The organism is Corallococcus sp. M7 (genome assembly GCF_054512695.1).
On the sequence record NZ_CM137252.1, the window covers coordinates 8,795,498 to 8,910,840 of the forward strand.

The following is a 115,343-nucleotide window of genomic DNA, read 5'->3' on the forward strand; positions in this document are numbered from 1 at the left end:
ACCGGTCCCGCGAGGGGCGCCGTGGGCACGGTGGTGGGCAAGCACGGCGGCATCAACCACGTCATCGTGGACTTCCCGCCCGCGGTGAAGCGCCGGTTGTGCATCGGGGACCGCGTGCAGTTGGACGCGTACGGCCAGGGGCTGGAGCTGCCGGACTTCCCCCAGGTGCGGGCGCTGAACCTGTCGCCCCGGCTGCTGCGGCGCTGGGGCATCCGGACGGAAGCGGGGCGGCTGGTGGTCCCCGTGACGCACACGGTGCCCGCGGAGCTGATGGGTTCGGGGTTCGGGCGTTCCGAGGGCGTGCTGGGGGACCTGGACATCCAGCTGTCGGATGCGCGGCTGGTGCGCAGGCACCGGCTGGACGCGCTCCGGCTGGGGGACCTGGTGGCGGTGTGTCCGTTGGACTACCGCTTCGGGCCCTCGCGGCGGGCGGGGGCCATCACGGTGGGGGTGGTGGTGCATTCGGACAGCAAGGTGGCGGGGCACGGGCCCGGGGTGACGCCGCTGCTCATCTGTCCGGCGGAGTGCGTGCGGCTGGTGCGCCGGCCCCAGGCCAACGTGGCGCTCGTGCTGGGGCTGCGGCGGAGCGTGGCGCCGCCGGCGCGCGGGCCCTCACGGGGTCGGTGGTAGGGACACCGCGCCCAGGCAGCGCGACACCATGGCCGCGCGGGTGTCCACGCCCAGCTTGACGAAGATGCGGCGCAGGTGGGCCGCCACGGTCCACGTGCTGATGTGGAGCTTCGTGGCGATCTGCTTGTTGCCCCAGCCGGCGCAGACGCACGAGACGACCTGCAGCTCGCGCGAGGTGAGCAGCCGCACGTCGGACGCGGGCCTCGTCGCCGGAGGGCTCGCGGAGTCCTCCGCGGGCACCAGGTGGTAGCGCTGACCGTTGAGGATGAGCTCGCCGGCCAGGGCGCGGTTCCGCGCCTGGGGCTCGGCCGGGGCGTTGGGGTCGGGGACCACGAGCAGCACATGGCTGCCGGGTGGAAGAGGCGTCCGCATGGCGTGGGCTAGGCGGGGTCCGCCAGCTCGGGAGACGTGAGGATGCGCCAGACCTCGGAGGCCTCGCGCGAGCGGCCGGAGGCGCGAAGGTCCTCCGCGAGGTGTTCTCCCGCGGCGGGTGGCTGCGGCCGTTCGCGAGCAAGCGTCACGAGCCGCGTGACGCCGCTCCGGCCGAAGCGAAGCTCGGAGTGGAAGAGCAGCGCCAGCGCACGGGCCGAGGCGAAGAGGCCACCGGGCGCGTCCACGGCGGTCTCCGCCTGCGAGCAGGAGTCGAGCATGGGGCGGAGCACGTGCGTGACGAGCGTCTCGAGCTGCGCCCGTTGAGCGCCGCGCTCCCGGCCGGCCCGGGCGAGCGCCGCGACCAGCCGTGGGTCTTCAGCGAACGGGGCCGTGGAGTCGAATCCCAGCCGTCCCAGGCGCGCGTCGAACGCCTCGGGGTCCTGCTGCTTCCAGTGGGCGAGCGCGGCGATGAGCGCGGGTCCTGACAGGGGCCAGGCGCCCCATCGGGGTTCTCCGCCGGACTGGGGCTCGGAGGTGACGGAGTCGAACGGATGTCCGAACCAGGCGAGGACGAACTCCAGGGCGCGGGCCCGGGGTTCCGTGAGGCCCAGCTCCCGGAGTTCCTCACGCGAAGGCGCGCAAGGGCCACGCACCGCGACGGTGCCGCGATGGATGGGTCGGCCGCCCTCGCTGCCCAGGACGATTCGCACGCCATCCGGGAAGGTGACCACGGGCCCCTGGAGCTGGAGTTCCTCACGGGCCGCGCGGAAGGGAGAGTCCTGCACCTCCGCGGCGCGGAACTGGGACTCGGTGAAGAAGTAGGTACCGGCTCGGAGGTGGACGTCCTCCATTAGGGACGCGCGACCCGGTGCCGGCACGGGCGCCCTGAAGGGGTCCGCACCAGAGCGCGAGTGAGGGTTTGCCTCACGGGCCGAACGAGCAGCAGCCGCCTCTGGCGCGAACGGGGCCACAGCATTGTTCGAATGGCGTCTCGCCTCACGATGCGAATGAGCAGCATCTGCCCCTGATGTGAGCAGATCCTCTGCAGCGCCCGAATTGCGTCTCGCCTCACGCCCTGAGCGGGCATCTGCCGCCCCTGGCGCGAACGGGTCCGCATCAGCGCTCGAGTGGCGCCTCACCTCACGCTCCGAGCGAGCAGCAGCCGCCCCTGGCGCGAACGGGTCCGCATCAGAGCTCGAATGGCGCCTCACCTCACGCTCCGAATGAACACCCGCAGCCTTTGACGCGAACGATTCCGCCTCAGCGTTCGAATGGCGCCTCGCCTCACGATGCGAACGAGCACCCACAGCCTTTGACGCGAACGATTCCGCATCAGCACTCGAATGGCGCCGCACCTCACGCTCCGAGCGAGCAGAAGCCGCATCTGGCGGCGCGAACGGATCCGCGTCGGCGCTCAAGTGGCGATTTGCATCCTGGGCCGAGCGTCTCGATGCCATCGACATGCGGGGCGCCCGTTCGCTGAACGGCTCCGACTCAAGGCGAAGCGCCTCGCGAACGGAATCGACGCGGGGCTGCTGCTCGCCGAATGGAGTTGCTTCACGCCGACGCTCCTCACGGGCTGCACGGGGAGAAGCCGTGGGACCGTCTTGCGTCATCCGGGGTCGGGGCGCGGACTCCGCGAGCGAGCCGTGGTTGGGACGCGGAGGACGCATGCCATCACGAGCCCGACGGGAGGAGTCGGTAGGGCCGTCCTGCATCCCCCGGGAGCGGGACGAGGGCTCGTCGAGCGAACCGCGGCCGGAACGGAGAGGCTGCATGCCCTCACCGGAGTGACGAGAGGAAGCAGAGGTTCCCCCCTGTGGCATCCGGGTCCGGGGCGCGGATTCAGCGAGTGAGCTGGAACCAGCTCGTGGAGGACGCATGCCGTCACGTGCGGCGCCAGGGGCGTCCGAGGCAGACGCAGCACGGGACCTCGACTCCGAGAACGGCGCACTGTCAGGACGCACAGGGCGTCTCTCTCCCCTGGCCGCTAACGGGTCGGAGTTCGGACGAGGAGGACGCAGCGGCGAATCCGCTGTCTCCGATGATTCGCCTTCCCGCGTATAGACAGGAGGCCTGGAACCGCGACGCGAAGGACGCATCTCCTCCCGGGCCGCGCGGGAGGAGGCAGAGGGCTCACCCTGCGTCATCCGGCCGCCTGTGCCGGAGTCATCGAGCGGATCATCACCCGAGCGAGCAGCGGCTCCGGCAGTGCGCTGCCGTGATTCCGGCGGGCCCTCCCGCGAGAAGGGAGCATCCCGTTCGAGGTCGGAAACCCAGCGGTCCAGGAGCGACATCACGCCCTGGGAGGCAACGGGCGCACGGTTCCGCTTCCGCCCCGATTCATCACCAGCCACGGCAACCTCCCCTGCGAACCATCCTGCCCACGCACAGTAGGAATCACCCTCGCGCAGGGAAGTTCGACCCGGAGCCGGGCTCCACGGTTGAGTTCAGGATGGAGGGGCCTCGGCGAACCGCCAGGACGACAGTGCCGTCATCCCGGAAGGCTGTCCTCACGCCAGCTCGCCTGCTCTCGACGTGCGCTCAGAACAGGCGCGAGTACGTGGACGGAGCCCCAGGCCGTGGCGTCCAGCGCTTCGCATCGCGGGGCAGCCACAGGAGCTGGAAGGCCTCGGCGCGCCCTTCATAGCGAAGGGTGTGCTCGCCCCGGGACAACGTGAACTCAGGAGTGGTGATGCGCTCGCCATCAATGAACAGCGCGCCGGCATCGAGCGTGCTCGCGGGCTGGACGAAGTACCGGTCGGCGCGAACCGCGAGGAAGTGATCCTCCAGAGCGCCGGAGTCCGAGGGCACACGGTAGCGCTGTCCCCACAGGAACAAATCACCGTCGTAGGGCTGGTAGTGCGCATCAAGGAAGCGGCGCAGCGCAGGAGGAAGACCGGAGGTGCGCAGGTCATCCACCCGCAGCACACAGCCCTGCTCCACCAGCGCACGGGGCATCTCGTTGGACAGCAGGTCCACGAGTGAGCCGCGCAGATACGCGTCCGTGTAGAAGTAGAAGTGAGCGTGAGGCCGGCTCACGTAGCCCCCCGAGTTGTCGTAGACGACATCCTCCGGTCCCGTGAGCGCCGCGATGCGAGCAAGCACCTCGCGCTGCCGAGCATTGCCGCCGCCGTCCAGCAAGGCCTCCACCCGCGCGGCCTGGACAACGAACAGGCCGCCCAGCCCAGCAAGTCCCAAGGTCCGCACAGCCGGGGTGCGCAATCCAGAAACCACGATGAGGGTGCCGCGAGCGGCGAGGGGCGCAAGCACGCCCAGAAAGGGCAACAGGCTGTACGGGAACGGCGCGCGCTGGAGCGCATAGGCGCCGAAGGTCGCGGGCACGGCCACGAGCAGGAGCAGGTCGGGGGTGCGCGGGTGCTTCCGCAAGCGAAGGAACGTGGCCACGAACCCGACGGCAGAGAGGAGAAAGAACGCGGGTTGTGCCCCCAGCGCCGGCACCAGGTATTCGCGCCAGGAGAAGCCCGGGTAGTGCCGCTGGTGTTCGGAAGCCCAGACGAAGCACCACCGCCACCATGCGCCCCACGAGTTCGTCACCGTGAGGTAGGCGGACACCGAGCCCGCCGCAACGACGATGCCCGCGAAGAAGGCGCGAGGCGCGGCGATGAGCGCGGGCGAAGCGTTCCTGCGCGGCAAGAAGTCCACCAGGAGCACCGCGGCCACGAGCCCGCCGAAGAAGAGCGCTTTCTGGGAGCCCCACGCGGAGGCAACGAGCAAAGCACCCGCGAGGAACGACGAACGGACGGAGCCGGGCTGCACGGACAGCGCGGCGAGTGCGCCCAGGAAGAGCGCGGCGGTGAGTGCATCCGGACGCACCTCGGAGGCGAAGTGCAGGAAGCCAGGGGTGCAGAGCAGCAGCACCGGCGCCAGAAGCGCGGCGATGCGTCCTTCGCGCCGGTTGAGGAAGAACACGGAGGCACAAGCCCCCGCGAGCGGCACGAGCATCGCGGCCCGAAGCGCGAGCACGTTGCGCGGATCATCTCCCAGCAGCCGGAACAGAGGCGCCAGCAGTTGGTACACGAGAGGGAAGTGGACCTCGAAGAAGTCACGGTAAGGCACCTGCCCGTGGGCCATGAGCCACGCGGCATGGGCGTACTGGAATTCGTCGATGCTGAATGCCTTGTGCAGTGCGAGGCGCGACGCCTGGAGCGCGAGCACGCCCAGGACGACACCCAGCCCCCACCGCAAGGCCCGGGGCTCCGTCATCGACGCCGTCATACCGCGAAAGCAAGCCCAGCATCAGAAGCAGGAAGGGACACGGCCCGCCCCGAGTGATCCCCAACCTGTCCAACAGTCCGACGGGTTCCAGCAGCCCAGATGAACCAGCAGCCGACCGGAGCCGGAGCCTCCAAACCTGTCCGACTGTCGGACAGGTTTTCCACCTGCGCAGGTGGACTGGGAGTTCCCAGGCCGAGGTCCTCAAACCGATCCGACTGTCGAACACGTTCCGGCTACCAGGTGAATCCAAAGCCCCGAGCCGAAGTCCTTCAAACCTGCATGACTGGTCGGACAGGACTCCCTGTCCAAATGGACCGGAAGCCGCTGAGCCGAGGTCCTCCAAACCTGTCCGACTGTCAGACAGGTTTCCACGGCCCAGGCGAACCGAGGGTTTCCGGGACGAGATCCTCCAACCCAGTCCGATTGTCGGACAAGCTTCCTCTACCCAGGTGGACCGGCAGCCTCCGAGCCGAGGTCCTCCAACTGTTCTGACAGTCGGACAGCCGACTCCGGCCGCCCAGATGAACCAGCAGCTTCCAACCCGAGGTCCTCCAATTGATCCGACTGTCGGGCAGGTTTCCGCTGGGCCCAGATGAACCGGCAGCCCTCAAGCCAAGGACCTCTAAACCGGTCCAACTGTCGGACAGGTTTTCGCGGCCCAGGTAGACCAGCGCCCTCCGAACCGAGGTCCTCCAAACCTGTCTGATTGTCGGACAGGTTTCCGCCGCCCAGGAGGACCGAGGGTCCCTAGCCAAGGTCCTCCAAACCGGTTCGACTGTCGGACAGGTTCTCCACTGCCCAGGTACCTGGAGGCTTCCCAGCTGAGGTCTTCCAATCCGGTCCAACTGTCGGACTGGTTTCCGCGGTCCAGGTAGCCCGGAGCCCCATGGAGCCGAGGTCCTTCAAGCCGGTTCGACTGTCGGACTGATTTCCGCGGCCCAGGTCTCTGGAGGATCCCCAGCGGAGGGCCTTCAAACCGGTCCAACTGTCGGACAGGTTTCTGCGGCCCAGGTGTCTGGAGGATCCCTAGCGGAGGGCCCTCCAACCAGTTCGACTGTCGGACAGGTTTTCCGCTGCCCCAGTGGACAAGCAGGCCTTGAGATGAGGTCCTTCAAACCTGTCCGACTGTCGGACAGGTTCGTGGGGCGCGCCGGCTGCCGGGCAGCCCCAAAGGGGTTCTCCCTTGTGGGCAACGTGGCCCTCAGTGGACCTGGCGCCGTGCGCGTGCTCGCGCGCCCGCGCACGTCGACTCAGCGCCCTGTGCGACGCCGTGCCCTTGCCCGCGCGGCCTCCAGTGCGGAGTCCACACCCGCGGGCTTCGGAGGCTCTGGCTTCTGCTCAGCGGGTTCCTCCTGGACAGGCCTGGGCGGCGTCGCGGAGGGCTTCACGTCGTTGCGCGGTGCTGCCGTGGGCTCACGTGCGCTGGCTTCCTTCACGGGCTTTTCCCGCACCGCCCGCACCCTCGGCGCGGAGAGGAACCTGCGCACCGCGACCTCCGCCAACATCGCCGCCAGCGCGAACGCGACCAGCCAGGGCGCCAACGCCACACGGCCCTCCGACTCCGGCGCCTCCGCGAACAGGCCCGTCATCGACAGCCGCTCCTGCCCTCCGCCCACCGCCGCCAGCGCTCGCAGGGTCTTGAGCCCCTCCTTCGCACTGCCCGGCTCGAACTCCGGCGCGTATGGCAGCGCCACCGGTGGCGCCCTCAACACGCGCCCGCCCCACTTCACCACCGGATGCCAGGTGCCGCTGCCCGTCAGCGGGTACTCGACCACCAGCCGGTCCTCGTCCTCCCAGTGCAGCGGCTTCTCCACTCCCGAGCGCCCGTCGCCCGCCAACAACACCGCCGTGGGCAGCGCGCCCGGCATCGGCTCTCCCGGCGGCAGGTCCAACGTCACGCGCAGCAGGTTGCCCTGGCGCTCCGAGCGCACCACCGCCTCCTCCTTCGGCGTCGGCCTCCCCATCGACCAGCGGACCACCGCCTCCAGCGTCGCCCTCAGCGCGCCCCATTCGCGCAGCTCACCCGTGTACCTGCCGTCCACCTCCGCCGTGAACGCCACCGTGCGCCCCGCGCCATGCGGCCACAGCGCCAGCACCGGCGCGGCGTTCGTGTCCAACGTGCGCAGCGCCACGTTCGCCCTGGGCTTCAGGTAGGTGAGGTTGTAGCCGCCCACCTGCGGCAGGCCCGTCGTCGGCAGCGGCCCCAGCAGCGGCAGGTCCGGCGCGGCCTCCAGCGACGCGGGCTCGTCCACGAACGTGGCCCTCGCCACCGCGAGCGTCTCCTGGCTGAAGATGCGCGGCAGGCTCATGGCGTCCTCCGCGAAGTAGATGCGTCCGGCACCGCGCCGGGCCACCTCGCGCAGCAGGTCCGCGTCCGGATCCGTGGGCTTGCCCAGGCCGATGACCGACACCGTCACGTTGGCCGCTCGCAGCGCCGCCAGCGTCTCCTGGTAGTCGCCCGGCTCCTCGGAGTCCGCCGCGTCGGAGAACAACACCACGTGCCGCGTGGGCTTTTCGCTGCGGAGGATCTCCTTGCTGCCCGCGCGCAGGGCCGTACCTACGTAGATGCCTCCGCCTCCGCTGAAGCCTCGCGCCACCTGGTCGAACGGCAAGCCCTTGCTCACCGGACTCAAGGGGAAGATTTCATGCGGCTCCGTGTCCACCATGTGCACGGAGGCTTCGTCGTTCGCGTTGAGCAACGTGAGCGCCGCCGTGACGCCCTCCGCCGCCAGCTCCATCTTCGTGCGCCCGTCCGGCACCTGCATGCCCATGGAGCAGCTCGAGTCCATGAGCACGCTCATCGCCACCGACGCGCGCCGCTGCTCCTCGCGCATCTCCAGCGACACGGGCAAGAGCGGCTCCAGGGGCGAGCGCCGGTAGCCGCCCTCGCCGAAGCTCGACCGCCCTCCCGTCATCACCAGCCCGCCGCCCGCCTGGTCCACGTAGTCCGCCAGCGCGTTCAACCCCGTCTCGCCCAGCGCGTTGGCGTCCACGTTCTCCAGCACCACCACGCCCACCCCGTCGAGCGCCTCCAGCGACAGGTGGAACGGCGCCTTCACCTCCAGCGCCATCCCCGTCGCCGCCAGCGCCTTCGCCAGCGTGCCCGACGGCTGCGCGGTGAGCAGCAACACGCGCGGCGGCCCCTCCACGCGCAGCACGCCCACCCCCACGTCGTTCTCCGGGACGCCGTCTCCGGGCACCTCCACCGTGAGCCGGTAGTGCACGAGCCCGGGCTCCTCCAGCAGGTCGCGCAGGGGCAGCAGGTTGGGCCCGGGCTTGAAGTCGTACGGCCCCTTCACCAGCACCTTCCCGTCGCGCTCCAGGCGCACGGTGCCGGTGACAGCCGAGGTCGCCTGCACCACGGCGGAGAACTGGAAGGGCTCGCGCACGGAGACCGTGGCGGGTACGTCCAGCGACACCACGGCCACGTCCAGCGCGGGCTCCGGCCGGGACACCTGCCGGTAGTCCACCGCGATGCCCCGCGCCGCCAGCCGCCGTGTCGCGCCCCTTGCATCCGCTCCCGTGGCCCGGCCGTCGGAGACCACCAGCACCCGGCCCGTGCGCTCGGGGGGAATGAGCGCGCCCGCCGCGTCCAGCGCGGCCGACAGGTCCGATGCCTCCGCGTCCACCGGCCGCGTGAAGCCGCCGAACCGCCCGGACTCCGACAGCGGAGACTCCACCCGGGCCTCACGGCCGAAGGTGATGACGCCCACGCGGTCGCCCGGCCGGCGCTGGGACTCCACCAGCGAGATGAGCTCCTGCGCCACGCGGTCCACGTCCAACGGCATGGAGCGTGAGCGGTCCACCACCACGGCCACGTCGCTGCCCGCGTTCGCCAGCCGCAGCTCCGGCCCGGACAGCGCGCCCACGCCGAGCACCAGCAGCGCCCACCGCAGCACCATGGGCGGGCCGGGCCTCCGGCCGTAGCGCCACAGGAAGAGGCCCAGCGGCAACAGCAGCAGCCACGCCTGGGGAAGGGTGAAGGTCATGCCTTCCTCGTGACGTAGAAGTCCGCCAGCAGCGCGGCCAGCAGCACCAGCAGGAGCCAGCGGGCGCGCTCAGGGCCGCTGTTCCCATCCGAGTCCTCGCCCACGTCCTTCGCGGCCAAGTCCACGCTGCCCCGGCCACGCAGGTCCGACTCCCGAGCGTCCAGCGCCAGCACCTCCAGCGAGTCCACTTCACGGCCCTCGCGCTCCAGCACGTAGCGGCCGGGGCGGGTGGGCGCGGGCAGGCTCAGCGCGCCCGCGCCGAACACGGGCTTGCGGCCCGAAGGCCCCTTCAGCGCGTAGCGTGCACCGGCCTCCGTCACCACGGAGAGCGCTTCGCCCAGGTTGAGCTGACGCCGGGGGAAGCCCTCGCGAAGCCGCCGTGCTTCGCGCACCACGTTGCCCAGCAGCACGGGCCAGGCCGGGGTCCGCTGGAGGTTGGAGCGCGCCAGGTCCACGTTGAGGTGCAGCCGTCCGCCCTCCTCTTCCGACACGAGCACGGCTTCGCCCGCGGTCATCAACGGGCGGCCTGGAGGGTTCGCACCCGCCGTCCACCGCACGCCCGCGAGCTGCACGTCATCCATCAGCGTGCTGCCCTTCTCCGTGAAGAACGGTCCCACGAAGGTGCGCAGCGGTCCTTCCGCGCCCAGCGTCACGCGGGCCTCCGCGCGCGCGGGGCCGACGGACAGCACCGGCGCGCCGGGAACAGGAGTGCCGTGCGCCACATCGGGAGACACCGCCAGGAAGCGCTCCAGCGCCTGCTTCGATGCGGGCGACAGGCCCTCCGTCAGCCCCACGGCCACCGGCATCACGGGGGACGGAGGCAGGCGCACGTGTCCGTCCTCGGGCAGCGCGTCGTCCGGCAGGGACACCTCCACGTCGCCGGCCTCGCGGAACGTGAGGCGCACGGTCGCGGCGCCCTCTTCCGGCAACGCGATGCGCTCCGTGCGTTCAGTGCCTTCACGCGCGCCGGGTCCAGGAGCCGCGCGCACGCGTGCTTCAATCTCCGAAGGCCCCGCCCCGAAGCGAGCGACCCGCAGCGTCACCGTGGCCCGGCCACCTTCGTCACGCCGCTGCGCGGAGACCAGCGCCACATTGCCCTGGGAACGGCCCAGCGCCGTCCAGCGCACGGAGGGCGGCACGGTCGTGTCCTCGGAGGGCGGAGCGTCGGTGAAGAAGTGCACGTGCTTGCCCGGGCCCGCCAGTTCCTGTGCCCACAGGAGCGACGCCATGACGTCATGGTCCGGACCGCGCGCCTCGAAGGACTCCAGCGCGCCCAGGGCACGCGACGCATCGGCCTCCGGTCCGGCAAGGACCAGGGGCGCCACGCCACTCGCGAGCACCGTGACGTGCGTCGCGCGTTCCGACTCCACCCGCTTCGCGGCTTCCGTGCGCACGTGCTCCAGCACCGTCTTGCCATCCGGAGTCCGCGCGGACATGGACAGGCTGCCATCCACGACGAGCACCAGGTGACGGCGCCGGGCGTTCTCCCCCAGCCGCACGTCCGCCAGGTACAGCGCGGCGGCCAGCACGGCGAGCGCCTCCAGCAGCAGTGAAGCCTCACGCGTGAAGCGCTCCCACCGGGGACCGCCCTCGGCGCGAGGACGCGGCGTGCGCCACAGGAACAGCGCGCTCACCACGACCGGCTTCTGCCGGCGGCGCAGGAAGTACGCCGCGACCAGCGGCACCAGCGCGCCCAACGCCAGCAGTCCCCAGGGAAGCCCGAAGCTCACGCCCCGCCTCCCGCGATGAACAACGCGCGCAGGGGCCCTGCCACCTGCGCCCGTAGTCCTTCCGCCGCGTTCACGGTGAGCAGCGTTCCCCTCGCCCGCACCGCCGCGCTTCGCAGCGCACGCTGATGCTCAGCGAAGCGGCGGGCGTAGGCGGCCAGCACTCCGTCCGTCAGCAACTCCTCCAGCGCCACGCCACTCTCCGCGTCCACCAGCCGCGCGCCCTCACCGCCCGTAGGCTCCAGGTCCTCCGCGTCCAGCACCTGCACCAGGAACAGCGCCGACGCTCCTCGCGACAGCCGGGCGCACAGCGCCTCCAGGTCCGTCTCGAAGAGGAAGTCGCTCACCACCACCCGCAGGCCACACGGCCGCAACGGCGGCAGCCGCCCCAGCGCCGACGCCAGGTCATCCCGTGCCTCGAACTCCGCCCCTCGCAGCGCCGCGCGGCACGCCGGCCCCTGCACCCGCTCCGACCGCGCTCCTCCCCACAGCAGCGTCGGCGTCAGCCCCTGCCGCCCGCCCACCTCCACCGTCAGCAGCGCCACCTCGCGCGCCCCCGCTGCCTTGCGCGGCGACAGCCCCATGCTGCGCGAACCATCCAGCAGCACCTCCACGCGCGGCGACACCTCGTCCTGCCGCACGCGCAGCACCAGCTCTCCCGTGCGCGCCACCGCGTTCCAGTCCAACTGCCGCAGGTCATCCCCCGGCTGGTACGCGCGGAAGTCGTGCAACTCCATCGCGCTGCCCGCGGACGTGGCGCGCACCTCGCCCACCCGTCCCCGCTGCGGCAGTCGTGGCAGCGCCAGGCTCAGCCCCGGCGTCAGGCGCGCCACCTCCGCCTCATCCAACATCGCGCTCACTGCTGGTGGACCCGCCGCTCGCGTTCAGCGAGCACCCGGTCCGCGGCGAACGCCGCCAGGAACGCCACCAGCCCCACGCACAGGAGCAATTCCGGCGGCAGCTTGAGACCGCTCGGGTCGCTGTAGTCGTACTTGCCGAAGTTCAGCGTCCCCAGCACCGGGTTGAGCAGGTTGAGCAACTCATCGCGCCCCTCCAGGTTCAGGAACACCGCCAGCAACGGCGGCACACCGGCCCCCAGGATTCCCACCAGCACGTAGATCAACCGCACAGACACCGGCGATTCGAAGCGCCCCGAGCGCGGCATCCGCCCCAGCAGCAGCGCCAGCGACAGGTACAGCACCCCATAGAGCGCCAGCACCGCCTGCGACATCCCCATCCGCAGGCTGCTCGTCGCCCCATCCGACAACCACAGCAACACTCCGCACCCCACCGCCCACCCCACGAGCAGCAACACCGACAGCCGGAAGCCGCGCAGCGCCCCGGGCCGGAACAGCGTCCACGTCCGGGTGCCCGCGCGCAGCGGCCGCGACTGCCCGTCCACGTCCGTCGCGATGAAGAGGGTCGCGAAGATGAGGTGCAGCCCTCCGAGGATGCCCATCACCCCGGGAATGTCGTCATCCCGGTCCCTGAGCCACCACACCGCCGTCATCCCCACGAACGACAGCACCACCTGCACCACCAGCGCCCGCCGGGGATGGCGCGTGTAGTCCTCCGTCACGAGCGACAGCCGCGACACCGCCGTCTCGAACATCAGCCATCCGTCCGACACCAGCAGCCAGAGCACCGCGCCCAGCCCCAGGAAGAAGTTCCGGTCGAACGAGAACCCGCTGCTCCGCTCGTTCGTCACCACGAAGGTGAACGTCAGCGCCTGGAAGAACGTCACCACCAGCACGCCCACCAGCGCGAGCCGCACCGCGGCCCGTCCCATCCGGCTGTCCGCCAGCGTCGCCGCGCACACCGACACGAGCGTGAGGAACACCAGCCACATCCCGCCCAGCATCAGCACCGTCAGGATGGTGGGCAGGTCGATGCCGTTGAGGAAGTAGCTGAACAGCAGGAACGGCCCCACCGCCGACGCGTACAGCACCGCCTGCACCAGGAAGGACGCCACCTTGCCGCGCAGGATGCGCCGGGGCCCCAGCCCCGTGAGCAGGAGCAGCGACCACGTCTCGTCCTCGCGCTCGCGCGCCAGGGACCGGTACGCGTTGAAGGGGATGAGGCCGAAGTGCACCAGCGCCAGGCACACGAAGAAGGAGAAGAAGTACGACCGCCCCTCGCGCGTGTACGTGCTGTCGTGCGTGTTCGCGAACGCGATGAGCGACAGCACCAGGCACGCCGCGAGCAGCAACCCGAAGCTCACCCAGAAGACGCGCGTGCGCAGCCCCTGCCGCACCTCCTTCACCACCAGCGGGTTGAGCCGGTCGCCCCACTTCTCCCACCGGTCGGACACCGCGGCCGGGACACCCGGCGAGGGGGCGGACTCGGCCGCGCCCGACGCGGGACTCGCTTGCGTGCTCACGCCACCCTCCCCTTCGTCACCGTCATGAACGCGTCCTCCAGGTTGCGCTCGCGCGGGCTGAACGCGCACACCGGCAGCCCCTGCGACACCAGCGCCGCGAGCAGCGCCGCCGCGGCTGCTTCCGCCTGCGCCGGCCCCGCGTCCGCCTCCAGCTCCAGCCGCACGCGCAGCGCGCTGGCCTCGCGCGCCACGTCCTTCACGCGCGGCTGCTCCAGCAGCGTGCGCTCCGTGCGCGACCAGAGCGCCTCGGCCTCGTCGCCCTGCGCCGCCAGCCGCACCGTCAGCTCCATCACGCGCGACGGGCCCGCGCTCTGGCGCAGCAGGTCCTCCACCTTGCCCTGGGCCAGCAGGCGCCCCTGCTCGATGATGACGCAGCTGTCGCAGATCTCCGCCAGCTCCGTGAGGATGTGGCTGGAGATGATGACCGCCTTGCCCTGATCCGCCAGCGCGCGCAGCAGCTCCCGCAGCTCGATGCGCGCTCGCGGATCCAACCCGTCCGCCGGCTCGTCCAGCAGCAGCAGCCGAGGGTCATGGAGCAGCGTGCGCCCCAGGGCCACGCGCTGACGCATGCCCTTGGACAGCTCCGTGGTGAGCTTGTTCGCCAGCGGGCCCAGCCCCGTGAACTCCATCACCGAGTCCACCCGCTGCTTGCGCTGCGCGCCCCGCAGTCCGTACGCGCGCGCGAAGAAGTCCAGGAACTCCTTCACGGTGACGTCGTCGTAGGTGCCGTAGCGGTCCGGCATGTAGCCCAACAGCGGCCGGCCCGGTCCGGCGCGTCCACCAGCGACGTGCCGTCCAGCAGCACCGTGCCCGCGGTGGGCACGTCCAGCGTGGCCAGGATGCGCAGCGTGGTGCTCTTGCCCGCGCCGTTGGGTCCGATGAAGCCCAGGATGCCGCCGGCCTCCAGCGAGAACGACACGTCGTCCACCGCTCGCAGCGCGCCGTAGTCGCGCCGCAGCCCCTTCACCTCCAGCAGGCTCATCGTCGTGCCTCCTCGACCTGACCGCGCACCAGGTGCATCGCGGCCTCCAGCTCCACGTCCAGCGCCGCCGTGGGCGTGAAGCCGCGCCCGCCCAGCCGCGCCACGAACGTGCCGTCCTTCAGCGGCTGCTCCAGGGCAAGTGCCGCGCCCGGGAAGCGCATGCGTGGCTCATGCTCGAGCCCCCACAACAGGTCCTCCCCTTCCGCGTCCTTCGGAGTGGCCAGCCCCTCCGCGCCGTCCGCCAGCTCCGGCAGGGCCCAGAGCTGGCCATCCAGCTTCAACAGGCCGCCCTTCAGCGGAGCTCCCAGCGCGTTCTGCACCTGCACGCCGCCGTCCGCCTTGCGCGCCGTCAGCCGCGCGCGCGAGGGGACCACGGCGACCTCGCCCCACTCGCGATAGCTGCGCGAGGGCAGGAAGCTGTTCTTCACCACCAGCCCGTTCGTCCAGTCCAGGACGCGCGGCGGATCCTCCGGACCCGACGAGGACTCCGAGGCCAGCAGCACGCTGGAGGCGGGCATGCGCACGCTGTCCTCCGCGAGGTTCGCGTACCAGGCGTTGAGGCCCACCGTCACCGCGCGGGACCGCTCGCGGTCCAGCAGCGTGAGGCTGTAGCGCGCGGCGTGCACGCTGAAGCCGTCCACCAGCACGGACCACGCCACCAGTCCCAGGCTCGTGAGGAGCGCCAGCGTGGGCACGGCGATGAGCACCGCCAGCGGTCCCTTGCGCCGCGCGAGCATCCACCCACCGGGCCCCACCGCGAGCACGAAGAGGAAGATGAGCATCAGGAAGCGGCCCACGGGCGCGCGGGCGCTCGACAGCAGAGGCAGGCGCCCATCGCTGAGCAGATCATTGCGCTCCCACCGGGGCGGCGGACCCGCGGGCACCACCGCGGCGGGCGACCGCTCCGTGTCCTCCCAGAGGTTGAAGCCGCAGCCCGGGTTCTGCTTCCGGCAGTCGCGGAACTGGCGCACGTAGCCGAAGCCGTAGGGCGACAGCTCGTCCTTCTCATTCTGGAGCAGCGGGAAGCGCAGGCGCGGATTCGCGGGGGGCTGGTCGAGCACCAGCTTTCCGCCCGTCACGGCGAACGTCTCCAGCACCGCCCAGACGTCGTCGGGCACCTGGTCCGCCGGCACCGCCACCAGCACCGCGTCGTAGCCCGCGTAGGCCGCCAGCTCGCGCGGCGCGGTGTGCGGATCCACGAAGCGCGTGGCGACGAGCGGCTCCAGGTTCTCCGCCGCGCGGGTGAGGCCGGTCGCGGCCTCGAAGGCCTTCACGTCGCCCAGCACCATCACGCGGGCGCCCCGGTAGCCGTCCAGGTAGAAGCTCTGGGCCGCGGTGTCCATCCCGGGCGAGTCCAGGCGGAGGATCCCCGACTGCAGGTCCGAGGGCATCAAGAGCCACGTGACGGTGCGCTCGCGGGGGCCCAGCTCCAGCGAGCGCTCCATGATGCGATCCTGCGACTGGATGGACAGGCGCACCGGGCGCGGCTGGCCGCCGTTGTTGTGCACCGTCACCTGGATGGGCGTGTAGCCCCGGTTCGGCACGAGCGTGACGGCGCGCAGGGTCGCCTTGAGGTCGCCCTGGGTGGGCAGGCTCTCCGTCGTCTCCACCACCTCGCGGTAGCCGCTGCCTTGAGGCTCCTTCTCCTCCCGCATCGACGCCGGCAGGGAGGTCGCGAACGCCGCCGTCGTCCAGAGCAGGGTCCCCAGGAGCACGGCGAAGGACAGGGGCGCGCGGCTAACCACGGGGCACCTCGGGGGTGGCCTTGAGCAGCTCGCGCACCACGTCCGGCGCGGTCACCTTCTCCAGCGACGCCTCGTAGGCCAGCACCAGGCGGTGGTTGAGGGCGGCGGGCGCGGCGGCCACCACGTCATCGAAGCCCACGTTGGGCCGGCCCTCGAGCAGCGCGCGCGCACGGCCCGCGGCGGCCAGGGCCAGCGCCGCGCGAGGGCTCGCGCCGAAGCGCACGAAGCGGCGCACGGGCTCCGGAGCGGAAGCCTGGCGCGGGTCGGACGCCTCCACCAGCCGGCCGATGAAGTCCGCCACCGGCCCGGGCAGGTGCACGCGGTCCACCGCGGCGAACAGGCGCGACAGGCCTTCGGCGTCCAGCACCGGCTCCTGCGCGGGAGGCGCGCCGCGCACGCGCGTGGTGAGCAGGGTGCGCAGCGTCTTGGCGCCCACGGGCGGCACGAGGATGCGGAAGAGGAAGCGGTCCAGCTGCGCTTCGGGCAGCGGGTACGTGCCTTCGAGCTCGATGGGGTTCTGCGTGGCGAGCACGAAGAAGGGGTCGGGCAGGGGCCGCGTCTGGCCCAGCACCGTCACGGACCGCTCCTGCATGGCCTCCAGCAGCGCGGACTGCGTCTTGGGGCTGGAGCGGTTGATTTCGTCCGCGAGCACGAGGCTCGCGAAGAGGGGCCCCTCGCGGAAGACGAAGTCGCGGCGCGATTCGCCCTCCAGCACGTAGGTGCCGGTGATGTCGCCGGGCAGCAGGTCGGGGGTGAACTGGATGCGGCGGAAGGGCAGCGACAAGAGCCGCGCCAGGGCCTTGCACAGCTCCGTCTTGCCCAGGCCGGGCAGGCCCTCCAGGAGCACGTGGCCCCGGGCGAGCACCGCCGTCACGACCTGCTCGACCACCGTCTCCTGGTCGAGCATCACCTGGTTGAGCCCGGCCTTGAGCCGGGACGCCACGTCCGCCGCGCCCTGCGCTTCGGCGGGACTCAGAAGCTCCGCTGCCACGTCGTTTCCCCCTTCTGGACTACGGACCACCGAAGTACCGCTTCACCAGGTCGCGGTTGCGAGGCAGCAGCGGACCGGAGGTCGGTCCCGCCGTCGCATCGCCCTTCGCGCCCGTGCCCTTCGCGCTGGACGGCCCCGCCTGCCCCGTCCGGGCCTGCGGATCCGCCGCGCGAAGGCCCCACAACTCCTCCGCATCGCCGCCGTTGCCGTCCGGCAGCGGCTGGAACGCGAGCCGGTTCGGATCCATCTCCGCCTCGCCACCGAAGACGACTGGCTGGCTCTCCCCACCCCGGCTCACGCCCGCGCCCTCGCCCTTGCCCTGCCGCGTGTTCCGGCTCGCGTGCTGACTGCCCTGCTCTCCCTCTCCGTCGCCCTCTTCCCCTTCGCCCTGCCCGTCCTGGCCCTGCCCCTTCTGGCCCTGGCCCTTCTGCCCCTGCCCGGACTGCTGCCGCCCGGTGGGACGCCGGACCTGGGCGCCACGGTTCCCTCGCGACGCGTTTTCCTCGCCGAAGCGCTGGGCCAGGGACTGCTGCCGGCGTTCCAGCGTGCGGCGCAGGTCGGCGATCTGATCCGGTGAACCGGAGGCCTGGGCGCGGGCGGAAGCGCGAGCCTGGGCCTCGCGGGCCGAAGGGTCGCCAGAGCCCTGCTTGTCGCCGCCCTGCTCGCCCGTGCCCTGCGCCTGCGAGCTCTGCTGCTCGCCATCCTGTTCACCGGCGCCCTGGCCCTGGGAGTTCTGCCCGGACGCGGAAGCTTCCTGCTCACCGTTGGCGTCGTCCTCCGAGGTCCCGCTGGCGCGAGCATCGAGCGCCATCAGCGCCTGCTCCAGCGACTCGCGCTCACGGGTGGCGGCCTCCGCACCGCCAGCGGCGGCGAGCGCGTCCTCCAGTTCAGCGGCGGCCTCGGATGCACGGTTGAGCTCGGCGGCGGCCTCGGAGGCGCGCTCGGCGAGCCGCTGCTCCAGGGCATCCGCGGCCTCCCAATCCGCGGAGTCGAAGCGGCCCTGAGCGACCTCTTCCGACAGCCGGCGCAGCTCCTCCTCGACGTCGGGGCCCAGGGGCTCCTCGCGGGCCAGGGCCTCGGCCTGCGCCTGCACGGCGGCGACCTGGGTCGCGGCGGCTGCGTTGATGTTCGACGTGCGCAGGGCCGGCAGTGGAACGAGGAACCCCACCGCGAGGAACACGAGCGCCCCCAACAGCGCGCCCACGGGCCGACGCCAGGGGACCTCCGGAGGCTTCACCTGCTGCGCGAGCTGGTTGAGGCTCAGCTCCCACTCCCCGACAGGGCGCTCCAGCCGCGTGAGCAACAGGCCGCCCGCATTGGCGGACCGGTCCGCGAGCACCGCCGCGTACTCCAGCGACACGCCGCGCGAACGGGCACGCACGAACCACCATGCCAGCCCCGCGATGACAAGCGGAGGCACGGCCCAGACGGCCAGGTCGCGCAAGAGCAACCGGGACACCACGCAAGCGGTGGCCATGGCCCAGAGCGGAGCGATGCCCGCGCCACTCCAGGCCACCCCGTTGAGCCGCCGCTGCACGCGCCGGATGGGCGCGAGCACGAGAGACTGGAAGCGGCGTTCGTCACTGGCGGCCATGCGTGGAAGCCAGTGTCGGATACCCGGCCCACCGTTCACAAGCGACGCCCGGGAACGGTCGAATCCCGCCGTGGACGGTCGCCCTCCTGACTCCAGCTGTCGAGAAACCGCGAAACCCGAGCAGCCCCCCAAAGGCGGCGGTTAGTGTGCCGCCCCCCATGAACTTCCGATTCCTTGGTCGCAGCGGTCTGAAGGTCAGTGAAATCTCCTTTGGCAACTGGCTCACCCACGGCTCCCAGGTGGAGGAGGACGCCGCGGTCGCGTGCGTGAAGGCGGCGCTCGACACGGGCATCACCACCTTCGACACCGCCGACGTCTACGCCGGCACCAAGGCGGAGGCCGTGCTCGGCCGCGCCCTCAAGGGCCAGCGCCGCGAAGGCTATGAGCTGTTCACCAAGGTCTACTGGCCCACCGGCCCCGGCCAGAACGACCGCGGCCTGTCGCGCAAGCACATCATCGAGTCCATCCACGGCTCCCTGCGCCGCCTCCAGACGGACTACGTGGACCTCTACCAGGCCCACCGCTTCGACGCGGAGACGCCCCTGGAAGAGACCATGCTCGCGTTCGCGGACATCGTCCGCCAGGGCAAGGCGCTCTACATCGGCGTCTCCGAGTGGACCGCCGAGCAGATCTCCGCCGGTGCGAAGCTGGCCCGCGAGCTGCACGTGCCCTTCATCTCCAACCAGCCGCAGTACTCCATGCTCTGGCGGGTCATCGAGTCCAAGGTCATCCCCACCTCCGACGCCGAGGGCCTGGGCCAGATTGTCTGGTCCCCCATGGCCAAGGGCGTGCTCAGCGGCAAGTACCTCCCCGGCAAGCCCCCGCCCGCGGACACCCGCGCCGCCAACCAGCAGGGCGCGCAGTTCATGACCAGCTTCATGACCGACGACGTGCTCACCCGCGTCCAGCAGCTCAAGCCGCTGGCCCAGGAGGCAGGCCTGTCCATGGCGCAGCTATCCATCGCGTGGGTGCTCCAGAACAAGAGCGTCTCCTCCGCCATCATCGGCGCGACGAAGCCGGAGCAGGTGCTCGACAACGTGAAGGCCACCGGCGTGAAGCTGGACGCGGAGCTCCTGCGCCGCATCGACTCCATCCTCGGCCCCGTCGTGGAGCGCGACCCCGCGCAGACCACCAGCCCCCACCGCCGGCCCTGAAGAACGCGCTCACCCACCCTGCGGGGCAGGCGCTCCAACGCCCGTCCCGCCGGGTGCCCGCCATATGACATCCGCGCCCTGGTTTCGGCGCGCCCGTCCCATGGCACGCGACAGCCGGGTGAACTCCACCCCGTTCCATTTGACTTTTGAGTCGGGGGGAACAAGAGACTGCGCCGCGCGTTAGAGCGGTCCCACTCTTGAACCGGGCATTTTCCACATGACGTCCTTCTTCCTCCTGGCCCAGGCGGCCCACCCCGAACTCGGATGGTTGAGCAGCAAGCTGCTCGGGGTGACGTTGGGCAGCGCCGAGTGGGTGCTCTGGCTGCTCGTGTCGCTGTCCATCCTCTCCATCGCGGTGATGCTGGAGCGCGCCGTCTACTTCTCGCGCCACCGGCTGGCCAACTCGGAGGCCCTGGCGGTGCGCCTGGCGCGCGGCGAGTTCGACGCCGTCGCCGGCGAGGTGAAGAACCAGAAGGGCATGGAGGCCGCCGTCATCCGCGAGGCCCTGGCCTCCGCGTCCCAGGGCCCCGACACCGTGGAGCAGGTCATCGCGTCCACCGTCGCCCGCGAGCGTCCCCAGTACGAGCGCGGCCTGTCCATCCTGGGCACGCTGGGCAACAACGCCCCGTTCATCGGCCTGTTCGGCACGGTGCTCGGCATCATCAAGGCCTTCAACGACCTGGGCGCCATGAACGCCAAGGGCGGCGCCATGCAGCAGACGGTGATGGCCGGCATCTCGGAGGCGCTCGTCGCCACCGCCGTGGGCCTCGCCGTCGCCATCCCCGCCGTGGTCGCCTTCAACATCTTCAACCGTCAGTTGAAGACGCTCACCAGCCGCACCACCGCCCTGGGCCACGCGCTCGTGGGCGCCATGAAGGCGCGCAAGCCGGGCGCCGCGGGAGGCAACTAGCCCATGGCCGGCGGCGCGAACGACAGCGACGAGGAAATCAGCGGCATCAACGTCACCCCGCTGGTGGACGTGGTGCTGGTGCTGCTCATCATCTTCATGGTGACGGCCAACTTCATCGTCCGCGAGACGGTGGAGGTGGACCTGCCCCGCGCCGCCAACGGCGGTGAGACGGTGCAGGGCCTGGTGAACGTGGTCCTCGACAAGGAGGGCAAGCTCTACTTCGACGGCGCGGAGGTGACGGAAGCAGACCTGTCCCGCCGCGTGACGGAGGCCGTGGCCAAGGACAAGGACACGCGCGCCATCATCAGCGCGGACCAGACGCTCGCCTACGGCCGCGTGATGCGCCTCATCGACGTGGTGAAGGGCCAGGGCATCGCGAAGTTCGCCCTCAACATCGAGAAGGACGCCGCCCCCGCACGGGCCGCGCCCGCCACGCCCTGACACGAGGCTGAGCGACGATGAGCCAGGCGGTCCTCGACCCTTCTCCCCTGCCCCAGCGCGACCGCTCCACGCGGTTCCTGCTCGTGTTCGTGCTCGTGTCGCTCGCGCTGCACGGGGTGGGCTTCGGGCTTCTGTCCACCCTGGAGGGCCGCAAGCTCGCGCCCATCCAGAAGCCGGTGGAGCTGGTCATGGTGGAGGTGCAGAAGCCGCCGCCCCCGCCGCCTCCGGAAGAGAAGCCGGAGGAGCCCAAGCCGCCGCCTCCGCCGCCCCCGAAGGTGAAGGTGAAGCCGCCGCCCATCAAGGTCGCGGAGGCGCCCAAGCCCCCGCCGCCCACGGAGGCCCCGCCGCCGCCCAACGACACGCCGCCGCCGCCGTCCGCGAAGCCGCCACCGTTGGTGGTGGGCATGACCATGTCGTCCACCACCAGCGCGGGCTCCTTCGCCGCGCCCGTGGGCAACACCGCCTACGGCAAGGCCAACGGCCCCGCGAAGGCGCCCCAGGACGTGAAGGGCTACTCCGCGCCGAAGTACGTGCCCGTGTACCAGGTGGACTCGGAACCCTCCGTCGCGTCCGAGGTGAAGATTCCCTACCCGGACGAAGCGCGCCGCGCGGGCATCGAGGGCACCGTCACGCTGTCCATCGCCATCGACGCGGAGGGCAAGGTGAGCAACGTGAAGGTCATCTCCGGGCCCGGCTACGGCCTCAACGAGGCCGCGCGTGACGCCATCCGCCGCTTCCGCTTCAAGCCCGCCATCAAGGGCGGCGAAGCGGTGGCCACGGAGATGAAGTACTCGTACACGTTCCTGCTGGACTGAAAGGCGCCGCGCCCTACTGCGTCTTGAGCGCGCGGCGCATGATGTCGCGCAGCGCCGCCAGGTCCTCGTCCGGCATCGCGGCGATGAGGGGCGGCGGCGCGCTCAGCCGCGCCATCAGCCGGCCGCGCAGCTCCGCGCCGGCCTCCGTCAGCACCAGCATCTTCACGCGGCGGTCCTGCTCGCTGCTCTTGCGCTCCACCAGCCCGCGCGCCTCCAGCCGGTCCACCAGCCCCGTCACATTGGACGCGTCACACGACAGGTAGTGGGCGAGCGTGCTCATCGCGAGCGCTCCCTCGCCCAGCTGCCTCAGCACGTGCGCCTGCACGGGGGACAGGTCGAACTCCGCCGCCAGCGCGGGGAAGTTGCGCATGTGCGTGTGCAAGAGCTCGAAGAGGAGCGTCCACGCCTGCTCCGGCAACCCACTTCCACCCTCCGACAGGTCGGGAGTGGCCGCCGGGCGGCGCGTCACCTGCTCGCTGGGACCGTCGCTGAAGCCATTCATAGTGAATTTACGTTAATTCATCGGACACACATAAACAATTGACATCATCAACCATTGACCGCTACTACATTCCGCATATTCCAACATCCGACAGTGCGGATTACTTCAACGCCGCCCTCAGGTCGGGTAGAGGACGCAACGCAGTCGTCCATAGGACGGATCCGCCTCGCGCTTCCGCGGGTCGGTGAGGAGGTCGAGCGGTATGAGTACCTTTCTGGCGCTGTCCCTGTCGGCCACCCTGGCCGCGGCGCCCGTACTGACGCTGGATGAGGCCCTGGAGTCCGCCCGCCAGCAGAACCTCGATTTGAAGGTCGCCCAGGAGCGCTTCGAGCAGGCATCGCTCGCGACGCGCAAGGCCTGGTCGGGCTACCTGCCCACCATCACCGCCGGGGCTTCCATCACGCGCAACAACGTGGCGGCCGTCATCCCCGCGGGCCCCATCGCCCCGGTGGACATCACCATCCAGCCGCTCATCCAGAAGGGCGCGCAGGTGGAGGCGCGGCAGGCCATCATCGCGCCGCAGCTGTGGGCGGGCATCGCGGCCTCCTACAAGTCCGTGCAGCTGGCGGAGCTGAACACGCAGACGGCGCGCCGGCAGGTGCTCTTCGGCGTGGCGCAGGCGTACTACGGCGCCGCGGCGCAGCAGGAAGCCCTGCGCGCGCAGGAGCGGCTGCTGGAGCTGAACCAGGCGCGTGAGAAGGACACCCAGGCCCGGTTCGACGCGGGCACGGTGACGCGCGTGGCGCTGCTTCGCGCCCAGCTGGACCGCTCGCGCGCGGAGCAGGACCTGGTGCGCGCGAAGAACGCGCTCGCGGGCCTGAAGCTGGCGCTGGGCACGCTCATCCAGCGCGAGCCGGACTTCGACCTGGCCCCGCCGCCGGAGCCGACCGTGCCCGCGCAGGCGTCGCCGGATGACCTGGTCAACCAGGCCATCCAGGAGCGCTCGGACGTGCAGGCCGCGGAAGTGGGCCTGAAGCTCAGCCGCATCAACAAGACCGGCGTCATCCTGAGCTACCTGCCCACGCTGGGCGTGACGGGCGCGTACCGCATCGCGAACGCGGCGGGCTTCACCGGCCAGAACGAGACCTGGGCCATCACCTTCGGCGCCAGCTGGACGCTGTTCGACGGCGGCCTGCGTGAGGCGAACCTCTCCGAGGCGTCGTCGCGCGTGCGCGAGGCCACCGTCACCCAGGCGCTGGCGCAGGCCCGGGTGAAGGAAGAGGTGCGGCGCTCCAAGCTGGACCTGGAGAACGCGCTGGCCAACCGCTCCAAGGCCGAGGAGGCGCTGGAGCTGGCGCGCGAGTCCAACCGCCTGACGGACGTGAGCTTCAAGGCGGGCGTCGCCACCTACCTGGAGGTCGCGGACGCCAACACCGCGCTCACCAACGCGGAAGTGGGCTTCGTGTCCGAGCGCCTCCAGGCGTCGCTCGCCGCGCTGCGCCTGCTCAACTCGCTGGGCTCCTTCGAGTCCGGTTCGGTGAAGAAGGACGCGGCCGCCCTGGGCGCGGAGCCCGGCGCCGGCGCGCCGAAGTCCGAGCAGCCTGCCCAGCCGCAGCCCGCGCAGGAGCAGCCGGCCCCGCAGCAGCCCGCGCCCCAGCAGTAGGCGCGGTGTGACGTGACGTGGAATTCCCGGCGCCCCGCATCAGGGCGCCGGGTCCCCTGCCCTCCCGGGCGGGAAGCAGGTGCTTCGTTGTGGGGGTCCATCACCGGCCCCACCCTCCTCTGTAGGACCCGTTTCCACGAGGAGGGAACCATGGCGGATGCATCCTGGGGCAACTGCAAGAACTGCCGTTTCTTCGCGGGCAACAGCGACGAGCCGAGCGACGACGCGACGCAGAGCTGCAACCAGCCGGAGCTCAAGCAGTTCGCCCTCATCGTCTCCGGCAACAGCGGCTGCAATGCCTACGAGGCCCGCACCGGCGAGATGATGCCGAGCTACGAAGAGCCCGCGCCCATGCACTGAGGACCCGCGAGCCCCACCGGCCCTCAGGTGCCGGTGGCGTCGCGGACCTGGGGCAGCGCCGGCTCGTGCTCGTGCGCCGCGTGCGCGTAGTAGATGCGCTCCATGAGCTTGCGCTGGTGCACGAGCGGCTTGTCGTACTTGTCCAGCCGCATGCCCTTGTGGCTGTAGGGCGTGTCCGCCACGGTGGGGATGAAGCGCGCGTCGTCGCGCACCTCCCACCAGGTGAGGCCCAGCGCGGCCTTCGCCGCCACCGGGAGCAGGGGCCGCAGCGCGGGCACCGTCGTGCGCAGGAAGGAGAAGACGTGCAGGCGCGTGGTGCGCGTGGTCTCCGGCACGAAGAAGATGTGCGCCTGCGTGATGAAGGGGCGCGGCGCTCCCGAAGGCTGGACCCAGCTGACGGTGTAGACGCTGCGCACCGGGTCGAAGCGTGTCACCCAGTCATTGCGGAAGAGGTCGCCCTTGCCCACCGCGAGCAGGCGCATGATGGGCGCGGGCCGCTGCGGGGCGCGGTAGTGCACCTCCGTGTGGTCCTCGTGGTTGTGCGCCTCGAACTCCACCTGGCCCGCCTGCGCGCCGCTCCACCCCAGCCGGGTGTGGACGAAGGGCGTGTGCTCGTCCTCGCTGAAGTTGTCGAGCGCCACGTGCAGCGGCGCCTCGAACAGCGTGGAGAACGTCCCACCGAAGACGTAATCCCCGCCCGCGAGCTCCGGCATCGCGGACTCGGGCGTGTCCGCGCGCGCGAGCCAGAGGTAGCCGTGGCGCTCCACCACCTGGAAGCTCTTCGCCTCGCAGTGGCGCAGCTCCGGCTGGCTGGGGTTGGTGCCGTGGCCTCGCGCGTCGAAGCGCCAGCCATGGTACGGGCACTGGAGCTGGCCCTCCTTCGTCACGATGCCCTTCGACAGCGGCGCGAAGCGGTGCGGACACGCGTCCGACAGCGCGGCGGCCTTTCCAGAGGCGTCCCGGAAGAGCGCGTAGGCGTGGCCCGCCAGCTCCACGCGGACGGGCTGGCGGCGGAGCTGACGGGAGGGGAGCACCGGATGGAAATGCCTGACGACGTCGGGGGTAGGCTCCATGGCGCGCGCAGTATAGCGGTCTGTCGCTGCGGACCCAGGTGGGTGGCATAGACTGCCCGGCCGTGAATGCTCCCGCCCCTCCCCGCCGCCGCATGCATTGGTTCGCTGTGGGAACCATGGCCGTGCTGCTGGCGCTCGCCACGGGAGCGGGGCTGTACGTGCGCGGCGCACTGCCGGCGCCGGTGCCCCCGGCGGCCGGGCCCTTCGGCTACACGGACTACGCGCAGGCGCTGAACCATGTGCGCCCCAGCGGGGACCTGGACTTCGAGGGCCTGAAGCGCGACCGCGCGGCGCTGGAGCGCTTCGTCGCGTCGCTCGCGGCGGTGTCGCCGCACCGGCAGCCGGAGCTCTTCCCTTCGCCCGAGGACGGGCTGGCGTACTGGATCAACGCGTACAACGCGCTGGTGCTCATGCAGTTGGTGGAGCGCTACCCGAGCGGCGTGGAGGCGTCCTGGTTCGGCCGCTTCTACTGGGGCCGCGCGTGGCCGGTGGGCGGCGAGCGGCTGACGCTGTACGCCCTGGAGCATCACATCCTCCTGGGCGAGTACGCCGACCCGCGCGTGAACTTCGCCCTCTTCCGGGGAACGCGCGGGGGGCCCCGGCTGGACGGCGCGCCCTATCAGCCGGAGTTCCTGGACGCCCAGCTCAACGACGCCAGCCGCCGGTACGTGGGGGACGCGCGGAACGTGAAGCTGGAGGACAAGACCGTGCGCCTGGCGCACCTGTTCGAGGAGCGGAAGCAGGAGCTCCTCGCCGCGCTGCCGGAGGGCCGTGGCGGCAACGTGCTCCAGTTCGTCTGGGCCTTCCTGCCGGACACCTGCGAGGAGCGCCCGGGCTGCGACACGCGCGGCGACCTGGACCGGACCTGCGGCCCCGACCTGGACCGGTGCCGCATCGAGTTCGTCCCCGAGGACACCTCGCTGCCCGACGCCGCCAGCACCGCCGAGCAGCGGCGCTGACACAGCCCCTTCTCGGCTAGCGTCCCTCCATCGCGGAAGGAACACGCGGGAGGCGCCGGGACATGACGATGGGAGCGGTGTGGCTGGCGACGTGGCTGGCCCTGGGGAGCGCGGACATGAAGTGGGAGCCGCAGGCGAGCGGGACGACGGTGCGGCTGCGCGGCGTGAGCGCGGTGGACGGCCGCGTGGCGTGGGCCAGCGGCGACAAGGGCACCGTCGTGCGCACCACGGACGGAGGCAAGACGTGGACGCGGGCCCTCGTGCCGGATGCGGAGGCGTTGGACTTCCGCGACGTGGATGCCTTCAGCGACCGCACCGCCTACGTGCTGTCCATTGGCGCGGGCGACAAGTCGCGCATCTACAAGACGACGGACGGGGGCGCGCACTGGACGCTCCAGTTCACCAACACCGTGCCCGGGGCCTTCTTCAACGGCATGGCCTTCTGGGATGAGCAGCACGGCATCGCTTTCAGCGACCCGGTGGACAGGCACTTCGTCGTCATCACCACGGAGGACGGCGGCGCGACGTGGAAGCCCGTGCCTCAAGGGGCACTGCCGGCCGCGCTCGAGGGTGAAGCGGGCTTCGCCGCCAGCGGCACGAGCATCGCGGTGTACGGCAAGTCCCATGTCTGGTTCGGACTGGGTGGCTCCATCGCGCGCGTGTTGCACTCGGCGGACCGGGGCAAGAGCTGGGGCATCGCCCCCACGCCGCTGGCCACGGGGGAAGGCGCGGGCGTGTTCTCGCTCTACTTCTGGAGCCCCCAGGCGGGCATCGCCGTGGGCGGCAACTACAAGCAGCCGGAGGTGGCCACCGGCAACGCGGCGCTCACGCTGGACGCGGGCAAGCGCAAGTGGACCGTGCCGGAGAAGGCGCCCGGGGGCTACCGCTCCTGCGTGGCGCCGCTCACGCGCGAGCGGAAGATGTGGCTCGTCGCCGTGGGCCCCACGGGTTCGGACGTGTCGAAGGACGCGGGCAGAACGTGGGAGCCGCTGGACACCACCGGCTTCCACGCCGTGTCCACACCGCCGCGCACGAAGGACACGGCCTGGGCGGTGGGGGAAGAGGGGCGCATCGCGAGGCTGACTCCCGGCAAGCCTTGACCGGAGGCCATGGGCGCGGGGAGCTGCATCCCCGCGCCAGGTGCTTCACTTCACCAGCAGCGCCGCGCCGATGATGCCGCTGTCATCGCCCAGCTCCGCGTCGGCGATGAGCAGGCCCTCGCGCGACACGCGGGACGACCACTGCTGCACGCCGTCCAGCACCAGCCGCTTGATGCCCGGGCAGTGCGTCAGCACGCCGCCGCCCAGCACCAGCCGCGAAGGGTTGAGCACCGTGACGTAGTTGGCCACCGCGACCGCCAGGAAGTGCGCCGCGCGGGCGTGGACCTCCTTGGCCTTCGCGTCACCCGCCTCCGCCGCCGTCTCCAGCGTCACCGGGGTGATGATGTCCGGGTCAGCGTTGGTCAGCCGCTCCAGCACGGGCGAGCCGCCGGACGACAGGAGCTCCTTCGTCTGCGCGATGAGGTTGTGTCCGCCCGCGTACGCCTCCAGGCAGCCGTGCTCACCGCAGCCGCACAGCCGGCCGCCGGGCACCACCTTGATGTGGCCCAGCTCGCCCGCCACGCCGCCGCCGCCCTGCACCAGCCGCCCGTCCGCGATGATGGCGCTGCCCACGCCGGAGCCCACGAACACCACCAGGATGTCATGGGCGCCGCGACCCGCGCCCGCGTGCAGCTCGCCCCACGCCGCCGCGGACAGGTCGTTCACCACCTTCACGTCGAAGCCCAGCCGCTTCGTCAACATCGCGGCCAGCGGCACGTCGCGCCAGCCCAGGTTGGGCGCCACGGAGATGACGCCCGTGTCCTTGTGGATCTGCCCCGCCGCGCCCACGCCGCAGCCGTCCACCTTCACGCCGGACTTCTTCACCGCCTCTTCCGCCGCCTGGGCGATGGTCTCCACCACGCCCTGCGGCTTGCGGTCCTGCACCGCGACCTTGGCGCTCGCGAGGATTTCACCCTTCCCGTCCACCACCGCGGCCCGGGCGAACGTCCCGCCCAGGTCGATTCCCAGCGTCGGCATGTCCAGCTCCTCCGTTACGTGCGTGCGTGCGTGTGCTTCGCGTGGAGCGTCAGCGGCTCAGGCTCCGACGTCCTTCTGCGCCTGGGCGACCGTCCTGTCGATGAGCGCCTGGATCTCCTTCACGCGAGCCTCCGTGCTGGCCTCGTAGCGCAGCACCAGGATGGGCTGCGTGTTCGACGCGCGGATGAGGCCCCAGCCGTCCTCGAACGTCACGCGCACGCCGTCCACGTCCACCACCTTGTGGCCCGCGTCACGCAGGATCTCCGTGGCGCGCTTCACCATGGCGAACTTCTTCTCCTCCGTCGTGTCGAAGCGCAGCTCGGGGCTGGCGAAGGTCTTCGGCACGTCGGAGAGCAGCTGCGACATGGACTGCTTCTCCTGCGTCAGAATCTCCAGCAGGCGCGCGGACGCGTACACCGCGTCGTCGAAGCCGAAGTAGCGGTGCTTGAAGAAGATGTGGCCGCTCATCTCGCCGGCCAGCTCCGCGTGCTCTTCCTTCATCTTCGACTTGATGAGCGAGTGGCCCGCCTTCCACATGATGGGCTTGCCGCCATGCTTCGCGATGTCGTCGTACATCGTGTAGCTGCACTTCACCTCGCCGATGATGGCCGCGCCCGGGGACTCCTTCAGCACGTAGCGGCTGAAGAGCACCATCAGCTGATCCCCCCAGAGCACGTTGCCCTGGTCGTCGATGACGCCGATGCGGTCGCTGTCGCCGTCGTAGGCGATGCCCACCTCCGCCTTGACCTCCTTCACCTTCTTGATGAGGTCCTGGAGGTTCTCCACCACCGTGGGGTCCGGGTGGTGGTTGGGGAAGTCCGCGTCCATCTCGCAGAACAGGGGCACCACGTCGAAGCCCATGCTCTCAAAGAGGGGCACCGCGATGGCGCCGCCCGTGCCGTTGCCCGCGTCGATGACGATCTTCATCCCCTTGCGGCCCACCTTCACCGTCTGGCGGATGAAGTGGTTGTAGGGCGTGATGATGTCGTAGGGCGTGACCTTGCCGGGCTTGCTGGAGGTCGCGAAGTCCTTCGCCTCGATGAGGCGGCGCAGCTCCTTGATTTCGGGGCCGTGGAAGGTCGTCTTGCCGGCGCCAATCTTGAAGCCGTTGAACTCCTTCGGGTTGTGGCTGCCGGTGATCATCGCCAGGCCGTCCACGGGCAGCGTGTTCGCCGCGAAGTAGGTCAGCGGCGTCGGCACCACGCCCACGTCGTAGACGTCCAGGCCGGTGGCGGTGAGGCCCTTCGCGAGCGCGTCGCGGAAGCGCGTGGAGGACTCGCGGCAGTCGCGGCCCACCACGATGGAGGTACCGCCCTTGCGGCGGATCATGGTGCCCAGGCCCAGGCCCAGGAGCTCCACCACCTCGATGGTGAGGTCCTTGTCCACCAGACCTCGGATGTCGTACTCGCGGAAGATGTGCGCGTTCATGGCAGTGTCCCCACCCTCGACAGGAACCGGGAGGGCGTAACGGAAGGCGTCGGACACTACACGAGCGGGCCCGGGGGCTGCACACACCCGAACGAGCCCGGCTGACTGTTGAACGCCCGGCCCTTCCAGGCAGGGCGAAACCTACCCCCGGCGGGGGCTGATGGCCCCCATCAGGCCATGGCCCCGGGGGACGGGGCCCCGGCTCCGGCTCCGGCGCCTGCTGGCACCCGCCGCAGCAGCGACTGGTAGTGCTTCAGCCAGGACGTGTTCAGCGGGTCCAGCTTGAGGGCCTCCGCGTAGCGCTCCAGCGCGGCCGGGACGGCCCGTTGGACCTCCAACGCGTGACCCTGGGTGAAGAGCGCGCGGGCCTTCCGCTCCACCTCCGGCCGGGCGGCGAGGAAGGCGCTGCGCAGGGCCTCCATGGTGGGCTCCGGGACGCCCGCGGCCACGCAGCGGGCCAGGCCCCCCAGGTTGCCCCGGGTGGCGTCGTAGCCCACGCGGGAGAGCGGATCGCCGAGCATCCGCTGCGCGGCCAGCACGCGCACGCGCAGGGCGTCCAGGGACTGGCGCTGACCGGTGGGCAGCGGGCGGTTCTGGAACGCGACCAGGCGGCGCAGGGCGGCCTGGGCGCGGCGGTGGATGTCGCCGAAGTCCGCGTCGTGCTTCGCGCCCAGCAGCGTGTAGGGGTCCCGGGCGACGGCCTCCGCGCGGGACAGCATGCGGGCAAGCTCCGCGTCGGGCGCGGGCTCCGCGTCCTCCATGAGCGCGCGGGAAAGCAGCCGGCCCAGCGCGGGGAACTCGTCGGAGAAGTGGACGAAGACGCCCGCGGGCACGTTCCAGGTGCGCGCCTCGTCGAAGGTGACGTGGCGGACGACGTCGCAGGCGCCCAGGGCCGTCTCGCCCCGGAAGGACACCTCCACCGCCAGCCGCGCGGCGAGCGGGGGCAGTGAGCCCTGGCACTCGGCGAAGAGGCCTTCGGGGGCGACGTCGCTCACGGAGACGGACTGGAGGACCTCGCCCGGCGTGAGGCCCAGGCGCACGCGCAGGTCCGAGGGAGCGTCCGTGCGGGGCGCGGAGGCCTCCAGCGGCGGCACGGCGGGGTTCACCAGCGGAATGGGCGCGGCGTCATGAACGACGTCCACCAGCGGAATGGGCGGAGGCGACGGAATGGACGCGGGCACCACCGAGGGCGCCAGCGTCATGAACGGGATGGCCGCGGCGCCCAGCGTGGACGTGGGGTTCACCGCCGCCTGCGCCGTGACGTCCAGGGGCGAGGCCGGATCCACCAGCAGGATGGGCGCGCCAGCCTGGAGGGCGTTCGGCTCGACGATGCCGAGCTTCATCGTCTTGGCCGGCGCGTGGGACGCGGGGCCTTCCGCCGGCAGCTCCGGTTCGGCGGACTCCAGCAGCGCCACGGCGGAAGCCCAGAACGCGGCCACCTCCGCGCGCATGGTCCCCTCACCGGAACGGGCGTTGGACGGCGCGCCATCCGCCGCGCGCAACGCCGCATCCTCCACGGACGTGGCGGCCATGCCCCACTCGGGCACGTCCTCCACGATGTCGAAGTCGTCCGCCGCGTCATGCGTCTCGGCAGCCGTGGCGACCACCTCCGTGTCGGACACAGCTTCCGGAGCATCCGCGGCCGCGTTGCGCACCGGCGCCTTCATGCCCAGCGCCTCCGCGAGCGCGACGCGGAAGGCCCACGCGCTGTCGAAGCGCTCCTCCGGCTTCGCGGCCAGCGCGCGCAACAGCACGGTGGACAGCGCGGGCGGCACGCTCGCGTTGATGGCGTGCGGCGGGAACAGCGTCACGTCCGCGGAGCGCCCCAGCCCGAACGGCAGCCTTCCTGTCACCAGCAGGTAGCCCGCCACGCCCATCGCATGCAGGTCCCCGCGCGGACTTCCACGCATCCCCGCGCACTGCTCGGGCGCCATGAAGGTGGGCGAGCCTACCGTCACGCCCTGCGCGCGCTCCTCCTGCGACAGGGCCGCCTCCCGCACCGCGCCCGCTCCGAAGTCGCGCACCCGCACGCGCCGCTCGCCCTTCGCGTCGCGCGTGACGAACATCGAATCCAGCGTGAGGTCCCCGTGCACCAGCCCGCGCGCGTGCGCCGCCTCCAGCCCCGCGAGCGCCTGATCCAACACCTCGCCCACCTCGGCCGGCGACAGCGGCAGGGGCATCGCGCTCAGCGACTCACCCTCCGGCGCCTCCTGCAGCACGCAGGGCAGGCCTTGCGGACCGGGGCGCACGTCCAGCACGCGCGCCACATGGCGGTGCACGACGTTGCGCTGCGCCAGCGCCTCCGCGATGAAGCGAGCGCGCACGGCGGGACGGGCCGCCAGGTGCGCGTGCAGCACCTTCACGGAGAAGCGGTGCCCGGTGGGCACGTACTCCGCCAGGTACACCGACGCCACCGCCCCGACCTCCAGCCGGCGCTTCAAGAGCAGCGGCCCGTGCCGCTGGCCCTCCAGCGAATCCCCCGGCACCGGAGGCCGGCCAGCAACGGAGCACGCCTCCCCATCCCGGTGTTCGCCCACGCAGCGCTTGCAGCCCATCGCCATCCCCGCCTGTCGCCCCGGAAATGGGGCGGACCCGGGGTGGGCTTGCAACCCGCGCGCCTCATGCCCGGGGACCCGCCTTCGTCCAGGCCACGACACTCCAACACCCGCGAGTGCCAGCAAACCCCGCAAAACGAACCGGGGCGCCCTGTAGAAACGACAGGGAGCCCCGGGAAGAAATGTGTGGGGTGAAACAGGAGGCGAAGTCGCCTCAAGGCCTACAGCAGCTTCTTGCGCTTCTGGGCCTTGAGGACCTCGACGACCTTCCGGACGTCCTGGCTCTTGTCCTTGGGGACCACGAGCACGGCGTCACCGGAGTCCACCACCACCACGTCGTGCATGCCCACGACGGACAGCGTGCGCTTGTCGGACAGCACCACGCAGTTGGTGCAGTCCACCAGCACCGCGTCGCCGGAGACGACGTTGCCCTGCGCGTCCGCGGGGCGCACTTCGGGGATGGCGGCGAAGGAGCCCACGTCGGACCAGCCGAAGTCGCCGTCCAGCACCGCGATGTTCTCCGCCTTCTCCATCACGCCGTAGTCGATGGAGATGGAGGGCAGCTTGGGGAACACGCGCTTGAGCACGGCCGGGAAGGTGCGCTTGCCCGCGGCCTTCTGGAGCGCGTCCAGGCCCTTCTGCATCTCCGGCATGTGCTTCTGGAAGGCCTCCAGCATCACGTCCGCGCGGAAGACGAAGATGCCGCCGTTCCACAGGTAGTCGCCGCCGGCCACGTACGCCTGCGCCGTCTTGAGGTCGGGCTTCTCCTTGAACGCCTTCACGCGGCGGCCGCCGCCGTCCAGCGCGTCACCGACCTGGATGTAGCCGTAGCCCGTCTCCGGGCGCGCGGGCTTGATGCCCAGCGTGACGATGTGGCCGCCCTCCGCGATGCGCGCGGCTTCCGCGAGCGTGCGCTGGAAGCCCTTCACGTCCCCGACGTGGTGATCCGACGGCAGCACCGCGAGCACGCCCTTGGGGTCGCGCGCGGCGACCTGGAGCGCGGCGAGCGCGATGGCGGGCGCGGTGTTGCGCGCCACGGGCTCCACCAGGAGGTTGCCCTTGGGCAGCCCCTTCACCAGCTTCGCGGCCGTCTTCGCGTGCACGGGGCCGCACACGATGAAGGTGTTCTTCACCGGCGCCAGTCCCTTGAGGCGCTGGGCGGTGTCGGTGAGCAGCGGCTGCTTGGAGGCCAGCGGGAGGAACTGCTTCGGACGCGCCTGACGGGACAGCGGCCAGAAGCGGGTGCCGGAGCCTCCGGCCATGATGACGGGGTAGAGGGCCATATACGGGTGCGAGCTCCTAGGGGCACGCCGGCCCATGGCCTGGCGCGCACGGCGGCGCACCATAGCGCGTCGCGCCAGCGGAGGAAGGGGGCTGCTCGCCGCTCAGGCGGGCAGGACCGCGATGGCCTCCACCTCGAAGAGCATCCCGTCCAGTGCCAGCCGGGGGACGGGAATCAGCGTGCAGGTCGGCTTCATGCCGCCGTTCCAGGCCGCGTCCAGCTCGGGGCCGATGATGCGCAGCTTCTCCTCCGTGTGGTCCACCACGAGCATCGTGAGCTTCGCGACATTGCCGACGCCCGCTCCCACGGACTCGAGCGCCGTCCGGACGTTCCTGAACGCCTGCCTCACCTGGAGGCGGAAGTCGGGATCGAGCGCGCCCGTCTCATGCTCTCCCCCCTGCCCCGCCAGGAAGACCAGCCGGGTGCCAGGCGAGGCCTGCGCCACGTGTGAGAAGCCATAGGGCGCCGGGTCGAACAACCCCTTCGGATTCGTCAGCACCACGGTCGGCGTCTTCGAGGAGTCTGAGCTCTGTCCCATGATTCAGCGTCTCCCATCCGGCCCGACGAAGTGAAGGGGGCCCGGCCGCCTGCCCCCCGAGGGATGGGGCGCGACAATGTGGGCAGAGTTTTGACCCGCCCCCGAAAAGCCAGTCTCATGCCCCGGCGTTGAGCCTCAAACCCACATCCACCGGATGGACGCTGGCCTTCACCGTGCTGCTGGCGGTGGGGTTGTCCCTGGCGCCATTGCCGGAGAAGTACCGCCCCCTCCCCAGCCTCCGTCAGGAAGGTTCGCTCGGGCCCAAGCTGGCGGCGATCGCGCTGCCCGCGTCCCTGCGCGGCGTGAAGGCCCCGCGCCCGCCCGCGGATGGACTGGCCCCGGACGCCCCGCCCGCCGCGGTCGCGGAAGCGGACACCGCCGCCAACGACACGGATCCGCAAGCGGGTCCGCAGGTGGGGGAAGCCCCGGCCGTGCCCGGCATCGGCCTGGAGGAGCTGAGCGCTCCCACGCTGGCGGCCGCGCGGGAGCTGGAAGCGCTGCGCGAGCGCATGGGCGCGAAGCATGTGGACATCGAGCTCAACTGCAGGAAGACGCGCGCGGACGGGACCTGTGAAGAGGACGGCCTGGCGCCGTTCATGAAGGCGCTGGGCGACCTGCGCGCGGATGCGCGGCGCACGCCGGTGCGGGTGGTGCACCTGGGCGATTCGCTGATCGCCTCCGACTACGTCACGGACGTGGTGCGCGACCGGCTCCAGGAGCGCTTCGGTTCGGGCGGTCCGGGCTTCCTCTACATCCACCGGCTGGCGAGTGCCGGCCGCGCCACGCGCGCGGGCACCGCGAACACGGACGGCTGGAAGATGGAGCGGCTGGTGGACACGCACTGGCCCAAGGACCGCGTGGGCTGGACGGGCGTGGCCTTCTCCACGAGCGGCCCGGCGCAGTCCACGCGCTACTCCGTGGAGGGCGCGCGCGAGGCGGAGCTGTTCTTCCTGGCCCAGCCCGCCAACGGCTCCGTGCAGGTGGCGGTGGACGGGAAGAACACGCAGCGCATCCAGACGCGCGCGTTCGGCCCCAAGGCGGAAGCCGCCTTCGCGCGGCTGAAGATTCCAGAAGGCGCCAAGACGCTGACGCTCACCGCGAGCGGCAAGACGGAGCTGCACGGCGTCTCCGTGGAGTCGGGCACGCCGGGCGTCGTCTACGACACGGTGGGCCTGCTGGGCGGCATGGCGGAGGTGTACCTGCGCGCGCAGCCCCAGGCGTTCCGCGCGCAGCTCAAGCACCGTAAGCCGTCGCTGGTGGTGTTGATGGTGGGCGGCAACGAGGCGTTCTTCCTCTCGCGCGAGCGCACCACGCTGGAGGAGGTCCGCTCGCAGATGAAGCAACTGGTGTCGCGCGTGCGCACGGCGGTGCCGGAGTCCGCGTGCCTCGTCATGTCGCCCATCGACGCGGGCGTGCGCACGCTGAGCGGCGAGGTGATTACCCGCCGGCACTCGGCGGAGGTGGCGGAGGTGTTCCGCGAGGAGGCGCGCGCGGGAGGCTGCGCCTTCTACGACACGCTGGCGGCGATGGGCGGCGAGGGCTCCGCGCTCAAGTGGCTGGAGTCCGGCCTGATGCTGGAGGACCTGGTGCACCCGCGCGTGCGCGGCTCCAACCTCCTGGGCCACCTGTTCGACCTGGCGTTGCAGCGGGCCTTCGCGCGCACGCATCCGCCGCGCGTGCCGGGCACGGACATGACCGGCCTGCGGGACGCGACCCCGGCGCTGCGCCGCACGTTCGAGTCCCTGGCCCGCCGGGAGTCCGGCGCGAAGCTGCGCGTGGGCATCACGCAGCTGGGCGCTTCGCACACGGCGGCGCACTCCTTCTCCGACAAGGTCCGCGACGCGCTGACGAAGCGCTTCGGTGACGCGGGCCGGGGCTTCATCGCGGCGGGCAAGCCGTCGTCACGCCTGGAGGCGGCGCACGTGACGCGCACGCTGGACGGCGCGTGGACGGTGGAGGACGCGAAGAGCACGCCTGGGGGCCTGTGGGGGCTCACTGGCATCCGCGCGGTGGGCGCGCCCGGCGCGAGCCTGGGCATCTCCTTCTGCGAAGGCTGCGCGGAGGACAAGAACCGCCAGGGCCGCCTGGACCTGTACGCGCTGGACGCGCCGGGGGCGGCGGCGCCTGAAATCACGGTGGACGGCGAGGAGATTCCGCCGGAAGCCCCGCCGCCGGAACCGCTGACGCAGCCCACGGTGCGCATCCGTTCATTCCCGGTGACGGGCGTGGCGCACTCGGTCCAGGTGAAGGTGCCGGAGGGCGACGGGAGCGCGACGGTGCTGGGCGCGTCGCTGGAGTACGACGTGCCGGGGCTGGTGTACGACGCGCTGGGGTTGCCCGGCGCCACGGCCTTCACGGCGCGGGACATGGATGCGCCCGCGATGGACGCGCAGCTGACCGCGCGCCGGCCGGACCTGCTGGTGTTCTGGTACGGCACCAACGAGGCGGAGCTGCCGGGGCTGGACGCGGCCGGGCTGCGCCAGGACTACGCGGCGTTGATTGCGCGCATGCGCAAGGCGACGAACGCGGAGTGTCTGATCATCGGCCCCACGGACCGGCTCCAGCAGGACGCGAATGGCCGGTGGGACGAGGCGCCGTCGCTCGCGAAGGTGCTGAACACGCTGCCGCAGGTGGCGAAGGATGCCGGCTGCGCGTACTGGTCCGCGCGCGCGGCGATGGGCGGTGAGCGTTCCATGCAGCGCTGGCAGCGTCAGCCGGAGCCGCTGGGCCACGCGGACGGGGTGCACCTGACGCCGCAGGGTTACGCGGTGCTGGCGAACGCGTTCGTGAAGGACCTGATGGCGGCGTACGAGTCCACGAAGAAGGGCGGCGAGCCGACGGCCTCCGCCGCGGGAGCGCCCTGAGCCGTGCTGTCCCACAGCCTCCAGTACGTCGTCTTCGTCATCACGGTGTTCGCGCTCTACTGGGCGGTGCACCGGTACTACTGGCCGCGGATGCTGTTGCTGCTGGCGGCCAGCCTGCTGGTCTACCTGTCGTTCCTCGGGGTGCCCCTGAGCGCGTTCAGGGGCAGCATGCCGCCCGGCGAGCTGGTGGTGAAGCTGGTGCCGCTGTTCATCTTCCTGGCCGGGGTGACGGTGGATCACCTGCTGGTGAAGGGGATGGGGGCCACGGAGCGGCCGGGGCTGCGCAAGACGCTGGTGGTGCTGTCCATCGTCTCCAACCTGGGGCTGCTGGCGGGCTTCAAGTACCTGGAGCTGCTGCGCAGGACGGTGGCGTCGCTCCTGGGGCCGTGGGGCGTGGAGGTGCGGCCGGAGCCGTTCCATCTGCTGTTGCCGGTGGGCCTGTCGTTCTTCGTGTTCCAGTCCATCAGCTACACGGTGGACGTGTACCGGGGGAAGGCGAGCTCCGAGCACTCGTTCGTGGAGCACCTGCTCTACATGCTGTTCTTCCCGCGCGTGTTGAGCGGTCCGATTGTCCGCGCGTCGGAGCTGATGGCGCACTTCCGGGAGGTGCCCACGCTGTCATCGGATGACGGGAACAAGGCGTTGTTCCGCATCGCGGTGGGCTTGGTGAAGAAGCTGGTCATCGCGGACGTGCTGGGCAGCGGCATCGTGGATCCGGTGTTCGGCAGTCCGCACGCGTACTCGTCGGCGGAGTGCGCGGTGGCGGCGGTCGCGTACACGTTGGAGCTGTACTACGACTTCTCGGGGTACTCGGACATCGCGATCGGGGTGGCGTCGCTGTTCGGCTTCAAGTTCCCGGAGAACTTCGCGCGGCCGTACCTGGCGAAGAACCTGTTCGAGTTCTGGAACCGCTGGCACATGAGCCTGTCGTCGTGGCTGCGGGACTACCTGTACATCCCGCTGGGCGGCAACCGGCGGTCGAAGCCGCGCGTGTGCTTCAACCTGATGATGGTGATGGTGCTGGGAGGCCTGTGGCACGGGGCGGACTGGCGCTTCGCGGTCTGGGGCGCGGTGCACGGCGTGGCGTTGTGCGGGGTGCGGTGCTGGTGGTGGTTCAAGGGCAAGGAGCAGGAGCCCGGCCCGGTGCGAGTGGCCATCGGGATGTTGGCCACGTTCACGCTGGTGGTGTTGACGCGAGTGGTGTTCCGGGCGCCGGACATGGCGCACGCGGGTGAGTTCTACGCGCGGATGCTGGCGGGAATCCCAGGCCTGGCGAACGTGGGCCCGCTGGTGTGGAGCATGCTGGCCATCGCCATCCTGGCGCACACGCTGCCCATGAAGCTCTACGACACCGCGGCGCTCGTCTTCCTCAAGCTGCCCGCCCCCGCGAGAGCCGTGGTCCTGGTGCTCCTGGGCCTGGGCATCCGCCAGCTCTCCACGCTGGAGACCCGTCCGTACGTGTACCTGCAGTTCTGAGTGCGCGCGCTTCGCTCAGGGCATGTACGGATACCGAGCCAGCACCTTGCCCTCGGGTGAGACGGCATACAGCTCGAATTCGTCGAACGCGAGCATCGTGCCCGGCGCCCAACCGCACTTGTCGGGCCGTGGGTTGATGCGGACGAAGTAAATCCCCCGCTCCTCGCCCACGATGACCTCCATCCCCTTCGCGGAGAATGCACAGCTCTTGGCGTACTCCTTGGGATAACGGGAGAGCCTCCGCTGCAACGCGGCGTGCGCGGCAAGGACCGCGGGCCCGTCCAGGGTCGCCAGGGGTTGAAGGTCGTCGGGCCACTGGATGCCTTCCGCGACAATGGGCTTGCGCGCGGTGTCAGGCACTCCCGCATCCGTGCCCGTGGTGCCAGCGGGAAACGCAGGATTCCTCACGACGGAATGCGCTGGCCGGGGCGTCGACTCCGTTCCTCCGTCCTGGAGAAGCGACACGAGGAGAAGCAGGGCGTGGGGTCTCAGCATGGGCGTCTCCTCGAGTGGAGCCGTGAACCTTCTACCACTCCAACACGGGGATGCATTCCGGAGGGCCTCCTCGGGGGCTGAGAGGTCCGGGAGGCGTTCCCGGCTGGCAGGTCGATACCAGCTCCCAGTCCCTGCGTTGCTCATGCCACCGGTACATCCGGCCAGCCTGATTCCACTTGTAGAAGCGGGGCGAGTCCCGATGGCCTGTCGCGAGCCATCCCCAGGCCGGAACCAGCTCACCACGAGAGTCCCTGATCAGCTTCCCGCTGGGTGTCGCGCCGTAGGTCACGACCACCCATCCGCCCTGCTCCAGCCGCATCGCGGGAAAGACCTTCAGGTCGCGGCTGCTGACAGGAGTTCCGCAGGGATGGTTGTGAGCGAACCCGAAGATGGGCACATCGGCTCCGAACTCCTCGTCATCCACGCCGCCATAGGCAGGCCGACAACCGGCTTCCTCTCCCACGAAGCTCCGAATGGGCCAGGAGACACGCCAGTCTTGCGGCGTCTTGTAGATGGAGACGCAGTATTCGACGGCATCCCGGCGCTGGCGCCTCGTGTTCGGATCACAGGCATCCACCGCCCCTGGCAATGCCATCAGCGCCTTCAGGGCCGGAAGCACCAGGTCATCGGGAATGGTCGCCGCATTCGAGAGGACAACCGGAACGTCCGGGTGCTTCCAGGGCCCCGGCACGACCGCCAGGTTGGGGTCGTCATCCAGGTAGGGCAGCTCCGTTCGCAGGTAGTACAGCCTGGAGCTCGCACAGGCCAGCAACGCGCCAAGAGTCAAAAGAGGCATGCGCCGCACGGGAACCCCCACGGCGCCGATGCTACCGCAGTGCTTCAGTTCACCTGGAAGGTGAACAGGGTCACCCGGTTGTCCGTGGTCAGGCCCACGCGGTACCGCCAGGTCGCGGTGCCGAACTGCACCAGGTACGTGTAGATGCGGTCGTCGCCCTTCGTCTCACGCTTCGCCAGCACCAGCGGACCCGCCGGTCCCAGCTGCTGCAGGATGGACTGGAAGAGCGGACCAGCCTCCGCCACGTACCAGTCCGGAACGTAGGCGAACATCGACGGCTCCCAGGCGCCCTGCCGCGTCTTCTCCAGCAACTCCGTGAGGAATGCCGTGACCTGCGGCTCCGTGTCCGGAATGGGCGCCAGGGGCGGCACCGCGAGCGCCGGATTCACGATGGCCGCGATGCCCTCCACGAACAGCATCGGGTTCGACTTGTCCAGATTCGCCAGCACCACGATGGACAGCTCGTCCCCCAGGAAGCGGGCGTAGGCCGTCCGGAAGCCCTGCCACGCCCCCGTGTGCTGGTGCAGCGGCTGACCGTTGCGGTCCAGCACCTCCCACCCGAAGCCGTACGGCCAGGGCGCGCCACTGTTCAGCTTCGCTGGCGACAACATCTCCTTCCAGCTGCTCCGCGACAGGACGTCCCGCTTCTCCACCGCCTCCTCCCAGGCCAGCATGTCCTTCAGTGAGAAGTAGAGCGAACCGTCTCCCGTCGTGTTCAACGACGGCGACACCCAGCTCTGGTTCTTCACCACGCCCCCCACCACCTGGTAGCCCGCCGCGCGGTTCGGGATGACGTCCGACTCGCTGATGCCTCGCGCCGTCTTCATGCCCGCGGGCTTGAAGACCTGGCGCGCCAGGACCTCCTGATACGTCATGCCCGCGACGCGGTTCACCAGGATGCCCAGCAGCACGTAGCCGGAGTTGCTGTAGCTCCACCGCAGCCCCGCCGGAAACTGTAGCGGCAGCTGGTAGATGAACTCCGCGAACTCCTGCTCCGAGTAGTCCTTGCGCTCGTCGAGCAGCCCCTCCAGGTCCGCGATGCCAGACGTGTGCGTCAGCAGGTGGCGCACCGTGATGGGCCTCCACGTCGTGGGCGCATCCGGGAAGTACTTCGTCACGCTGTCGGACAACGCCACGCGCCCCGCCTCCACCTGGAGCATCACCGCCGTCGCCGTGAACATCTTCCCCAACGAACCCGACTGGAAGAGCGTGTCCGTCCCCACCGGGACCTGGTGCTCCAGGTTCGCGAATCCATATCCCTTCGCCAGCACCACCCGGCCGTGGCTCACCACCCCCACGGCGAGCCCCGGCACGCCCAGCCGCTTCTGCTCCGCGCGCACGAACGTGTCGATGCGTTCGCGCAGCGACTCACGCCCACGGAGCGCGTCCTGGGCCTGGACGGGATGGGCCACCAGCAGCCCCATCAGGAAGACGACGGACCACACGAGCGACATCAGGGATGGGCGCATGGAGATTTCCGACCTCCGGCCCTGCATGAGCCGGTCGTGGCATCTCTTCAGGAGTCCCCGGCCGCGCGAACGATGCATCCCCCGCGATATGAACGGCTCGCCATGAGCCGCGCGCCATCCATGGGCCCTCCCCCGCCTCCGTTCCGCTTCCGCCGGCGACTGCTGGCCGTGATGCTGCTCGCGGGCCTCATTCCACTGGCGCTGCTGGGCGTCCTCGCACAGGGCGTGCTGGAGCGCGTGCTCTCCATCTCCATCGCGCCCGTGGAGGCCGTGCTCGACGACGTCTCCGGTGAGCTGACCCGTCGCGGGCTGCCGCCGGATGCGCTCGACGAGGCCCGCTTGAACCTGGCGCAAGCGGAGCTGGCGCGGCGGGCCCTGGTGCGCCGCGTGCCCGTGTTCATCGCCGGAGTGGGCGCGGTCGCCGCCGTCGTGCTGGCCGTGTCCGCCGTGCTCCTGGGCCGCGTCCTCACGCGCCCCATGGCCACGCTGTTGGAAGGCATGCGGGCCTATTCGCGCGGAGACCTGTCCGTCCGTCTCCCCGTCCCCGAGCCCGCTCGCGACGAGCTCCAGTTCCTCCTGGGCCAGTTCAACCGCATGGGCCAGGAGCTGCTGGACCAACGCGAACACCTCAAGGCCGCTCAGCAGATCGCCGCGTGGCAGGACGTGGCGCGGGCGCTCGCCCACGAGCTGAAGAACCCCCTGACCGCAATGAGGTTGTCGCTCGCGCGTCTGTCCCCTCGAGATGCCGACACCCCGCCAGACCCGACGCGCCTCGCCGAGGCGGTGGCGCTCCTCCAGGAGGAGGTGGAGCTGCTCATGCGCATGACCCAGAGCTTCTCCACCTTCGCGCGCCTGCCGGCCCCCCGCTTCCAGGACGTCGCGCTGCGCCCACTGCTCGCGGAGGTGTGCGCGCTGTACGCGGGCACGTCGCCGGTGCCCGTGGTGCTCGACCCCGGCGAGGAGGTGTCGCTGCGCGCGGATCCGGATGGACTGCGCCGCCTCTTCGGCAACCTGGTGAAGAACGCCACCGAGGCCTCTCCACCGGACGCCCCACCCGTCCACGTCGCGCTGCACGAAGCGGCGGACGGCCGCGTGCACGTCACCGTGAGCGACGGAGGCAGCGGCGTCACGGGCGTGCTGGAGGGCCCTGCCCTCACCCGAGGCCTGTTCAGCACCAAGCCCGGCGGCAGCGGGCTGGGCCTGCCCATCGCGCAGAAGATTGCCCACGAGCACGGCGGCACTTTGAGGTTGGAACCTGGCATCCAGGGTGGCACCCGGGCCCAGGTGGTGCTGCCTCCCGACGCTTCCCAGGTGGCCGCATGAAGACCGGAACCCGAATCCTCATCGTCGACGACGACCCCGGCGTCCTGCGGGCCGTGCGTGGATTGCTCCAAGACGGCGGCTTCACGCCCGTGGAAGCCCGCTCCACGGCGGAGGCCTCGCGTCTGCTCGAAGCCCCGGACGCGCCGCCCGCGCTGATGCTGCTGGACCTGCGCATGCCGGGCGAGACCGGGCTGGAGCTGCTGGCGCGCCTGCCCAAGCCGCTGCCCGTCCCCGTGGTGGTCCTGTCCGGCGAAGCCTCCCCTACCGAAGCCGTGCAGGCCCTGAAGCTGGGGGCCACGGACTTCGTGGAGAAGCCCCCGTCCCCCGAGCGGCTCCTCACGGCGCTGCACAACGCGCTGGCCCTCGGAGCCCTGCGCGAGGAGCGCGAACGCTTGCTGGACGCGCTGGCCCAGCCGGGGAACCTGGTGGGCGAGAGCCCGGCCATGGAGTCCCTGCGCCAGCTCATCGCGCGCGTGGGCCCGAGCGACACGGCGGTGCTGATCACCGGCGAAACGGGCACCGGCAAGGAACGCGTGGCGCAGGCGCTGCACAAGGCCTCCGGACGCAAGGGCCGGCTGGTGGCGGTCAACTGCGCGGCCATTCCCTCCACGCTGCTGGAGAGCGAGCTGTTCGGCCACGAGCGAGGCGCCTTCTCCGGCGCGGTGGCACGGCGCGCGGGCCGCTTCGAACAGGCGCAGGGCGGCACGCTGTTCCTCGACGAACTGGGGGACATGCCGCTGGAACTCCAGGCCAAGCTGCTGCGCGTCCTGGAGACGCGGCAGGTGGAGCGGCTGGGAGGAACGCTGCCGGTGCCGGTGGACGTGCGCATCCTCGCGGCCACGCATCAGGACCTGGGCCGCGCGGTGAAGGAAGGCCGCTTCCGGCAGGACCTCTTCTTCCGGCTCAACGTGTTGCCACTGCACCTGCCGCCACTGCGCGAACGTCCCGAGGACCTGCTGCCCCTCGCGCGCGTCTTCGCGGCGGAGCTCGCGGGGCCCAAGACGCCGCTCGTGCTCGCGCCAGGAGCGGAGGCCGCGCTGCGCGCCTACCCGTGGCCCGGCAACGTGCGTGAGTTGCGCAACGTCATCGAACGGCTGAACCTGCTTCGCGGCGAGGGTCCGCTGGAGCTGGGACCGGACACGGTGGCGGCTCCCACAGGCGCGGCACCCGCGCCGCGCAAGACACTGGGAGACAAGAGCTACCGCGAGCACGTGGAGGACTTCGAGCGGGACCTCATCCGCGCCGCGCTCCGCGAGGGCGAAAGCATCGCCGGGGCCGCGCGCATCCTCCAGGTGGACCGGGGCAACCTCTACCGGCGCATCAAGGCCCTGGGTCTGCCCGTGTCCTCGTGAGCCGCGCGATGTCACGGCCACAACCGCCCGACACATCCGGATGTGTCCATGACATCCGCCCGTCTGCTCGCCCTCCGTCGTTCCGGGCACTTGCCGCGAGGCCCCGCCTGGAACGGAGCATGCTCCTGCCGCCCTCCATGAACCGTCTCGCACTGGCGCTCTGTTTCGTCTCGCTCGCGGCCCTGGGCCAACCCGCACCGGATGCCGACACCTCCGGCGCATCCGCCGGGGTCCCCGCCTCCCATCCCGCACCGGATGCCGGCGACTCCTCCGCGCCTTCGGTCAGCAACGCGGCCCGCCCCGCACAAGAGGGCAACACTTCCGACCCTTCGGCCGCCATCCACACGGCGCCTGAGCCATCGGAGAACTCCAGCGAATCAACATGCCCGGAGAGCTTCAGCGAGGACGATGGCGACCTCTCGGACTCCACGGTGCTCGGAGCCATGCAGGTCGAGGTGGACGGCCGGGGACTCACGCCCACGGGCCTGGAGTTTCGCGGGCTCCAGCGGCTCACGGAGGCGCAGGTCCGCAATCTCGTGGGCGCACCGCCCGCGGACGCATCGCGTCCCCTGACGGCCTCGCAGGTGCAGACCCTGCTGCATCGCCTGGCGCGCACCGGCCTCTTCGCTCGCGTGGAGCCCCGCGTTCGCGTCAGTGACCAGGGCCCGGCCCTGCTCGAAGTGACGTTGCAGGAGAACCCCACGCTCACGTCGGTGGAGTTCGCAGGCCTTCAGGACCTCCGGCCCGACGAGCTGTGGGGAGCGCTGTTCGAGCGTTCCTCCGACTCGGACGAGGACGAGGACGAGGACGAGGACGAGGTCACCACGCTGCGCGTCCACACGCGCCACGGGAAACTGAAGGTCGTCAGCCCGTGCCCACCGCCGCGCCCGCCCCGGGCGTGGCTGGCGCGACGGGAGGACGGAGCGTTCCGCCCCGGCATCATGCTGGGAGGCCTGGACGCCGCGCTCGACCGCGTCCTCACGACGCTGCGCGAGGGCGACGGCTACCTGCTCGCGACGGTGTCCGCGACGCTGTCCCCTGAAGGCCGGCTGGTCGTGACGGTGGACGAAGGCCAGTTGGAGTCCGTGGAGGTGCGCGGCGTGGACGACGTGATGGCCACGCGCGTGCGCGAAGCCCTGGGCCTGGAGCCCGGCGACGTCTTCCTCCGCAGTGATGCCCGCCGCGCCATGGAGCGCATGGAGTCCCGGCTGCCCTTCCTGCGCGCGGTGGACAGCGAGGACCTCCAGGACGAACGCACGAGCGTGCGCATCGTCGAGGAGCGTGAGGCCGACGGCACGCGGACCTACCGCACGCGGGAGGAGCCCCGCCGCAAGTCGCGGCGCCACGAGCGCGTGGAGTTCGAGCTGGGCTGGGACCGGATGTTCGACGGCTGGCGCGACGCCGGGAGCGACGGCCTCACGCTGGAGGGCAAGCGGCTGATCGTGCATGTGCGCCCGCGTCCTCCGGACCTGGACGTGGACCTGCTGCCCGTGCACACGCAGGTGACGGGCTTCGCTCCGGGGCTCAAGGCGAGCCTGCGCATCTTCGACTCCCGGGACCGCGTGCACACGACGCTGGAGGGAGCCTTCTTCATCCCGCTGCGGCTGGGCGGACAGCGCATCCCGGATGATCCGGAAGGCACGCGCCAGCAGCGCCACGTCAACCTGCTGGGCGGCGCCAAGGTGCAGTTGCCCGCGCTGGGCATCGAGGAGCTCGGCGCGCAGGTGCACGACTTCATCGACACGCTGGACCGCTGGCGGTTGGGGGACTTCGACTCGTACTTCTACTCGTTCCTCATCAACCGGCCGGACCGGGACTACTTCCGCCGTCAGGGCTTCACGGCCTTCGCCACCTGGCGCTGGGCGGACTCGTGGCTCGCGGGCGTGGAGGTGCGCGGTGACACGGCGAGCTCGCTCCAGTCCTTCACGCCGCCGCTCAGCCTCTTCCGGAACGACGACCCGCCGTTCCCGAACGCGCCGGTGAACGAGGGGCGCTTCCGCTCAGCGGTGGTGCGGCTGGAGTACAGCGAAACCGCGGAGCGCGACACGCGCGTGGGCTCGCTCTTCCGCACGCCGGAGACGTCCCTCTTCAAGCATCACGAGAGCTGGAGGCGCGAGTCCAGGCTGCGCGGCTTCGTGACGCTGGAGGTGGGCGAGGGCCCGGGCGCGGACGGCGCGGATGCGCGCTTCTGGAAGCTGGTGGGCGACGTGGCCCTGGACCTGCCCATGAAGTGGGACACCCGACTGAACCTGCGCCTGCGGGCCGCGACGGGCCACGACCTGCCGCTGCAGAAGCAGGAGGCGCTGGGAGGCTGGAGCGCGCTGCGAGGCTTCGGCTTCAAGGAGTTCCGGGGCGGAGACAGCTCGGTGCTCGCGAGCGCCGAGTACCGCTGGGACTGCCTGGGCGTCTTCGCGGACCTGGGTTCGGTGCACGCCGCGAGCGCGTGGTCGGACGCGAAGTTGAGCCTGGGAGGCAGCCTCCACCTCGGTGACACCCTGCGCTTCGAGGCCGCCTGGCGCATCGACGAAAAGGCCCGGCTGGAGCCCGAGGCGCGCCTGCTGTTCAACCGGACCTTCTGAGCCATGGGAAGGCACGCCACAAAGCGCAGGCAAGGCGCGGCGCTCGTCGTCGCGGCGGGCCTGCTCTCGTCCGGAGCGCACGCAGAAGAGGCGTCCGCCGCCTGCACCGCGACGCTCTCCGGAAAGCGCGTGATGGTCCGGCCGGAGGCACGCGCCTTCATCTCGCCAGAGCTGGACCGGCTGGTGCGGCTGGGCCTCGCGGGAAAGCTGGAGGTGGAGCTGACGCTCTGGAAGCGCCGCGCCTTCTGGTTCGACGCGCACCTGGACAGCGCGCGGGTCACCCAGGTGCTCGCCTTCACCCGCGACGGCTACCGGCTGGACGGACGCGAGCTGACAGGAGGCGTGGGCACGCTGGAGTTGGAGCGCGTGGCCTGGACGCTGGACGCGAAGCCCGGAGCGGACGAGCACTTCGTCGTGCAGGTGGAGGTGCGGCTCCAGGTCGTGACAGCCGCGAGCCTGGGCCGCATGGCGCGCTGGCTCACCCAGGGTGAGGCCTCGTCCTCCGGAACACCCGTCCTGGGGAGCCTGCTGCGCTCCGTGGCGGAAGACCTCGCGAGACAGGCCACCGGCCGCTGCGACGTGAGCCGCCAGCCCTGAATCAGAACGCCATCATTCCCGGTTCAGCGCTCTTGCAGTACCGTCATCCATCGAGTCGTGTGCTCACGGAGCAAAGAGACGCATCCGTTTCAAATGCTCAGTGCGGACGGCGACCGCTCGCCATGACCTTGCGCACGAAGACCCGGCGCCTCCAGCGCACGAGCACGAAGCCCACGAAGAAGGCTCCGGCCAGAACGCCTGTCTCCTTCATCCGCCCCCCTTCGGGTTACGCCACATGGCTCGCCGACGTGAAGGCGCGCATCCACGCGGCCCAGCAACGTGCGGCCCTCGCGGTGAACCGCGAACTGCTCGTTCTCTACTGGCGGATTGGTCGCGACATCCTCGTGCGGCAGCGGCGAGCGGGCTGGGGAACAGGCATCGTGGAGCGCGTCTCCGCGGATCTGCGCGCCGCCTTTCCCGAGATGAAGGGATTCTCCCGCGCGAACCTGATGTACATGTGAGCCTTCGCGGAGGCTTGGCCGGACGAGGCCGCAATCGTCCAACAGCCTGTTGGACAATTGCCCTGGGGCCACAACCTCGTACTGCTCACCAAGCTCAAGACGACGCAGGCACGCCTTGCATACGCGGCACGTGCCATCGAGCATTGCTGGTCACGCGCGGTCCTCACACTCCACATCGAACAACGCACAGTGGAGCGAGAGGGCAAGGCCGTCACCAACTTCGCGGAGCGGCTGCCCGAACCCAAATCGGACCTGGCGCGCGAGAGCCTGAAGGATCCGTACCGCTTCGACTTCCTCACGCTTGGCGCCGATGCCAATGAGCGTGAGATCGAGGATGCCCTCGTCACGCACATCTCGCGCTTCTTGCTCGAGCTTGGCGCAGGCTTCGCGTACGTCGGTCGCCAGGTCCATCTTGAAATCGATGGCCGGGACTTCTACCTCGACCTGCTCTTCTACCACCTGAGACTCCGCTGCTATGTCGTCGTCGAACTCAAAGCAGGCGAGTTCGAACCCGAGCACGCGGGGAAGCTCAACTTCTACTTGAGCGCCGTCGACGCGAAGATGCGCGGTGAGCACGACGGGCCCAGCATCGGCCTCCTCCTCTGCAAGACCAAGAGCCGCGTCATTGCCGAGTACGCCTTGCGTGACACGAACAAGCCGATGGGCGTGGCTGAATACCGGCTCGTGCAAGCGCTGCCGGTACGCCTCGAAAGCAGCCTCCCGAGTATCGAACAACTCGAGTCCGAGCTTGGAGAGTCACCCGAACCCGAGATTCGTCGAGGGAAGCAACCACGCCCTCCGAAGGGGCGGAAGTCATGAGCGCACGGACCGTGCCAGCCTCATGGAGGCGTGAGGCTCCGGGTCAGCCCCGCCGTGCCACCAGCGCCACCAGTGCGATGCGTTCCACGCCCGCGTACGGCTCCTTCTCCAGTTCCTCGCCGAACACGTCCGGGTCCAGTTCCTCGTAGCGCACCTCCGCGAGCGGCGCGCCCCGCCACACCGGCTCCAGCGCGGTGCGCAGCAGGTCCTCGCCGTCCACCACCGGCGCTCCCGTGTAGAGCACCAGCGTGCCGCCCGGCTCCAGGCGCTCCACGCTCTCACGCACGATGCGCACCGACAGCTCCGTGCCGTGCGTGCCGCCGCCATCCCGGTACGTGCGCTTGTCCGTGTCCGCCAGGTACGGCGGGTTCGCCATGATGAGGTCGAACCGGCCAGACACGTCCCGCAGCAGGTCCGAGTGCACCGCCTGGACCGCGTGCGCGCCGTTCAACCTCGCGTTCACCCGCGAGTACTCCAGCGCCAACGGGTTCAGGTCCGCGAGCACCACCTGCGCGCTTCGCGTCGCCACCGACAGGCCACCGGCTCCGGTGCCGCACCCCAGGTCCACCGCGCGCCGGAAACTGCCCGGCACCCGCTGGAGCAATGCGCAGAACCGGTAGGTGTCCGGCCCGAAGAACACCGCGTCCTGCTCCGACGTGGGCCACGCCGAATGGACGTACAGCCCCGCGCCCAGACTGGAGAACCGCACCCGGCTCCGGTGCGTCCCGTCCTTGCAGTCCACCAGCGCGCCCGCCTCCTCCAGCAGCGCCACCATCCGAGGCTCCAGCACGCCCGGTCCGAAAGGCCGGCTCCACCCGAACACGTCACGGACCGAGTGGGCCACCTTCGCCCCCGGCCGTGCGTTCACCCGCCGGTGCGTCTCCGGAGTCACCGTCGTGAAGGCATACCCCCTGGCGCGCAGGGCCTCTCCCAGCGCCACCAGCGCGGCCTCCCTCACCTCCATGCCCCCGGCCCCATTGCCACCGTCCACATCGCGCCCTTTCGAAGGGTTTCCCCTTCAACGTGGGACCGGCCCGCCAGGGCGACAAGGCGCCTTTGCGCCAGGGCCGCCCGTCAGCACGAACCTCGAGGCTCAACGGCCAGCAGGCAGGGGAGCGTCCAGCAGGTCCTGGATGCCCGGCACCTCCACCACGAACTGCAGGAAGTTGCGCAGGATGCGCCCCGTGGCGCCCCAGATGACGTGCTCGCCGTGCGTGTAGAAGTGCACGTCGTGCTCCATCCCCTCCCAGATGTGCCGCTCCACCCGGAGGATGGCGGGGTCCAGCAGGCGCACCAGCGGCACCTCCAGCACCAGGTCCACCTCCACCGGATTGGGCACGTACCTCCCATCCCCCGGGATGACGCCCACGTAGGGACGGATGCGGTACGCGGACGTGGTGGGCGTCTCGTCGAGCAGGCCCAGCACGCGCACGTGCGCGCGAGCGATGCCCAGCTCCTCCTCCGTCTCGCGCAGCGCGGTCTCCAGCGGCGTGACGTCCCGCGCCTCCTGGCCTCCGCCCGGGAAGGCGTACTGCCCCGCGTGCGTGCGCAGGGTGGCGGGCCGCCGCGTGAAGACCATGTGGGGCACGCCGTCCCGCTCGAAGAGGGGCACCAGCACCGCGGCCTCTCGCAGCGCCCGGCCCTTCCACTCGAACGTCCGCGCCGGCCTCGCCGTCAGCCGCGTCTCCAGCGCATCGAACAGGGCCTGCACGCGCACGACCTCCCCCTTCCTCAGTCCGTGATCTGCTTCTCCACCGGCGGCTTCGTCGGAGCCTCCGGCGTCGACAGGTTCTCCACGCCGGACATCGGCTTGAGGATGTTCGCCTGCAACAGCCCCAAGAGCAGCACTCCCAGCGCGATGCGGTACACCACGAACACCAGGGTGGTGCGCCGCTTCAGGAAGCTCAACAGCCACGCGATGGCGGCCATGCCCGACAGGAAGGCCACCAGCGTCCCCACCACCAGTGCTGGCGTCGACGGACGCTGCGTGGCCTCCAGCAGGTGCTTCAACTCGAAGATGCCCGCCAGCGTCGTCGCAGGGATGGACAACAGGAACGAGTAGCGCGCCGCGTCCTCGCGCTTGAGCCCCAGCGACAGGCCGCCCGTGAGCGTCGTGCCGGAGCGGGACGAGCCCGGCACCAGCGCCAGCGCCTGCCACAGGCCGATGAGGATGCCGTCCTTCCACGTCATGTCCGCCACGGTGCGCTGGTGCGACGCGCGCTTCTCCACGACGAACAGCACGATGGCCAGCACGATGAGGCTGCCCGCGATGACGTAGAGCGAGCGGAACTGCGTCTCGATGAGCTTCTTGAACGCCAGCCCGCAGATGCCGATGGGCAGCGTGCCCACGCCCACGAACCACGCGAGCCGCGCCTCCAGCGTGCCGAACGGGTCCCGCTTCACCAGCCCCACGACGAACGCCTTCACCAGCGCGACGATGTCCTTGCGGAAGTAGATGAGCACTGCGGCCACCGTGCCCAGCTGGATGATGGCCGAGTACGCCGCGCCCGGATCCGGCCAGCCGAACAGCTCCGGCGCGATGCGCAGGTGCGCGGTGGAGCTGATGGGCAGGAACTCCGTGAGACCCTGGACCAGACCCAGGACGATGGCTTCGAGCAGGCTCATAGGGGACGTGGCCGCCAGGGATATGCCCTGCCCCCCTGCCCCGCAAGCGCGAAGGTTCCCCACACCGGGGCCCAGGTCCGCCACCCGACCGTCCGGACCGGGAACCCGGGTAGGCTCCACCCCGCCATGCCCCCCGTCCCCCTGTGCCCCTGCTCCTCCGGCCAGCGCTACAAGCAGTGCTGCGCCCCCTTCCACAAAGGCGAGGCGGAAGCCCCGGACGCCGAGCGCCTCATGCGCAGCCGCTACAGCGCCTTCGCCCAGCGCGAGGCCGCATACCTCTGGAAGACGCTCCACCCCGACCACCCGATGAGGACCCGTCCGGAAGCGGACGTCGTGCGCGAGCTGCGCGCCTTCGCCCATGACCACCAGTACCCGGGGCTGGTGGTCATGGGCCACCAGCCTCCGGACGCCACGGGGCTTTCCCGCGTCCTCTTCTTCGCCAAGGTGTTCGAGAAGGGAAGGGACCAGTCCTTCGTGGAGCGCTCGGACTTCCGCCACGACGGCACCGGCTGGCGCTACCTGGACGGCGTCCTCAAGCTGCCGCGCGAGCTGAAGGTGCCCCCCGAGTCCCTCACGCTCGAGACCTTCCCCGCGGACTGAAGGCGCGCCCGCGAAAATCCCCCGTCAGGATTTTCGCGGCGCCTGCGTCCCTGGAGGTGCTGCCCGGCCGGAGAGGCCCTACACGCTCTGGTAAAGCTCCACCACAATGGGGCTCGCGGTTCGAATCCGCTCCTGGCTTCATCAGCCACGACACCCTGGCTTCTCCACTCGGGCAGCACCCTTTCCTCCCTCCGTCACCCTCGGGACCGCGCGTCCCTGTCGAGCGACGAGAGGTCCCGGTCATCCCCGTCACCGCCCGGTGCGCCATCCGCGCCCAGTGACACGATGGCCGGCACGCCCCTGTCCAGCGTGTACACATAGTCATTGCCCCACGGGTCGCGCGGCAGCTCCGGGAGGATGTTCTCCTCCACCAGCACGCGCAGCCCGGAGGTGGTGTCCGGCAGCCGGCCCTTCTTCATCGCGTACAGCTGGAGCCCCTGCCCCATCGAGCCGAAGTCCAGCCCCACGCGCTGCTGCTTCGCCTGGCCGAACTGCCCCATCACCGACACGCCCACGGCCGCCGCGATGAGGCCCAGGATGGTGATGACGACCATGATTTCAATCAGCGTCATGCCGCGCTGACGTCGCTTCTTCGTGTCCATGTCTGTCTTTCCGGCACGCCGACCGGCACGGGCCGCTGTCAGCGTGTCCCTCACGGAAGGCCCCTCTGCCTTCCGGGATGACTGCCATTGCAACCCATGGGCCCACGTCACTCCGCCAGGAGGACGCGAGAGGAGTGGTCCGCGTCCGGGCCTTCGCCGCCCGGGATGCCGTCACGGCCATGGGACAAGATGACCGGCGCGCCCGCCTCCACGCGGTACACATAGTCATGGCCCCAGGGATCCACGGGGAGCCGCTCCAGCAGGCGTTCCTCCACGAGCACGGAGAGCCCCTCCGAGGGTGCCAGCATGTGCCCCGTGCGCTTCTCGTACCGGGTCAACGCCGTCAGGATGTGCCGCATGTCCTGGGCCGTCATCCGGTGCCGCTCCTCTCGCTCCAGGGCCATCATGTACAGCGCCAGCACGGTGTAGCCGAGGAGCGCCAGCATCACGGGGGCCAGCCACAGGCCAGGGGCCCTGAGCCAGGAATCGGGACCAATCCGGAAGGTCATGTCTGTCTTTCTGGCGCGAACGTCATACGCGGCGCGCCACCGTGTCGTGTCACCGCGCGCAACCGGGCGCGCCAAGGAGGCACGCGGCCTCGATGCGCACCCCCGTGCAATCGCCGCACCCATCCCCCCTTGCGCGCGAGGCGCCTGCCGCGATACACGCCCGCTCCGAATCGACTTTGCGAATCAAAATCAACTTAGCCAGCCGGAGCGGAAATCCGTGAACGGCCAGCGAGGCGGGTCCATGCGGGCACACAAGGCGAGGTGGAGTGCGTGGGTGGCGGCGATGCTGCTGCTCGGAGCATGCGGGGATGACGACCCGGCGCCGCAGCCCTCGGGCAACACGGATGCGGGCGTGACCGTGGATGCCGGCACGCAGCCGGACGCGGGCACTCAGGCCGCGGCGCCCACGGTGTCCTTCACCTCGCCCTCGGAGGGTGCCCGGGTGGAGGCGTCCCCGGTGCAGGTGCAGGCGGTGGTGCACGCCGAGGGCGGGCTCGCGGCGCTGACGGCCACGCACAACGGTGGCACCGCCACGGACGTCGCCGTCACGACGGGACAGACGGAGCAGGCGGTGACGGTGCCCGTGGAGCCGGTGGCCGGCGAGAACACGGTCGTCCTGCGCGCGGTGGATGCAGCGGGCCAGGCCACGGAAGCGACGCTGCGCTTCACCTACGTCGCGTCCACCGTCGACATGCAGGCCCCCACGCTGGCGCTCACCAGCCCCACCGAGGGCCAGGACCTCACCGTGTACCAGGTGCGCGTCACGGGCCGGGCCACGGACAACGTCGGAGTCACCAGCCTCACGTGGCGGCTCAACGGCGGCGCGGAGGAGGTCATCACCGTGACGCCGGGCTCGGACGGTGCCTTCGCGTTCACGCTCACACCCGGGCGCGGTGACAACACGCTCGTCCTGCGGGCGCGCGACGAGGCGGGCAACGCCACCGAGCAGCAGGCCCACTTCCGCTTCGGCCGGTGGGTGAGCGGCGGCGGCTCGCACTCGGCGCTGGTGCGCGATGGGAAGGTGTACGTCTGGGGGAACAACAACCTGGGACAGCTGGGCGTGGGCCAGCCCGGGCCGGAGCTGGGGTACTCCCCTTCGCCGCTGCTCCTGACGGGGCTGCCCACGGTGGGCGCGGTGGCGTTCGGCCAGAACAGCTCGCTCGTGGTCGGGACGGACGGCACGGTGTGGACGTGGGGTGACAACAAGAACGCGCAGCTGGGCCTGGGCGTCCCCGGCTCCGAGACGCAGGACACGGCGACGCGCTGGGCTCCGGAGCGCGTGCCTTCGCTGACGAACGCGGTGACGGCGGTCCGGGGCTACACGCACGTGCTGGTGCTCGCGGAGGACCGGACGGTGTGGGCCTTCGGCGCCAACAACGCGGGGCAGTTGGGTGACGGTTCGACGAAGGCCGCTTCCGACGTGCCGGTGAAGGTGGTGGAGCTGACGGACGTCGTCCAGGTGGCCGCCGGCTCCGAGCACTCCGTGGCGCTGCGCGCGGACGGCACGGTGTGGACGTGGGGGCGCAACAGCTCCGGCAACCTGGGCCTGGGCACCCAGGACAGCGACCCGCACGCGCGGCCCGCGCGGGTGCCGGGGCTCACGGATGTGGTGGACATCGCGGCAGGCAAGGACCACACGCTCGCGCTGCGCGCGAATGGCAGCGTCGTCGCGTGGGGTCTGGGCCTGAATGGACAACTGGGCCAGGGGCTGAGCGGCGCGGATGGCACCAGCGCGGTGCCGGTGGCGGTGCTGAATCTCACGAACGCCACGGCGGTGGTGGCCAACGGCACCATCAGCTTCGCGCTCCGCGCGGACGGCACCGTGGTGGGCTGGGGCCAGAACTCCACCGGCTCGCTGGGCACGGGCGACAAGGTGTCGCTCACGTCGCCCTCGACGCCCGTGGTGGGGCTCACGAAGGTGACGACGTTCGGCTCGGGCGCGCTCCACGCGGTGAGCATCCGGAGCGACGGCTCCATCTACGGCTGGGGATGGAACTTCAAGGGCAGCGTGGGCGGAGGCCCCGCCGCGAAGGAGTCGTGGGCGTACTCGGAGCCCATCCAGGTGACGCTGCCGTGAGAAGCACCACGCTCCTGCTGCTGGCGCTGTGCGCGTGCGGCGAGTCCTCCCCGGCGCCCGGGGAGGCCCCCGTCGACACCGAAGCGCCCCTGTTGCGCATCGACACGCCCGCCTCCGGCCAGCGGCTCGTCGTGAGCCGCCTGCGCATCGCGGGGGACGTGGGAGACGCCACGCGGGTCCAGGTGTGGCTGGATGACGGAATCTCCCGGACGCTCTCCGTCGCAGGCTCCACGCTGGCGATGGAGCTGCTCGTGCCGCCGGGCTCGCACGTGCTGCATGTGTCGGCCACGGATGACGCGGGCAACACGGCGACACAGGATGTGCCGTTCTCCTCGGGACCGGAGCTGGGGGCGGACCTCAGCCACACAGGCGTGCTGCGGCAGGGGCGCTTTGCCTCATGGGGCGACAACGGGTCGGGCCAGCGCTGCGACGTGACTCCGGACGAGCGGGCCGTGCCGGCGCTCGCGCTGGAGGACCAGAAGCCCATCGGCACGGTGTCCGCCATGGACACGACCGCGTGGATCGGCTCGGACGGGCGCGCGTGGCTGTGCGGCGCGCTGGCATCGCAGCTCGACGCGGGTGGCATGGTGGCGGGCAGCGCCCACCGGATTGAAGGTGTGAAGGACGTGGTGGGCGTGGCGCTGGGGACGGGGCACGCGTTGCTGCTCGATGCGAGCGGGCAGGTCTGGGCCTTCGGCGTCAACGCGCGCGGACAACTGGGCCTGGGTGAGGAGGGTGACGCGGTGACGGAGCCCACGGCGGTGCCGAACCTTACCGACGTGGTGCAGGTGGTCGCGGGCAGCGAACACTCCGCGGCGCTGCACCGTGACGGCACCGTGTCGGTGTGGGGCTACAACCGGGACGGCGTGCTGGGAACTGGCGAGACGGAGGCACGCGTGCAGGCCGCTCCCGAGCGTGTGCCGCACCTGGAGCAGGTGGAGCAATTGGCCTCGGGGCGCAGCCACCTGCTCGCGCTGCTGAAGGACGGAACGGTACGCGCGTGGGGCACGGGAACTTCGGGACAACTGGGCCACGGTGACGCGGGCTTCGGCGCGGGACGAGCTCAGCCCACGCCGGTGCTGGAGCTCACGGGGGCCACTGCATTGGTCGCCGCGAACAACTCCAGTTGGGCCCTGCGCGGCGATGGCACAGCCTGGGCGTGGGGGCTCAACACCACGGGCCAGCTCGGCGTGGGGGATACGAGTCAGCGAGTGAAACCCGCGCGCGTGGCCACGGATCTGCCCGTCGTGGAGATCGCCGCGGGAGCACAGCACGCGCTCGTCCGCACACGCGAGGACAACGTGCTCATCTGGGGCAGCAACACCCGTGGACAGCTGGGCCTGGGTGAAGGCACGCCGTCGTATGTGTCCACGCCCCGCGCCGTGAACCTGCCGTGACCGTCATGCGCGCAAGGTCACCGTTCCAAGAGCCCACTCCAGCGCGTCCGCCATGACCATGCGTTTCGGAATCGCAGTCTCCACGTGCATCCTCGTCATGACGCTCGCGTCCTGCGGGCAGTCGTCCACTCCGCTTCCGGACGACCCGTCCGTCGAGACACCTGAGGAGATCCCGCTGGAGGTCGCGCCGTTCGACCCGGATGAGACCCGGTCCGGTGGCGCGACCACGGTGTTCCACACGGGTCCCGAAGCCTTCGTGCAGTCCCTCGCCAACATCACGGTGGAGCACCGGTCGCGCTTCCTCCTGGGCGAAGCCAACTTCGAGGTGGACTGGGTCCCCGCACCTTCCAACCAGCGCGACCGTGACGGCCTGGGCCCGCTCTTCCACGCCACCTCGTGCCTCGCCTGCCACGTCGCCAACGGCCGGGGCGCGCCCGTCACCGGCAACACGAAGGCGCCCCCGTCGCTGCTCGTGCGTCTCTCCGTGCCCGGCACCGGTCCGCACGGCGAGCCCCTGCCGGAGCCCACCTACGGTGATCAGTTCCAGCCCCGCGCCATCGACGGTGTCCCCGCCGAAGGCCAGGTGCAGGTGACCTACGCGTCCCTGCCCGCCATGTCCCTCCGAGACGAAGGCAGCGTGACGCTCCAGGCGCCACGCTACGAACTGGTGGACCTGGGCTACGGCCCGCTCGCGCCCGACGTGCGCCTGTCCCCGCGCATCGCGCAGCCCATGGTGGGCCTGGGCCTGCTCGCGGCCATCCCGGACGCGACGTTGCTCGCCTGGGCCGACCCCGACGACCGCGATGGCGACGGCATCCGGGGCCGCCCCAATCGCGTCTGGAGCGCGAAGGAGGGCCGCGAGGTGCTCGGCCGCTTCGGATGGAAGGCCAACCAGCCGGACCTGGAGCATCAGGCCGCGGGCGCGCTCTTGGGCGACATGGGCCTCACCTCCACGCTGTTCCCCCAGCCTCCGTGCACCGCCGCGCAGTCGCAGTGCCTCAAGGGCGACACCGGCGGCGAGCCCGAAGTGGACGCCGCCAACCTCGCGTCCCTCTCCGACTACTCGCACCTCATCGCCGTGCCCGCGCGACGGAACGCGGACCGCGAGGACGTGCGCACAGGCAAGGCTGCGTTCCTGCGCGCGGGCTGCGACCGCTGCCACCGCCCCAGCACCACGACCGGAGAGCTGCCCGGCTTCCCGGAGCTGTCGAACCAACGCATCTGGCCGTACACGGACCTGCTGCTGCACGACCTGGGCGAACCACTCGCGGACGGACGCACCGACCACCAGGCAAGAGGCACCGAGTGGCGCACCCCGCCCCTCTGGGGCCTGGGGCTCACCGCCACCGTGAACGGCCACACACGCCTGCTTCACGACGGCCGCGCGCGCTCCGTGCTGGAGGCCATCCTCTGGCACGGCGGCGAAGCGAAGGCGTCACGCGAAGCCGTGCAGCGCATGTCCCCGAAGGAGCGCGCCGCGCTGCTCACGTTCCTGGACTCGCTCTGACCCGACGTTCGCCGTGACGGTGGCGCGGGGTGGCTCGAAGCATGAGCCCGAGCGCCAGAAGAGGCAGCAGTGCGCCAGGGGATGCCCCACCGGCCGGGCTGGAGGAACATCCGGCGGACTCCGAGGGCGGCCTGGATTGAGGCAAAGGGTCGAAGCGCACGGGGACGCCTGAATCCGGGCTTCCCGCGTCTGCCTCGATGGAGCCCGCGTCTGAAGCAGTCCCCGCGTCCGGAATGCCCCCATCCGCGGGGACTTCACCTGCGACGGTGAAGCTGGACTCGACAGAGCTGGAGGCGCCACCCACGCTGACCGCGACAACGAGCCAGGAATAGACACCCGGAGGCACCGCATCGCTCTCCGCCAGGGTGAAGTGGGTCTCGAGGGTCTCGAAGACTCCGACCTCCGCGCCGCCCTGGCGGATGATCACGGCATATCTCAGCAGCCGACCCTGGGGCTCCGTGGACGCCTCCCACTGAAATGTGACGAGGCCATCCGCAAGGAGCGCATTGGCTTCCGGAGAAACGAGGATGGGCTTTGTGATGAAGTCGGAGGATTGCTTCAGGGCCCACTGCGTGACGGCCTGTGATTCACCGGCGAATGCCAGAGGGGCGGCGGCGGCGGGAAGCGCGGACCCGGCCAGGAAGACAAGCGTACCGATGGCGCAGCGCACCAATGCAGGGGTGGGGGTTGGCATTGTTCCTTGTCCTGGGGGAGGGGGATCGGGCCCGGAGACGTGCCAACCCTCGCGATATTCACTCACGTCGTCAGATGCGGCAGCGGACGCAGGTGGTACCGGGCCTCGAACGCGCTGAAGAGGTCCAGGTACTGCTCCAGGTAGCGCGTGAGCAGGAAGCGGCGGCGCACCGTCTCGTGCGCGTGGTGCCCCAACTGGTGGCGCAGCTTCGGGGTCCGGAGCAACTGCACGATACGCTGGGCGCACTGGTCCACCGAGTCCACCAGGAAGCCGTTGTGCCCGTCCTCAATCTGATGACGGATGCCACCCACGTTCCCTCCGATGACGGGCGTGCCCTTCCACATCGCCTCCGCCACCGTGAGCCCGAAGCCCTCGCGCAGCGACTTCTGCACCACCACCGCCGCGCGGCGCTGGAGCGCGTTCACCAGCGCCGTGTCCTCCTGGCTGAGGACGATGAGCCGCTCGTCCTTGTGCCGCATCACCTGCTCGTAGACCTGCTGCCCCTCCGGGTCGTCCGACGCCATGTTGCCCAGCAGCACCAGCGTGCAGGGCATCTCCTTGCGCGCCAGCCGCCACGCGGCCACCACGCCCTCCGGGTCCTTCCACCGGTCGAAGCGTGACACCTGCACCACCAGCGGCAGGTCCGTGGGGATGTGGTGATGCTGGAGCCGCTCTTCAATCTCCGACTCGGTCATCTCCCGGTTCTTGATGGAGAACGGATCGATGGCCGGCATGAAGAACACCTGCGGGACGGACAGCTCGCGCGCGTACTCCGGGATGCTCAGCACCGTCGCGTCGTACTGCTCCACGAACGGCTTGAGGTACTCCCACAGCGACGGCTCCGGATTCGACAGGTCCACGTGGCAGCGCCAGATCCACGGCCCGCGCTTGCGGCTGTAGCGCACGATGGGCAACGGCTGCGGGTCGTGGATGACGACCCGGTCATGGTCCAGCCGGTTGCGGACCGCGTTCTCGTAGACGACCTCTTCGTAGATGGTCGCCTTCATCGACGTCAGGTGGATGTCCGCGCCCTGCAGCGCGTTGTGCATCTTCTTCGTGATGTTGAAGAAGTCCGGCGGCCCCTGGATGGCCCGCCACTCCGTGACCATGCCCACGCTGTTCATCAGCAGCGTCAGCGGCGACAACAGCTCCGCCACCCCGCCGCCGTAGTACGTGGAGTTGACGTGAGCGACGCGCAGGTCCTGCAGCGGACGCGCCTTCTCCAGGATGCGCTCCACCACCTCCGCGCCCACGTAGCGCTCGTAGTGCTCGACCTGGACGAGGGCGTAGGGGTCTCCGGGATGGTTCGCCATACCCTTGTGTGTATCCGCCCGCCGGCAGGTGCCACCCACGCGCCCCCATCCGCCCGTCCGGCTGCCTGTCGAAGCTCCCCGTTCAGGCCTCCTCCGGCGCGTGCGACATCACCCAGAGCGGCGTGTCCCCACACTGCACCAGCAGTTCGTCCCCCTGCCGGGCCAGCAGCGTGCCCGGCTCCGCGCCAGGGTCCTCGCCCCGCCACGCCCGCGTGCGCTGGACGCGAACCCAGCGGCCCTCGAGCCGGGCCCTCGCATCGCCCCTCCCCTCGCGCCACCCCGCGAAGCGGCACGCGCGCACCTTCAGGTGCACGGAGCGCGCGCTGTCGCGCCAGTCGATGTCCCGGTACGCCGGCTCGAAGAAGGGCGCGAAGGTCGCGTCCACCTCCGCCTGCCGCTCGCCCACGTCTCCTCGCGCCACCCGCTCCATCACTCCGGGCAGCAGCCGCCGCGACGAGAGCATCAGCTTCTCGAAGACCACCTCCTCCGCGTCCTCGTCCGTCACCGCGAACGTCCCCTGCGAGAGCACGGGCCCGGTGTCGAAGCTCGCGTCCATGCGGTGGAAGGTGAGCCCCAGTTCGTGGGCGTCCTCGCGCAGCGCCCAGCCCAACGGACAGGGCCCCCGATACCGGGGCAGCAGGGATGGGTGCACGTTCACCGCCCCCAGCCGGGGCAACGCCAGCGCCTCCGGCGGCAGCCTCCACGGGAAGAAGAAGCACAGGAGGAGGTCCGGCTTCAGGCCCGACAGGCGGGGCGTCAGGTGCGCCCGCTCGCTCACCAGCAGCACGTCCACGGAGGGAGGCGCGGCCTCGAAGAGCCGCCCCAGCTCCGCCCAGCCCTCCATGTCCAGCGGGCGCAGGCCCCGGATGCCCGACGGCACCACCAGCGCCACCACGTCATGCCCCAGCGCCCTCAACGCCAGCGTGAAGTCGTGCGCCACCGCGGGGGCCACGGTGAGCAGCACGATGCGCCAGCCAGACGCGGCACCCGAAGTCGGCATGGCCGTGTCCTAACAATTCACCCACCGTGTGCGCCCGGCCAACGCACGCGGCATGCCCGGAAATGAAAACGCGCTCGCCCCCGGGAAGGAGACGAGCGCGTGGACTCAACCGGAGTGCTTCCGGTGCGTCAGACCGCCTTCAGACGCGGCGTGCGCGTCTTGGGGGCGGGGGCGGCGACGGCCTCACGGAGCGCGTCCTTCTTGTCCGTGCGCTCCCAGGTGAACTCCTTCTCCGCGCGGCCGAAGTGACCGTACGCGGCGGTCTTCTGGTAGATGGGCCGCAGCAGGTCCAGGTGCTCCGTGATTTCGCGCGGGCGCAGGCCGAACACCTGGCGCACGGCGCGGGCGATCTGCTCTTCCGGCACGGTGGACGTGCCGAAGGTCTCCACCATCACGCTGACAGGCTCCGCCACGCCGATGGCGTAGGACACCTGCACCTCGCAACGGCTGGCCAGGCCCGCCGCCACGACGTTCTTCGCGATGTAGCGGCCCATGTACGCGGCCGAGCGGTCCACCTTGGACGGGTCCTTGCCGCTGAACGCGCCGCCACCGTGACGGCCCATGCCGCCGTAGGTGTCGACGATGATCTTGCGGCCCGTGAGGCCCGAGTCGCCCATGGGGCCGCCGATGACGAAGCGGCCCGTGGGGTTGATGAAGAACTTGGTCTTGTTGTCGATGAGCTTCTTCGGCAGGACCTTCAGGATGACGTCCTCGCGGATGGCCTCCTGGATCTTCTTGTTGGAGACGTCATCCGAGTGCTGCGTGGACAGCACCACCGCGTCGATGCGCAGCGGCTTGCCGTCCTTGTACTCCACCGTGACCTGGCTCTTGCCGTCCGGGCGGATCCACGGGTGGTTCTTGCGGCGCACCTCCGCCAGGCGGCGGGTGAGCTGGTGCGCGTAGTGGATGGGCGCGGGCATCAGCTCCGGCGTCTCGTCGCACGCGAAGCCGAACATCATGCCCTGGTCGCCGGCGCCCTGGTCCTTCTTGTTGTCCACGCCCCGGGCGATGTCCTGGCTCTGGCCTTCGATGGCCACCATGACGCCGCAGGTGTTGCCGTCATAGCCCATGGCGCTGTCGGTGTAGCCGATGCGCGTGATGGTGGAGCGGACGATCTTCGGGATGTCCACGTAGGTGTTCGTCGTCACCTCACCCGCGACGATGGCGAGGCCCGTCTTGACGAGCGTCTCCACGGCGACGCGCGCCTGCGGATCCTTGGCGATGATGGCATCGAGCACACCGTCGGAGATCTGGTCGGCGATCTTGTCCGGGTGGCCCTCGGTGACGGATTCAGACGTGAACAGGAAGTCGGTAGGCATGTCTTCTCGGGCTTCGCGCTTATTCGGTGACACAGCGCAGAGGGGCGGACACTAAACGTGCGGTCCCAGCAGAGTCAAACCTGTCGATACAAGGGTTTATTCGGCTCGAAGCGCCCCCCGGGCAGGCGGACCCGACGTCGCGGGTGTGCCCGCCTGCCGGATGAATTTCATGGTTCGCATGGCGTTCTCAGGGCTACAGGACCCGCGCCCTTCTTCTGGAGGTCACCGACCCATATGAACGCCATCGCCCGTCTTCGCACCCTTCCCTTCCTGGTTGCCCTCACCTTCGCCGTGCCCGCGCTCGCCGCGCCCAAGGCTTCCGAAGCCATCACCAAGCCGGTGAAGACCGTGGTGCAGTCCGTGCGCTACGAGAAGGACCTCAAGGCGCTGGAGAACCTGGGCAGCGACCAGCAGGGTCTCTTCCTGCTGGGTGAAGAGTGGACCAAGGCCACGGACGCCCAGCGCAAGGAGTTCACCCAGCTCTTCCAGAGCCTGTTCGCGAAGATCGCCTTCCCCAAGGTGCGCGAGAACTTCAAGAACCTGGACTCCATCACCTACGACGAGCCGCAGGTGACGGGCGACAAGGCGCTCGTGGGCTCCACCATCTTCATCAACCACCCGCTCAAGAAGCAGGAGATGAAGCTCAAGTACGCCGTGGAGAAGGTGGGCAGCAGCTGGAAGGTCGTGGACGTGTCCGTGCTGGGTGACTCCATGCTCACCGGCATCCGCGATGATCAGGTCCGCCCCCTCTTCAAGGAGGGCGGCTGGGACGCGCTGCTCGGCGCCATGCGTGCGAAGAACAACGAACTGGCTTCGGTGAAGCTGAAGTAATCCAGTCAGCTGCCGCCTGGGCAGCCAGGCAACCCGGCCCTCGCAGTCCCCCCGGGTTCCGGGGGAGGCGCGGGCCGGGTAGGCTGGGGCGATCCTCCTCCCCCGGAGCGCCTGGCGAATGAGTGTTTCGACCCCCGCCCCGCGGCTGCTGCTCCGGGGTGTGCCGTCCGACCGAGAGATGGACGCGTTCTGCGTCCAGTATGCCCCCCGGGCCCCCGGGCACCCCGCGGTCCGGGACCTGCTCCGGCTCCTGCTGGAGGTCCCCGGCGACGGCCTGGAGCCGCGCCTGGAGTGGGTGGAGCGGTGGATGCACTGGATGCGCGACCGCATCCCCGCCCACGGCCTCACGGACGCGGACGACCCCGCGCTGTCCCCCGCGAACTCCCGGCTGTCCCTGCTGGTGCGCGTGCTGGAGGGCGAGAGCGCCCTGCGCGTGTCCGTCACCCGGCTGGTGTCGGGAGTGTGCGCCGGCAGCCGGGGCCTGAAGCTCTTCGCCCAGGTGGGCCTGAGCGCGGGCAACGGCTTCTTCTCCGAACTGACGGACCGCTTCGTGCGCGGCGTGCTGCCCGCGCCGCCGGAGCCGGGCAAGCTGTCGGAATTGCTCCTGCGCCTGTTCCCGGTGCCGGACGACGCGGAGTGGCTGGGCGCGCTGTCCCCCATGCTGCTGGCGCGGCTGACGGCGCTGGTGGGCGAGCCGCCCCCACCCGAACCCACCCCGGCCTCGCGCGTGCGCGGGGACCTGATGGACGCGCTGCTGCTGTTGGGCGTGCAGGTTGCGGGGCTGGGGCTGGCGGAGGACGTGCGAGACCGCACGCCGGAGATGTCCTTCCGCGCGTCGCCCTTCCTGCGGCTGCGGCTGGTGTGCGACGCGGTGCTGGCGCGCGACGGGGCCCAGGAGGGGCTGGCGGACCTGGCCCGCGTGGTGGAGGACTGCCGCGGCGTGGTGCGCACCGTCACCCGGCACCTGGAGGACTCCGGCGTCAGCGTGGACCTGGTGTACCGGCTGGAGCGCATCCGGCGCGGCCTGGACCGGATGGAGGCCATCGCGCGGGTGCTGGGCGCGCCCCGCGGCGAGCCCCGCTGGCGCGAGGCGCTGGCGCTCCTGTCGGACCTGCTGGAGTTCGCGCACGCGGACCGCTCCGTGCGCGCGCTGGTGCGCCGCAACTCGCGGCTGATGGCGCGAAAAATCATCGAGCGCACCGGCAACACGGGCGAGCACTACATCACCTCCACGACGGCCGAGTTCCACCACATGGTGCACTCGGCGGCGGGCGGCGGGCTCGTGGCCGCGGTCGCCGTCGCGCTGAAGTTCCTCCTCACCGCCCTGCCGCTGGCCCCCTTCTTCGCGGGCCTCTTCGTCGCGCTCAACTACGCGGGCGGCTTCGTGGTGATGCAGTTGCTGGGCTTCACGCTGGCCACCAAGCAGCCCTCCATGACGGCCTCCACGCTGGCGGCCGAGGTGGGCGAGGACGCGGGCCCGGACGGAGGCACCCGGCGCATGGAGCGCCTGGCGGCGCTGGTGCCGCGCATCACCCGTTCGCAGCTCGCGGCCATCCTGGGCAACCTGGGCTGCGTCATGCCCGTCGCGGTGGCGCTGGCGCTGGGCTTCCAGTTCCTCACGGGCCACGCGTACCTGACCGAGCCGCAGGCGCGGCACGTGGTGGAGACGCTGCACCCCTGGAAGAGCGCGACGCTGTTCTACGCCACCCTGACCGGCGTGATGCTCTGGGCCTCCAGCGTGGCCGCTGGCTGGTTCGAGAACTTCATCGTCTACCGCCGCCTGCCGGAGGCGCTCGCCCACCACCGCGTGCTGCGCGCGGTCTTCGGGGTGAACGGCGCGCGCAAGGTGGCGGACGCGCTGATGCACCACGCGGCGGGCGTGGGCGGCGGCGTCACCCTGGGCCTGCTGCTGGCGGTGATGCCGGGCGTGGGCGGCTTCTTCGGCGTCCCGCTGGACGTGCGCCACGTCACCTTCTCCTTCGGCGCGCTGGCCTTCGCCGGGTGCACGCTGGGCCCCTCCGCAGTGCTGGAGCCGGGCTTCCTGGCGGCCGCGGTGGGGGTGCTCGCCGTGGGCGTCATCAACTTCGGCGCGTCCTTCGCGCTGGCCCTGGGCGTGGCCCTGCGTGCCCGCGACGTCCCGCTGCGCGAGGGGGCGCGCTTCCTGGGCGCCGTGTTCCTGCGCTTCCTGCGAAACCCGCTCCCCTTCCTCGTCCCGCCCCGCGAAGCGCCCGTCACGGGTGGGACCGAGGCGCAGGTCGTCCCCCTGGCCGGGCCTCCGGGGCACTGACCCAACGGGAGTTATTCCCAGGGAAAGGGAGGCCCTGTCTCGCGCGGAGGTAGGGCGGACAGGCATCCCGGGCTTTGCTTCCGGGCGGGAACGTTCAGCGATAGGGTCCCGCGCCCATGAGCGGCAATCCTTCCTCCCATCCCCCGCCCCGCCTCGCCCTGGCCTACGCAGAGATGCTGGTCCGGCGCCCCGGCACCGTGATGACCGTGCTGCTGCTGCTGCTCGGTCTGGCCGTGTGGGGCACGTCGAAGCTGACCATCAACTCCAACCAGCTGGACCTCATCTCCCAGGATCTGCAGGAGGTGAAGGACGTCAAGCGGGTCATCGACATGGTGGGCGGCAGCGGCTTCTTCATGCTCACCTTCCGCGGTGACGACGAGGCCACGCTCAAGAAGGTCGCGGACGACGTGGCCGCGATGGTGGGCAAGGACAAGCAGAACGCGCGCTCCGTCACCTACAAGATCCCCGTCGAGTTCGTGCAGAACAACATGGTGTTGTTCGTGAAGACGGAGGACCTGGCCGAGGGCAAGCGCCGCATCATGGCGTTCCTCAAGGATCAGATCCGCCGCGCGAACCCCTTCTACATCGAGATCAAGAAGACGGAGCCGGTGAAGCTGGACCTGCAGGACCTGGTCGACAAGTACTCCAGCGTTGGCAACAAGAGCATCGCGGACGACTACTACATCTCCCAGGACCGCAAGCTGCTGCTGCTCCTCATCAAGCCGATGTGGGACACCAATGAGATCGGCAAGACGAAGCAGTACGTGGACAAGCTGCGCGGGGACCTGGAGCAGTACTCCAAGGGCAACGCCGCGGGCGTGCAGCTGGTGGAGGACTACTACAAGATGGGCGACAAGAAGACGGTCGCCTACGGCTTCACGGGTTCCTACAAGACGGCGGTGGACGACTCGTACGCCATCGAGGACTCGCTCCAGCCGGTCACCATCATCGCGCTCGTCGCCATCTTCGCCATCACCATCGCGTTCTTCCGCAAGTGGGCGCCCACGCTCATCGTGGTGAGCGGCACGGTGGCGGGCACGCTGTACACGCTGGGCTTCACCTACGCGACGCTGGGTGAGCTCAACATGATCACCTCCATCCTGGGCGGCATCCTGATGGGGTTCGGCATCGACTACGGCATCCACTTCATCTTCCGCACGCGCCTGGAGCTGGGCGCGGGCAAGCGCTACGACGTGGCCATCCGTGACGCGGTCATCAACGCGGGCCGTCCGGCGCTGGTGTCCGCGGTGGTGGTGGCCGGTTCGTTCTACGTGCTGATGGTGAGCGAGTTCAAAGGCTTCTCCCAGTTCGGCTTCCTGGCCGGCACGGGCACGCTGATGCTGGGCTTCACGCTGTTCTCCTGGTGCCCGGCGATGCTGGCGCTGGCGGGCCGGAAGAACCCGGAGCTGCCGCAGAAGCTCATCGGCGTGATGAAGCCGCCGCCCGCCGTCAGCGCGACGGGCAAGGAGCTGCGCATCCCGCGCCCCGGCCTGGTGCTGGCGGTGGGCTGCGTGATTGTCGCGGTGGTGTGCGGCGCGGCCATCCCGTGGAAGAGCGGCGAGCCCCCGGCGGACGCGGGCTTCTTCGCGCGGCTGCCGTACGGCGTGCGCTTCAACTACAACACCCGCGCGCTGATGCCGGCGAACCAGCCGTCCGTGGTGCTGCAGGATGAAATCAACGCGCGCTTCAAGATCGCCAGCGACCCGCTCGCCGTCTACACCAAGGACCTGGCGGAGACGGAGGCCCTCTACAAGGAGCTGACGACCGACCCGAAGAAGCGCCCCGCCATCTCCCAGGTGATGAGCCTCTTCACCTTCGTGCCGCCGGAGGGCATCGCCCAGGCGAACACGAAGATCCTGGAGGAGTGGCAGGAGGAGCTGAAGGACATCGACGTGAAGGCGCTGCCGCCGGAGACGCAGGAGAAGGCGGCCCTGTTCTTCAAGATGCTGGAGGCGCGCCCCTTCGACGTGCACAACGTGCCGGAGATCTACGCCTCGCAGTTCCGCCACCTGCCCACCACGAGCCCGGAGAACCACGGCTACCTCACGTTCATCTACCCGAGCGTGGACCTGTGGGACGGCAAGCAGATGCTCCAGTTCGCGGACCAGACCAGCTCCATCAAGGGCATGGTGACGCCGGGCAAGTTCACGCCAGGCGGGCCCACGGGCGCGCCGGTGGAGAAGGAGTTCCGCGCCGCGGGCGCCACGCAGCTGTACGCGTCGCTGGCGCGCATGGTGCTCAAGGACGCGAAGCTCACGGTCATCCTCACCGCGCTGTGGATTCTGGTGATGCACTTCGCGGACTTCCGCAACGCGAAGCTGGCGCTGGCGTCCGTGATTCCGCTGACGGTGGGCCTGGCGATGATGATGGGCTTCATGGCGCTGTTCGACCTGCGCCTGAACTTCATGAACATCATCATCCTGCCCATCCTCCTGGGCTTCGGCGTGAGCCATGGTCTGTACCTGCTGCACCGCTTCCTGGAGGGCACGTCCCCGCTGGTGGCGCTGCGCAGCGTGGGCGCGGCGGTGGCGTCCTCCACGCTGACGGCGGTGGCGGGCTTCGCGGCGCTGCTGGTGGCCAGCCACAACGGCCTGCGCTCCATGGGCCTTGTCGCCTGCATCGGCCTCATCACCACGCTGCTGGTGTCCTTCACGGTGCTGGCGGCGGTGATGCAGCTCATGCACGACAAGCGGCAGAAGGACGCGGGACGTTCGCCAGAGGGCGGTTCCGCCTCCGGCGGTGACACGTCCTCCACACGCGCCGCCTGACAGCGCGGAGGAAGCGCTTAATATCCGCGCCGGACCTTTCGGCCCCGCCTTCCCCCAAGGGAAGCGCGGGGCCGTTCTTTTCTTCGGGAGCTTCGAGCCATGGGGACGTTCAAGCGGGTGGGCGCGGTGCTGGGCCTGATGGTGCTCACGGGTTGCGCGAGCACGGTGAAGAGCCAGCGGCTGCGTCCCGACTACGCCACGGTGGACCGGCTGCAGGTGAAGCGGCTGGCGGTGGTGACGCAGCCGTTCCCGCAGGGCCAGCAGTACATCGGTGACCTGTGGAGCCTCATCGCCCGGCAGTGGCTGAACCAGAACCGGGACTACATCGTGAAGGCCAACACGTCCCTCCCGGAGCGCCCCACGGACCCCACCTTCAAGGACCAGTGCGTGGAGGGCATCGAGGGCGTGCTCTGGCTGGACCCGGCGGTGAAGCGCGTGGGTGACGGCGCGGAGGTGGCGGTGCGCGCGCAGCTCATCCGCTGCCGCGACGGCGAGGAGGTGTGGGCCGCGGAGGCCGGCGGGAGCTGGGACTCCGAGGACAAGAAGTACGTGGAGCGCAAGCAGCAGTACGCGACGGAGCTGGGCCAGGAGGTGGAGCCCTACGTGGTGCCGTCCTACAAGCTGCTGGTGGCCACGCTGGACACGCTGCCCAGTCCCCAACTGAACGACGCGGACACGGACGAGAAGATCGAACTGGGCGAGTAGCGTCCAGGCCCGGGTGGAATCTCAAGTCCTCATCGGAAGGCTGCTGCTGGCCACGCTGCTGGGCGGGCTCCTCGGCGTGGAGCGCGAGGCGCGCAACCAGGCCGCGGGGCTGCGCACGCACACGTTGGTGGCGCTGGGGGCGTGCTGCTTCACGCTCTCCAGCGTGTACACGGAGGAGCTGCTCCGGATGGGGGCGAACCCCAGCGGCACGCAGACGGACATCAGCCGCATCGCCAGCCAGATTGTCGTGGGCATCGGCTTCCTGGGCGGGGGCGTCATCCTGCGCCACGGGGAGGCGGTGCGAGGGCTCACCACGGCGGCGAACCTCTGGCTGACGGCCTCCGTGGACCTGGCCTGCGGGCTGGGCCTCTACGTGGCGGCCGGTGCCACCGTGGCCCTGGCCCTGCTGTCGCTGGTGGTGCTGCGCCCCGTCTCCCGGCTGCTGTCCCCCGAGGCGGGACGGCACGGCGGCGGGCGGCACGACCAGCCGCCCGAGCGCAAAAACAGCGAGGACGGGTCCCCCTCGGATGAATGAGGGGTCCCGTCCCGGGTGACGCGGGGCGTCCGTGTGGACGCCCGCTACTCCATGGGCACCAGCGCTCCCGTCAGGTCGTGCGTGTAGGCCACCGGCCGGTGCGCCCTGTCAGGGTGGCAGTGGTCGTCCTCCAGCTCCAGCGCGCCCTCGGCCAGCGTGGCGCCCGGGAGGCTGGCCAGGTCCCGGCGCAGGTAGACGTCATCCCCGTCCAGGTCCGCGACGTCGGAGAAGCGCACCGGGTATTCCCGCTCGAAGATGCGCCCCTTGCCGATGGTGAAGCCGCGCGGGTCCACCGCGACGATGCCGCCGAGCGCTTCGCCGTCCCGGTCCCGCACCGTCATGCCCCGCTGAATGTCCGTTGGCTTGAACACGCTGCTGCCTCCTGCATTCGTGTCCGGCGAACGTGCGCACTCCGCCTGGAAACGGCGACCCCCTCCTCCGCGCATTCACGCGGGGGAGCAGGGCCTACACGGACTCAGGTTCAGGGTCCCGCACGGGCGACAGCAGCAAGCCTTCCTGGCCACCGCCGAAGCGCCGGTCCATCTCCGTGCGCACGAAGCGCTCAATCTCCTCGGCGGTCGTCAGCTCCATGGCGCCCTGGAGCATTTCAATCGCCTCGCTCCGGCTCACCCGGCGCATCAGCCGCTTCACCACCGGAATCTGCCCGGACGTCATGGACAGCTCGTCGAAGCCCAGCGCCAGGAGCACCAGGGTGAAGAGCGGGTCGCCCGCCATCTCGCCGCACATGGAGACGGGGATGTTGGCGGCCTTCGCCGCGTCCACGACGTTCTGGAGCATGCGCAGCACCGACAGGTGCAGCGGCCGGTAGAGGTACGCGACCTCGCGGTTCTGGCGGTCGATGGCCAGCGAGTACTGGATGAGGTCGTTGGTCCCGATGGAGAAGAAGTCCGCCTCCTGCGCGAGCCGGTCCGCGATGGTCGCCGCGCTGGGCGTCTCCACCATGATGCCCACCGGGAAGCGCTTGCCCACCGGCACTCCCGCGCGTCCCAGCGCCGTGCGGCATGCCTCCAGCTCGCTGCGCGCTTCGCGCAGTTCGCTGACGCCGCAGATGAGCGGGAACATCAGCCGCAGGTTGCCGTGCACGCTCGCGCGCAGGAGGGCCCTCAGCTGGACGCGGAAGAGCTCCCGGTTGGACAGGCAGTAGCGGATGGCCCTCAGGCCCATGGCCGGGTTGGGTTCCTTCTCGTGCTTCGTCTTGCCCGGCACCTTGTCGCCGCCCAGGTCCAGCGTGCGGATGGTGACGGGGCGCCCGCCCATGGCCTCCAGCACCTGCTTGTAGGCGCGGTAGTGCTCCTCTTCCGTGGGCGCCGTCTTGCGGTCCAGGAACATGAACTCCGTGCGGTACAGGCCAATGCCCTCCGCGCCGTGAGCCAGGAGCGAGGGGATCTCCTCCAGGAACTCCATGTTGCCGTTGAGCCGGATGCGGAAGCCGTCCGTGCTCACCGCGGGCTGGTCCTTGGTGGCCAGCGCCAGTTGCTCGCTCTCCAGGTAGCGGCGCTGCTCCTCGCGGAACAGCGCCAGCTGGTCCTCCGTGGGGTTCACCAGCACCACGCCGCGCGTGCCATCCATGGCGACCAGGTCGCCCGGGGAGATCTGCTCGCTCGCGCGCCCCGCGCCCACCACCGCGGGCGTCTCCCGCGCGCGGGCGACGATGGCGGTGTGGCTGGTCTGTCCGCCCAGGTCGGTGACGAAGCCCGCCACGCGTCCGCTGCGAGCCATCATCGCAGCGTCCGCGGGCGGCAGGTCATGCGCGACGACAATGGCCTCCGCGGGCACCTCCACGTCCTCGTCCACCACCTGGCCCATCAGGTTGCGGATGATGCGGTCGGCCACGTAGTCCACGTCCGAGCGGCGCTCGCGGAAGTACTCGTCCGGGATGTTGTCGAAGAGGTGCTTGATCTTCCGGGCCGTGCGCCGCACCGCCCACTCCGCGTTGATGCGGTCCTCGACGATGAGCCGGTTGACCTCGTCCACGAGCATGGGGTCGTGGAGCATCAGCCGGTGCGCTTCCAGGATGAGGGCGTGGTCGCTGCCCTCCGTGCGGGTGATCTGGTCCTTCAACTCCGCGAGCTGGCGGTCGGACAGGTCGATGGCGGTCTTCATCCGCATCCGCTCGGGTTCCACCTCCGCGTCCGCCAGGCGCAGCTTGGGCGTGCGGATGCGCTTCCTGTCCAGGATGAAGGCATGGCCCACCGCCACGCCCGGGGAGGCGCCGATGCCCGTCAACCTGAGTGTAGGGGTGGCCTGGCTGCTCACGGTTCTCCTGACCTCACGGGGAGTCTAACTCCCCTTTCGACGCTTACTGCGCTTCGCCAAACCGGTCCTCGATGAGCTTTTTCAATTCGGACAGGCAGGCCTCGGCGTCCTCGCCCTTGCAGGTGAGGGTCACCTGGGTGCCCTGGGCCGCCGCGAGCATCAGCACGCCCATGATGGACTTGGCGTTGGCGCGCTGCCCGGAGGCCTTGATGAAGACCTCGCTCTTGAAGCGGTTGGCGACCTTGACCATCTGCGCCGCGGCCCGGGCGTGCAGCCCCAGCGCGTTGATGATCTCGAAGGTTCCCTCGGCTTCACTGGCCATCGTGCGACTCCCGCTTCACTCGACTGTTCGTACTCACAGAAAGGCACCCGCCGCGCAGGCCAATCCCGCCGCGACGTAGAGGACCACGTAGGTGGGGACACGCCGGTTGACGAGCACGTACGCCAACACGCCCACCGCCAGGCACCCCACCGCCAGGAACGGCGCCCAGGTCCCGCCCGCCGTCGCCCCGAAGCTCACCGCCAGCCACGCGGCCAGGCCGCCGGCGCTCGCCGCCGCCACACCCCGAAGCCTCGCGCCCTTGGCGGGCAGGTTCACCCGCGCCACGGCCTCCACCAGACGGTCTCCCAGACTCAGGCCCAGCCAGTACAGCCGGATGCGCAAGAGCAGGTGCACCAGGTTGTACAGCACCAGGAAGAGCGCCACCGCCCAGACGCCCAGGAGCGGCACCATGGCCGCGCACAGCCCGCCCACCGCGGGCTTGAGCGACAGCCAGAAGAACCCGTCCCCCAGCGCCGCGAGCGGCCCCATCAGCGCCGCCTTGAAGCCCACCACGCGGTCCGGCGTCTCCTCCCCCCGGGCAATCTTCTGCTCGTGGTTCACCACGCCGCCCACGATGGCCGCCGCCACGTACGGGTGCGTGTTGAAGAAGACCAGGTGCCGGCGCACCGCCGCCTCGCGCAGCGGGCCCGGCGGGTAGAGCTTCGCCAGCGCCGGGTACACGGCATACGCGAGCCCCAGGTTCTGCATGCCCTTGGGGTTCCACGACGCCTGGAGGAAGAGCGAGCGCAGGAACACGCGCAGGAGCGTGGCCCGCGACAGCCGCGCGGGCGGCGTGAAGGCCGGCGCGGCGGCGGGCGCGGACGGCGCGGGCGTGGACGTGGGCGTGGTGCTCAAGGCCGCTGCTCCTGCAGTTGCACCAGCACCACCGCCGCGGTGACGGCCGCCGCGGCCAGGCCCGCGTACAGGGGGGCGCGCTTCGCGTGGCTGGACTGCGCGGCGATGGCCGCCGCCACGGACGCCATGGCCGGGTACGCCCACGCCAGCCCCCGCACCATCCCGTGCGGCAGCGCCACCATCAGCGGCTCCAGGAAGTAGCCGGCCATCGCGCACGCGCCGGTGATGGCGCCGTAGGACAGGAAGTGCGGCCACATGCCCCACAGGTTCTGCCGCATGGCGCGGTTGAGGTTGCCGGCTTCCGCGGACGCCAGCGCCACGCGCGCGAGCCGGGCGGAGTAGCCCTCCAGCAGCCGGTCCAGCCTCCGCCCCACCCGCCCCAGCCCGATGAAGAGCAGCACGGCCAGCGACCAGATGGCCGGCGTGGAGCCCGCGCCGGTGGCGGCGGTGAGGGTGGCCGCTGCGGCGGCGGTGCCGGTGGCCGCGAGCGTGTCGTTCTCAGGCAGGGAGGCGCCCAGGTTGGCGGTGCCCAGGTAGAACAGCTCCAGCAGCATGCCGACGGACAGGCCCCCGCCCACGTCGCCCAGGAGGGCGCCCATGAACGTGGCGGCCACCAGGGGCCGGGACAGCATGGCCTGGAGGAACGCCTTGCGCTCCACGGCCACCAGGCCCCCCCAGAGACACGCGAGCGCCACCTGGGTCCAGCCGACGTTCACCGGCTCACCCGGCCTTCGACCAGCGCTCGGTCAAATCCGGCAGGTCCACGGACTTCTCCGCGGGCACGGCGCGCGCCTCCACGCGCACGCCCTGCGCGGACAGTTGCTGGAGGGCCTGGAGCTCCCCTTCCGCCAGGAAGACGGACGGCGACACCTGCCGGCGGCCGGTGCCGAAGTGCACGTTGCCCAGGTTGAGCTGGTCCATGGCCAGCCCGTGCTGGAAGGCGAAGGGCACGGAGGCGACGTCCCTCAGGAGCACCAGCGTGCGCACCCCGTCCTTGGACAGGGCGGCGAAGTCCACCTGGGCGAGGGGGAGGATCTGCACCTCGATGGCGCTCTGCACGGCGAGCGCCATGGCGGCACGGATGAGGGGACTGGAGGCCGCCTCATCGTCCGCCACCACCACTCGGGACACCTTGAGGTGGGGGAGCCAGGCTTCGACCACCTGACCATGGATGAGGCGGTTGTCGACGCGGACCAGGGTGATCACGGCAGTCTCGAATCGCCGACCCGTACGGGTCCGTCAAGTTCGCGGCTGCTGCTGGGCCTCGCGAAGCAGGGCGGATGCACAGGTGATGTTGCGCTGGCCGTACGACGCCAGCTGGTTGGCCATGTCCGACAGGGCCATCTGCTCCGAACGGAGCGAGTTGGCCTTCAGCAGCATGGGCAGATTGACGCCGGCCAGGACTTCCAGATTCATCCGCTGACACATCATCAGCGATTCCTTACAGGGGGTCCCTCCGAAGAGGTCGGCCATGATGATGACGCCGTCCCCTTCATCCACGGCCTTCACCGCCTGCTTCATCTTGGCGCGGAGGTCCTCGACGGGAGCCCCCGGCTCAATGTTGCAGGTGGCCACGGCGGGCAGCTTGCCCACGATCTGTTCAGCGGTAGAGACAAGCTCATCCGCGAGACGCCCGTGCGATGCGATGACGAGGCCGACCATTGATCACCCCTGAGCCACTTCCCGGGAGAATTTGCGTCCTACGCTCATCAACGACCGGACGCAACTCCGGTGAAGCTTTCCGCCTGCACCTGGGAACCGCTGCCCCAACGACTTCGCTTCGAAGGTAAGGCGACTGCGCCCACCATGCCTGGAATTTCAGGTCCGGGGAAGGGACACGGTGTCGTCTGCCGGACGGGGAGCCGGGCGCGGTCTCCCCACGCTCTAGGAGATGCGCGGTGCCGCCCCACGGTGCGTGCCCCGCGGGGCGAGTCCGGCGCCCCCGCTCGGTGGGTAGGAAGGCGACCGTCCCGTCGCATGGGAGCGGCTGTATCACCCGGGAATCCCGGGAGCGCCCGCGAGGTCCATCGGTACTCGGGGTCTGCTGGATTCTGGGGACCTGTCGCATCGGGTGCGGTGTCTCAGTGGACGACCAGGCGAGCCCTCTGCTCGGCGGGCCGGATGCGGGCGGTGGCACCGGCGCCGAAGGTGAGGAAGTCCTCCTCCATGCCGTCGCTGAAGATGACGCCGCCCTGGGGCATGCGGGACTCGAGCACCAGCTCCGCCTGGGCGGTGACGAAGCCGCCGACGATGTCCGCGCCGGAGTGACGGCTGACGAAGGGCTCGCGCACGACGAAGGCGAGCCGCGCGTCCTCCCAGCCGAGCGTCCAGGGCTTCCCCGGCGTGCCGCCCGTGCAGCGGGTGAGCCCCTGCGCGAGCGCGAACACGGACGACAGCCACCCGCTGGAGCCCGCGCCCGTGGACACGAGCACGCCGCTGGAGGACTGCAACTCCTCCTTGCCGCCGTAGCGGACCTGGTAGCGGGCGGACACGTGCGTGCGCGCGCCGATGAACAGGTCGTTGAAGGCGAGCAGCCGCTGGCCGTCCTGGAGCCGCGCCTCCGCCAGTTGCACCTGGCGCATCCGCGCGCGGCCGTCCAGGGTCCGCTGCACGGCGCCCCGGGCGTCGCGTGGGAGGAAGGGCAGGAGCACGCCGTCGAAGCGGTCCGGGTCCGGGTTGACGCCCACGAGCGGCTGGCTGCCCACGTACTTGGCCACGTTGGCGACGAGCCCGTCCTGCCCCACCGCCACCACCACCTCCTTGCCGGTGAAGAGGAAGGTGGGCACGAGCGAGCGGTCCACCTGCTGCACCGGCAGCCCCACGTCCAGCTGCGAGCGGAGGCCATCCACGGCGCGGCGGTAGGCGTCGTCCTCCGCCTCGAAGCCGTGGAAGTCCTGGCCGTTGTGCTCCACGTAGAACTTCGCCTGCTTCTTCGTGTTGAAGCGGACCACCAGGTCCGCCAGCCGCGTCTTGCGCGTGACGAGGACGACCTTCTCGAACATGGCGAGCCTCCTTCACCAGGCCTTCAGCGGTCGAAGTGCTGGACGTCCGCGCGGCCGGGCTTGTTCGGCTTGGGGCCCGAGCGGGGTCCCGCGTTCACGTCCGGGGGCAGCAGGGAGCGCAGCAGGTCCGGCGACACGTTGAGCTCGCCGATGCGCTCCGCGTTCTCGCCCATCTCGCGGAAGGCCAGGGCGATGTGGAGCGCGGGGTCGCCGCCGTTGGCGGACGTGGCCAGCAGCGTCTTCCAATCCACGTTCTTCACCGGCTCCAGCGTCTTCTCCAGGGTGTACGCTCGCGCGTCCGCGGACTGGCGCTCGTTCTGGACCCAGCGCTCCATGAGGGCGGCGCGCTGCTCCTCCACCGCGATGTCCGCGGCCATCTTCGCCTCGCGAATCTGGCGCTGGCGCTCCTCCACCACCAGCTCCGTGGCCAGCTCGCTCTCCTTGATGCGGCGCTCCTGCTCCACGGCCGCGTTGCGGCGGGCGTAGATGGCCTCGTCCGCTTCACGCTGGAGCCCTTCGCGCGCGGCGGCCTCCAGGGCTCGCGCCATCTCCGGCGTGGGCTGGATGGAGAGCACGGAGAAGGCCATCACGTGCACGCCCAGCGCCTTCACGGATTCAGCCTCCGCCAGCGCCGCGAGCACCCGGGCCTCCAGGAGGTCGGACTGCACCAGCACCTCGCGCAGGCTCAGCGACTGCACCACCGCGCGGGCGCGCACCTGCGCGGCCTGCACCAGCCGGTCCGCCAGCTTCTCCGGGTCGTCGGAGCGGTGACGCCCGCCCGGGGTGATGGAGTAGTCCAAGAGCCCCGCGAGCCGCCGCGGGTCCTCCACGCGGTACGTCAGCTGCCCTTGAATCGTCACCGGCTGGAAGTCGCGGGTGACCTCGTTGAAGGCGAACGGGACGTCCGAGCTGGACAGGGGCACCGCCACCAGCGTCGTCGCGGGCTTCCAATAGAGGAACGACAGGCCCGCGCCCTCCCGGACCACCTCGCCGTCCCGGTACTGCATCACGTACGTGGTCGGCGTTGACTTCATGTACCCGATGAACATCCGCGCATCCCCCTCACCTGCTGCGTCTGGTTTGTGTAACCTGGACACCATCTTAGTGTTGTTCGTACACATTCGCAACAGGACGTGTGGGAAAGGGGTGTAGGTGGCGTGGATGCCGGTGGACGGGGTGGGCCCGGGCGTCCTTGAATCGGGGGCATGACGCGCAAGCTCGGGGAGCAGTTGATCCTGGATGGAGTGCTGACGCCGGAGGTGCTGTCCCGGGCGCTCGCGCGGCAGAAGGAGACGGGGCTGAAGCTGGGCGAGTGCCTGGTGCGGCTGGGCGTGGACGAGACGCCGGTGTTGCGGCTGCTCGCGCAGGAGTTGAAGACGCGCTTCGTGTCCACGGAGAAGCTGGCGCAGGCGAAGGTGGACGCGGGCCTTCTGGAGAAGGTGCCGGTGCGGCTGGCGGAGGGCTTCGACTTCATGCCGCTGCGGCTGGTGCAGGACGCGCTGTACGTGGCCATCTCCGAGCCGCAGCGGCAGCGGGCGTTGGAGGAGATCGCGAAGACGGTGGGCGTGGCGCAGGTGCTGCCGTTCGTGGCGGTGCGCAGGTCCATCCGCGCGGCCATCCGGAAGCACTACTACGCGGACGCGCACGCCTTCGAGCACCCGCCGGAGGACCTGGTGTGTCCGCACTGTGGCGCGTCGTGCAAGCCGGGGGACTTCCAGTGCGCGCGCTGTGAGCTGCTGCTCGTGAGGAGCGTGGAGGACCTGCCGCCCCGGGACAACGTGTCGCTGGTGCGCGCGCTGCTCACGAGCCCGGAGCAGACGGGAGCGCGCGGCGTGCCCCGTCCGCCGCAGCAGGAGGCGACGCGGGTGGTGACGTTCCAGGCGCAGGCCCAGCCGAAGGCGAAGGGGCCGCCGGTGCGGCCGGTCATTGTCGCGGGGCTGGACCTGGTGAACCGGCCGCTGAGCCCGTTCGAGGCGTACGTGCTGTCGTTCGTGGACGGGCGCACGGCGCTGTCGGACATGGCGCTCATCACGAAGGTGACGGAATTGGAGCTGCGCGCGGTGTTCGAGTCGCTGTCCGAGCGCGGCGTGACGAAGCTGGTGGGCACGCTGGCGTCGGCGGACGCGGCGTTCACGGGAGATGGCGCGCCCGCGTTCGGGCGGAGTGAGCCGAAGACCGTGCCTCCGGCCGCGAAGGCGGTGGCGGCCCGTGCTCCGGGGGCCAAGACACAGGCGCCGATGCCTTCGGTCTCGCTGGCCTCGGCGCTGACGTCGAAGCCGCCTCCCGTGGCGCCGGCTCCGGTGGCCAGGAAGGAGGACGCGCAGGAGGAGGTGCTCCAGCGCGTGGTGCGGCTGGAGCAGGCGGGGAAGCTGGCGGAGGCGCTGGACCTGCTGGAGCGCAGCATCGGGCTCCTGCCAAAGCCCGCGCCGCTCTACAACCGCATGGGGATGATCCTCCTGAACCACCAGCGCGATTACGAACGCGCCAGTGCGTTCTTCCAGAAGGCCTCGGACCTGGAGCCGGAGAACAGCGTCTACACGATGAACCTGTACTCCGTGCTGGCGCTCAACGCCGAAGCCACGAACGCGGGACAGAAGAAGCCCCGGCGCTGAAGAGGTCCACATGCCCTCCCCTTCCGAGTCGTACCTGCTCGACTTCCATGCGCGCCTCGCGGGCGTGACTTCGAAGTGGTTCGCTTCCGCTCCGGTCGAAGTCGAGGGTGAGACGGCGCCTTCGAGCTATGCACTGCTGGAGGCGGTCGTGCCTCACGATGCGCGGCCCCTGGCGGTGCTCGACCTCGCTTGTGGAGATGGATACCTCCTGGAGCTGCTGGCTCGAAGGAAGCAGCCCGGGTTGTCGCTGCTGGGGCTCGACATGAGCGAGCACGAGCTTGTCGCGGCACGGGCGCGGTTGAACGGCGCTGCGACGCTGGTTCAGGGACGGGCCCAGTCGCTTCCGTTCGGGGACGCCAGCGTCGATGTCGTGTTGAGCCACCTGGCGCTCATGCTGATGGACGATGTGGACACCGTGCTCGCGGAGCTGCGGCGTGTGCTGAAGCCGGGCGGACGGGTGTCCATCGTCGTGGGCGGAGACCTGGTGCCAGGGAATGCGCTGGAGGTGTTCGCCGGACTCATGAAGAGCGCGGCGGAGGTTCCTCCCACGCGGCTGGGCGATGCTCGGGGCCGCTCCGTGGATGGACTGCGGACACTCTTCGCCGCGGGCTTCGTGGACGTCACGGTGCGGTCCCTCTCCGTGCAGGGCGATGGGTCGCCGAGCGAGGTCTGGGAGTCACTGCTCACGACGTATGACGCGGACCGCTTGTCTCCGGCGGCACAGGCATCGCTCAAGGCCTCCGTTCATTCAGGCCGTGGAACCGCTGCGACGCTCGGATGGGAGCGTTCCGTTGCGCTGGGGCATGAGGCAGCTGACCGCGATTCGGGAGGCTCGCGCGACATGACTCTTCCCAAGAAGGGCACCCGCCGGGTTCGCTTCGGTGAGACCCATTACGACTGGCGCATCCGGAAGAAGCCCACGCACTCCCAGGGAGTCCGCGACACGCCCATGCTCCTGGCGATCCAGGCCAGCGAGGACGCCCCCCGGTGCGTGCTCGTGGTCGACCTTCGCGTCAGCCGCCCGGACAACTGGATCTACCCGCATCAGACGGCCGTCACTCCTGGCCAAGTTCGCGACATGATCCGGCGTGCACTCGCGGCGGGGTGGAGGCCCCTGGTCGCGGGGCCTCAGTTCCGCTTCGAGTACAGCGTTCCGATGGATACTCTCGGGACCATCTTCCCAGAGCCCAAGCCCACGAAGACCGCGCCCCAGCGCGTCAGGAAGACGCGGGTGATGCGCAAGCTGAACAAGCCCGTCAGCCGCGACTCCAGGCATCCGGCATCACGCTGAATCGAAATCCTCATTACTGCCGTGCCGCCGACTGACGAACCCCTCCGGAGTCGGAGTACAGACCGTTGCTCCGAGTTCTTCGAAGACTTGCCGCAAGGTTGAAGTCAGCTTGACCCCTAAGACCTCGATTTCGGACCACGGGGGATCATGTGCGAACTCACCATGGTGCTCGTCCACGGCACTGGCGATCCTGGCACACATCGCCTCAGGAGATTCTCCCTCGATCGCGGCGAATGACGTGACGCCCACCGCGAGAGGATCGGCTGCCGCATCCACCAGGCCGCTCTTCCAGACGCCTTGGATGACGGGAGTGTTCTCGCGCGATTCAACGACCCAGACGTGAAAGACGCGAGCCAGCTCAGCCACCCGGTCTCCGAAGCCCTGCTCAACCACGATCCCCACTTTGTGCGGCGGCATTGGCATGGTCCGGAAGCCCTGTTCAGTTTCCCGGTGTCCACGGGACGACGTGCAGCGTGTTGCCGTCCTCCTTGGGCTTCGTCTCGTGGAGCGACATCCCAAGGGCGCCCGTCGCCGCGTCGCGCGTGTGGTGCACGATGAGCGAGTGGACCGGAACCCCGGGCATGGCTTCCGTCAGCCAGGCGTAGCCCTCCTCGGGGGTCTTCGCCTCCAGGACGGCGATGGCCGCGTGTCCCGTGAACGCCGCGTTGCAGAGCATCTGCATGTCCTCCAGCGTGCGCACCTCGTCCGCGAAGACGAGGTCCGGGTCCTGCCGCAGGAATGAGCGCAGCGCCTGCACCAGCTTCAGCTCCCCTCCCACCTTCACGACGCCGATGGCTCCTCCCGGTCCGCCCTTCGGCTCCTCCACCGCCGCCAGCGCGTGCACGTTGTCGGGCAGCGCGTCCATCACGGCTCGCAGGGTCGTGCTGCGGCCCGTGCTGGAGGCTCCCGTGAGCAGCACCACCTGGCCGTTGAACAGCGTCTTGTCCAGGCGGTTGAAGTGCCCCTTGAGGAACTCCGACGCTTCCGCGGACAGCGGGAGGCTGGAGATGCTCGGGTACGCTTGGCGTGCCTCGCGGTCCCGGGCCAGCGCCGTGGTCCAGGTGCCCAGTTCGTCTTCGCGGAACGACACGCGGAACTCGAGGTCCGGGTCCGCCGCGCCCACCGGGAAGGCCACGTGGCCCCGGTCCGGCATCACCGGATCCGCGCCCCGCTTCGCATGTGCCGTCAGCGCCTTCCCCAGCGGCCGGTACAGCTCGTACGCCATGGGCTGACGCACCGGCACCCGCTCCGCGCCCAGCAGGCCCACCGTGCCCGGCGTGTCCTTCTCGATGAAGAACAGCGTGATGCCCGCGTTGATCACCCGGGCGCCCGTCTCCGCTCGGGCTTCGTCGTCCTCGTCCGTGACGCTGTCCGTGTCATCCGCCGCCCAGACGGAGAACATCGCCACGCCCGTCCTGCCCGCGACGTCGAACAGGGCCGCGGCCAGTGCCTCCGGCGTCCCCGGCGCTGCGGCCGCTCCGGACGGTGCCCGGCCCGCTTCCCCCAGCTTCTGGAGCAGGCTGGCGAACACGGCTTCCGGCGTGGCCGGGGCTTCGGACTTCGGGCTCGGCGTCGTCATGGGCGCGGACCATGGCATGGCCCGTCACGGCCCGGCCACGGTGGAAACGGTCCCTGGGAAGCCCCCTCCTCCCTGGAAACCGGTACGGCTGCCGGCCTGCCTTGAGAACGGGCGAGGAAGCTCACAGGAGGGGCTCCCCTCCAGCAGGCGCTTGGGTAACATCGCTTGATGTTCAGGCGTCTCACCAACGCGCTGCGACGGCTGTGGCACCGCCCCTCCGAAAGCAGCCCCCCGGACCGGCAGAGTCTGCCCGGCGGTACCGAACCCACCGTCGCCTCGCCCCGGCGCTCGCGCGCGTCGGTCGCGGAGGAGGCCTCGCCTCCGGTCCGCACCAGCCGCCCGCGCCGCCCGGCCGTCCGCATCGTCGCGCATGGGGCCGCCCCGCACGTCAGCAACCGCAAGACGTCCCGCCGCGCCGGCGTCACCACCCCGCGCTTCTACGACCTGCACGACGACTTCCGCGCCCCCGGCCGCTGGGAACCCGGCGACCCGCTGGACCTGGAGGACAAGGAGGTGGGCGACGTGTGGATGTTCACCGCCGGGCGCCCCGTCAATCCGCCCGGCCCCCTCCACATCCCCAACGAGCAGAGGGCCGCCCCGCTGGACTTCAGCCTCGCTGGCGCGGGCCTCACCCCCGTGGTGCACCCGCGCGTCGCCGCCGTGTTCGCGCGCCTGGCGCCGGAGGACGTGCAGCTCATCCCCGTGGACATCGAGGGACAGCCGGAGCCGTACTTCCTCGTCGTCGCCACGCGCCTCATCCGCTGCGTGGACGAGCCCGCCTGCCTGGAGGTCCACCGCTATGGCCCCGGCGACGGCCTCCCCTCGCGCGTGGGCCAGTACCGCTCCGTCCGGGGCCTGCGAATCGACCCCAACCAGGTGGGCCGCGCCCGCGTGTTCCGCCCCTGGGGCTGGCCCGTCACCCTCGTCGTCTCCGAGGTCGTGAAGGAGGCCCTGGAGAAGGAAGGCGTCACGGGCGCGCGCTTCACGCCCGTCACGGACACCCGGCACTGACAGAGCCGGGCTACTCCTTCTCGATGTCGCGGTCCCACAGCTGCACGCGGCCGTAGTCCGCGGACAGCCGGCGCACCATCTCCGCCGCCAGCGCCACCGAGCGGTGCTTGCCGCCCGTGCACCCCAGCGCCACCGTGAGGTACGCCTTGCCCTCCTTCTGGTAGCGGGGGAACAGGAACCGGCAGAGGTCCACGACCTTCTCGAGGAACGCTTGCGTCTCCTCGCGCTCCAGCACGTACCCGGACACCTTCGGGTTCTTGCCCGTGAGCCCCTTGAGCTCCGGCACGAAGTACGGGTTCGGCAGGAAGCGCACGTCGAAGACCAGGTCCGCCTGCGGCGGCACGCCGTACCGGTAGCCGAAGGACATGATGGACAGGCTGGGCCCCGTCGTGGGCTCCGGGCTGAAGCGCCCCTGCACCATGCGCTTCAGGTCGTGCACGTTGAGCGCCGACGAGTCGATGACCTGGTCGGCCAGCTCCCGCAGGTCCTTCAGCGCCTCGCGCTCCCGGTGGATGCCCTCGGCCACCGTGCCATCCGGGGCCAGCGGGTGGCGGCGGCGCGTCTCGCTGAAGCGGCGCATGAGGCTGTCGTCGCTGGCGTCCAGGAAGAGCACGTCCACCTGGTGGCCCGCGCGGCGCACCTCCGCGAGCACGCGCGGCGCGTCCTTGAGGAAGACACCCTCGCGCGCGTCGATGACCAGCGCCATGCGCTCGATGTTGCCGCCTCCCGCGAGCTCCGTGAGCTTGGGCAGGAGGAGCACCGGCAGGTTGTCGATGCAGAAGAAGCCGGCGTCCTCCAGCGCGCGGATGGCGGTGGACTTACCGGAACCTGACATGCCGGTGATGATGATGATCTGCTTCGCGGGGGCGGTCACTCGACCTCTTCTCCCAAGGTGCGGCGCATCGCCCCCTGGGCGATGGCTCGATTGAGTCGCTCGGCGAACTCTCGCGCCGAATGGTGGCCCTGAAGCTTCAACAGCTGGTTGCGCGCGGCCACCTCCACGATGGTGGCCATGTTGCGTCCAGGACGCACCGGGACGACCGACAGGGGGATGTCCACGCCAACGATCTGCAGGTGCTTGTCCTCCACGCCCAGCCGGTCGTACTCCTGGTGCGGATCCCATTCCTGCAGCTCGATCACAAGCTCAATCTTCTTCTGTTCCCGGACGGCGGACACTCCGAAGAGGTCCTTGATGTTGATGATGCCCAGTCCGCGAATCTCCATGTGGTGCTTGATGACCGGATTGCCCGCGCCGTAGACGGCCCCCTTGCGCCGGGTGACGTCCACGATGTCGTCCGCCACCAGCCGGTGGCCGCGCATCACCAGGTCCAGGGCGATTTCACTCTTGCCGATGCCGCTCTTGCCCAGCAGCAGGATGCCCACGCCGAAGACGTCCATCAGCACGCCGTGCAGGCTGCTGGACTCCGTGAGCGCGTCCTCCAGGAAGCTCTGCACCCGCTGGATGAACTCGCTGGAGAGCAGCGGCGTCTTCATCAGCGACAGGCCCGCCGCCTCGCAGGCGTCCACCAGTGCACGCGGCACGTCCAGCGCCTTGGTGACCACCACGCACGCCAGGTCCTCTTCGCTGAAGAGCTTGGCCAGCGACGCGTGCTGCGCGTCCTCCGGCAGGGTGGCCAGGTAGGAGATTTCGGTGTTGCCGAAGACCTGGACGCGGTGCGGGTGGAGGTGCTCGGTGAAGCCCGCCAGCGCCAGGCCCGGCTTCTGGATGCGCGAGGAGTCCACCGTGCGAGTCAGCCCCTGGGTGCCCGCCATCAGGGTCAGCCGCAGGTCGTGGCCCTGGTCCTCGAGGAGCTGGGAGATGCGAATGGATTTCATCGTCGGGACCTGGATATCACCCACCGGCCTCCGGAGGTGAACCGCACCGTGTCCGCCGTCCCCCCCGCCTCCCCTACAGCCGCCCCTGGGGGACAGGCCGAAGCCATCCCCGAAGCTCCGTTCGAGCGCCGGCTGGGCCTCTTCCTGCTGGGGGGCGTGCTCGTCCTGGGCGCGGCCTTCCGCCTGTACTGGGCGCTCCACGACGACGGCATCTACTGGCCGGACGAGGTCTACCAGAGCCTGGAGCCCGCCCACCGCCTGGTCTACGGCTACGGCCTGGTCGCCTGGGAGTTCGTCCAGGGGGCCCGGAACTGGGCCCTGCCGGCGCTGGTGGCGGGGGTGCTGGGGCTGGGGCGGCTGTTGGGGCTGACGGACCCTGCCGGCTACCTGGGGTGGGTGAAGGGCTTCTTCGCCCTGGTGGGCACGGCGACGGCGTGGGCCACGTGGCGGCTGGCCCGTGTGTCCGGGGCCTCCACCCTGGCGGCCTCCGGCGGGGCCGCCCTGTTCGCCCTGGCGTCGGTGCCGCTGTACTTCGCGCCCCGGGCCATGAGCGAGAACGCCTCCGTGCTGCCGGTGGTGCTGGGCCTGTCCCTGGCGCTGCCGAAGGCCGCGTCCCGGCGCGCGCTCATCACCGGGGCGTCCCTGCTGGGGCTGGCGGTGCTGCTGCGGCTTCAGAACGGCGTCTTCTGCGTGGGCCTGATGGCGGTGCTCCTCTGCCGGCGCCAGTGGCGGCAGGCGGGCGTGGCGCTGGCGGTGCTGTCCGGGTGGGCGCTGGCCTTTGGCCTGCTGGACCGGCTCACCTGGGGGCGGTGGTTCCACTCGGCCATCGTCTACCTGGACTTCAACGTGGTGCAGGGCAAGGCGGCCGTGTGGGGCACGGAGCCCTTCGAGTACTACCCGCGCGTCCTGCGCACGGCGATGCCGGTGCTGACCGTCCTCACGGCCGCGCTGGCGGTGCTGGCCGTGCCCCGGGCGTGGGGGCTGTCCTTCCTGGCCGCGGCCTTCTTCCTGCTGCACGCGTGTCAGCCGCACAAGGAGCTGCGCTTCCTGGTGCCGGTGCTGCCCCTGTTCGCGGCGCTCGCGGGCGTGGGGCTGGACTCCGGCCTGCGGCTGCTGCGCGGCGCTCCGGCGCGGGCCCTCGTCACGGGGGCGGTGGTGGTGGCGGCGGGGGTGTCCGGCGCGGGCGCGGGGGCGCTCACCTTCGGCGACGTGGGCCAGTACGAACGCGTGCGCCCCAGGGCCAGCGCCTGGGGCGACCAGGGCCCGGTCAACCGGCTGCTGCTGGCGGCGGGCCGGCTCGACGACGTGTGCGGCCTCAAGGTGGAGGCGCTGCACCTGGCGTGGACGGGGGGCTACAGCTACTTCCACCGGAAGGTGCCGCTGTATCCCCACAATGGCCCCGGGCGGGACTCCCGCCAGTTCAGCCACGTCATCACCGTGGCGGGCTTCGAGGGCCCGGGCACGCTGCTGCTCCAGGACGGCCCGCTGGCGCTGGTGAAGCTGCCCGTGGCGGACTGCACGCCGGACCCCGGCTATTCGTGGCGACTGCCCTGAGCGGGACAGTTCGGGCCTGAAAGACCCTTCCGGCCCTCCCGTCGGGTTGGTAAGCCACGGCCATGCCCGAATCCGACTGCCTCTTCTGCAAGATTCGCGATGGCCTCATCCCGGCGAAGGTCGTCTACCAGGACGAAAACTGCCTGGCCTTCGAGGACATCAACCCCCAGGCCCCCACCCACGTGCTGTTCATCCCGCGCAAGCACATCGCCACGGTGAACGACATCACGGCGGAGGACCGGGAGCTGGTGGGCAGCCTCTACATCGGCGCGGCGAAGGTGGCGCGCGAGCGGGGCTTCGCGGACACGGGCTACCGCGTGGTGATGAACACCCAGCGCGACGCGGGCCAGACGGTGTTCCACATCCACCTGCACCTGCTCGCGGGCCGCACCCTGCACTGGCCGCCGGGCTAGCGGGCCTTCCGGGTCGCCCGTCATGTTCAGCGCCCAGTCGTCGCCGCAGTCCCGCCGCGCCTACTCCCTGCTCGCCGTGCTGCTGGCGTCCGTGGCCGGCGCGGTCAACGCCATGGGGTTCGTGGCGCTGGGCGCGCACGCGTCCCACATGTCCGGGAACATGGCCACGCTGGGCGAGTCCCTGGCCCAGGGCCGCTGGGAGACGGCGCGGCTGCCCGCGCAGCTGATGGCGCTGTTCGTCGCCGGGGCCTTCTGCGCCACGGCGCTGCTGGACGCCTCGCGGCACCGCGCGCGGGGCCGTCACGTGGCCGCGCTGGGGGTGGAGGTGCTCGTGCTGGGGGGCGTGGGCGTGGGCCTTGCGTCCATGCCGGACACGCGCGCGCCGGTGCTGCTCTGGGGCTTCGCCTTCGCCATGGGGCTGCAGAACGCGCTCGTCACGCGGGTGTCCGGCGCGGTGGTGCGCACCACGCACGTGACGGGGATGCTCACGGACATCGGCATCCAGCTGGTGCAGATGCTGGCGTGGGTGCGCGACGGCGTCCGCGGGGAGAACGCGCAGGGGCTGTGGCACCGCGTGCGGCGCCTGCCCTCCGCCGTGGAGTTCGAGCGCACGCGGCTGCACCTGGGCCTGGTGCTCGCGTTCCTCGTGGGCTGCACGCTGGGCCCCTACCTGTTCCTGCGCCACGGGGCCGTGACGCTGGTGCTGCCGTGCGCGGTGCTGGGCGCGCTGGCCGCACTGGACGCGCGGCTGACCGTCAAGCCCGCGCCGTCCTCCACCGCGACGGGCCGCTAGGGCGACGCGGGCTGGACCACGGGCTGCTCGGGCTGGAGCCGGGCCCGCGCGGGTGCGTCCATGACGTTCGGATTCGCCGCGATGGGGCCCTGGCCCCAGGGGCGCAGCGCCTGGAGCACGCTGCTGCGCTCGTCCGTCCAGACGTATTCCGGCTCGCCGCGCAGCACCAGCCGGCGCACGCGCGCCTTGCTCTGGCTGAAGGTGGAGCCCCAGACGAACTCCGGGTCCGGGCTCAGCAGCATCCACGAGCTGGACACCGCGTCGCCGCCATTGTCCCGCACGACGAGCGCCGCGGCCAGGCCGGCGGCCCGCGCGTGCGCCAGGCTGATGGGCACCAGGTCCAGGTGCTGGTTGCTGATGTGCAGCGCCAGCACGCCGTGAGGCGCCAGGTGCTGGAGGTAGAGCGCCACCGCCTCCTTCGTCAGCAGGTGCACCGGAATGGCATCCGAGCTGAAGACGTCCAGCGCCAGCACGTCGAACTGGCGCGAGCCCTGCTCCAGCTCCTTCTCCAGGGAGATGCGCGCGTCGCCTTCAACGACCTCCACGTGCGCGGGCGTGTCCGTCAGCGTGCTGAAGAAGCCGCCCTGGCCCCTGGCGAGTTCGATGATGTCGGGGTTGATTTCATAGAAGCGCACGTCGTCCCCGGCGGCCATCAGCGTGGCGCTGTTGCCCACGCCCAGCCCCAGCATGCCCACGCGCAAGCCGGTGGGAAGCCCCCGGGCCTGACGCGACCGGCGCTGCTCCGTGAGCGCGAGCCCCAGGCCAGCGTCCCGCGTGTAATACGCCGTGGAGAGGTTGCGGCGCTCCGCGGGGATGTACTGCCAGCCGTGGGTGATGGCGCCGTGGCGCAGGGCGTACTGATGCTGCTGGGGGTCGTCCGGAAACAGCTCCAGCACGCGCACCACGCCGAAGAAGTTGCGCGCGGCGAAGCGCACGCGTCCCAGGTCCGAGAGGACGAGCACCGGCAGGTGCACCGCCACGCCCACCAGCAGCGCCCCGCGGAAGAGGCGCTGCGTGCGCGCCACCGCCGTCTCCTCCTTCGGCCTGCGCATCAGCCCCGCGAAGGCCACCGCGCAGCACGCGGCCAATGACAGCGGATGCTCCCAGTAGGTGCTGAAGACAGCGGGCGCGATGAGGTTGACGAACACGCCGCCCACGACGCCGCCCACGGACACCCAGAGGTAGAAGGCGCTCAGGTAGCGCGGTGCCGGACGGCGGCGGTACAGCTCGCCGTGGCACACCATGGCGCCCGTGAAGAGCGCGGACGCGTGGAAGAGCACCTGCCACCCCAGGCCCAGCGCGGGGCCCTCCTTGTGCGCGTACGTCACCAGCACCACGGAGGCGATGAGCCCCACCGAGTACGGCGTGCGCTCGTAGAAGGACTCGCGTGAGAAGGCCAGGATGAACGTGACCAGGTACACCGCCAGCGGCAGCACCCACAGGAAGGGGCCCGCCGCCACGTCCTGGGAGAGCTTGTTCGTCGTGGCCAGCAGCAGCACCGACGCGCACGTGCTCAGCGCCAGCCACGTCAGCGTGAGCCCCACGCCCGGACGCTGGGATGCCGATGCCGCGGAGGCTTCGGAGGGAGCCTCCACGTCCAGGGACGGCGACGTCTCGGAGGTCTCCGGGGCGCGGCGCAGCAGGTCTCGCGCGCAGGCGAGGACGCAGAGGACGAAGAGGACGAAGCCCACGGCCCAGCCCCACGCCTGCGCGCTCCGGCCCACCCAGGGCTCCACCAGGAACGGGTAGCCCAACAGCGCCAGCAGCGAGCCCGCGTTGGAGAGTGCGTAGAGCACGTAGGGCGAGCGCTCCGGCCGCGCGCGGGCGAACCACGACTGGATGAGCGGGCCGGTGGTGCTGAGCACGAAGAAGGGCAGGCCCAGCGTCGCGGCCAGCATCCGCATCAACCGGAGCACGGGCAGGTGGTCGTCCACGGGGCGCCAGCCGTCCCCTGGCGCCAGCGGCGAGCCCGTCCAGGAGGCTCGCGCCGCGAGCACCGCCAGCGCCACCCCCAGCAGGCCCAGGTGCAGGGCGGCCTGCGTGCGCGGGCGCAGCCGGGAGGCCACCGCGTGCGCGTAGGCGTAGCCCGCGAGCAGCACGGCCTGGAAGAACAGCATGCACGCGGTCCACACCGCGGGCGTGCCGCCGTACCACGGCAGGGCGTAGCGGCCCGCCAATGGCTGGACGCCGAAGAGCAGGAAGGCGCTGGTGAAGATGGCGAGCGCGTAGCGCACCATGCGGCCTCGGGGGCGGGAGGAGACGCACGGCGTAGGGTTCCCGCGCTCTGGGTGTTTCCCGCCAGGGCGACAGTCTTGTCAACACGGGCACGTCCCGGAGCCCGGCGGGCGGCCAGGCGGGCATCCGTCGGCGTGGGTGGGTGGCCCCACGGGACAGCGGCCCTAACTTCCCGGACGGACAGGCGCGGACATCCTCGCGCCCGAGGGGGAAATCATGACGGGCTTCAAGCGCGCGGTGGGACTGGGACTGCTGGTGGGCGGCGCTCTGGGAGGCTGGGGCTGCGGCAAGGAGTCGCCCCCGGACGAGACGCGAGGGTTCCAGGACCCCGTCCAGCTCCAGCACCGCTCCCGCGCGGAACCGGCCGGCGAAAGGGCGGGCAGCCCGCTGCGCGACACCTCCAGCGAGGAGGGCGGCGGCAAGCCCTACCACAGCGACAGCCGCGGCTCGCTGGGCGGCGGCACCGCGGCGCCCAACCGGATGGAGGGGAACACCGGCGCGGGCCAGCAGGTGGGCGGCAGCGGGGAGCTGGGCACGGGGCTCGCGGAGAGCTACCGGGGCACGGCGCCCACGGAGGGCACCGGCGGCTCCGGGCTCGACGCGGGCACGGGAGGCTCCGGGAGCACGGACGCGGGCACGGGAGGCTCCGGCCGCGACGCGGGCATGGAGATGCTGGACGCGGGCACGCGGCGTTGAGGCACGCCCCTGACGAGGGCGTCCTCGCGGGCGCCTAGTAGTCCTGGCGGCGCTTCACGTTCTTCAGCTGTTCGTGCAGGTCCTTCACCTGCTTGAGGGTCGGCGTCTCACTGCCGCCCACGATGAAGTCGTCCGCCAGCTTGTCGAAGAGGGTGCACTGCATCGACATGGCCTCGCAGCCATGGTTGTTCTTGAGCGTCCGGAAGAGCGTCTTCGTCTGCGCCCATTCCTTCTCCAGCTCCGGGGGGAGGGTGCTCTCCTTCGCGGGAGCACGGGCTGGCGCGGGGCGCTTGCCGGGGCGCGCCGGCGCCGCCTTCTTCGCCGCGGGAGCGGGGGCGACAGCGCTTTCCGTCGGCGAACCCGGACCGAGCAGGTCGTCCGCCAGCGCGTTGGCGTCCGTCGCATCCGACTCGGTGGGGGCCTGCGCGGCCTCGGCGGACGGCGGCGTGGCGGTGGGCTCCACGGCCGCGTTCTGGACGGGAGGCGTGTCCGTCTCCGCGGCAGGCGCGGGCGGACGGCCCTGGGGGCGCCCGGGCGGCATGGGGATCTGCTGCACCGGGGTGGGCGGAGGCGGCGTCGACGTCCGCGACTGCTCCAGGCCCGCGGCCACGCGCAGCTCGGGGACGAAGTAGAGCCCCGCGCCGACGATGGACAGCGCGACGACCATCAGCAGCATGAACACCAGCGCGGAGCGCAGCGCCCCACCCTTGCGGACCGGCGCGGGCTCGCGGCGTGAGGCACGCGGCGGCTCCGCGGGCTCCGGCCGCACCGGCATGGCCTTGCGCCGGGTCGAGTCGTCGCGCGACGTGCGCGAGGTGGACGACTCGTCCGGCTCTACGGCGGGCGCGGGGGCGCGGGTAACGGCGCGCATGCTCGACGCGGTGCTGGAGCGCGGGGGCGGCGTGCTCGGGGACGAACCGCGCACGGCGCGCCGGGACCCCGTTTTTCCCCGGGCCGGAGCGGTGGGGCCGGTGTCGGCCTCACGCTTGCCGGTGGACGAGGAGGTCTCGCGCAGCAGCGACTCGTCCAGCATCACGCGGGCCTGGGGCTCCTCGCGGCGCGAGCCCCGGGGCATGGGGATGCGCGGGTGCGTGTCCGCGTCGCCCTCGCGCGCGGCCGGGGCGTCGTCCGGATCCGCGGAGATGTACGGCACGCTGGAGTCCGCCTCCAGGGCGCGGGCATCCACCGAGACCAGGTCCTCCGACGGCCGCGTGTCCTGCATCGTGGGCCGGGGAACCGGGCCCGAATCGAGCGGCTCGGAGTCCCGCGCGTCCTCTTCGGCTTCGAAGGAGCGCGAGGCGCCGGATTGGATGGAGGGAACCTGGATGGTGGGCGCCGCGTACGACGGCAGCGGCACCGGCGCCGGCGCCGGCCGGCTGCCATTCGACGGCGTCGTCACGCCGGGGCGCGAGGACGACAGGGACGGCATCGCGGCGGTGGGGCGCTGGCCTTCCGGGATGCGGGCCTCCACGGCACGCGCAGGCTCGGCGGCGCGGGGCGCATCAAAGCCGCGGGACGGCTCCGAGGCCCGCGGCGAATCGAAGCCACGCGACGGCTCGGAAGCGCGGGGCGAATCGAAGCCCCGCAACGACTCCGAAGCCCGCGGCGAATCGAAGCCCCGCGACGACTCCGGCGCGCGCACCGGCTCGTAGGTCGGCAGGGGCTCCGAGGCGCGAGCCGCATCGAACGCGGACGGCGGCGCGGGACGGCTGCCGTTCGACGGCGTCGTGACGCCAGGCCGCGCCGACGACAGGGACGGCATCGCGGCGGTGGGGCGCTGGCCTTCCGGGATGCGCACCTCCGCGGCGCGAAGCTCGGCGCCCGCGGAGCGGCCCCCTTCGGGGATGGGCGCTGGCCACGGATACGGGCTCTCGGGGAGCTCCTCGTCATCCGCGAACGGGCCGTCCGGCGGAGGCGGCGGCTCCATGAACGGCAGCGACTCCCCCGCCGATTCGAACCGCTCCGCCCCGGAGTCGAAGACAGGCATTGGCGGAGGCGCCACCGGCCGCGACGCATCCACCGGCACGAAGGGCACGGGCCCATCCGCGGGCCGCGCGGCGGGAACCGGCGCCATCGGCGGAGGCGGCACGCCCCGTGGGCCCACCGAATCAGAGAAGGGCAGCGAAGCCCCCCGCCCTCCCGCGTCCGCGAACGGCCGCGACACCGGCACGTCCGGCACCGGAGGCGCGCCACGCGACGGCAGCCCGGGATCCGCGTACGGCAGCGACGTGGCGCGCGGCGCGGTGGGCTCGTGCGACTCGGAGGCCGGCAGCGCGTCCGCGCGGGGCGCGGTGGGCTCGCCGAGCGCCGGGGCCTGCTGCTCCTCCACGGCGCGGTCCGAGGGCAACCGGATGGCGGGCAGGCCCTCGAGGATGGTGGGCCGGTCCATCGCGTCCTGGCGGACCTCCACCGTGGGCGACGGCTCCGACGACGCGGGGCTGGGCCGCATCTTCGCGCGGGCCGCCTCCTCCAGCGCCTCCACCGGGAACGCGGGGCGCGTGGACTCATCCACCACCACGCCGGGGCGCGTCTCACCGTCGTCGCGCGCGCCGCCGCCGTCCTCGCGGCTCCGGGGCGTGGGGTGGAAGGACAGCGGCTCCACCGGACCATCCAGGCGGATGGTCTTGGGCGGCAGCGTGGCCGCCTGCATCGTCGGGCGCGGCGCGGGCCCCAGCGATTCGTACGTGCCGCTGGCGCGCGCGTCGCGCGACACCTCCCGCAGGGACGTCAGCAGGCGGCGCTCGGACTGGTAGTCCGCGGAGAACAGGTCGCGCATGAACTTGCTGACGCTCTCCGGGCCCGCGCTGGTGTCGATCTCCATCAGGCACGCCTGCAGGCGCCCCCGGAAGTCCTCCGCGTTCTGGAAGCGCTGGGCCGGCTCCACCGCCAGCGCCTTCGCCACCAACTGCGACACCGCCGGCGGCGTCAGCGGCTCCACCTCACTGAGCGGCGCCACCTTCGGGTTCGCCACCGCGGACATCAGTTCGCCCGGCGGCAGCGCGTCGAAGGGGTTCTTGCCGGAGATGAGCTCGTAGAGGCACAGGCCCACCGCGTACAGGTCGCTGCGGCGGTCCACCGGCTGGTGCCGGGCCTGCTCGGGCGACATGTAGAGGAACTTGCCCAGGATGATGCTGGGGTTCGTCTTCGCCGCCGACAGCCGGCTCTTGGCCAGGCCGAAGTCGATGACCTTCACCTCCCCCTCGTAGGAGATGAGGATGTTCTGCGGCGAGATGTCCCGGTGGACGAGCTTCAGCTCCTTCTCTTCCTCGTCCCGCTTGCGGTGCGCGTACGCCAGCGCGTCCAGCACCCGGCCCATCACGTACAGCACGAAGGTGAGCGGCAGCGGCGTCTGCCTGTCCCTCACGCGCGCGGCCACCTTGCGCAGGTCCTTGCCGTCCACGTACTCGAGGGCCATGTAGGCCTCGCCCTCGTGCACGCCCATGTCCAGCACCTGCGCGATGGAGCCATGCCCCAGCCGCACCAGCGTGCGCGCCTCACCGACGAAGCGGTCGACGAAGTCCTGGTCCTCCGCGAACTGCGGGAGGATCTTCTTGATGACGCACAGCTTCTCGAAGCCCTGCGCGCCCTCCAGGCGGGCGAGGTAGATCTCCCCCATGCCGCCGGTGGCCAGGTGCGACAGGAGCGTGTACCGGCCGAAGGGCTGCGGCCGGAAGGGACGCAATCGGGCGGGCTGGGTCGAAGAGTTCATGCGGTGCGGGGGTCCACCACGGAAACCGCATTGAACCCCGGGCAGGGGGCCCGCTTCAACCCGTCAACCGGCCGCGCCGGCCGCCTCACCGGATACCGGGGTTGGTCAGCATGCCCATGTCCTCTTCAATCACCTCGAAAACCGCGACCTTGTCGCGGGGGGGCCGCACCACCCGCTCGCCCAGGGGCATCACGTCGAAGCGGGCCCCGGTGGCCGCCAGCAGCTTGCCGGTCATCAGCACCTGGCCGGGCGCCGCGGTGGAGGCCAGCCAGCCCGCCACCCCCATGCCCTCCCCCACGGCGCTGTACTCCGTGCGGGCCTCGGTGCCGATCATCCCCACCAGCGCCTTGGTGGAGTGCAGCGCGATCCGCAGGTCGCACCGCTCGTCCTGGGGCCTGCGGGCCATGCCCCGCTCCCAGTCCGCGCGCAGGGCCAGCGCCGCGCGCACCGCGCGCACCGCGTCGTCGCCCTTGGCGTAGGGCACGCCGAAGAGCGCGCGCATGGACTCGCCCATGAAGCCTTCGACGGTGGCCTCGAAGCTGAAGACGATGCCGCTCATGCGCGCGTGGAAGTCGTTGAGCAGCTGCGTGGCCCGCGCCGCGCCCAGCCGGCTGATCACCGCGCCGAAGTCCGCCAGCTCCGCGTGCAGCACGGTGAGGTTCTTCTCCTCCAGGCCCGGCAGCTTGCCGCCCGTGCGCTGGGCCTCGGCGGCGCGGCGCTCGGCCACCTCCGGCGAGTGGTAGCGCTCCAGGTTGCGCCGCATCCGGTCCGTGCTGGAGCCGTCGCGCACGGCGAAGCGCTGCACGCCGCTGGCCACCAGGTGGGCCACCGCGGTGCACGCATCCAGCATCAGCTCCAGGCTGGTGTCGCCCCCGCCGGGCACGTTGACGTAGAGCACGCCCGCGAAGGGCGGCTCGGTGCCGATGGGGATGCACAGCACCCGGTCCACGCCGTACATGATGACGCTCTCGCGTCCGGCGAAGCGGCGGTCGTCCTTCACGTCGCCCACCGCGATCGCGCGGCCCTGGCGGATGGCCTCGTCCACGATGGCGTCCGACACGGGCACTTCGCCCTTCGCCAGCCGTCCCCGGTGGCGCACCGCCGCGGGCACCAGCGGCCCGGTCGCGTGCTTGAGCAGCACCACCGCCGTGGTGGCGTCGGTGCGCTCCAGGAGCCGGTCCATCGCGGACTCCAGGAACGCGGTCAGCGTGCGCGCGGTGGCCAGCGCCTCAGCGGCGTGCACCAGCAGCACCAGCGTCTCGTACGACACGCGCGGGCTGGCGACGGCGGAGCCCGCGGGCACGGGCGAGGGGCCGGAGAACGCATCGTCGAACGGCAGCGGCCCCACGTTGTCCAACAGGCGCAGCACGTCCGCGTCCTTGACGTTCTTGGCCAGCAGCACGGAGGGGCCCACGTCCGTGCCGTGCCCGAAGCGCACGACGCCGCCCGCGCCCAGGTCCATCATCTCCGTGGCGGCGTTCTCCACCGTGTGCGGCTGGCGCACCGCCAGGGTGTTCTCCCCCAGCGCCACGGTGTCGCCCGCGTTCAGGTGCTTGCTGCCCTGGAGCGGCGAGCCGTTGACCCGGCTGCCGTTGCGGCTGCCCAGGTCCTCGATGCGCAGCACGTCACCTTCGACGTAGAGCCGCGCGTGCCGGCGCGACACCAGGTCGCCGCCCAGCACGATGTCGTTCTCGTCCGCACGGCCGAGGCTGGTGACGCCCTCCGGCAGGTCGTACGACGTGTCGAAGTAGCCGGGCCCGTTGATGATGATCTGCCACATCGGGCGCAAGACATTACACGACCTCCCAATCTTCCGAGAGTCCGAGACGCTTTCCCGTGGAAGACGGGCGTCCAGCCGAGGCCCCGGCAGCCCTCCCGCGTCGCGTCATACCCGGGGGCCCCACCCCGATGCCGGGGTCGGAGTTCACCTGGGGCGGTGGATGAAGCGGAAGTCACCCACGCGCAGCGTGCGGAATGCGGTCGGACGCCGGGACGCGGGGCCCCGGAAGCCCCCACCCGCCTCCGCGTCTTCCGGGAGGCAGGCGGGGCGCATGCGTGCTCAGGGCACGCCGCCGTCGGGGAGCTGGCCGTTCACCACCGACAGCGCATCCAGGTCGAAGCCGCCGGAGGTGCCGGCGTAGCTGTTGAGCCCCGTGTCGGTGAGGCGCACGAAGCGGGCGCGTTGGAGGCCCACGTCCGCCAGGTCGAAGCCGTCCCCGCCCGCCACGGCCGGGTCGGTGGGGGACACGCCGTTGTCCGGAGCCGAGTGCACCGGGTGCGTGCCGGCACAGCCCGGGTAGCCGCCGTCCTTGTCGGTGGCGTCGCACGGGAAGTCGAGCCAGGTGACGCCGTCGTCGCTGACGGACACCTGGGCCGTCTCCGTGAAGATGTCGCCGCCGAACTTCTGGAAGGCGTTCTCGAACACGAGCAGGTCCACGCCCGGGCCATCCACCGCGAACAGGTCGGTGAACTCCAGGGTGATGGAGCCGCCCCGCCCCAGCGACAGCACGTCGAGCGAGCCGGTGTTCTGTCCCGCCCCCACCGGAGGCCCGAGCACGATGTCCGGGAAGCGGTCCTGCCCGAAGCCGGCCGAGTCGCCGAACGCGTACGCCGTCACGCGGTCCGCGAACGGATCCACCGGCCGCGAGCCCGCGTCGACACCGGCATCGGCGTCCGTTCCGGCATCGGCCTCCGTGCCTGCATCGGGGACACCGGCATCCGCCTGGGTGCCGGCATCCACGATGTCCTCCCCCGGAAGCGGACCGGGCTCGGAGTCGCCCGTGCACGCGCCCAGGGCCAGCAGCGCGCCGAGCGCGAGCAGCGGGCGCTTCATCACTGGCCCTGCCGGATGCGCACGAGGCGGCGGCCGTTGACGTCCTTCACGCCCACGAGCAGGTCCGAGCCCAGCGACGACAGCAGGTCCACGGTCGTGCACGCGTCCGCGGCGTTGAGCACCGCCGTGCGCGTGCCCACGCTGATGGGCTGGCCGCCGCCCAGGCCGGGCGTGAGCGAGAAGCGCGACACGTCCGTGACGCCGAAGCCGGTGGCGCCGTAGGCACCGCGCACCACCGCCACGCCGTTGCCGAAGCTGGCGGCGGCGTTGAAGTTGGAGCCCACGTCCACCTTGGGCTCGTTCACGAGCACCACCGGCGTGCGATTGGCCAGCGCCTCGCCCAGCTTGGTGTTGGACACGGCGTAGGCCACGTTCACGTACGTGTCCGCCTCCGAGTAGCCGAACACCGCAATGCCGTTGTCCGCGACGGCGGTGAAGCCGCTGGCGCCCACCTGCGCCGGGAAGTCCGCCACCTTCACGGCGACGTAGGGCTTGGCGGAGGTCACCAGCGCGTAGACGCCCAGGCCGCCCGCCACCGTGTCCAGGCCTCCACCGTTGATGAAGAACGCGTCCGTGGTGCCCGCGGCGGAGTAGTTGTCCGGCGCGTCGAGATAGGTCGTCGCGTCGCGCTTGGACGGATCCACCACCGCGACGGAGCCCGGGGCGGGGAAGCCGCTCTTCGTGTAGCCCGCGAGCAGTCGCGAGCCGTCATGGGCCAGGTAGTAGGACGCGAACGTGGAGGTGGGGTTGGCGCGATCCGCGGGCGCGATGATCGTGTCGACCGCCGAGTCCCCCAGCATCACGTCCGGCCAGGTGCCCAGCGGGAAGACGTCACGGCCGGTGGCCGTCTCCAGCACCGCGAAGAGCGAGTACGTGGGACCGGGCGTGGACACCACCGCGCGAACGTCCGTGGACAGCTCCGCGGACTCCCCGACGCTGAAGCCCGCCTGGAGCTGGAGCGTGCCCAGCACCTGCTCGCGAGGCAGCGGGGCGCAGGCGACCGTGCCGCCATCCGTGCCCGCGTCCGTGCCGGTGCCACCGTCTGTCTCCGTGCCCGCGTCCGTGCCGGTGCCCGCGTCGACGTCCGTGCCCGCGTCCGTGCCGGTCCCCGCGTCGTCCTCTTCGATGTCGACGACGACCTGGGTGCACTTCTCCTCGACGCAGGCCCAGGACTGGCCCGCCGGGGCCGCGCCCTTGTCGCGGCAGTCGAAGGCGTCCACGCACTCATCGTCGCCGCAGCCCGTGCCGCCTAGCACCACCGCCAGCAGGGCGCCCATCAGCGCCGCGCGCTGGCCCTTCGTGCCCATCCGCTTCATGTCGGTCCGCATCGCGTCCTCGCTCCTGGCCTTCCCGCACCAAAGGCGGAAGGCATTGCCCTGGCGGGAGGCTTGCGCGGACGGAAGGAACCGGGCCTCCAGGCGCGCGTCGCACCCTGGAGGCCTGCCTTCGCCGTCAGCTCCCCGCGGAGGTTCCGGTCTGTCGCCGGGCCCTCCGTGGGGAGGACGCCGGGTCTTCGCCAGGTCTTCGGACTCGCTGAAACGGTGTTCGTGCGAACGCTGTTCCTGCTTACCGCTGCGGGGCAGTCCCGGACTCGCACCGGGTTCCCTGGAAGCCCTCACGCCCCATGGCGTGAAGGCATCGATGACGGGGCGGGACTATGGCGACCCAGAGGCAAAGTCAATGCGCCGCGGGTTCAGCGCGTCGCTCGCGCATCAGCACGTAGCGCCGCGTGCTGCCGTCCACGACGACGGTGGACACCACGCGCCAGCCCTCCGCCCCCAGGCGCTGGAGCTCCGCGAGATCCTCGTCCGGACCCTCGCGCTTGACGAAGGTGTACTCGTACGCCGGCGGAGGCGCGGGCGGCGGCGGAGGCACCTCCTTCGGTGGCGCGGCCCGCGTGCGGGACGTCTGCGCCCAGACCTCCGAGGGCACGAGGACTGTAGCGGCCGCGCCGAGCAGGACGCCCAGCAGCACGACGAGTGAGGCGGAACGACGTTTCATGGATGCACATCCGGGGGAGGGACAACGGGCATCTAATGCCGCCACCCCCACCCCGGAAGCCTCTCCCGGCTCGGACTCGCCGTATGGGCGCGCGAGACCGCCGGGACCGTCCGCTGGAGAACGGCTCCGGCGCTCGCGGCGCGACTACGGCAACTGCACGCCGTTCACCACCGCGACGGCATCCAGGTCGAAGCCGCCGCTGGTGCCCGCGTAGCCGTTGGCGCCCGAATCGCGGATGCGCACGAAGCGGGCACGGGTGAGGCCCACGTCCGCCAGGTCGAAGCCGTCCCCGCCCGCCACGGCCGGGTCGGTGGCCGGGATGCCATTGGAGGGATGCGAGTACACGGGCGTGACGCCCGCGCAGCCCGGGTAGTTGTTCGCCACGTCGGAGGACGCGCAGGGGAACTCGTGCCAGGTGACGCCGTCGTCGCTGACGGCCACCACGCCCGTCTCCGCGAACGGCTTGCCGCTGGGCTTGATGAACGCGTTCTCGAAGACGAGCAGGTCCACGCCCGGCCCATCCGTGACGGCGATGTCCGTGAACTCCAGCACGATGACGCCGGTGCGCCCGAGCGACAGCACGTCCAGCGAGCCCGACGACGCGCCATCCCCCCGCGGAGCACCCAGCACGATGCCCGGCAGCTGGCCCTGACCGAACCCGGCGCCCGAGCCCGGAGTGAACGACACGATGCGGTCCGCGAACGGATCCCCCACCAGCGGCTGGCCCTGGAGGGAGCCCTGCCAGTCCTCGCCGCCGCACGCCACGGAGAGGAGCGCGGTGAAGCCCAGCGCGAATGACTTCGGAAGAAGGGTCTTCTTCATGGGCGTGCTCACGGAGCCTGCTGGATGCGGACCAGGCGCGCGCCGTTCTTGTCATCGACGCCGACGAGCAGGTCCGAACCGATGGCGGTCAGGCCGGTCACGCGCGTGCACTGATCCCCGTAGACGAGGACCGGCTGACGGGCGCCAACGGTCACGGACTCACCGGCCTCCGTCACGGTGAAGGCGAAGCGCGAGACGTCCGTGCCCGCGAAGTTGTAGTCGGGCGGGACGTAGTCGCCGCGGAGCACCGACACGCCCTCGCCATGCCCCGAGGCGGCGACGAAGTTGGAGCCCACGTCGAGGAAGGGCGCATCCGCCACGACGAACGGAGTGCCGGACCTGAGCGCTTCGGTGATGGCGGCCGGGGCCACCGCGCGGCCCTCGTTGAGGAAGGTGTCGTCGGAGAAGTAGCCAATCATCGCGACGCCGTTGGTGGACACGGCGGTGAAGCCGCTGCCGCCCGTCTCCGGCGGGAGCGTGCCCACCTTCAGCGAGGTGAACGGCGAGTTGTCCGTCTTCAGCGCGTAGACGGCCAGACCGGCCGACACCGTGTCGAGCCCGCCGCCGTTGATGAGGAACGCGCCCGGCACGACGCCCGCGGAGAAGTTGCTCGGCGCGGAGACGTAGGTGGAGCTGGCGGGCGAGGAGACGTCATACACGCCCACGGAGCCCGGGAAGCCCCCGCCGGACTTCGTGTAGCCGGTGAGGACGCGCTGGCCATCCGTCTCCACGAAGGGGCTGAGGAAGAGCGACGCGGAGGGGCCCCGGTCGGCGGGAGCGGCCACGTCGAACAGCGGCGCCGCGCCCAGCGACACCTGCGGCCACGTGCCCAGCGAGTACAGCGCATGCGGGCCGCTGTAGCCGTCCGATACCACCGTGTAGAGCGAGTACGTGGGACCGGGCGTCACGCCCACCGGACCCGCGGCCGTGGGAAGCGATGCGGCCTCACCCGCCACGAAGCCCGTCTGGAGCTGGAGCGTGCCCAGCTTCGGGTCGTAGGTCGCGACCTCGCACGGATCCGAGCCCGCGTCGGTGTCCGTTCCTGCATCCGTCTCCGAGCCAGCATCCGTCTCCGTGCCGGCGTCGGTGGTCGTACCGGCGTCGGTGCTGGTGCCTGCGTCTGTCTCCGTACCGGCATCACCACCAGTCCCCGCATCCGTGTTCGTGCCCGCGTCCGTGGTCGTACCGGCGTCGGTGCTCGCACCCGCATCCGTGCTCGTGCCCGCGTCCGTACCAGCGTCGGTGCTCGTGCCGGCATCCGGCACGGGGACGGACGTCAGCTCGCACTTGCTCTCGACGCAGGTGTAGCGCTGTCCCGCGGGGGCGCCGCCCTGGTCGCGGCAGTCGAAGTCATCGACGCACTCATCGCCGCAGCCCGTGCTGGTCAGCGCCATCGCGAGGGTCGTCAGCACCCACGCGAAGCCCTGGAGTCCCCGCCCCGTCATCATCCGCTCTGTCTTCATCCGCGACTGCTCCCTTGCATCGCCCCCACGGGCGAGGTGAATCCAAGGGGCATGGACGGAGAGCGGACCGCGCACGAGGGACACGTCAGGACACGACACGCCGCGCGAGCGGAAGACCTCCGTCACCTCCCCTCGGAGGCTCCGGTCTGGCCATGCCCGGAGGCATGGGTCGTGGCAGGTCTTCGGACTCACAGGCGCGGGAGGCCCTCATCGGGTCACCCACCTACTGGCCGTCGCTTCCCAGCCCCCTGAAGGGCCAGTGCTTGCGAGGACGGCGTTCGTTCCTGATCACCGCTGCGGGGCAGTCCCGGATTCACACCGGGTTCCCTTTAAACGCCGCACCGTGCGGATGCGGCGTACCAACGACGGGCGCTGGAGTATGGCGGACGACAGGGCTTGTCAATACAAGCAGGCCAAAGCCTCACGGCACCGCGACGATGTCGATGGCATTGGAGATGCCGCGACGAGGGTCCACCGGACACGCATCCAGCGCCGGGCCCATCGCTTGCGGCGTGGAGTTGCCGCGCCGCTCGACGAACTGGCCGTCACGCACCTCCACCACGAACACGCGGCCCGCGTTCACGTCCGTGACGTACACGGCATTGCCCACCACCGCGAGCCGGCCGCCCACCGCGAGGGCGCAGCCATTCTCCGGCCCGCCGGTGCAGCCCGGAGACAGCGCATACGACGCCACGGGCTTGTCATCCTTCACCAGCACCAGCCCCGTGGCCCGCACCGCCTTGGCCTGGTAACCGCCCGCCGTGTCGAACACCGCTTCGCCCAGGCAGCTCACCACCAACTGGTCGCCCACCGCCTGCACGTCGCCCGCGTTGAGGCAGTCCTTCGCGCCCAGGTCGATGGCCCGCACCCCACCATCCGCCGGGTCGATGCGCGCGAGCATCCCAGGCCCGTTGGGCAGATAGTCATTCGCGGGGTTGAGATTGGTGAGCGCCACGTACACGCCCGCGTCCACGGACACCGCCGCATAAGGAAGCGCCATCGTCATCCCGCCGTCGAAGGACTTCAGGTCCAGGCCGGTGAGCGAAACGGTGTCCACGAGCCGTGGCTTCTCCGGGTCGCTCACGCTGACGCGAGCCACGGCGTTGCCCTGCTTGAAGTCGGAGCCGGCCGTGCCGAACAGCGGGATGTAGAACGTGTCGCCGCGCTTCGCGATGACCTGCGGGCTGGTGTTCGCGCCCAGGTTCACCTGCCCCACCGTGCGCAGTCCCAGCCCGCCGCCCTGCGCGCTCCCTTCCCTCTTGAGCACCTGGAGCGTGTTGTTCACCGAGTCGAGGACATACACATACGGAGGGTCCACGAGGATGTCATTGGGCGAAGCCGCCACCGCGCCCAGCGAGTCCTCCTCCGCCACCGTCCCCAGCGCGCCCGCCGGAGCCTGTGACAGCACCGAGCGCGCCGCGTCCGCCGCCAGCACCACGCCATCCCAGGCCGCGAGCGCCTGCACTCCCGAGCCGAACTGCCGCCGGGGCCCCATCCGGTCCGTCCCCGCCTGGATGCCGACCAACTGCCCGTTGGTGTAGCAGGCCGTCACCACGTCATACATGCACCGGCCCGAGTGGCAGGACTGCACGTCCGGGCACACCGCGCCGCAAGCGCCACAGTTGAGCGGATCATTCGCCAGCACGACGCAGCTGTCTCCGCACCGCTCGGCACCGGCGGAGCATCCCTCGCGGCAGGTGCCGGACTCACAGACCTGGCCGGACGGACACGCGGCGCCGCAAGCGCCACAGTTCAGCGGGTCGCTCGCGAGCGCGACGCACGCGTCACCACACGTCTCCGTGCCCGGCTGGCATCCGCACACGCCCGCCTGACACGTCTCCCCTGCCCCGCACGCGGTGCCACACGCGCCGCAGTTCGACGGGTCGCCCTGGAGGTCCACGCACTCGGCGCCGCAGACGCTCAGGCCAGACGTGCACAGGACCTTCTCCTCCGGGCAGCCGGTGAGGAGCGCCGCCGCCAGGGCCGACAGCAGCAGCGCGAGCCGAGCATCAGGGTGGGGACGCGACATGGGAGTCCTCGGAGGGGGAAGGGTCGAGCGCCACGGAGAGCGTCACGTAGGCGGCGCGGCCGGGCAGCGGCATGCCGGTGTAATCGGCGGTCCGCGCATCGAGCAGGTTCTTCACGTCGAACGACACGGTGAGGTCCGGCCGGTGCAGGAAGGTGCTGGAGGCCCCCACGCTCACCCAGGTGCGCGAAGGCAGCGACAGCCGTGCTTCGCCCACGCGGTTGATCAACTGCGAGGACTGGACCAGAACTTCGGTGCGGCCGTTGAGCCAGTCCGGTCCCACGCGCAGCCGGCCCACCCACTTGTGGCGAGGGCGATACGGCAGATCCTTGCCGAAGTAACGAGGGTCGCCGTAGCGGTTCTGCGTGCGGGTCCACGCATAGCTGCTGGTGGCGGTGAGCCACGCGCGAGGCCGGGCCTCCAGCTCCACCTCCGCGCCCCACACGCGAGCGGCGGCGAAGTTGTAGGGCTTGGCGAGATTGGGCGGATACAGCTCGTAGGCGATGAGGTTCTCGTACACCGCCGCGAAGCCGCCCGCGGTGACGCTCCAGATGTCGTCGCGCCACAGGGCCGCGGCGTCCACGGACAGGGCGCGCTCGGGCTTGAGCTCCGGGTTGGGCAGCAGCAGGCCCTGACGGATGTAGAGCTCCAGGAACGACGGTGCGCGGTGGGACTGGCCCGCGTTGGCGCGCACGCCGAAGCCGTGGCCCAGGTCCACGCTCGCGCCCAGCTTGGGAGACAGGAGCGAGTAGTCCCCCACCCGCTCCACGCGCACTGAGGGCACCAGCTTCAGGCGTTCGGAGAACAGGGACAGTTCATCCATGGCCATGACGCTCGCGCGCCACCACGACGCGGCCTGCCCGCCCACGGCCTGCGTGACGGACTCCGACGACCCGGCCAGCGTGACGGCGAGCGCGTTGCGTCCCAGCACCGCGCGCCCCTCCACCTCCACCCCGCCCACGGTGTAGTGCTGCGCACCGGAGTCCACGCCGGTGGTGCCACCCGTGACGTCCAGCCAGTCGCGACGGAAGAAGCCGCGAGCACTGCCCTCCCCCGTGTCACCGAAGGGCCGTGCCCAGCGAGCGCCCAGCGACAGTCGCGTCTGGTCCTGACGGCGGGACACGGTGGGGTTCTGCACGGTGCCCGCGAGCGCACGGTCCTCCAGCGACAGCTCCGCGAGCACATCCACGCGTCCGCCGCCGTCCAGGCCATGCCGGTACTTCAGGAGCGCGCCGCCGCCGCGAGCGTCATTGCGCGTGCGCACCTCCTGCGTGAGCGGGTTGTCGTCCAGCGCGGGCAGCTCGTCGACGCGGTAGCTGAAGTCGCCCTGGGAACGGCCGCCATGCAGCAGCACCAGTGCCTGCCCTTCGAGCAGCGCGCCCGACGCGGCGACGTGGGCCATCACGGTGTCGAAGCTGCCGTAGGTGACCTCACCGCTGGAGAGCAGCCGCGACGAAGGCGCACGCGTGACGAGGTTCACCGCGCCGCCCAGCCCCCCCGCACCGTAGCGGGCACCGGCCGCGCCACGGAGGATCTCCATCCGCTCCAGCAGCGCGACGGGGATGAGCGACAGGTCCGCGACTCCACCCGCGCCGTTGAGCGGGATGCCATCCAGGAACACGAGCACGCCATTGGACGACGCGCCGCGAACCACCAGGCTCTTGCTCTGTCCGTATCCGCCGGAGTCCTGCACGACGAGGCTCGCGGATCCGCCGAGCAGCTCCGCGGTGTCGCGCGCTTCACCCGCGCGCTCGCGAGCATCGATGACGGTAATGGCGCCGGTGGGGTCGCGGCGTTGAGCGGAGTCGACGGGAGCTTCGGGGACTTCCTTGCCGATGACCTCCACGGTGGGGAGGACGAACTCAGGAAGCGGCGTCTCGCTGGCCTCGGGCGCAGGTGTTTCCTGCCCGGCCCGGGCCTGTCCCTGGAAGCTGAGCACCAGACCGGCGACGGTCCGGGCGAGAAGCGAGCGCCACATGCTCCGCCTTCCGCTCCCTCCGTCGAAGAGAGAAGGCCTCACGGCAGCACCGCTGCCGCACCCCTGGGCAGGTCTCCTGGCTGACAGGCTCCAGACGTGGGCGCACGCTGCACCCTTCTGGAAGGAACCCTCCACCTTCCCTTCGCGGAACGCGAAAGTGGTGACAGCCGAGGCTTCCGGCCCTGGACCTCAGGGCAACCCGTTCACAGTGGCGGGACCGCGCCGGACTCGCACCGGCTTCCCTCTTGAAGGCCCGGCATGGGCACCCAAGGGCCCGGCACTTCTAGGAGGTCACCCCCAGCCCGTCAAGGCACGGGGCCTCTTCATCGCCTTGACAAACGGAACAACGTTCCGCATACGTGCGGGCATACCGGAACAATGTTCCGGATAATCCAACCGCAGGAGGAGAGGAAGCCATGCCCCCGACCCACCGCACGACGCAGCTCGGTACGACAGGCCCGCGGGTGTTTCCCATCGCACTCGGCTGCATGAGCATGTCCGGAGCGTACGGGCCGTCCGACGAGACGGAGAGCATCGCGACCCTCCGCGAGGCGATCGAGCGAGGGGTGACGCTGCTGGACACGGCTGACTTCTACGCCAGCGGTCACAACGAGCTGCTCATCCGCCGAGCCATCGAGGGTCAGCGAGACAAGGTGCGGCTCTCGGTGAAGTTCGGGGCCATGAGGGGACCGGACGGGGCACCCGTGGGCTTCGATGGGCGCCCCGCAGCGGTGAAGAACTTCATCACGTACAGCTTGCAGCGGCTCGGCGTCGACCACATCGACATCTATCGCCCCGCGCGGCTGGACCCGAACGTGCCGATTGAAGACACGGTGGGAGCCATCGCTGACCTGGTGAAGGGCGGCTACGTGCGAAGCATCGGGCTCTCCGAGGTGGGCGCCGAGACGATCCGCCGCGCGGCGAAGGTGCACCCGTTGAGCGACCTCCAGATTGAGTACTCGCTCATCACGCGCGAGCCGGAGAAGACCCTCTTCCCCACGCTCACCGAGCTGGGCATGAGCGCGACGCTGTACGGCGTGCTCTCCCGCGGACTGCTGACGGGCGCGAAGGTGGAAGGAGCCCGCGTGCACTACCCGCGCTTCGCTGGCGAAGCGGACCAGCGCAACGCAGCGGCCGTCGCGCGCTTCCACGCATACGCCGCGGAGCGCGGGATGACGCCCGCGCAGCTCTCCGTGGCGTGGGTGCTCGCGAAGCAACCGGCGTTCGTACCCGTCGTCGGTGCACGCACGCGCAAGCAACTGCTCGACGTGCTCGGCGCGCTGGAGAAGCCCCTGTCGCCCGAAGACGTGGCCGCCGTCGAGGCGATCCTTCCGAAGGAGGCGATCGCCGGCACGCGCTACCCCGAGCAGCAGATGAAGCTGCTCGACAGCGAGCGCTGAGACTCACTCCGTCTAATGCCTGGTGGCGGAGCGATGTCCCAATCCCACGGACGCAGGTGTCCAATGGGACATGAACACAGACGCCTGGAGATGGAGCGCTGTGGGGATGTCCCTCGTGGGAATGGGCATGCTCGCTCCCACGCCAGCGCGCGCCTGCATCGCGCCTGACTGCGAGCAAGGAGTGCGCTTCCCGCTCCCCGAGGACGGAGGCGTGGTGCCCGCGAACGTCCCCGGGCTGGTGGCGATACCGCCGCGTCAGGAGAGCGTGGATCCGTCCACCCTCCGGCTGCTGCTACCGGATGGAACTCCAGTATCCGCGACCGTCACGGCGGGCGCGCACGAGACACAGGTCCTGGTCCCGGACGCGCCGCTGGAGCCGGGCACCCCGTACCGCATCGAGGCCAAGGGGGCCTGTGAGCGCCAGGGGCCCCAGACCCGGTCCGTGACGTTCACCGCCGGCCCAGCGCGGCCCCTGCCCACGACCCTCGGCACCCTGACAGCCGACACGCCAATCCGGGGTTCCTTCAATGTGTACGGGGACTGGATATGCAGTGAAGGGATGGAGCAGGGGGAATCGACCACGCTGCGCTTCACACCGTCACCGGAGCTGGTGCCGTTCCTTCCGTGGGTGCATTGGACGGTGGAGGTGGACGGCAAGCCCTGGAGGTACGCGACGCACGGCGTGCTGAACTCCACGGGTGAGGACAACGCCGAGTGGCATCGCTCCGACAACGTCTGGCGATTGCTCTTCCTCTACACGGTCTGCGTCTCCAGGAGCTGCTCGGGGCAGCCACCGAGCGACAGCCTCCTGCCGGGCCGGCACCGGGCCACGCTCACGGCGACGCTGGAGCACGCGAACCTCACGCTTCCCTCCGCGAGCGTGGACTTCGAGCTGAGCTGCCCGACGAAGGGCGCGCTCGCGGAAGGCCACCCGCGGGCCCAATGCGCGGACGGAGGGACCGTGGACAAGGATCCGCGCCATGAGCCAGGCGACTCCAAGAAGGGCTGCACCCAGGCTGGAGGAGGACTGACGGTACTGGGCCTGCTCGCCACGCTCCGGCTCTGGAACGGTTGGAGTTCACGCCGCGCGAAGCGCTGAGCCCGGAACGGGAAGGTGAGCTTGCCCGACGAATCCCGTCAACGCGCTGCCCGTGTGGCCCGGAGCCGTCGCTTCCGGCCTTGGGGCTTGCGCTTCGGCCCCCCAATCGTCGCGGCCCTCCTTCCCGAAGCGACGTCCACGTCGGCTCCTGCACTGATTTCGAGCCTCGCACGCGCGGACGCAATCGCACGGTGGAGACGCTCTTGGAGGACCTCACGCGGAGGCAGCTCCGTCAGGTACTCAGCGACATGGATTCCGCGCGCGTCGAGGTCGAGGTACTCGACCGTCTCGCGCTTCTTGCCAGCGCACAGGATGATGCCGAGAGGAGCCTGCTCGGCAGGTTGGCGTTCGTGTCGATCGAGCCACCGCAGGTAGAGCTCCATCTGACCGGAGTCCGAGGGCTTGAAGTCGCCGATCTTGAGCTCGATGGCGACGAGCCTTTGCATGCGCCGATGGAAGAAGAGCAGGTCGAGGTAGTAATCGTCGCCGTCGAGCGTGATGCGCTTCTGTCGCTCGACAAAGGCGAAGCCCACGCCAAGCTCGAGGAGGAAGCGCTCGATCTCGCGGAGGATGGCCGACTCGAGATCCTTCTCGCTATAGGTGTCGGAGAGCTCGAGGAAATCGAGCATGTACGGGTCCTGGAACACGAGCGCTGGAGTGAGTTCGCCCTGCTCGTGCAGCGCCGTGAGCTCACCACGAATGAGTTCCTCCGGCTTCTTGGAGAGCGCCGTGCGCTCGAAGAGCATGCTGTCGATCTTCTGGGCCAGCGTCCGCGTCGACCAGCCCTCGACCCGGCACATCTCCGCGTAGAACGTACGCTTCAGCTCGTCCTCGATGTAGATGAGCTGCTTGAAATGGCTCCAGGACAATTGTCTCCGCAGTGCGGAGACAATCTCTGGAGAAGGGAAAGCCTCGGCGAAGCGGACCATGTGCCGGAGTGATTTCTCGCCGAAGCCACGCCCGTAGCGTGCCTCCAATTGTCGCCCCACCGCGGAGACAATCTGACCACCGTATTCCGCACGCTGCCCACCCGTCACCTGGGTAAGGACGCGATGTCCGAGTTGCCAGTACAGCGTCGTGAGCGCGGCGTTCGCGGTGACCGCGACCTGCTGACGAGCCACCTCGATCATGGAACTCAGGTCGTGGACGAGCATGGAGACCTCCTGTTCGCCGGGAGCATCAACAAGCAGCTTACGCAAGCGTACCGACGAGCCCTGGTGTGCCATCGTCGCTGGCGATTTCCCAGCTCGGCTTGAGGTCGCACCCGTCATTTCCGGGACGCGGCTCACTACTCTCTCTATGGGATTCTTGCGCCTGCTCACGGCTCCAACGCCATGCAGCACCGGTGCCGCCGGACCAGCCCCACTGCCTGAGGCGAACCCGGAAGCACGGTGCGTGCTCAACAAGCCCCGACTCTCACCGAGCAAGACACCCACTGGAGCATCCGCGCCCATCCCCGCGCGTGGACGCCGCGCGCACCGCCGCACGGTGCACTGACACGACTTCAGAGGAGCACGCCGCTGGCACGCGGGCTGCTCAAGCCCGGACGCGACCTCAGGCGGTCGAGCCAGCGAGGTGCCCGGGCCGTGGTGGCGCGGGATTCTGAAGGGGGAAGCGTGTCGATGCTGATGGCGGGGAAGCGGTTGGCGGTGTTCTCCATCCGCGAGGGCAAGGGCGGGAGCATCTGGGTGCGCGCGGGCAGCGCGTTCGTCAACAAGGACGGTTCGCTCAACGTCCTGCTGGACGTGCTGCCCCTGGACGGGAAGCTGCACGTGCGCGAGGCGGCGGAGAAGCGCGACACGGCGGCCGGCAGCCGCTTCGGGGGCGGCGAGCCTTCGCTGGAGTCGGGCGTGGGGGGCCACTCGTGAAGTGGGCCTGGGCGTGGGTGTTGGGCTGCGTGCTGATGGGGCCGGGGCGTGCGGATGCCGCCAGCCCGCGCATGCAATACGTGGGGGTGGTCAACCTGAACGAAGCCACGGCGGCGGAGCTGGATCTGCTGCCGGGCGTGGGTGAGAAGGCGGCGCAGCGCATCCTCGAGCACCGCAAGAAGCGGCCCTTCGGTCGCGTCGAGGAGCTGGTCCGGGTCAAGGGCTTCGGAAAGAAGAAGTTCCTCAAGCTGAGGGCCCACCTGGCCCTCACCGGCCCCACGACGCTCAAGAAGGAGCAGGTCCCCGCCTCCGCATCGCCGGGAAAGGAGGCAGGCGCGACGAACCCATGAAAACCATTGGATGAGTCAGGCTCAGGAGGGCCGTCATTCCCAGGACCCGGCATGCCCCGGGGATGGCGGCCCTTCTTTCCAGTCCGCTCAGTGGTCCATCAGCTTGCTGAGGTTCATGTACGTGCACCGGAAGTAGATGAAGAAGATCAGCACGAGCAGCAGCACCAGCTGGAAGTTCTGCACCACGAAGCCGGAGATGCCCACGGCCCCCGTGCGCCGGTTCCACGTGAACGAGGCGGCATCCATCTCCTGCTTGAAGGCCAGCTGCTTGATCTTCGAGGAGCCCTCAATAGTCAGCGGCTCCGCCTCCACCTTCTTCTTCGTCGGAATCACCGAGGACGGGAGCGCCATCGTGCCCCCGAGCGGGTACTGGCCCGCGAACGGGTCCATGCCCTCCACCACCGTGGACAGCCGGGGGATCTCCAATTTGGCGTGGTACTTCAGCCCGCCCGCGATCTTGATGTCCGCCAGGTGCACCTCGATGCGGTCGACGTACTCCTCGTAGACCACCGAGTAGTTGACCTTCAGCGACCCGTCGATGGGAAGCCACGCCTTCTTGGACTTGAGGACCAACCCGACCGCCACCTTCGCGGTGCAGGCCCGGATGGGGTCCGTCGGCTTCCACTTGCGCGCGGTCCCGTTCAGGTCCTCCACCGTGTTCCACATCTCGAACGGCCCATGCTCCACCCCCATCAGCGCGCCCTGGATGTCGCCGAACGCGTTGTTCGCGGCGTCCATCATCAAGCCGTGCAGCCCCTCGCGCTTCGGACGCTTGTAGTTGTAGCTGAGCGCCGCGTTGCACTTGGTCTTCACGTCCACGAAGGACTTGAGCAGGTCCGTCACCCACCCCGTCGGGAAGTACCGGCCCAGGTACTCGCGCGCCAGGTACTTGCCCAGCTCCTCCAGCTTGATGCTGACCTTGGCCCCGCCCCCGTTGGTGGTGACCGAAATCTTCGTCCCGAAGAGCTCCAGGGGAATCGTGGCGCTCGGCGAGCGGATGACGCGACCGTCAGGCAGGACCAACATGGCGGACTCCAGGCCTCCAGGAACCGGGCGGCCCCAATCCCCGGGCCACCGGACAGCCAGGAAAACACGGAGGGTCTCCCAGGGACCAGGACCCATCACGCCTGGGCGCCCCCGCGTCATCCGCCCGCGTCATCGCCGCCTCCCAAGGCCTCCAGCCGGGCGGCCCCGTCCGCCTGAGAGCACCCCTTCCGGATTTTGCTGGAACGCCCAGGCCGACGCGCTAGGACACGGCCACCTTTGGAACACAACGGAAAGACAGGGAGGCCGGAGGTGAGGGAGGATGCGCCCATGAAGGACACACAAGCCCCGGAGTCGATGGCAGGCCCGGAGGGCAGCAGGTCCCGGGGTTCGCAGCAGCATCAGCAGCAGCTGGGTGAGGTGCTGGAGTTCATGCGCCTCCTGTGGGCCGTGGACCATGGCCTGCAGTCCACGTCCAAGCGGATGGAGTCCACGCTGGGGCTCACCGGCCCGCAGCGGCTGGTCATCCGGCTCGTGGGCCGCTTCCCGGGCATCACCGCTGGCACGCTCGCCAACATCCTCCACGTGCACCCCAGCACGCTCACCGGCGTGCTCAAGCGCCTGGAGAAGCGCGGCCTGCTGGAGCGCAAGTCGGATCCGCTCGACGGCCGCAAGGCGCTCTTCGCGCTGACGGACTCCGGCCGCGCGCTGGACATCCCGTCCGAGGGCACCGTCGAATCCGCCGTGCAGCGCGTGCTCGCCCGCCTGCCCCGCGACCGCATCGTCTTCACCCAGGAGGTGCTCAAGGCGCTCGCCGAGGAGCTGGGCGGCCTCTCCGCGCCCCTGGAGGACGCGGCTCCCTCCCGCCCCACCCCTCCCGCCGAAGGCTGAGCGCGCCCCCCTGCCCTCCCACCGTCCCCACCGGACGGGGAGGGCCCGGGTCCCCCTTCCGCGTTGTCCCCAGAACCCTGCCGTCCGCCCCTCCTTCGTGCGGCGGACACAGGCGCCTTCCTTTCTGTCCTCCGCCCCGGCGATGCACGCGCGAAGACGGCGGGAGTGCGCCACAATTGGGAAATAGCCGGCCCCGCTCGGGGTTGGCTCGCGACCGACGAGCGGACAAGCCAGCGTGAACCTCGAGACACCGCAGAGCCCAGCCCCCGAGCTGCCGCCCCCGCCGCCTCCTCCGGCCCCGCCTCCCCAGGCCCGGCGCGAAGCGCGCTCCGGAGGCGTAGCGGAGCTGCTCGCCCAGGTGCGCGCCCGCCAGCGCCGCCAGCTCTGGGCCCAGGGCCTGCTGCTGGGCGCCGTCGCGGCCCTCGTGCTCCTGTTCGCCACGGGCCTCTTGGGCCGCGCGGTGCCGGGGCTCGCCCGGAGCCTCTTGTGGCTCGCCCTGCCCGTGGGCGCGGCGGTGGCGTACGTCTTCGGCGTCGTGCTCGCGCACCGGCAGGTGGGCGACGACGCGCGCACCGCCCGGCTCGTGGGCCAGCGCCGCCCGGAGCTGTCGCTGGACGTGCTCGCCGCGGTGGAGCTGTCGCGCGAGCGCCGTGAAGAGGCCGGCTGGTCCCCCCAGCTCGCGGACGCGTTCCTGCGGCAGATGGACGAGCGCGCCCGCACGGTGGACCCCGGGCTCGTGGTGGACCGCCAGCCGCTGCGCCGCGTGGCCATGGCGTGCGGCGGCGTGGTGCTGGCGCTCGCGGTGCTGATGTTCTTCGTGGGGGGCCGCTGGGCCGCGGGCTGGAAGCACCTGCGCGAGCAGGCCGCGCGTCCGGAGACCGCCGCGCAGGCGGAGCCCATCACCGGCGACATCGAGCTGACCTACCGCTACCCCGCGTACACCGGCCTCGCGCCGCGCACCGTGCCCGGCACCAACGGCGAGGTCAGCGCGCCCGCCGGCACCGAGGTCGCGCTGAAGACGCGCTCGGACCGTCCCATCGAGCGCGCGGAGATCGTGGTCAACGACCAGACGCTGCCCCTCACCGTCACCGGAGGCCGCGAGCTCACCGGCAGCTTCGTGGCGAAGCAGGGCGGCCACTACCACTTCGTCTTCTACGGCGCGCGCGCGAAGCCGCTCGCGGTGGGCCCGGACATCCCGCTCACCGTGGAGGCGGACAAGGCGCCCCAGGTGACGCTGCTCATCCCGTCCACGGAGATTGAAGTCGACCCTGGCCAGACGGTGACGCTCAAGTACGAGGCCACCGACGACTACGGCCTGTCCGGCCTGGCGCTGGTGTATCGCATGCCCGGCGCGAAGCAGGAGACGCGCGTGAACCTGCCGCGCGAGGACAGCCGCCGCAGCCGGGGCACCTTCAACTGGGACCTGGGCCCGCTCAAGCCCGCCCCCGGCGATCGCATCACCTACTACGTGGAGGCGAAGGACAACGACGCGGTGGAGGGCCCCAAGAAGGGCGTCAGCCGCACGCAGACCCTGCGCGTCTACAGCGCCGCCGAGCACCGCCGCGCCGCCCTGGAGAAGGCGGAGGTCCTGTGGGGCCGCCTCGTGGACCACCTGGCGGACCGCCTGGAGGGGCCCGACCGCGCGAAGCAGAAGGACGCGGCCGCGGTGGAGACCGCGAAGTCCGTGGACTCGAGCGGCCAGCAGCTCGCGGACGACTTCCGCGCGCAGGGCTCCGAGCTGTCGCGGGAGAAGGATGTGCCCAAGGAGATCATCTCCGCGCTCCTGAACATCGGCGGGGAGCTCAAGCGCAGCGTGGGCACCACCGCCGACTTCCGCCGCCTGTACCTGCGCACTCAGCGCGCGCGCGGCGAGGACTGGGGCACCGGCACCCGGCTCACCGCCGTGGTGGAGGACGAAATCGAGGGCCTGGAGCGCGACATCCTCTACCTGGAGTCCCTGCTGGACCGGCAGAAGCTGGAGGCGCTCCAGGAGCTGACGAAGCAGCTGGCCAACGAGCGCCGCGACCTGTCGCGCCTCATCGAGCAGTTCAAGGCCAACCCGGACGAGGCCGCGCGCGAGCAGGTGATGCAGCAGATCCAACAGCTCAAGTCGCGCATCCAGGAGCTGATGCAGCGCATGGCGGAGCTGCGCAAGGGCATCCGCGACGAGCACCTCAACGCCGAAGCGCTGTCGGAGATGATGCAGCAGGAGGACATGCAGGGCGCCATGGATGAAGTCGAGCGCCTGATGCAGGAGGGCAAGGCGGACGAGGCCCTGGCGAAGCTCCAGGAGCTGGGCATGCAGATGGACGAGATGCTCGAGTCCATGGACAAGTCCCAGGAGGACTTCGGCGCGGAGCAGTACCCGGAGCTGGCGGAGAAGTTCGGCAAGTTCATGGACGACCTGCAGGGCACCATGGACGAGCAGCAGAAGGTCGCGGAGCAGACGCGCGCCCTGCGCGACCAGGCCCGAAGCCAGAACCGCGACCGGCTCAAGGAGAAGGGCCAGGCCCTCAAGGACGAGCTCAACCGCAAGCTGAAGCAGGTGCAGGAGGACTACCAGAAGCTGGACCCGGGCCGGCTCAACAGCCGCGCGGCCCGTCCGCTGGAGGAGGCGCAGTCCGAGCTGCGCAACGTGGAGAACGCGCTCAAGGTGGATGACTTCGACCTGGCCGCGGAGTCCGCCGCGCGCGCCGAGGACGCCGCGCGCCAGCTGTCCAGCATGGGCGAGCAGCAGCGTCAGCTGGATGAGATGTTCGGCAACCCGCCCGAAGTGCGCCAGCAGTCCGCGAAGCTCGCGGAGCAGCTCAAGCGGGACGCGCGCGACGTGGCGGACGTGAGCCAGCAGTTGCAGAACCTCTTCCCGCCGCCGGGCTCGCAGCTGTCGCAGCAGGAGAAGCAGCAGCTCCAGCAGCTGGGCCAGCGCCAGCAGCAGTTGGAGCAGCGCGCGCAGGGCCTGCGCCAGCAGATGGAGGACATGGAGCAGACGGCGCCGCTGTTCGGCGAGGAGGCCGGCCAGCAGATGGATGAGATTGGCCAGCGCATGGGCGAGGCGTCCCAGCGCATGCAGGGCAAGGACCCCGGCCGCGGCTACGGCGAACAGCAGGCCGCCATGGAAGGCCTCAAGCGCTTCCAGCAGCAGATGCAGCAGAGCCAGAAGGGCCGCAAGGGCGGCCGCGGGCTGCCCATGCCCATGGGCTCCGGCCGCCGCCAGGAGGGCAACGGCCGCAACCCGCAGGACAAGGTGGAGCTGCCGGACGAGGACGCGTTCCAGGCGCCTCGCGAGTTCCGCAAGGACCTCTTGGACGCGATGAAGCAGGGCGCGCCGGAGAAGTACCGCGAGCAGGTGAAGCGCTACTACGAGGAGCTGGTGAAGTGAGCCGCCGCACGCACGCGACCATTCCCTGCCTGGGCCTCCTGTGCGCCCTCGTGCTCGCCGTCCCCACGGCCTTCGCGCAGCCCCCCGACGCGGCCCTCAAGGAAGAGGTGAAGCAGCGGCTGGGCAAGGTGGAGCAGTCGCTGGACGACTGGGACGTGGGAGGCGCCCGCCGCGAGCTGGCCGAGGTCGAGAAGCGCGTTCCCTCAGAGCTGGAGCCCCTGAAGTACTTCCAGGGGCGCGTGGCCTTCGAGGAGGGCCAGTACGAAGACGCGGTGACGCTGCTGGAAGGCGCCAACATCGAGGACAAGCCGGGCAGCTACCTGCGGCTCGCCAAGGACACGCGCACCATCGTCAAGGACCACCAGAAGGCGGAGAGCGAGCACTTCATCTTCTTCTACCCGAAGGGCAAGGAAGAGGTGCTGGTGCCCTACGCGCTGGAGACGCTGGAGTCCATCCACCGCGCGCTCGCGGAGGACCTGGGCTGGACGCCGCCGGGCAAGGTGCGCGTGGAGGTGGTGAACAACGCGCGCGAGCTGTCCCGCGTCAGCACGCTGACGGAGAAGCAGATCCGCACCACGGGCACCATCGCCATCTGCAAGTTCAACAAGCTGATGGTGACGAGCCCCAAGGCCGTGGCGCAGGGCTACGACTGGCAGGACACGCTGGCGCACGAGTACGTGCACCTGGTGGTCAGCCAGATGTCCCACAACACCGTGC

At 70.6% G+C, this 115,343-nt stretch carries 92 protein-coding genes, 2 pseudogenes and 3 riboswitches (2 of these 97 running past the window's edge); of the genes and pseudogenes, 40 read left to right on the plus strand and 54 right to left on the minus strand.

Annotation, left to right across the window (positions count from 1 at the left end):
* Positions 1 to 630, plus strand: the 3' portion of a protein-coding gene (locus tag ACX114_RS35265) for a DUF4438 domain-containing protein (protein ID WP_459291729.1). The gene continues 351 nt to the left of window position 1, outside the view; 630 of the gene's 981 nt are visible here — the last part of the coding sequence; its start codon lies beyond the left edge, outside the window; it ends in the stop codon at positions 628 to 630.
* Here the strand turns inward: ACX114_RS35265 and ACX114_RS35270 are convergent.
* The 11 genes and pseudogenes from ACX114_RS35270 to ACX114_RS35320 form a co-directional block, all read right to left on the minus strand.
* Positions 613 to 1,002 (minus strand): helix-turn-helix transcriptional regulator, encoded by a 390-nt coding sequence (locus tag ACX114_RS35270; RefSeq protein WP_459291730.1) that lies wholly within the window; start codon positions 1,000 to 1,002, stop codon positions 613 to 615. The genes ACX114_RS35265 and ACX114_RS35270 overlap by 18 nt on opposite strands.
* Before the next feature lie 8 nt (positions 1,003 to 1,010).
* Positions 1,011 to 1,853: a hypothetical protein gene (locus ACX114_RS35275; protein ID WP_459291731.1), complete on the minus strand. Its 843-nt coding sequence runs from the start codon at positions 1,851 to 1,853 to the stop codon at positions 1,011 to 1,013.
* Positions 1,854 to 3,546: 1,693 nt separating this feature from the next.
* A complete protein-coding gene (locus ACX114_RS35280) occupies positions 3,547 to 5,229 on the minus strand; it encodes a hypothetical protein (RefSeq protein WP_459291732.1) in 1,683 nt (560 codons plus the stop codon).
* 1,262 nt (positions 5,230 to 6,491) lie between these two features.
* Positions 6,492 to 9,230, minus strand: coding sequence for a VWA domain-containing protein (locus ACX114_RS35285; RefSeq protein ID WP_459291733.1), 2,739 nt, complete (start codon positions 9,228 to 9,230; stop codon positions 6,492 to 6,494).
* A complete protein-coding gene (locus tag ACX114_RS35290; protein WP_459291734.1) occupies positions 9,227 to 10,960 on the minus strand; it encodes a vWA domain-containing protein in 1,734 nt (577 codons plus the stop codon). Before ACX114_RS35290 ends, ACX114_RS35285 begins: the two co-directional genes overlap by 4 nt.
* Positions 10,957 to 11,808, minus strand: coding sequence for a DUF58 domain-containing protein (locus tag ACX114_RS35295; protein ID WP_459291735.1), 852 nt, complete (start codon positions 11,806 to 11,808; stop codon positions 10,957 to 10,959). The genes ACX114_RS35290 and ACX114_RS35295 overlap by 4 nt, the downstream gene beginning before the upstream one ends.
* A 5-nt stretch (positions 11,809 to 11,813) precedes the next feature.
* Positions 11,814 to 13,337 (minus strand): ABC transporter permease, encoded by a 1,524-nt coding sequence (locus ACX114_RS35300; protein ID WP_459291736.1) that lies wholly within the window; start codon positions 13,335 to 13,337, stop codon positions 11,814 to 11,816.
* A pseudogene (locus tag ACX114_RS35305) lies at positions 13,334 to 14,319 on the minus strand (ABC transporter ATP-binding protein). The gene ACX114_RS35300 and the pseudogene ACX114_RS35305 overlap by 4 nt, the downstream one beginning before the upstream one ends.
* Entirely contained in the window at positions 14,316 to 16,064 is a 1,749-nt protein-coding gene (locus ACX114_RS35310) for a hypothetical protein (protein ID WP_459291737.1), read from the minus strand. Before ACX114_RS35310 ends, ACX114_RS35305 begins: the two are co-directional and overlap by 4 nt.
* Positions 16,057 to 17,055: an AAA family ATPase gene (locus ACX114_RS35315; RefSeq protein ID WP_459291738.1), complete on the minus strand. Its 999-nt coding sequence runs from the start codon at positions 17,053 to 17,055 to the stop codon at positions 16,057 to 16,059. Before ACX114_RS35315 ends, ACX114_RS35310 begins: the two co-directional genes overlap by 8 nt.
* A gap of 19 nt (positions 17,056 to 17,074) precedes the next feature.
* A complete protein-coding gene (locus ACX114_RS35320; RefSeq protein WP_459291739.1) occupies positions 17,075 to 18,649 on the minus strand; it encodes a hypothetical protein in 1,575 nt (524 codons plus the stop codon).
* A 158-nt stretch (positions 18,650 to 18,807) separates the two neighbouring features.
* Here ACX114_RS35320 and ACX114_RS35325 point away from each other — a divergent pair, with 158 nt between their 5' ends.
* From ACX114_RS35325 to ACX114_RS35340, 4 genes are all read left to right on the plus strand, one after another.
* The gene (locus ACX114_RS35325; protein ID WP_459291740.1) at positions 18,808 to 19,803 is read left to right on the plus strand and encodes an aldo/keto reductase family protein; all 996 of its coding nucleotides are present in this window, start codon (positions 18,808 to 18,810) and stop codon (positions 19,801 to 19,803) included.
* Between the two features lie 217 nt (positions 19,804 to 20,020).
* Positions 20,021 to 20,713: a MotA/TolQ/ExbB proton channel family protein gene (locus tag ACX114_RS35330; RefSeq protein WP_206787717.1), complete on the plus strand. Its 693-nt coding sequence runs from the start codon at positions 20,021 to 20,023 to the stop codon at positions 20,711 to 20,713.
* 3 nt (positions 20,714 to 20,716) lie between these two features.
* Positions 20,717 to 21,154 (plus strand): ExbD/TolR family protein, encoded by a 438-nt coding sequence (locus tag ACX114_RS35335; protein WP_120589507.1) that lies wholly within the window; start codon positions 20,717 to 20,719, stop codon positions 21,152 to 21,154.
* A 17-nt stretch (positions 21,155 to 21,171) separates the two neighbouring features.
* Positions 21,172 to 21,969 (plus strand): energy transducer TonB, encoded by a 798-nt coding sequence (locus tag ACX114_RS35340; RefSeq protein ID WP_459291741.1) that lies wholly within the window; start codon positions 21,172 to 21,174, stop codon positions 21,967 to 21,969.
* Between the two features lie 13 nt (positions 21,970 to 21,982).
* Here ACX114_RS35340 and ACX114_RS35345 read toward each other — a convergent pair whose 3' ends face one another.
* Complete coding sequence (locus ACX114_RS35345; protein ID WP_459291742.1) at positions 21,983 to 22,471, minus strand: MarR family winged helix-turn-helix transcriptional regulator; 489 nt, start codon at positions 22,469 to 22,471, stop codon at positions 21,983 to 21,985.
* A 202-nt stretch (positions 22,472 to 22,673) separates the two neighbouring features.
* Here ACX114_RS35345 and ACX114_RS35350 point away from each other — a divergent pair, with 202 nt between their 5' ends.
* A complete protein-coding gene (locus tag ACX114_RS35350; protein ID WP_459291743.1) occupies positions 22,674 to 24,074 on the plus strand; it encodes a TolC family protein in 1,401 nt (466 codons plus the stop codon).
* Positions 24,075 to 24,224: 150 nt separating this feature from the next.
* Complete coding sequence (locus ACX114_RS35355) at positions 24,225 to 24,434, plus strand: hypothetical protein (protein WP_459291744.1); 210 nt, start codon at positions 24,225 to 24,227, stop codon at positions 24,432 to 24,434.
* Positions 24,435 to 24,457: 23 nt separating this feature from the next.
* Here the strand turns inward: ACX114_RS35355 and ACX114_RS35360 are convergent, their stop codons facing one another.
* Positions 24,458 to 25,468 carry a Rieske 2Fe-2S domain-containing protein gene (locus tag ACX114_RS35360; RefSeq protein WP_459291745.1) on the minus strand — a complete coding sequence of 337 codons (1,011 nt, stop codon included), beginning with the start codon at positions 25,466 to 25,468 and terminating at the stop codon, positions 24,458 to 24,460.
* Positions 25,469 to 25,623: 155 nt separating this feature from the next.
* Between ACX114_RS35360 and ACX114_RS35365 the strand changes: the two genes are divergently transcribed.
* A complete protein-coding gene (locus tag ACX114_RS35365) occupies positions 25,624 to 26,466 on the plus strand; it encodes a DUF547 domain-containing protein (protein WP_459291746.1) in 843 nt (280 codons plus the stop codon).
* A gap of 62 nt (positions 26,467 to 26,528) precedes the next feature.
* Entirely contained in the window at positions 26,529 to 27,566 is a 1,038-nt protein-coding gene (locus tag ACX114_RS35370) for a WD40/YVTN/BNR-like repeat-containing protein (RefSeq protein WP_459291747.1), read from the plus strand.
* Between the two features lie 45 nt (positions 27,567 to 27,611).
* Here ACX114_RS35370 and ACX114_RS35375 read toward each other — a convergent pair whose 3' ends face one another.
* The 5 genes from ACX114_RS35375 to ACX114_RS35395 form a co-directional block, all read right to left on the minus strand.
* Positions 27,612 to 28,544 carry an ROK family protein gene (locus ACX114_RS35375; protein ID WP_459291748.1) on the minus strand — a complete coding sequence of 311 codons (933 nt, stop codon included), beginning with the start codon at positions 28,542 to 28,544 and terminating at the stop codon, positions 27,612 to 27,614.
* Between the two features lie 57 nt (positions 28,545 to 28,601).
* A complete protein-coding gene (locus ACX114_RS35380) occupies positions 28,602 to 29,972 on the minus strand; it encodes a phosphomannomutase/phosphoglucomutase (protein WP_459291749.1) in 1,371 nt (456 codons plus the stop codon).
* 170 nt (positions 29,973 to 30,142) lie between these two features.
* Complete coding sequence (locus ACX114_RS35385) at positions 30,143 to 32,533, minus strand: serine/threonine protein kinase (protein ID WP_459291750.1); 2,391 nt, start codon at positions 32,531 to 32,533, stop codon at positions 30,143 to 30,145.
* A gap of 215 nt (positions 32,534 to 32,748) precedes the next feature.
* A complete protein-coding gene (locus ACX114_RS35390) occupies positions 32,749 to 33,810 on the minus strand; it encodes a mannose-1-phosphate guanylyltransferase (protein WP_459291751.1) in 1,062 nt (353 codons plus the stop codon).
* A gap of 102 nt (positions 33,811 to 33,912) precedes the next feature.
* The gene (locus tag ACX114_RS35395) at positions 33,913 to 34,347 is read right to left on the minus strand and encodes a RidA family protein (RefSeq protein WP_459291752.1); all 435 of its coding nucleotides are present in this window, start codon (positions 34,345 to 34,347) and stop codon (positions 33,913 to 33,915) included.
* 128 nt (positions 34,348 to 34,475) lie between these two features.
* Here ACX114_RS35395 and ACX114_RS35400 point away from each other — a divergent pair, with 128 nt between their 5' ends.
* Both ACX114_RS35400 and ACX114_RS35405 read left to right on the plus strand, forming a co-directional pair.
* Positions 34,476 to 37,211 (plus strand): GDSL-type esterase/lipase family protein, encoded by a 2,736-nt coding sequence (locus tag ACX114_RS35400; RefSeq protein ID WP_459291753.1) that lies wholly within the window; start codon positions 34,476 to 34,478, stop codon positions 37,209 to 37,211.
* Between the two features lie 3 nt (positions 37,212 to 37,214).
* A complete protein-coding gene (locus ACX114_RS35405) occupies positions 37,215 to 38,687 on the plus strand; it encodes an MBOAT family O-acyltransferase (protein WP_459291754.1) in 1,473 nt (490 codons plus the stop codon).
* A gap of 15 nt (positions 38,688 to 38,702) precedes the next feature.
* On the opposite strand, the gene ACX114_RS35410 is transcribed toward ACX114_RS35405, so the two are convergent.
* The 3 genes from ACX114_RS35410 to ACX114_RS35420 form a co-directional block, all read right to left on the minus strand.
* On the minus strand, positions 38,703 to 39,047 hold the full coding sequence (locus tag ACX114_RS35410; protein WP_459291755.1) for a hypothetical protein: 345 nt from the start codon (positions 39,045 to 39,047) through the stop codon (positions 38,703 to 38,705).
* 166 nt (positions 39,048 to 39,213) lie between these two features.
* A complete protein-coding gene (locus tag ACX114_RS35415) occupies positions 39,214 to 39,978 on the minus strand; it encodes a hypothetical protein (protein ID WP_459300355.1) in 765 nt (254 codons plus the stop codon).
* Positions 39,979 to 40,022: 44 nt separating this feature from the next.
* Positions 40,023 to 41,447: a serine hydrolase domain-containing protein gene (locus ACX114_RS35420; RefSeq protein WP_459291756.1), complete on the minus strand. Its 1,425-nt coding sequence runs from the start codon at positions 41,445 to 41,447 to the stop codon at positions 40,023 to 40,025.
* Between the two features lie 102 nt (positions 41,448 to 41,549).
* On the opposite strand from ACX114_RS35420, the gene ACX114_RS35425 reads away from it, so the two are divergent.
* The 6 genes and pseudogenes from ACX114_RS35425 to ACX114_RS35450 all read left to right on the plus strand — a co-directional run bounded on the left by ACX114_RS35425 (position 41,550) and on the right by ACX114_RS35450 (position 48,578).
* Positions 41,550 to 42,770, plus strand: coding sequence for a sensor histidine kinase (locus tag ACX114_RS35425; protein ID WP_459291757.1), 1,221 nt, complete (start codon positions 41,550 to 41,552; stop codon positions 42,768 to 42,770).
* Positions 42,767 to 44,122, plus strand: a complete 1,356-nt coding sequence (locus tag ACX114_RS35430) for a sigma-54-dependent transcriptional regulator (RefSeq protein WP_459291758.1) — start codon at positions 42,767 to 42,769, stop codon at positions 44,120 to 44,122. The genes ACX114_RS35425 and ACX114_RS35430 overlap by 4 nt, the downstream gene beginning before the upstream one ends.
* Positions 44,123 to 44,241: 119 nt before the next feature.
* Positions 44,242 to 46,701: a BamA/TamA family outer membrane protein gene (locus tag ACX114_RS35435; RefSeq protein ID WP_459291759.1), complete on the plus strand. Its 2,460-nt coding sequence runs from the start codon at positions 44,242 to 44,244 to the stop codon at positions 46,699 to 46,701.
* 3 nt (positions 46,702 to 46,704) lie between these two features.
* Positions 46,705 to 47,298 (plus strand): hypothetical protein, encoded by a 594-nt coding sequence (locus ACX114_RS35440; protein WP_459291760.1) that lies wholly within the window; start codon positions 46,705 to 46,707, stop codon positions 47,296 to 47,298.
* Between the two features lie 122 nt (positions 47,299 to 47,420).
* A pseudogene (locus ACX114_RS35445) lies at positions 47,421 to 47,945 on the plus strand (DUF1016 N-terminal domain-containing protein); the annotation flags it as partial.
* Between the two features lie 3 nt (positions 47,946 to 47,948).
* The gene (locus ACX114_RS35450) at positions 47,949 to 48,578 is read left to right on the plus strand and encodes a PDDEXK nuclease domain-containing protein (RefSeq protein ID WP_459300357.1); all 630 of its coding nucleotides are present in this window, start codon (positions 47,949 to 47,951) and stop codon (positions 48,576 to 48,578) included.
* Between the two features lie 43 nt (positions 48,579 to 48,621).
* Here ACX114_RS35450 and ACX114_RS35455 read toward each other — a convergent pair whose 3' ends face one another.
* From ACX114_RS35455 to ACX114_RS35465, 3 genes are all read right to left on the minus strand, one after another.
* Complete coding sequence (locus ACX114_RS35455) at positions 48,622 to 49,542, minus strand: methyltransferase (RefSeq protein WP_459291761.1); 921 nt, start codon at positions 49,540 to 49,542, stop codon at positions 48,622 to 48,624.
* 129 nt (positions 49,543 to 49,671) lie between these two features.
* A complete protein-coding gene (locus tag ACX114_RS35460) occupies positions 49,672 to 50,295 on the minus strand; it encodes an NUDIX hydrolase (RefSeq protein ID WP_459291762.1) in 624 nt (207 codons plus the stop codon).
* A 14-nt stretch (positions 50,296 to 50,309) separates the two neighbouring features.
* Positions 50,310 to 51,203 carry an undecaprenyl-diphosphate phosphatase gene (locus ACX114_RS35465; protein WP_459291763.1) on the minus strand — a complete coding sequence of 298 codons (894 nt, stop codon included), beginning with the start codon at positions 51,201 to 51,203 and terminating at the stop codon, positions 50,310 to 50,312.
* A 126-nt stretch (positions 51,204 to 51,329) separates the two neighbouring features.
* Between ACX114_RS35465 and ACX114_RS35470 the strand changes: the two genes are divergently transcribed.
* The gene (locus ACX114_RS35470) at positions 51,330 to 51,803 is read left to right on the plus strand and encodes a YchJ family protein (protein ID WP_459291764.1); all 474 of its coding nucleotides are present in this window, start codon (positions 51,330 to 51,332) and stop codon (positions 51,801 to 51,803) included.
* A 194-nt stretch (positions 51,804 to 51,997) separates the two neighbouring features.
* On the opposite strand, the gene ACX114_RS35475 is transcribed toward ACX114_RS35470, so the two are convergent.
* Together ACX114_RS35475 and ACX114_RS35480 are read right to left on the minus strand one after the other, a co-directional pair.
* A complete protein-coding gene (locus tag ACX114_RS35475; RefSeq protein ID WP_459291765.1) occupies positions 51,998 to 52,405 on the minus strand; it encodes a type II secretion system protein GspG in 408 nt (135 codons plus the stop codon).
* A 107-nt stretch (positions 52,406 to 52,512) separates the two neighbouring features.
* Positions 52,513 to 52,914, minus strand: a complete 402-nt coding sequence (locus tag ACX114_RS35480; protein ID WP_459291766.1) for a type II secretion system protein GspG — start codon at positions 52,912 to 52,914, stop codon at positions 52,513 to 52,515.
* 283 nt (positions 52,915 to 53,197) lie between these two features.
* Between ACX114_RS35480 and ACX114_RS35485 the strand changes: the two genes are divergently transcribed.
* The 3 genes from ACX114_RS35485 to ACX114_RS35495 all read left to right on the plus strand — a co-directional run bounded on the left by ACX114_RS35485 (position 53,198) and on the right by ACX114_RS35495 (position 57,895).
* On the plus strand, positions 53,198 to 54,991 hold the full coding sequence (locus ACX114_RS35485; protein WP_459300359.1) for an RCC1 domain-containing protein: 1,794 nt from the start codon (positions 53,198 to 53,200) through the stop codon (positions 54,989 to 54,991).
* Positions 54,988 to 56,388: an RCC1 domain-containing protein gene (locus ACX114_RS35490; protein ID WP_459291767.1), complete on the plus strand. Its 1,401-nt coding sequence runs from the start codon at positions 54,988 to 54,990 to the stop codon at positions 56,386 to 56,388. The genes ACX114_RS35485 and ACX114_RS35490 overlap by 4 nt, the downstream gene beginning before the upstream one ends.
* A 97-nt stretch (positions 56,389 to 56,485) precedes the next feature.
* Positions 56,486 to 57,895, plus strand: coding sequence for a di-heme oxidoreductase family protein (locus tag ACX114_RS35495; protein ID WP_459291768.1), 1,410 nt, complete (start codon positions 56,486 to 56,488; stop codon positions 57,893 to 57,895).
* Between the two features lie 756 nt (positions 57,896 to 58,651).
* Here ACX114_RS35495 and ACX114_RS35500 read toward each other — a convergent pair.
* From ACX114_RS35500 to metK, 3 genes are all read right to left on the minus strand, one after another.
* The gene (locus ACX114_RS35500) at positions 58,652 to 59,902 is read right to left on the minus strand and encodes a glycosyltransferase (RefSeq protein ID WP_459291769.1); all 1,251 of its coding nucleotides are present in this window, start codon (positions 59,900 to 59,902) and stop codon (positions 58,652 to 58,654) included.
* 82 nt (positions 59,903 to 59,984) lie between these two features.
* Positions 59,985 to 60,902, minus strand: coding sequence for a methionyl-tRNA formyltransferase (locus ACX114_RS35505; protein ID WP_459291770.1), 918 nt, complete (start codon positions 60,900 to 60,902; stop codon positions 59,985 to 59,987).
* A 128-nt stretch (positions 60,903 to 61,030) separates the two neighbouring features.
* Positions 61,031 to 62,221: a methionine adenosyltransferase gene (gene metK, locus ACX114_RS35510; protein WP_459291771.1), complete on the minus strand. Its 1,191-nt coding sequence runs from the start codon at positions 62,219 to 62,221 to the stop codon at positions 61,031 to 61,033.
* Between the two features lie 234 nt (positions 62,222 to 62,455).
* Between metK and ACX114_RS35515 the strand changes: the two genes are divergently transcribed.
* The 5 genes from ACX114_RS35515 (at position 62,456) to ACX114_RS35535 (ending at position 69,347) form a co-directional block, all read left to right on the plus strand.
* Entirely contained in the window at positions 62,456 to 63,052 is a 597-nt protein-coding gene (locus tag ACX114_RS35515) for an ABC transporter substrate-binding protein (RefSeq protein ID WP_459291772.1), read from the plus strand.
* Positions 63,053 to 63,170: 118 nt separating this feature from the next.
* Positions 63,171 to 65,339, plus strand: coding sequence for a site-specific recombinase (locus ACX114_RS35520; protein ID WP_459291774.1), 2,169 nt, complete (start codon positions 63,171 to 63,173; stop codon positions 65,337 to 65,339).
* A 116-nt stretch (positions 65,340 to 65,455) separates the two neighbouring features.
* Positions 65,456 to 68,107 carry an efflux RND transporter permease subunit gene (locus ACX114_RS35525; RefSeq protein WP_459291776.1) on the plus strand — a complete coding sequence of 884 codons (2,652 nt, stop codon included), beginning with the start codon at positions 65,456 to 65,458 and terminating at the stop codon, positions 68,105 to 68,107.
* 99 nt (positions 68,108 to 68,206) lie between these two features.
* Positions 68,207 to 68,812, plus strand: a complete 606-nt coding sequence (locus ACX114_RS35530) for an MXAN_6521/LA_1396 family lipoprotein (protein ID WP_459291778.1) — start codon at positions 68,207 to 68,209, stop codon at positions 68,810 to 68,812.
* Between the two features lie 13 nt (positions 68,813 to 68,825).
* Positions 68,826 to 69,347 carry an MgtC/SapB family protein gene (locus tag ACX114_RS35535; RefSeq protein WP_459291780.1) on the plus strand — a complete coding sequence of 174 codons (522 nt, stop codon included), beginning with the start codon at positions 68,826 to 68,828 and terminating at the stop codon, positions 69,345 to 69,347.
* 44 nt (positions 69,348 to 69,391) lie between these two features.
* On the opposite strand, the gene ACX114_RS35540 is transcribed toward ACX114_RS35535, so the two are convergent.
* The 9 genes from ACX114_RS35540 to ACX114_RS35580 all read right to left on the minus strand — a co-directional run bounded on the left by ACX114_RS35540 (position 69,392) and on the right by ACX114_RS35580 (position 76,852).
* Positions 69,392 to 69,718, minus strand: a complete 327-nt coding sequence (locus ACX114_RS35540) for a hypothetical protein (RefSeq protein WP_459291782.1) — start codon at positions 69,716 to 69,718, stop codon at positions 69,392 to 69,394.
* 94 nt (positions 69,719 to 69,812) lie between these two features.
* A complete protein-coding gene (gene ptsP, locus ACX114_RS35545; protein ID WP_459291784.1) occupies positions 69,813 to 71,624 on the minus strand; it encodes a phosphoenolpyruvate--protein phosphotransferase in 1,812 nt (603 codons plus the stop codon).
* A gap of 43 nt (positions 71,625 to 71,667) precedes the next feature.
* Entirely contained in the window at positions 71,668 to 71,946 is a 279-nt protein-coding gene (locus ACX114_RS35550) for an HPr family phosphocarrier protein (RefSeq protein WP_120561227.1), read from the minus strand.
* Positions 71,947 to 71,979: 33 nt separating this feature from the next.
* Positions 71,980 to 72,726, minus strand: coding sequence for a PTS system mannose/fructose/sorbose family transporter subunit IID (locus ACX114_RS35555; RefSeq protein WP_459300361.1), 747 nt, complete (start codon positions 72,724 to 72,726; stop codon positions 71,980 to 71,982).
* Positions 72,727 to 72,797: 71 nt separating this feature from the next.
* Positions 72,798 to 73,517 (minus strand): PTS sugar transporter subunit IIC, encoded by a 720-nt coding sequence (locus tag ACX114_RS35560; RefSeq protein WP_459291786.1) that lies wholly within the window; start codon positions 73,515 to 73,517, stop codon positions 72,798 to 72,800.
* 4 nt (positions 73,518 to 73,521) lie between these two features.
* Positions 73,522 to 74,007: a PTS sugar transporter subunit IIB gene (locus ACX114_RS35565; protein ID WP_207055026.1), complete on the minus strand. Its 486-nt coding sequence runs from the start codon at positions 74,005 to 74,007 to the stop codon at positions 73,522 to 73,524.
* A gap of 33 nt (positions 74,008 to 74,040) precedes the next feature.
* Positions 74,041 to 74,463 (minus strand): PTS sugar transporter subunit IIA, encoded by a 423-nt coding sequence (locus ACX114_RS35570; protein ID WP_014399911.1) that lies wholly within the window; start codon positions 74,461 to 74,463, stop codon positions 74,041 to 74,043.
* 419 nt (positions 74,464 to 74,882) lie between these two features.
* Positions 74,883 to 75,803, minus strand: coding sequence for a diacylglycerol kinase catalytic domain-containing protein (locus ACX114_RS35575; RefSeq protein ID WP_459291789.1), 921 nt, complete (start codon positions 75,801 to 75,803; stop codon positions 74,883 to 74,885).
* 23 nt (positions 75,804 to 75,826) lie between these two features.
* Positions 75,827 to 76,852: an SPFH domain-containing protein gene (locus tag ACX114_RS35580; RefSeq protein WP_459291791.1), complete on the minus strand. Its 1,026-nt coding sequence runs from the start codon at positions 76,850 to 76,852 to the stop codon at positions 75,827 to 75,829.
* 156 nt (positions 76,853 to 77,008) lie between these two features.
* Here ACX114_RS35580 and ACX114_RS35585 point away from each other — a divergent pair, with 156 nt between their 5' ends.
* Together ACX114_RS35585 and ACX114_RS35590 are read left to right on the plus strand one after the other, a co-directional pair.
* On the plus strand, positions 77,009 to 78,415 hold the full coding sequence (locus ACX114_RS35585; RefSeq protein ID WP_459291793.1) for a tetratricopeptide repeat protein: 1,407 nt from the start codon (positions 77,009 to 77,011) through the stop codon (positions 78,413 to 78,415).
* Between the two features lie 10 nt (positions 78,416 to 78,425).
* Positions 78,426 to 79,706: a class I SAM-dependent methyltransferase gene (locus tag ACX114_RS35590; protein WP_459291795.1), complete on the plus strand. Its 1,281-nt coding sequence runs from the start codon at positions 78,426 to 78,428 to the stop codon at positions 79,704 to 79,706.
* On the opposite strand, the gene ACX114_RS35595 is transcribed toward ACX114_RS35590, so the two are convergent.
* Together ACX114_RS35595 and ACX114_RS35600 are read right to left on the minus strand one after the other, a co-directional pair.
* A complete protein-coding gene (locus tag ACX114_RS35595) occupies positions 79,698 to 80,129 on the minus strand; it encodes a hypothetical protein (protein ID WP_459291797.1) in 432 nt (143 codons plus the stop codon). The two genes, ACX114_RS35590 and ACX114_RS35595, sit on opposite strands and share 9 nt — an antisense overlap.
* Positions 80,130 to 80,145: 16 nt before the next feature.
* Complete coding sequence (locus tag ACX114_RS35600; protein WP_459291799.1) at positions 80,146 to 81,285, minus strand: ATPase, T2SS/T4P/T4SS family; 1,140 nt, start codon at positions 81,283 to 81,285, stop codon at positions 80,146 to 80,148.
* A 168-nt stretch (positions 81,286 to 81,453) separates the two neighbouring features.
* Here ACX114_RS35600 and ACX114_RS35605 point away from each other — a divergent pair, with 168 nt between their 5' ends.
* Positions 81,454 to 82,296 carry an imm11 family protein gene (locus tag ACX114_RS35605; protein ID WP_459291801.1) on the plus strand — a complete coding sequence of 281 codons (843 nt, stop codon included), beginning with the start codon at positions 81,454 to 81,456 and terminating at the stop codon, positions 82,294 to 82,296.
* Positions 82,297 to 82,306: 10 nt separating this feature from the next.
* Here the strand turns inward: ACX114_RS35605 and rapZ are convergent, their stop codons facing one another.
* Both rapZ and hprK read right to left on the minus strand, forming a co-directional pair.
* Positions 82,307 to 83,170 carry an RNase adapter RapZ gene (rapZ, locus tag ACX114_RS35610; protein WP_459291803.1) on the minus strand — a complete coding sequence of 288 codons (864 nt, stop codon included), beginning with the start codon at positions 83,168 to 83,170 and terminating at the stop codon, positions 82,307 to 82,309.
* Entirely contained in the window at positions 83,167 to 84,132 is a 966-nt protein-coding gene (gene hprK / locus ACX114_RS35615) for an HPr(Ser) kinase/phosphatase (RefSeq protein WP_459291805.1), read from the minus strand. Before hprK ends, rapZ begins: the two co-directional genes overlap by 4 nt.
* Before the next feature lie 48 nt (positions 84,133 to 84,180).
* On the opposite strand from hprK, the gene ACX114_RS35620 reads away from it, so the two are divergent.
* From ACX114_RS35620 to ACX114_RS35630, 3 genes are all read left to right on the plus strand, one after another.
* The gene (locus tag ACX114_RS35620; RefSeq protein WP_459291807.1) at positions 84,181 to 85,686 is read left to right on the plus strand and encodes a glycosyltransferase family protein; all 1,506 of its coding nucleotides are present in this window, start codon (positions 84,181 to 84,183) and stop codon (positions 85,684 to 85,686) included.
* 62 nt (positions 85,687 to 85,748) lie between these two features.
* Entirely contained in the window at positions 85,749 to 86,099 is a 351-nt protein-coding gene (locus ACX114_RS35625; RefSeq protein WP_120593045.1) for a histidine triad nucleotide-binding protein, read from the plus strand.
* Between the two features lie 22 nt (positions 86,100 to 86,121).
* The gene (locus tag ACX114_RS35630; RefSeq protein ID WP_459291809.1) at positions 86,122 to 86,892 is read left to right on the plus strand and encodes a YoaK family protein; all 771 of its coding nucleotides are present in this window, start codon (positions 86,122 to 86,124) and stop codon (positions 86,890 to 86,892) included.
* On the opposite strand, the gene ACX114_RS35635 is transcribed toward ACX114_RS35630, so the two are convergent.
* Positions 86,889 to 89,129, minus strand: coding sequence for a spermidine synthase (locus tag ACX114_RS35635; RefSeq protein WP_459291811.1), 2,241 nt, complete (start codon positions 89,127 to 89,129; stop codon positions 86,889 to 86,891). The two genes, ACX114_RS35630 and ACX114_RS35635, sit on opposite strands and share 4 nt — an antisense overlap.
* Positions 89,130 to 89,343: 214 nt before the next feature.
* On the opposite strand from ACX114_RS35635, the gene ACX114_RS35640 reads away from it, so the two are divergent.
* Positions 89,344 to 89,823, plus strand: coding sequence for a hypothetical protein (locus tag ACX114_RS35640; protein WP_459291813.1), 480 nt, complete (start codon positions 89,344 to 89,346; stop codon positions 89,821 to 89,823).
* Positions 89,824 to 89,857: 34 nt separating this feature from the next.
* On the opposite strand, the gene ACX114_RS35645 is transcribed toward ACX114_RS35640, so the two are convergent.
* The 9 genes from ACX114_RS35645 to ACX114_RS35685 all read right to left on the minus strand — a co-directional run bounded on the left by ACX114_RS35645 (position 89,858) and on the right by ACX114_RS35685 (position 104,655).
* Entirely contained in the window at positions 89,858 to 93,439 is a 3,582-nt protein-coding gene (locus ACX114_RS35645; RefSeq protein WP_459300363.1) for a serine/threonine-protein kinase, read from the minus strand.
* A gap of 178 nt (positions 93,440 to 93,617) precedes the next feature.
* Complete coding sequence (locus ACX114_RS35650) at positions 93,618 to 95,312, minus strand: FHA domain-containing protein (RefSeq protein WP_459300365.1); 1,695 nt, start codon at positions 95,310 to 95,312, stop codon at positions 93,618 to 93,620.
* A 279-nt stretch (positions 95,313 to 95,591) separates the two neighbouring features.
* Positions 95,592 to 96,365, minus strand: a complete 774-nt coding sequence (locus tag ACX114_RS35655; protein ID WP_459291815.1) for a cell surface protein — start codon at positions 96,363 to 96,365, stop codon at positions 95,592 to 95,594.
* Positions 96,365 to 97,693 (minus strand): hypothetical protein, encoded by a 1,329-nt coding sequence (locus ACX114_RS35660; protein ID WP_459291817.1) that lies wholly within the window; start codon positions 97,691 to 97,693, stop codon positions 96,365 to 96,367. Before ACX114_RS35660 ends, ACX114_RS35655 begins: the two co-directional genes overlap by 1 nt.
* 170 nt (positions 97,694 to 97,863) lie before the next feature.
* A riboswitch (cobalamin riboswitch) is annotated at positions 97,864 to 98,023 on the minus strand.
* 19 nt (positions 98,024 to 98,042) lie between these two features.
* Positions 98,043 to 98,366 (minus strand): DUF4177 domain-containing protein, encoded by a 324-nt coding sequence (locus ACX114_RS35665; RefSeq protein WP_459291819.1) that lies wholly within the window; start codon positions 98,364 to 98,366, stop codon positions 98,043 to 98,045.
* Between the two features lie 144 nt (positions 98,367 to 98,510).
* Positions 98,511 to 99,188 (minus strand): cell surface protein, encoded by a 678-nt coding sequence (locus ACX114_RS35670; RefSeq protein ID WP_459291821.1) that lies wholly within the window; start codon positions 99,186 to 99,188, stop codon positions 98,511 to 98,513.
* An 8-nt stretch (positions 99,189 to 99,196) separates the two neighbouring features.
* Positions 99,197 to 100,651 (minus strand): hypothetical protein, encoded by a 1,455-nt coding sequence (locus ACX114_RS35675; RefSeq protein ID WP_459291823.1) that lies wholly within the window; start codon positions 100,649 to 100,651, stop codon positions 99,197 to 99,199.
* A 156-nt stretch (positions 100,652 to 100,807) separates the two neighbouring features.
* Positions 100,808 to 101,031: riboswitch (cobalamin riboswitch) on the minus strand.
* A gap of 41 nt (positions 101,032 to 101,072) precedes the next feature.
* Positions 101,073 to 102,680 (minus strand): MXAN_6577-like cysteine-rich protein, encoded by a 1,608-nt coding sequence (locus ACX114_RS35680; RefSeq protein WP_459291825.1) that lies wholly within the window; start codon positions 102,678 to 102,680, stop codon positions 101,073 to 101,075.
* Positions 102,661 to 104,655 (minus strand): TonB-dependent receptor plug domain-containing protein, encoded by a 1,995-nt coding sequence (locus tag ACX114_RS35685; protein WP_459291827.1) that lies wholly within the window; start codon positions 104,653 to 104,655, stop codon positions 102,661 to 102,663. Before ACX114_RS35685 ends, ACX114_RS35680 begins: the two co-directional genes overlap by 20 nt.
* A gap of 49 nt (positions 104,656 to 104,704) precedes the next feature.
* Positions 104,705 to 104,940: riboswitch (cobalamin riboswitch) on the minus strand.
* A 131-nt stretch (positions 104,941 to 105,071) separates the two neighbouring features.
* Here ACX114_RS35685 and ACX114_RS35690 point away from each other — a divergent pair.
* Positions 105,072 to 106,055: an aldo/keto reductase gene (locus ACX114_RS35690; RefSeq protein ID WP_459291829.1), complete on the plus strand. Its 984-nt coding sequence runs from the start codon at positions 105,072 to 105,074 to the stop codon at positions 106,053 to 106,055.
* Positions 106,056 to 106,161: 106 nt separating this feature from the next.
* Positions 106,162 to 107,154, plus strand: coding sequence for a hypothetical protein (locus tag ACX114_RS35695; protein WP_459291831.1), 993 nt, complete (start codon positions 106,162 to 106,164; stop codon positions 107,152 to 107,154).
* A gap of 38 nt (positions 107,155 to 107,192) precedes the next feature.
* Here ACX114_RS35695 and ACX114_RS35700 read toward each other — a convergent pair whose 3' ends face one another.
* On the minus strand, positions 107,193 to 108,308 hold the full coding sequence (locus ACX114_RS35700; protein WP_459291833.1) for a PDDEXK nuclease domain-containing protein: 1,116 nt from the start codon (positions 108,306 to 108,308) through the stop codon (positions 107,193 to 107,195).
* Positions 108,309 to 108,776: 468 nt separating this feature from the next.
* Between ACX114_RS35700 and ACX114_RS35705 the strand changes: the two genes are divergently transcribed.
* A complete protein-coding gene (locus ACX114_RS35705; protein WP_459300367.1) occupies positions 108,777 to 109,022 on the plus strand; it encodes a hypothetical protein in 246 nt (81 codons plus the stop codon).
* A gap of 35 nt (positions 109,023 to 109,057) precedes the next feature.
* Positions 109,058 to 109,372, plus strand: coding sequence for a ComEA family DNA-binding protein (locus tag ACX114_RS35710; protein WP_459300369.1), 315 nt, complete (start codon positions 109,058 to 109,060; stop codon positions 109,370 to 109,372).
* A gap of 87 nt (positions 109,373 to 109,459) precedes the next feature.
* Here the strand turns inward: ACX114_RS35710 and ACX114_RS35715 are convergent, their stop codons facing one another.
* Positions 109,460 to 110,398 (minus strand): hypothetical protein, encoded by a 939-nt coding sequence (locus tag ACX114_RS35715; RefSeq protein WP_459291835.1) that lies wholly within the window; start codon positions 110,396 to 110,398, stop codon positions 109,460 to 109,462.
* A 315-nt stretch (positions 110,399 to 110,713) separates the two neighbouring features.
* Between ACX114_RS35715 and ACX114_RS35720 the strand changes: the two genes are divergently transcribed.
* The 3 genes from ACX114_RS35720 to ACX114_RS35730 form a co-directional block, all read left to right on the plus strand.
* Positions 110,714 to 111,247, plus strand: coding sequence for a MarR family winged helix-turn-helix transcriptional regulator (locus ACX114_RS35720; RefSeq protein ID WP_459300371.1), 534 nt, complete (start codon positions 110,714 to 110,716; stop codon positions 111,245 to 111,247).
* Between the two features lie 235 nt (positions 111,248 to 111,482).
* Positions 111,483 to 114,626: a DUF4175 family protein gene (locus ACX114_RS35725; RefSeq protein ID WP_459291837.1), complete on the plus strand. Its 3,144-nt coding sequence runs from the start codon at positions 111,483 to 111,485 to the stop codon at positions 114,624 to 114,626.
* Positions 114,623 to 115,343, plus strand: partial view of a peptidase MA family metallohydrolase gene (locus ACX114_RS35730; protein ID WP_459291839.1) — the beginning only. It continues 1,058 nt past the right edge of the window; the window shows 721 of its 1,779 coding nt (coding positions 1–721); its start codon is at positions 114,623 to 114,625; the stop codon falls past the right edge of the window. The genes ACX114_RS35725 and ACX114_RS35730 overlap by 4 nt, the downstream gene beginning before the upstream one ends.

Coding starts and splice junctions, on each gene's coding strand:
- ACX114_RS35630 (WP_459291809.1), top strand. CDS start 86,122: ATGTTCAGCGCCCAGTCGTCGCCGCAGTCCCGCCGCGCCTACTCCCTG.
- ACX114_RS35520 (WP_459291774.1), top strand. CDS start 63,171: ATGAGTGTTTCGACCCCCGCCCCGCGGCTGCTGCTCCGGGGTGTGCCG.
- ACX114_RS35390 (WP_459291751.1), bottom strand. CDS start 33,810: ATGGCCCTCTACCCCGTCATCATGGCCGGAGGCTCCGGCACCCGCTTC.
- ACX114_RS35695 (WP_459291831.1), top strand. CDS start 106,162: ATGTCCCTCGTGGGAATGGGCATGCTCGCTCCCACGCCAGCGCGCGCC.
- ACX114_RS35375 (WP_459291748.1), bottom strand. CDS start 28,544: ATGCCGACGCTGGGAATCGACCTGGGCGGGACGTTCGCCCGGGCCGCG.
- ACX114_RS35465 (WP_459291763.1), bottom strand. CDS start 51,203: ATGAGCCTGCTCGAAGCCATCGTCCTGGGTCTGGTCCAGGGTCTCACG.
- ACX114_RS35425 (WP_459291757.1), top strand. CDS start 41,550: ATGAGCCGCGCGCCATCCATGGGCCCTCCCCCGCCTCCGTTCCGCTTC.
- ACX114_RS35640 (WP_459291813.1), top strand. CDS start 89,344: ATGACGGGCTTCAAGCGCGCGGTGGGACTGGGACTGCTGGTGGGCGGC.
- ACX114_RS35385 (WP_459291750.1), bottom strand. CDS start 32,533: ATGGCGATGGGCTGCAAGCGCTGCGTGGGCGAACACCGGGATGGGGAG.
- ACX114_RS35320 (WP_459291739.1), bottom strand. CDS start 18,649: ATGGCCGCCAGTGACGAACGCCGCTTCCAGTCTCTCGTGCTCGCGCCC.
- ACX114_RS35325 (WP_459291740.1), top strand. CDS start 18,808: ATGAACTTCCGATTCCTTGGTCGCAGCGGTCTGAAGGTCAGTGAAATC.
- ACX114_RS35690 (WP_459291829.1), top strand. CDS start 105,072: ATGCCCCCGACCCACCGCACGACGCAGCTCGGTACGACAGGCCCGCGG.
- ACX114_RS35595 (WP_459291797.1), bottom strand. CDS start 80,129: ATGCCAATGCCGCCGCACAAAGTGGGGATCGTGGTTGAGCAGGGCTTC.
- ACX114_RS35430 (WP_459291758.1), top strand. CDS start 42,767: ATGAAGACCGGAACCCGAATCCTCATCGTCGACGACGACCCCGGCGTC.
- ACX114_RS35585 (WP_459291793.1), top strand. CDS start 77,009: ATGACGCGCAAGCTCGGGGAGCAGTTGATCCTGGATGGAGTGCTGACG.
- ACX114_RS35635 (WP_459291811.1), bottom strand. CDS start 89,129: ATGGTGCGCTACGCGCTCGCCATCTTCACCAGCGCCTTCCTGCTCTTC.
- hprK (WP_459291805.1), bottom strand. CDS start 84,132: ATGAAATCCATTCGCATCTCCCAGCTCCTCGAGGACCAGGGCCACGAC.
- ACX114_RS35440 (WP_459291760.1), top strand. CDS start 46,705: ATGGGAAGGCACGCCACAAAGCGCAGGCAAGGCGCGGCGCTCGTCGTC.
- ACX114_RS35670 (WP_459291821.1), bottom strand. CDS start 99,188: ATGAAGAAGACCCTTCTTCCGAAGTCATTCGCGCTGGGCTTCACCGCG.
- ACX114_RS35515 (WP_459291772.1), top strand. CDS start 62,456: ATGAACGCCATCGCCCGTCTTCGCACCCTTCCCTTCCTGGTTGCCCTC.
- ACX114_RS35715 (WP_459291835.1), bottom strand. CDS start 110,398: ATGTTGGTCCTGCCTGACGGTCGCGTCATCCGCTCGCCGAGCGCCACG.
- ACX114_RS35395 (WP_459291752.1), bottom strand. CDS start 34,347: ATGGGACAGAGCTCAGACTCCTCGAAGACGCCGACCGTGGTGCTGACG.
- ACX114_RS35700 (WP_459291833.1), bottom strand. CDS start 108,308: ATGCTCGTCCACGACCTGAGTTCCATGATCGAGGTGGCTCGTCAGCAG.
- ACX114_RS35455 (WP_459291761.1), bottom strand. CDS start 49,542: ATGGAGGTGAGGGAGGCCGCGCTGGTGGCGCTGGGAGAGGCCCTGCGC.
- ACX114_RS35370 (WP_459291747.1), top strand. CDS start 26,529: ATGACGATGGGAGCGGTGTGGCTGGCGACGTGGCTGGCCCTGGGGAGC.
- ACX114_RS35350 (WP_459291743.1), top strand. CDS start 22,674: ATGAGTACCTTTCTGGCGCTGTCCCTGTCGGCCACCCTGGCCGCGGCG.
- ACX114_RS35365 (WP_459291746.1), top strand. CDS start 25,624: ATGGCCGTGCTGCTGGCGCTCGCCACGGGAGCGGGGCTGTACGTGCGC.
- ACX114_RS35485 (WP_459300359.1), top strand. CDS start 53,198: ATGCTGCTGCTCGGAGCATGCGGGGATGACGACCCGGCGCCGCAGCCC.
- ACX114_RS35295 (WP_459291735.1), bottom strand. CDS start 11,808: ATGTTGGATGAGGCGGAGGTGGCGCGCCTGACGCCGGGGCTGAGCCTG.
- ACX114_RS35685 (WP_459291827.1), bottom strand. CDS start 104,655: ATGTGGCGCTCGCTTCTCGCCCGGACCGTCGCCGGTCTGGTGCTCAGC.
- ACX114_RS35330 (WP_206787717.1), top strand. CDS start 20,021: ATGACGTCCTTCTTCCTCCTGGCCCAGGCGGCCCACCCCGAACTCGGA.
- ACX114_RS35275 (WP_459291731.1), bottom strand. CDS start 1,853: ATGGAGGACGTCCACCTCCGAGCCGGTACCTACTTCTTCACCGAGTCC.
- ACX114_RS35525 (WP_459291776.1), top strand. CDS start 65,456: ATGAGCGGCAATCCTTCCTCCCATCCCCCGCCCCGCCTCGCCCTGGCC.
- ACX114_RS35475 (WP_459291765.1), bottom strand. CDS start 52,405: ATGGACACGAAGAAGCGACGTCAGCGCGGCATGACGCTGATTGAAATC.
- ACX114_RS35480 (WP_459291766.1), bottom strand. CDS start 52,914: ATGACCTTCCGGATTGGTCCCGATTCCTGGCTCAGGGCCCCTGGCCTG.
- ACX114_RS35420 (WP_459291756.1), bottom strand. CDS start 41,447: ATGCGCCCATCCCTGATGTCGCTCGTGTGGTCCGTCGTCTTCCTGATG.
- ACX114_RS35665 (WP_459291819.1), bottom strand. CDS start 98,366: ATGAAACGTCGTTCCGCCTCACTCGTCGTGCTGCTGGGCGTCCTGCTC.
- ACX114_RS35435 (WP_459291759.1), top strand. CDS start 44,242: ATGCTCCTGCCGCCCTCCATGAACCGTCTCGCACTGGCGCTCTGTTTC.
- ACX114_RS35605 (WP_459291801.1), top strand. CDS start 81,454: ATGTTCAGGCGTCTCACCAACGCGCTGCGACGGCTGTGGCACCGCCCC.
- ACX114_RS35650 (WP_459300365.1), bottom strand. CDS start 95,312: ATGTGGCAGATCATCATCAACGGGCCCGGCTACTTCGACACGTCGTAC.
- ACX114_RS35470 (WP_459291764.1), top strand. CDS start 51,330: ATGCCCCCCGTCCCCCTGTGCCCCTGCTCCTCCGGCCAGCGCTACAAG.
- ACX114_RS35500 (WP_459291769.1), bottom strand. CDS start 59,902: ATGGCGAACCATCCCGGAGACCCCTACGCCCTCGTCCAGGTCGAGCAC.
- ACX114_RS35645 (WP_459300363.1), bottom strand. CDS start 93,439: ATGGGGGAGATCTACCTCGCCCGCCTGGAGGGCGCGCAGGGCTTCGAG.
- ACX114_RS35720 (WP_459300371.1), top strand. CDS start 110,714: ATGGCAGGCCCGGAGGGCAGCAGGTCCCGGGGTTCGCAGCAGCATCAG.
- ACX114_RS35655 (WP_459291815.1), bottom strand. CDS start 96,365: ATGAAGCGCCCGCTGCTCGCGCTCGGCGCGCTGCTGGCCCTGGGCGCG.
- ACX114_RS35530 (WP_459291778.1), top strand. CDS start 68,207: ATGGGGACGTTCAAGCGGGTGGGCGCGGTGCTGGGCCTGATGGTGCTC.
- ACX114_RS35280 (WP_459291732.1), bottom strand. CDS start 5,229: ATGACGGAGCCCCGGGCCTTGCGGTGGGGGCTGGGTGTCGTCCTGGGC.
- ACX114_RS35625 (WP_120593045.1), top strand. CDS start 85,749: ATGCCCGAATCCGACTGCCTCTTCTGCAAGATTCGCGATGGCCTCATC.
- metK (WP_459291771.1), bottom strand. CDS start 62,221: ATGCCTACCGACTTCCTGTTCACGTCTGAATCCGTCACCGAGGGCCAC.
- ACX114_RS35355 (WP_459291744.1), top strand. CDS start 24,225: ATGGCGGATGCATCCTGGGGCAACTGCAAGAACTGCCGTTTCTTCGCG.
- ACX114_RS35675 (WP_459291823.1), bottom strand. CDS start 100,651: ATGAAGACAGAGCGGATGATGACGGGGCGGGGACTCCAGGGCTTCGCG.
- ACX114_RS35380 (WP_459291749.1), bottom strand. CDS start 29,972: ATGAACGCGCACATCTTCCGCGAGTACGACATCCGAGGTCTGGTGGAC.
- ACX114_RS35340 (WP_459291741.1), top strand. CDS start 21,172: ATGAGCCAGGCGGTCCTCGACCCTTCTCCCCTGCCCCAGCGCGACCGC.
- ACX114_RS35285 (WP_459291733.1), bottom strand. CDS start 9,230: ATGACCTTCACCCTTCCCCAGGCGTGGCTGCTGCTGTTGCCGCTGGGC.
- ACX114_RS35505 (WP_459291770.1), bottom strand. CDS start 60,902: ATGCCGACTTCGGGTGCCGCGTCTGGCTGGCGCATCGTGCTGCTCACC.
- ACX114_RS35335 (WP_120589507.1), top strand. CDS start 20,717: ATGGCCGGCGGCGCGAACGACAGCGACGAGGAAATCAGCGGCATCAAC.
- ACX114_RS35600 (WP_459291799.1), bottom strand. CDS start 81,285: ATGACGACGCCGAGCCCGAAGTCCGAAGCCCCGGCCACGCCGGAAGCC.
- ACX114_RS35680 (WP_459291825.1), bottom strand. CDS start 102,680: ATGTCGCGTCCCCACCCTGATGCTCGGCTCGCGCTGCTGCTGTCGGCC.
- ACX114_RS35495 (WP_459291768.1), top strand. CDS start 56,486: ATGACGCTCGCGTCCTGCGGGCAGTCGTCCACTCCGCTTCCGGACGAC.
- ACX114_RS35550 (WP_120561227.1), bottom strand. CDS start 71,946: ATGGCCAGTGAAGCCGAGGGAACCTTCGAGATCATCAACGCGCTGGGG.
- ACX114_RS35660 (WP_459291817.1), bottom strand. CDS start 97,693: ATGCGGACCGACATGAAGCGGATGGGCACGAAGGGCCAGCGCGCGGCG.
- ACX114_RS35580 (WP_459291791.1), bottom strand. CDS start 76,852: ATGTTCATCGGGTACATGAAGTCAACGCCGACCACGTACGTGATGCAG.
- ACX114_RS35570 (WP_014399911.1), bottom strand. CDS start 74,463: ATGGTCGGCCTCGTCATCGCATCGCACGGGCGTCTCGCGGATGAGCTT.
- ACX114_RS35710 (WP_459300369.1), top strand. CDS start 109,058: ATGGGGCCGGGGCGTGCGGATGCCGCCAGCCCGCGCATGCAATACGTG.
- ACX114_RS35705 (WP_459300367.1), top strand. CDS start 108,777: ATGCTGATGGCGGGGAAGCGGTTGGCGGTGTTCTCCATCCGCGAGGGC.
- ACX114_RS35415 (WP_459300355.1), bottom strand. CDS start 39,978: ATGCCTCTTTTGACTCTTGGCGCGTTGCTGGCCTGTGCGAGCTCCAGG.
- ACX114_RS35575 (WP_459291789.1), bottom strand. CDS start 75,803: ATGTTCGAGAAGGTCGTCCTCGTCACGCGCAAGACGCGGCTGGCGGAC.
- ACX114_RS35270 (WP_459291730.1), bottom strand. CDS start 1,002: ATGCGGACGCCTCTTCCACCCGGCAGCCATGTGCTGCTCGTGGTCCCC.
- ACX114_RS35590 (WP_459291795.1), top strand. CDS start 78,426: ATGCCCTCCCCTTCCGAGTCGTACCTGCTCGACTTCCATGCGCGCCTC.
- ACX114_RS35345 (WP_459291742.1), bottom strand. CDS start 22,471: ATGAATGGCTTCAGCGACGGTCCCAGCGAGCAGGTGACGCGCCGCCCG.